Source organism: Mycobacterium sp. SVM_VP21 (genome assembly GCA_024758765.1).
GTDB classification, from domain to species: Bacteria; Actinomycetota; Actinomycetes; order Mycobacteriales; family Mycobacteriaceae; genus Mycobacterium; species Mycobacterium heraklionense_C.
In genome coordinates, this window is the sequence record CP101406.1 from 229,162 (window position 1) to 341,146 (window position 111,985).

The 111,985-nt window shown below is 66.2% G+C and carries 131 protein-coding genes, 2 tRNA genes, 1 other RNA gene and 1 pseudogene (2 of these 135 running past the window's edge); 61 read left to right on the forward strand and 74 right to left on the reverse strand.

The genetic code is table 11. From position 1 onward, the window contains the following. The 41 genes from NM962_01160 to NM962_01360 form a co-directional block, all read right to left on the reverse strand. Window positions 1-999, reverse strand: the 5' portion of a protein-coding gene (locus NM962_01160; GenBank protein ID UVO12807.1) for a hypothetical protein. The gene continues 54 nt to the left of window position 1, outside the view; only the first 999 of its 1,053 coding nucleotides appear in the window; it begins with the start codon at window positions 997-999; its stop codon lies off the left edge, out of view. After that, window positions 996-4,403: a phage tail tape measure protein gene (locus tag NM962_01165; protein UVO12808.1), complete on the reverse strand. Its 3,408-nt coding sequence runs from the start codon at window positions 4,401-4,403 to the stop codon at window positions 996-998. The genes NM962_01160 and NM962_01165 overlap by 4 nt, the downstream gene beginning before the upstream one ends. A gap of 5 nt (window positions 4,404-4,408) precedes the next feature. Next, on the reverse strand, window positions 4,409-4,897 hold the full coding sequence (locus NM962_01170; protein ID UVO12809.1) for a hypothetical protein: 489 nt from the start codon (window positions 4,895-4,897) through the stop codon (window positions 4,409-4,411). Next, on the reverse strand, window positions 4,839-5,315 hold the full coding sequence (locus NM962_01175; GenBank protein ID UVO12810.1) for a hypothetical protein: 477 nt from the start codon (window positions 5,313-5,315) through the stop codon (window positions 4,839-4,841). The genes NM962_01170 and NM962_01175 overlap by 59 nt, the downstream gene beginning before the upstream one ends. Window positions 5,316-5,398: 83 nt before the next feature. Continuing rightward, a complete protein-coding gene (locus tag NM962_01180; GenBank protein UVO12811.1) occupies window positions 5,399-6,418 on the reverse strand; it encodes a fibronectin type III domain-containing protein in 1,020 nt (339 codons plus the stop codon). A 45-nt stretch (window positions 6,419-6,463) separates the two neighbouring features. Then, window positions 6,464-6,865, reverse strand: coding sequence for a hypothetical protein (locus NM962_01185; GenBank protein UVO12812.1), 402 nt, complete (start codon window positions 6,863-6,865; stop codon window positions 6,464-6,466). Continuing rightward, window positions 6,862-7,461, reverse strand: coding sequence for a hypothetical protein (locus tag NM962_01190; GenBank protein ID UVO12813.1), 600 nt, complete (start codon window positions 7,459-7,461; stop codon window positions 6,862-6,864). Before NM962_01190 ends, NM962_01185 begins: the two co-directional genes overlap by 4 nt. Beyond that, on the reverse strand, window positions 7,431-7,679 hold the full coding sequence (locus tag NM962_01195; protein ID UVO12814.1) for a hypothetical protein: 249 nt from the start codon (window positions 7,677-7,679) through the stop codon (window positions 7,431-7,433). The genes NM962_01190 and NM962_01195 overlap by 31 nt, the downstream gene beginning before the upstream one ends. Further along, on the reverse strand, window positions 7,669-8,106 hold the full coding sequence (locus NM962_01200; GenBank protein ID UVO12815.1) for a hypothetical protein: 438 nt from the start codon (window positions 8,104-8,106) through the stop codon (window positions 7,669-7,671). The genes NM962_01195 and NM962_01200 overlap by 11 nt, the downstream gene beginning before the upstream one ends. Then, window positions 8,103-8,552: a hypothetical protein gene (locus NM962_01205; protein ID UVO12816.1), complete on the reverse strand. Its 450-nt coding sequence runs from the start codon at window positions 8,550-8,552 to the stop codon at window positions 8,103-8,105. Before NM962_01205 ends, NM962_01200 begins: the two co-directional genes overlap by 4 nt. A 20-nt stretch (window positions 8,553-8,572) precedes the next feature. Then, a complete protein-coding gene (locus tag NM962_01210; protein UVO12817.1) occupies window positions 8,573-8,950 on the reverse strand; it encodes a hypothetical protein in 378 nt (125 codons plus the stop codon). Next, window positions 8,947-9,999 carry a hypothetical protein gene (locus NM962_01215; protein UVO12818.1) on the reverse strand — a complete coding sequence of 351 codons (1,053 nt, stop codon included), beginning with the start codon at window positions 9,997-9,999 and terminating at the stop codon, window positions 8,947-8,949. Before NM962_01215 ends, NM962_01210 begins: the two co-directional genes overlap by 4 nt. 82 nt (window positions 10,000-10,081) lie before the next feature. After that, window positions 10,082-10,453, reverse strand: coding sequence for a DUF2190 family protein (locus NM962_01220; protein UVO12819.1), 372 nt, complete (start codon window positions 10,451-10,453; stop codon window positions 10,082-10,084). 1 nt (window position 10,454) lies between these two features. After that, on the reverse strand, window positions 10,455-11,540 hold the full coding sequence (locus NM962_01225; protein ID UVO12820.1) for a hypothetical protein: 1,086 nt from the start codon (window positions 11,538-11,540) through the stop codon (window positions 10,455-10,457). Between the two features lie 206 nt (window positions 11,541-11,746). Next, on the reverse strand, window positions 11,747-11,956 hold the full coding sequence (locus NM962_01230; protein ID UVO12821.1) for a hypothetical protein: 210 nt from the start codon (window positions 11,954-11,956) through the stop codon (window positions 11,747-11,749). A 124-nt stretch (window positions 11,957-12,080) separates the two neighbouring features. After that, window positions 12,081-13,535 (reverse strand): DUF935 domain-containing protein, encoded by a 1,455-nt coding sequence (locus tag NM962_01235; GenBank protein ID UVO12822.1) that lies wholly within the window; start codon window positions 13,533-13,535, stop codon window positions 12,081-12,083. Between the two features lie 34 nt (window positions 13,536-13,569). Further along, on the reverse strand, window positions 13,570-14,976 hold the full coding sequence (locus NM962_01240; protein UVO12823.1) for a hypothetical protein: 1,407 nt from the start codon (window positions 14,974-14,976) through the stop codon (window positions 13,570-13,572). 46 nt (window positions 14,977-15,022) lie between these two features. Then, window positions 15,023-15,634 (reverse strand): hypothetical protein, encoded by a 612-nt coding sequence (locus NM962_01245; GenBank protein ID UVO12824.1) that lies wholly within the window; start codon window positions 15,632-15,634, stop codon window positions 15,023-15,025. Window positions 15,635-15,857: 223 nt separating this feature from the next. Next, entirely contained in the window at window positions 15,858-16,202 is a 345-nt protein-coding gene (locus NM962_01250) for a hypothetical protein (GenBank protein ID UVO12825.1), read from the reverse strand. A 4-nt stretch (window positions 16,203-16,206) separates the two neighbouring features. Beyond that, on the reverse strand, window positions 16,207-16,383 hold the full coding sequence (locus NM962_01255; GenBank protein ID UVO12826.1) for a hypothetical protein: 177 nt from the start codon (window positions 16,381-16,383) through the stop codon (window positions 16,207-16,209). Next, entirely contained in the window at window positions 16,380-16,640 is a 261-nt protein-coding gene (locus tag NM962_01260; GenBank protein UVO12827.1) for a hypothetical protein, read from the reverse strand. The genes NM962_01255 and NM962_01260 overlap by 4 nt, the downstream gene beginning before the upstream one ends. Before the next feature lie 2 nt (window positions 16,641-16,642). Further along, a complete protein-coding gene (locus NM962_01265; GenBank protein UVO12828.1) occupies window positions 16,643-17,512 on the reverse strand; it encodes a hypothetical protein in 870 nt (289 codons plus the stop codon). Then, window positions 17,509-17,826, reverse strand: a complete 318-nt coding sequence (locus tag NM962_01270; GenBank protein ID UVO12829.1) for a WhiB family transcriptional regulator — start codon at window positions 17,824-17,826, stop codon at window positions 17,509-17,511. The genes NM962_01265 and NM962_01270 overlap by 4 nt, the downstream gene beginning before the upstream one ends. Beyond that, window positions 17,823-18,149 carry a hypothetical protein gene (locus tag NM962_01275; protein ID UVO12830.1) on the reverse strand — a complete coding sequence of 109 codons (327 nt, stop codon included), beginning with the start codon at window positions 18,147-18,149 and terminating at the stop codon, window positions 17,823-17,825. The genes NM962_01270 and NM962_01275 overlap by 4 nt, the downstream gene beginning before the upstream one ends. After that, window positions 18,146-19,300 (reverse strand): hypothetical protein, encoded by a 1,155-nt coding sequence (locus NM962_01280; GenBank protein UVO12831.1) that lies wholly within the window; start codon window positions 19,298-19,300, stop codon window positions 18,146-18,148. Before NM962_01280 ends, NM962_01275 begins: the two co-directional genes overlap by 4 nt. Further along, complete coding sequence (locus NM962_01285) at window positions 19,297-19,497, reverse strand: hypothetical protein (GenBank protein ID UVO12832.1); 201 nt, start codon at window positions 19,495-19,497, stop codon at window positions 19,297-19,299. The genes NM962_01280 and NM962_01285 overlap by 4 nt, the downstream gene beginning before the upstream one ends. Before the next feature lie 202 nt (window positions 19,498-19,699). Continuing rightward, window positions 19,700-20,821: a DNA polymerase III subunit beta gene (locus tag NM962_01290; GenBank protein UVO12833.1), complete on the reverse strand. Its 1,122-nt coding sequence runs from the start codon at window positions 20,819-20,821 to the stop codon at window positions 19,700-19,702. Continuing rightward, window positions 20,821-21,024 carry a hypothetical protein gene (locus NM962_01295; GenBank protein ID UVO12834.1) on the reverse strand — a complete coding sequence of 68 codons (204 nt, stop codon included), beginning with the start codon at window positions 21,022-21,024 and terminating at the stop codon, window positions 20,821-20,823. The genes NM962_01290 and NM962_01295 overlap by 1 nt, the downstream gene beginning before the upstream one ends. Window positions 21,025-21,036: 12 nt before the next feature. After that, the gene (locus tag NM962_01300) at window positions 21,037-21,219 is read right to left on the reverse strand and encodes a hypothetical protein (GenBank protein UVO12835.1); all 183 of its coding nucleotides are present in this window, start codon (window positions 21,217-21,219) and stop codon (window positions 21,037-21,039) included. Next, a complete protein-coding gene (locus NM962_01305; GenBank protein ID UVO12836.1) occupies window positions 21,216-22,028 on the reverse strand; it encodes a hypothetical protein in 813 nt (270 codons plus the stop codon). Before NM962_01305 ends, NM962_01300 begins: the two co-directional genes overlap by 4 nt. Further along, window positions 22,025-23,524: a DNA cytosine methyltransferase gene (locus NM962_01310; protein ID UVO12837.1), complete on the reverse strand. Its 1,500-nt coding sequence runs from the start codon at window positions 23,522-23,524 to the stop codon at window positions 22,025-22,027. The genes NM962_01305 and NM962_01310 overlap by 4 nt, the downstream gene beginning before the upstream one ends. A gap of 166 nt (window positions 23,525-23,690) precedes the next feature. Next, window positions 23,691-23,885 carry a hypothetical protein gene (locus NM962_01315; protein UVO12838.1) on the reverse strand — a complete coding sequence of 65 codons (195 nt, stop codon included), beginning with the start codon at window positions 23,883-23,885 and terminating at the stop codon, window positions 23,691-23,693. 47 nt (window positions 23,886-23,932) lie between these two features. After that, entirely contained in the window at window positions 23,933-24,238 is a 306-nt protein-coding gene (locus NM962_01320; protein UVO12839.1) for a hypothetical protein, read from the reverse strand. A gap of 5 nt (window positions 24,239-24,243) precedes the next feature. After that, on the reverse strand, window positions 24,244-25,386 hold the full coding sequence (locus NM962_01325; GenBank protein ID UVO12840.1) for a recombinase RecT: 1,143 nt from the start codon (window positions 25,384-25,386) through the stop codon (window positions 24,244-24,246). A 24-nt stretch (window positions 25,387-25,410) separates the two neighbouring features. After that, window positions 25,411-26,298: a YqaJ viral recombinase family protein gene (locus NM962_01330; protein ID UVO12841.1), complete on the reverse strand. Its 888-nt coding sequence runs from the start codon at window positions 26,296-26,298 to the stop codon at window positions 25,411-25,413. Window positions 26,299-26,700: 402 nt separating this feature from the next. Further along, window positions 26,701-26,973 carry a hypothetical protein gene (locus NM962_01335; protein ID UVO12842.1) on the reverse strand — a complete coding sequence of 91 codons (273 nt, stop codon included), beginning with the start codon at window positions 26,971-26,973 and terminating at the stop codon, window positions 26,701-26,703. Beyond that, window positions 26,970-27,293, reverse strand: coding sequence for a hypothetical protein (locus NM962_01340; GenBank protein ID UVO12843.1), 324 nt, complete (start codon window positions 27,291-27,293; stop codon window positions 26,970-26,972). The genes NM962_01335 and NM962_01340 overlap by 4 nt, the downstream gene beginning before the upstream one ends. Then, window positions 27,290-27,667 carry a DUF732 domain-containing protein gene (locus tag NM962_01345; GenBank protein UVO12844.1) on the reverse strand — a complete coding sequence of 126 codons (378 nt, stop codon included), beginning with the start codon at window positions 27,665-27,667 and terminating at the stop codon, window positions 27,290-27,292. The genes NM962_01340 and NM962_01345 overlap by 4 nt, the downstream gene beginning before the upstream one ends. Window positions 27,668-27,729: 62 nt before the next feature. Then, window positions 27,730-27,978 (reverse strand): hypothetical protein, encoded by a 249-nt coding sequence (locus NM962_01350; protein UVO12845.1) that lies wholly within the window; start codon window positions 27,976-27,978, stop codon window positions 27,730-27,732. Continuing rightward, window positions 27,968-28,147, reverse strand: a complete 180-nt coding sequence (locus NM962_01355; protein UVO12846.1) for a hypothetical protein — start codon at window positions 28,145-28,147, stop codon at window positions 27,968-27,970. The genes NM962_01350 and NM962_01355 overlap by 11 nt, the downstream gene beginning before the upstream one ends. Next, window positions 28,144-28,383, reverse strand: a complete 240-nt coding sequence (locus tag NM962_01360; GenBank protein ID UVO12847.1) for a helix-turn-helix transcriptional regulator — start codon at window positions 28,381-28,383, stop codon at window positions 28,144-28,146. The genes NM962_01355 and NM962_01360 overlap by 4 nt, the downstream gene beginning before the upstream one ends. A 233-nt stretch (window positions 28,384-28,616) precedes the next feature. Here NM962_01360 and NM962_01365 point away from each other — a divergent pair, with 233 nt between their 5' ends. Further along, entirely contained in the window at window positions 28,617-28,889 is a 273-nt protein-coding gene (locus tag NM962_01365; protein ID UVO12848.1) for a helix-turn-helix domain-containing protein, read from the forward strand. Window positions 28,890-28,906: 17 nt separating this feature from the next. Here the strand turns inward: NM962_01365 and NM962_01370 are convergent, their stop codons facing one another. The 3 genes from NM962_01370 to NM962_01380 are packed head-to-tail and all read right to left on the reverse strand — an operon-like array spanning window position 28,907 to window position 30,284. Further along, window positions 28,907-29,692 (reverse strand): BRO family protein, encoded by a 786-nt coding sequence (locus tag NM962_01370; protein ID UVO12849.1) that lies wholly within the window; start codon window positions 29,690-29,692, stop codon window positions 28,907-28,909. Further along, window positions 29,689-29,967 (reverse strand): hypothetical protein, encoded by a 279-nt coding sequence (locus NM962_01375; protein ID UVO12850.1) that lies wholly within the window; start codon window positions 29,965-29,967, stop codon window positions 29,689-29,691. Before NM962_01375 ends, NM962_01370 begins: the two co-directional genes overlap by 4 nt. Continuing rightward, window positions 29,964-30,284 (reverse strand): helix-turn-helix domain-containing protein, encoded by a 321-nt coding sequence (locus NM962_01380; protein ID UVO12851.1) that lies wholly within the window; start codon window positions 30,282-30,284, stop codon window positions 29,964-29,966. The genes NM962_01375 and NM962_01380 overlap by 4 nt, the downstream gene beginning before the upstream one ends. A 209-nt stretch (window positions 30,285-30,493) precedes the next feature. Here NM962_01380 and NM962_01385 point away from each other — a divergent pair, with 209 nt between their 5' ends. Next, the gene (locus NM962_01385; GenBank protein UVO12852.1) at window positions 30,494-31,300 is read left to right on the forward strand and encodes a helix-turn-helix domain-containing protein; all 807 of its coding nucleotides are present in this window, start codon (window positions 30,494-30,496) and stop codon (window positions 31,298-31,300) included. Window positions 31,301-31,515: 215 nt separating this feature from the next. Here NM962_01385 and NM962_01390 read toward each other — a convergent pair whose 3' ends face one another. The 7 genes from NM962_01390 to NM962_01420 all read right to left on the reverse strand — a co-directional run bounded on the left by NM962_01390 (window position 31,516) and on the right by NM962_01420 (window position 37,930). Beyond that, window positions 31,516-32,631 (reverse strand): site-specific integrase, encoded by a 1,116-nt coding sequence (locus NM962_01390; protein ID UVO12853.1) that lies wholly within the window; start codon window positions 32,629-32,631, stop codon window positions 31,516-31,518. 80 nt (window positions 32,632-32,711) lie between these two features. Further along, a tRNA-Ala gene (locus tag NM962_01395) sits at window positions 32,712-32,784 on the reverse strand. A 72-nt stretch (window positions 32,785-32,856) separates the two neighbouring features. After that, on the reverse strand, window positions 32,857-33,306 hold the full coding sequence (locus NM962_01400) for a GreA/GreB family elongation factor (GenBank protein ID UVO12854.1): 450 nt from the start codon (window positions 33,304-33,306) through the stop codon (window positions 32,857-32,859). Between the two features lie 55 nt (window positions 33,307-33,361). Continuing rightward, on the reverse strand, window positions 33,362-34,618 hold the full coding sequence (locus NM962_01405; protein ID UVO12855.1) for an FAD-binding oxidoreductase: 1,257 nt from the start codon (window positions 34,616-34,618) through the stop codon (window positions 33,362-33,364). A 59-nt stretch (window positions 34,619-34,677) separates the two neighbouring features. Continuing rightward, complete coding sequence (locus NM962_01410) at window positions 34,678-36,228, reverse strand: helix-turn-helix domain-containing protein (GenBank protein ID UVO12856.1); 1,551 nt, start codon at window positions 36,226-36,228, stop codon at window positions 34,678-34,680. Further along, window positions 36,110-37,462 carry an MFS transporter gene (locus NM962_01415; GenBank protein UVO12857.1) on the reverse strand — a complete coding sequence of 451 codons (1,353 nt, stop codon included), beginning with the start codon at window positions 37,460-37,462 and terminating at the stop codon, window positions 36,110-36,112. The genes NM962_01410 and NM962_01415 overlap by 119 nt, the downstream gene beginning before the upstream one ends. 99 nt (window positions 37,463-37,561) lie before the next feature. Continuing rightward, window positions 37,562-37,930 carry a DUF488 family protein gene (locus NM962_01420; protein UVO12858.1) on the reverse strand — a complete coding sequence of 123 codons (369 nt, stop codon included), beginning with the start codon at window positions 37,928-37,930 and terminating at the stop codon, window positions 37,562-37,564. 131 nt (window positions 37,931-38,061) lie between these two features. Between NM962_01420 and NM962_01425 the strand changes: the two genes are divergently transcribed. Then, window positions 38,062-39,399, forward strand: a complete 1,338-nt coding sequence (locus NM962_01425; GenBank protein UVO12859.1) for a PPE family protein — start codon at window positions 38,062-38,064, stop codon at window positions 39,397-39,399. On the opposite strand, the gene NM962_01430 is transcribed toward NM962_01425, so the two are convergent. Then, window positions 39,396-40,916 (reverse strand): aldehyde dehydrogenase family protein, encoded by a 1,521-nt coding sequence (locus tag NM962_01430; GenBank protein UVO12860.1) that lies wholly within the window; start codon window positions 40,914-40,916, stop codon window positions 39,396-39,398. The two genes, NM962_01425 and NM962_01430, sit on opposite strands and share 4 nt — an antisense overlap. A 188-nt stretch (window positions 40,917-41,104) precedes the next feature. Here NM962_01430 and NM962_01435 point away from each other — a divergent pair, with 188 nt between their 5' ends. Further along, the gene (locus NM962_01435; protein ID UVO12861.1) at window positions 41,105-41,563 is read left to right on the forward strand and encodes a hypothetical protein; all 459 of its coding nucleotides are present in this window, start codon (window positions 41,105-41,107) and stop codon (window positions 41,561-41,563) included. Between the two features lie 96 nt (window positions 41,564-41,659). Here the strand turns inward: NM962_01435 and NM962_01440 are convergent, their stop codons facing one another. Continuing rightward, window positions 41,660-42,517: an SDR family oxidoreductase gene (locus tag NM962_01440; protein ID UVO12862.1), complete on the reverse strand. Its 858-nt coding sequence runs from the start codon at window positions 42,515-42,517 to the stop codon at window positions 41,660-41,662. A gap of 405 nt (window positions 42,518-42,922) precedes the next feature. On the opposite strand from NM962_01440, the gene NM962_01445 reads away from it, so the two are divergent. Then, window positions 42,923-43,195 (forward strand): hypothetical protein, encoded by a 273-nt coding sequence (locus NM962_01445; GenBank protein ID UVO12863.1) that lies wholly within the window; start codon window positions 42,923-42,925, stop codon window positions 43,193-43,195. Further along, a complete protein-coding gene (locus NM962_01450; GenBank protein UVO12864.1) occupies window positions 43,192-43,497 on the forward strand; it encodes a hypothetical protein in 306 nt (101 codons plus the stop codon). Before NM962_01445 ends, NM962_01450 begins: the two co-directional genes overlap by 4 nt. A gap of 59 nt (window positions 43,498-43,556) precedes the next feature. On the opposite strand, the gene ssrA is transcribed toward NM962_01450, so the two are convergent. The 8 genes from ssrA to prfB all read right to left on the reverse strand — a co-directional run bounded on the left by ssrA (window position 43,557) and on the right by prfB (window position 49,552). Continuing rightward, window positions 43,557-43,944: a transfer-messenger RNA gene (gene ssrA / locus NM962_01455) on the reverse strand. 97 nt (window positions 43,945-44,041) lie between these two features. Next, the gene (locus tag NM962_01460; GenBank protein ID UVO12865.1) at window positions 44,042-44,887 is read right to left on the reverse strand and encodes a DMT family transporter; all 846 of its coding nucleotides are present in this window, start codon (window positions 44,885-44,887) and stop codon (window positions 44,042-44,044) included. Then, entirely contained in the window at window positions 44,884-45,384 is a 501-nt protein-coding gene (smpB, locus tag NM962_01465) for an SsrA-binding protein SmpB (protein UVO12866.1), read from the reverse strand. The genes NM962_01460 and smpB overlap by 4 nt, the downstream gene beginning before the upstream one ends. 2 nt (window positions 45,385-45,386) lie before the next feature. Further along, window positions 45,387-46,280, reverse strand: a complete 894-nt coding sequence (gene ftsX, locus NM962_01470; GenBank protein ID UVO12867.1) for a permease-like cell division protein FtsX — start codon at window positions 46,278-46,280, stop codon at window positions 45,387-45,389. A 1-nt stretch (window position 46,281) separates the two neighbouring features. Next, window positions 46,282-46,971 carry a cell division ATP-binding protein FtsE gene (ftsE, locus tag NM962_01475; protein UVO14495.1) on the reverse strand — a complete coding sequence of 230 codons (690 nt, stop codon included), beginning with the start codon at window positions 46,969-46,971 and terminating at the stop codon, window positions 46,282-46,284. Between the two features lie 13 nt (window positions 46,972-46,984). After that, window positions 46,985-47,485 (reverse strand): hypothetical protein, encoded by a 501-nt coding sequence (locus NM962_01480; GenBank protein UVO14496.1) that lies wholly within the window; start codon window positions 47,483-47,485, stop codon window positions 46,985-46,987. A gap of 44 nt (window positions 47,486-47,529) precedes the next feature. Then, on the reverse strand, window positions 47,530-48,432 hold the full coding sequence (locus tag NM962_01485; protein ID UVO12868.1) for a mechanosensitive ion channel family protein: 903 nt from the start codon (window positions 48,430-48,432) through the stop codon (window positions 47,530-47,532). Window positions 48,433-48,436: 4 nt separating this feature from the next. Beyond that, window positions 48,437-49,552, reverse strand: a complete 1,116-nt coding sequence (gene prfB / locus NM962_01490; GenBank protein ID UVO12869.1) for a peptide chain release factor 2 — start codon at window positions 49,550-49,552, stop codon at window positions 48,437-48,439. 96 nt (window positions 49,553-49,648) lie between these two features. Between prfB and NM962_01495 the strand changes: the two are divergent. Beyond that, window positions 49,649-51,022: pseudogene (locus tag NM962_01495) on the forward strand (FAD-dependent oxidoreductase). Window positions 51,023-51,109: 87 nt separating this feature from the next. On the opposite strand, the gene NM962_01500 reads toward NM962_01495, so the two are convergent. The 4 genes from NM962_01500 to NM962_01515 form a co-directional block, all read right to left on the reverse strand. After that, a complete protein-coding gene (locus tag NM962_01500) occupies window positions 51,110-51,838 on the reverse strand; it encodes a DUF4396 domain-containing protein (GenBank protein ID UVO12870.1) in 729 nt (242 codons plus the stop codon). Next, on the reverse strand, window positions 51,835-52,902 hold the full coding sequence (locus NM962_01505) for an FAD-binding oxidoreductase (protein ID UVO12871.1): 1,068 nt from the start codon (window positions 52,900-52,902) through the stop codon (window positions 51,835-51,837). Before NM962_01505 ends, NM962_01500 begins: the two co-directional genes overlap by 4 nt. A gap of 174 nt (window positions 52,903-53,076) precedes the next feature. Then, window positions 53,077-53,406, reverse strand: a complete 330-nt coding sequence (locus NM962_01510; protein ID UVO12872.1) for a hypothetical protein — start codon at window positions 53,404-53,406, stop codon at window positions 53,077-53,079. A gap of 203 nt (window positions 53,407-53,609) precedes the next feature. Continuing rightward, window positions 53,610-53,933 carry a hypothetical protein gene (locus NM962_01515; protein ID UVO12873.1) on the reverse strand — a complete coding sequence of 108 codons (324 nt, stop codon included), beginning with the start codon at window positions 53,931-53,933 and terminating at the stop codon, window positions 53,610-53,612. Between the two features lie 23 nt (window positions 53,934-53,956). Here NM962_01515 and hisN point away from each other — a divergent pair, with 23 nt between their 5' ends. The 12 genes from hisN to NM962_01575 all read left to right on the forward strand — a co-directional run bounded on the left by hisN (window position 53,957) and on the right by NM962_01575 (window position 65,803). Continuing rightward, complete coding sequence (hisN, locus tag NM962_01520; protein UVO12874.1) at window positions 53,957-54,757, forward strand: histidinol-phosphatase; 801 nt, start codon at window positions 53,957-53,959, stop codon at window positions 54,755-54,757. A 110-nt stretch (window positions 54,758-54,867) separates the two neighbouring features. After that, window positions 54,868-56,277, forward strand: coding sequence for an acyl-CoA dehydrogenase family protein (locus NM962_01525; GenBank protein UVO12875.1), 1,410 nt, complete (start codon window positions 54,868-54,870; stop codon window positions 56,275-56,277). Window positions 56,278-56,326: 49 nt separating this feature from the next. Further along, window positions 56,327-57,535, forward strand: a complete 1,209-nt coding sequence (locus NM962_01530) for an acyl-CoA dehydrogenase family protein (GenBank protein UVO12876.1) — start codon at window positions 56,327-56,329, stop codon at window positions 57,533-57,535. A gap of 165 nt (window positions 57,536-57,700) precedes the next feature. Beyond that, window positions 57,701-58,807, forward strand: coding sequence for a homogentisate 1,2-dioxygenase (locus tag NM962_01535; protein ID UVO12877.1), 1,107 nt, complete (start codon window positions 57,701-57,703; stop codon window positions 58,805-58,807). Further along, window positions 58,804-59,988, forward strand: coding sequence for an alpha/beta fold hydrolase (locus NM962_01540; protein UVO12878.1), 1,185 nt, complete (start codon window positions 58,804-58,806; stop codon window positions 59,986-59,988). Before NM962_01535 ends, NM962_01540 begins: the two co-directional genes overlap by 4 nt. Continuing rightward, window positions 59,985-61,190, forward strand: coding sequence for a CoA transferase (locus NM962_01545; protein UVO12879.1), 1,206 nt, complete (start codon window positions 59,985-59,987; stop codon window positions 61,188-61,190). The genes NM962_01540 and NM962_01545 overlap by 4 nt, the downstream gene beginning before the upstream one ends. Continuing rightward, window positions 61,187-62,092: a hydroxymethylglutaryl-CoA lyase gene (locus NM962_01550; GenBank protein ID UVO12880.1), complete on the forward strand. Its 906-nt coding sequence runs from the start codon at window positions 61,187-61,189 to the stop codon at window positions 62,090-62,092. The genes NM962_01545 and NM962_01550 overlap by 4 nt, the downstream gene beginning before the upstream one ends. A gap of 8 nt (window positions 62,093-62,100) precedes the next feature. Further along, complete coding sequence (locus NM962_01555; protein UVO12881.1) at window positions 62,101-62,715, forward strand: TetR/AcrR family transcriptional regulator; 615 nt, start codon at window positions 62,101-62,103, stop codon at window positions 62,713-62,715. Between the two features lie 24 nt (window positions 62,716-62,739). Continuing rightward, window positions 62,740-63,981: an acyl-CoA dehydrogenase family protein gene (locus NM962_01560; protein ID UVO12882.1), complete on the forward strand. Its 1,242-nt coding sequence runs from the start codon at window positions 62,740-62,742 to the stop codon at window positions 63,979-63,981. Continuing rightward, the gene (locus tag NM962_01565; GenBank protein UVO12883.1) at window positions 63,978-64,967 is read left to right on the forward strand and encodes a phosphotransferase family protein; all 990 of its coding nucleotides are present in this window, start codon (window positions 63,978-63,980) and stop codon (window positions 64,965-64,967) included. The genes NM962_01560 and NM962_01565 overlap by 4 nt, the downstream gene beginning before the upstream one ends. Beyond that, the gene (locus NM962_01570; GenBank protein ID UVO12884.1) at window positions 64,964-65,311 is read left to right on the forward strand and encodes a DUF6285 domain-containing protein; all 348 of its coding nucleotides are present in this window, start codon (window positions 64,964-64,966) and stop codon (window positions 65,309-65,311) included. Before NM962_01565 ends, NM962_01570 begins: the two co-directional genes overlap by 4 nt. An 87-nt stretch (window positions 65,312-65,398) precedes the next feature. After that, window positions 65,399-65,803, forward strand: a complete 405-nt coding sequence (locus NM962_01575; GenBank protein UVO12885.1) for a hypothetical protein — start codon at window positions 65,399-65,401, stop codon at window positions 65,801-65,803. Here NM962_01575 and NM962_01580 read toward each other — a convergent pair. After that, window positions 65,800-65,994, reverse strand: coding sequence for a hypothetical protein (locus tag NM962_01580; protein UVO12886.1), 195 nt, complete (start codon window positions 65,992-65,994; stop codon window positions 65,800-65,802). The two genes, NM962_01575 and NM962_01580, sit on opposite strands and share 4 nt — an antisense overlap. A 197-nt stretch (window positions 65,995-66,191) precedes the next feature. On the opposite strand from NM962_01580, the gene NM962_01585 reads away from it, so the two are divergent. From NM962_01585 to NM962_01655, 15 genes are read left to right on the forward strand one after another with little or no spacing between them, the layout of a single operon-like run. Further along, on the forward strand, window positions 66,192-66,569 hold the full coding sequence (locus NM962_01585; GenBank protein ID UVO12887.1) for an NADH-quinone oxidoreductase subunit A: 378 nt from the start codon (window positions 66,192-66,194) through the stop codon (window positions 66,567-66,569). 22 nt (window positions 66,570-66,591) lie between these two features. After that, window positions 66,592-67,146, forward strand: coding sequence for an NADH-quinone oxidoreductase subunit B (locus NM962_01590; GenBank protein UVO12888.1), 555 nt, complete (start codon window positions 66,592-66,594; stop codon window positions 67,144-67,146). Continuing rightward, window positions 67,143-67,838: an NADH-quinone oxidoreductase subunit C gene (locus NM962_01595; protein ID UVO12889.1), complete on the forward strand. Its 696-nt coding sequence runs from the start codon at window positions 67,143-67,145 to the stop codon at window positions 67,836-67,838. The genes NM962_01590 and NM962_01595 overlap by 4 nt, the downstream gene beginning before the upstream one ends. Then, window positions 67,838-69,151: an NADH-quinone oxidoreductase subunit D gene (locus tag NM962_01600; GenBank protein UVO12890.1), complete on the forward strand. Its 1,314-nt coding sequence runs from the start codon at window positions 67,838-67,840 to the stop codon at window positions 69,149-69,151. The genes NM962_01595 and NM962_01600 overlap by 1 nt, the downstream gene beginning before the upstream one ends. A 59-nt stretch (window positions 69,152-69,210) precedes the next feature. Further along, entirely contained in the window at window positions 69,211-69,990 is a 780-nt protein-coding gene (gene nuoE / locus NM962_01605) for an NADH-quinone oxidoreductase subunit NuoE (protein ID UVO14497.1), read from the forward strand. Then, the gene (nuoF, locus tag NM962_01610) at window positions 69,987-71,339 is read left to right on the forward strand and encodes an NADH-quinone oxidoreductase subunit NuoF (protein UVO12891.1); all 1,353 of its coding nucleotides are present in this window, start codon (window positions 69,987-69,989) and stop codon (window positions 71,337-71,339) included. The genes nuoE and nuoF overlap by 4 nt, the downstream gene beginning before the upstream one ends. Beyond that, window positions 71,336-73,735 carry an NADH-quinone oxidoreductase subunit G gene (locus NM962_01615; protein UVO12892.1) on the forward strand — a complete coding sequence of 800 codons (2,400 nt, stop codon included), beginning with the start codon at window positions 71,336-71,338 and terminating at the stop codon, window positions 73,733-73,735. Before nuoF ends, NM962_01615 begins: the two co-directional genes overlap by 4 nt. Beyond that, window positions 73,732-74,961: an NADH-quinone oxidoreductase subunit NuoH gene (nuoH, locus tag NM962_01620; GenBank protein ID UVO12893.1), complete on the forward strand. Its 1,230-nt coding sequence runs from the start codon at window positions 73,732-73,734 to the stop codon at window positions 74,959-74,961. The genes NM962_01615 and nuoH overlap by 4 nt, the downstream gene beginning before the upstream one ends. Further along, complete coding sequence (nuoI, locus tag NM962_01625) at window positions 74,954-75,523, forward strand: NADH-quinone oxidoreductase subunit NuoI (GenBank protein UVO12894.1); 570 nt, start codon at window positions 74,954-74,956, stop codon at window positions 75,521-75,523. Before nuoH ends, nuoI begins: the two co-directional genes overlap by 8 nt. Further along, window positions 75,523-76,341, forward strand: coding sequence for an NADH-quinone oxidoreductase subunit J (locus NM962_01630; protein ID UVO12895.1), 819 nt, complete (start codon window positions 75,523-75,525; stop codon window positions 76,339-76,341). The genes nuoI and NM962_01630 overlap by 1 nt, the downstream gene beginning before the upstream one ends. Next, window positions 76,338-76,637, forward strand: a complete 300-nt coding sequence (gene nuoK / locus NM962_01635; GenBank protein ID UVO12896.1) for an NADH-quinone oxidoreductase subunit NuoK — start codon at window positions 76,338-76,340, stop codon at window positions 76,635-76,637. Before NM962_01630 ends, nuoK begins: the two co-directional genes overlap by 4 nt. Before the next feature lie 15 nt (window positions 76,638-76,652). Then, entirely contained in the window at window positions 76,653-78,587 is a 1,935-nt protein-coding gene (gene nuoL / locus NM962_01640) for an NADH-quinone oxidoreductase subunit L (protein UVO12897.1), read from the forward strand. Next, a complete protein-coding gene (locus NM962_01645) occupies window positions 78,584-80,161 on the forward strand; it encodes an NADH-quinone oxidoreductase subunit M (GenBank protein ID UVO12898.1) in 1,578 nt (525 codons plus the stop codon). The genes nuoL and NM962_01645 overlap by 4 nt, the downstream gene beginning before the upstream one ends. A 2-nt stretch (window positions 80,162-80,163) precedes the next feature. Then, entirely contained in the window at window positions 80,164-81,771 is a 1,608-nt protein-coding gene (gene nuoN, locus NM962_01650) for an NADH-quinone oxidoreductase subunit NuoN (protein ID UVO12899.1), read from the forward strand. A gap of 39 nt (window positions 81,772-81,810) precedes the next feature. Further along, entirely contained in the window at window positions 81,811-82,299 is a 489-nt protein-coding gene (locus NM962_01655) for a flavin reductase family protein (protein UVO12900.1), read from the forward strand. A 19-nt stretch (window positions 82,300-82,318) separates the two neighbouring features. Here NM962_01655 and NM962_01660 read toward each other — a convergent pair whose 3' ends face one another. Genes NM962_01660 through NM962_01670 form a run of 3 tightly spaced genes read right to left on the reverse strand, consistent with a single transcriptional unit; the run spans window position 82,319 to window position 84,616 of the window. Then, complete coding sequence (locus NM962_01660; protein UVO14498.1) at window positions 82,319-83,299, reverse strand: Gfo/Idh/MocA family oxidoreductase; 981 nt, start codon at window positions 83,297-83,299, stop codon at window positions 82,319-82,321. Between the two features lie 14 nt (window positions 83,300-83,313). Continuing rightward, on the reverse strand, window positions 83,314-84,009 hold the full coding sequence (locus tag NM962_01665; GenBank protein UVO12901.1) for a PIG-L family deacetylase: 696 nt from the start codon (window positions 84,007-84,009) through the stop codon (window positions 83,314-83,316). Between the two features lie 4 nt (window positions 84,010-84,013). Further along, window positions 84,014-84,616 carry a TetR/AcrR family transcriptional regulator gene (locus tag NM962_01670; GenBank protein UVO12902.1) on the reverse strand — a complete coding sequence of 201 codons (603 nt, stop codon included), beginning with the start codon at window positions 84,614-84,616 and terminating at the stop codon, window positions 84,014-84,016. A gap of 45 nt (window positions 84,617-84,661) precedes the next feature. On the opposite strand from NM962_01670, the gene NM962_01675 reads away from it, so the two are divergent. Together NM962_01675 and NM962_01680 are read left to right on the forward strand one after the other, a co-directional pair. Continuing rightward, entirely contained in the window at window positions 84,662-85,801 is a 1,140-nt protein-coding gene (locus NM962_01675; GenBank protein UVO12903.1) for a phosphotransferase family protein, read from the forward strand. Next, on the forward strand, window positions 85,801-86,916 hold the full coding sequence (locus NM962_01680) for a hypothetical protein (protein ID UVO12904.1): 1,116 nt from the start codon (window positions 85,801-85,803) through the stop codon (window positions 86,914-86,916). The genes NM962_01675 and NM962_01680 overlap by 1 nt, the downstream gene beginning before the upstream one ends. A 168-nt stretch (window positions 86,917-87,084) precedes the next feature. Here the strand turns inward: NM962_01680 and NM962_01685 are convergent, their stop codons facing one another. Both NM962_01685 and NM962_01690 read right to left on the reverse strand, forming a co-directional pair. Continuing rightward, entirely contained in the window at window positions 87,085-88,104 is a 1,020-nt protein-coding gene (locus NM962_01685) for a TIGR03617 family F420-dependent LLM class oxidoreductase (protein ID UVO12905.1), read from the reverse strand. A gap of 18 nt (window positions 88,105-88,122) precedes the next feature. Continuing rightward, entirely contained in the window at window positions 88,123-89,037 is a 915-nt protein-coding gene (locus NM962_01690) for an alpha/beta hydrolase (GenBank protein UVO14499.1), read from the reverse strand. Between the two features lie 180 nt (window positions 89,038-89,217). On the opposite strand from NM962_01690, the gene NM962_01695 reads away from it, so the two are divergent. From NM962_01695 to NM962_01710, 4 genes are all read left to right on the forward strand, one after another. Continuing rightward, window positions 89,218-90,192, forward strand: a complete 975-nt coding sequence (locus NM962_01695; GenBank protein UVO12906.1) for an NADPH:quinone oxidoreductase family protein — start codon at window positions 89,218-89,220, stop codon at window positions 90,190-90,192. 453 nt (window positions 90,193-90,645) lie between these two features. Then, entirely contained in the window at window positions 90,646-90,867 is a 222-nt protein-coding gene (locus tag NM962_01700) for a type II toxin-antitoxin system Phd/YefM family antitoxin (protein UVO12907.1), read from the forward strand. Beyond that, complete coding sequence (locus NM962_01705; GenBank protein UVO12908.1) at window positions 90,858-91,253, forward strand: type II toxin-antitoxin system VapC family toxin; 396 nt, start codon at window positions 90,858-90,860, stop codon at window positions 91,251-91,253. Before NM962_01700 ends, NM962_01705 begins: the two co-directional genes overlap by 10 nt. 53 nt (window positions 91,254-91,306) lie before the next feature. Further along, entirely contained in the window at window positions 91,307-92,128 is an 822-nt protein-coding gene (locus tag NM962_01710; protein UVO14500.1) for a ketosteroid isomerase family protein, read from the forward strand. Between the two features lie 9 nt (window positions 92,129-92,137). On the opposite strand, the gene NM962_01715 is transcribed toward NM962_01710, so the two are convergent. Together NM962_01715 and NM962_01720 are read right to left on the reverse strand one after the other, a co-directional pair. Further along, a complete protein-coding gene (locus NM962_01715; protein ID UVO12909.1) occupies window positions 92,138-92,893 on the reverse strand; it encodes a DUF1295 domain-containing protein in 756 nt (251 codons plus the stop codon). A 73-nt stretch (window positions 92,894-92,966) separates the two neighbouring features. Continuing rightward, on the reverse strand, window positions 92,967-93,470 hold the full coding sequence (locus NM962_01720) for a hypothetical protein (GenBank protein ID UVO12910.1): 504 nt from the start codon (window positions 93,468-93,470) through the stop codon (window positions 92,967-92,969). Between the two features lie 142 nt (window positions 93,471-93,612). Between NM962_01720 and NM962_01725 the strand changes: the two genes are divergently transcribed. The 5 genes from NM962_01725 (at window position 93,613) to NM962_01745 (ending at window position 97,366) form a co-directional block, all read left to right on the forward strand. After that, entirely contained in the window at window positions 93,613-93,879 is a 267-nt protein-coding gene (locus NM962_01725; protein ID UVO12911.1) for a hypothetical protein, read from the forward strand. A gap of 151 nt (window positions 93,880-94,030) precedes the next feature. Then, window positions 94,031-95,392, forward strand: coding sequence for a TIGR00366 family protein (locus NM962_01730; GenBank protein UVO12912.1), 1,362 nt, complete (start codon window positions 94,031-94,033; stop codon window positions 95,390-95,392). Between the two features lie 75 nt (window positions 95,393-95,467). Further along, window positions 95,468-96,268: a maleylpyruvate isomerase family mycothiol-dependent enzyme gene (locus NM962_01735; protein ID UVO12913.1), complete on the forward strand. Its 801-nt coding sequence runs from the start codon at window positions 95,468-95,470 to the stop codon at window positions 96,266-96,268. A gap of 38 nt (window positions 96,269-96,306) precedes the next feature. After that, the gene (locus NM962_01740) at window positions 96,307-96,972 is read left to right on the forward strand and encodes a DsbA family protein (GenBank protein ID UVO14501.1); all 666 of its coding nucleotides are present in this window, start codon (window positions 96,307-96,309) and stop codon (window positions 96,970-96,972) included. A gap of 190 nt (window positions 96,973-97,162) precedes the next feature. Continuing rightward, on the forward strand, window positions 97,163-97,366 hold the full coding sequence (locus tag NM962_01745) for a cold-shock protein (protein UVO12914.1): 204 nt from the start codon (window positions 97,163-97,165) through the stop codon (window positions 97,364-97,366). Between the two features lie 1,031 nt (window positions 97,367-98,397). Here the strand turns inward: NM962_01745 and NM962_01750 are convergent. Next, window positions 98,398-98,471 (reverse strand) — tRNA-Met (locus tag NM962_01750). Between the two features lie 430 nt (window positions 98,472-98,901). Here NM962_01750 and NM962_01755 point away from each other — a divergent pair. The 16 genes in view from NM962_01755 to NM962_01830 are tightly spaced (at most 55 nt apart) and all read left to right on the forward strand, a layout consistent with a single transcriptional unit that may run on beyond the window. Beyond that, a complete protein-coding gene (locus NM962_01755) occupies window positions 98,902-99,126 on the forward strand; it encodes a hypothetical protein (protein UVO14502.1) in 225 nt (74 codons plus the stop codon). Window positions 99,127-99,181: 55 nt separating this feature from the next. Next, window positions 99,182-100,018: an ABC transporter permease gene (locus NM962_01760; protein UVO14503.1), complete on the forward strand. Its 837-nt coding sequence runs from the start codon at window positions 99,182-99,184 to the stop codon at window positions 100,016-100,018. Between the two features lie 3 nt (window positions 100,019-100,021). Next, window positions 100,022-100,882, forward strand: coding sequence for an ABC transporter permease (locus NM962_01765; protein UVO12915.1), 861 nt, complete (start codon window positions 100,022-100,024; stop codon window positions 100,880-100,882). A 3-nt stretch (window positions 100,883-100,885) separates the two neighbouring features. Continuing rightward, window positions 100,886-102,331: an MCE family protein gene (locus NM962_01770; GenBank protein UVO12916.1), complete on the forward strand. Its 1,446-nt coding sequence runs from the start codon at window positions 100,886-100,888 to the stop codon at window positions 102,329-102,331. After that, a complete protein-coding gene (locus tag NM962_01775; GenBank protein UVO12917.1) occupies window positions 102,328-103,377 on the forward strand; it encodes an MCE family protein in 1,050 nt (349 codons plus the stop codon). Before NM962_01770 ends, NM962_01775 begins: the two co-directional genes overlap by 4 nt. Then, window positions 103,374-104,408, forward strand: a complete 1,035-nt coding sequence (locus tag NM962_01780) for an MCE family protein (protein UVO12918.1) — start codon at window positions 103,374-103,376, stop codon at window positions 104,406-104,408. The genes NM962_01775 and NM962_01780 overlap by 4 nt, the downstream gene beginning before the upstream one ends. Further along, window positions 104,405-105,541, forward strand: coding sequence for an MCE family protein (locus NM962_01785; protein ID UVO12919.1), 1,137 nt, complete (start codon window positions 104,405-104,407; stop codon window positions 105,539-105,541). Before NM962_01780 ends, NM962_01785 begins: the two co-directional genes overlap by 4 nt. Before the next feature lie 17 nt (window positions 105,542-105,558). Then, window positions 105,559-106,653, forward strand: a complete 1,095-nt coding sequence (locus NM962_01790; GenBank protein ID UVO12920.1) for an MlaD family protein — start codon at window positions 105,559-105,561, stop codon at window positions 106,651-106,653. After that, window positions 106,650-107,921, forward strand: a complete 1,272-nt coding sequence (locus tag NM962_01795; protein UVO12921.1) for an MCE family protein — start codon at window positions 106,650-106,652, stop codon at window positions 107,919-107,921. The genes NM962_01790 and NM962_01795 overlap by 4 nt, the downstream gene beginning before the upstream one ends. 17 nt (window positions 107,922-107,938) lie before the next feature. Continuing rightward, the gene (locus tag NM962_01800; GenBank protein UVO12922.1) at window positions 107,939-108,568 is read left to right on the forward strand and encodes an Mce protein; all 630 of its coding nucleotides are present in this window, start codon (window positions 107,939-107,941) and stop codon (window positions 108,566-108,568) included. A 19-nt stretch (window positions 108,569-108,587) separates the two neighbouring features. Further along, the gene (locus tag NM962_01805) at window positions 108,588-109,166 is read left to right on the forward strand and encodes a hypothetical protein (GenBank protein ID UVO12923.1); all 579 of its coding nucleotides are present in this window, start codon (window positions 108,588-108,590) and stop codon (window positions 109,164-109,166) included. Continuing rightward, complete coding sequence (locus NM962_01810; GenBank protein UVO12924.1) at window positions 109,163-109,966, forward strand: DUF3298 domain-containing protein; 804 nt, start codon at window positions 109,163-109,165, stop codon at window positions 109,964-109,966. The genes NM962_01805 and NM962_01810 overlap by 4 nt, the downstream gene beginning before the upstream one ends. A gap of 28 nt (window positions 109,967-109,994) precedes the next feature. Continuing rightward, the gene (locus tag NM962_01815; GenBank protein ID UVO12925.1) at window positions 109,995-110,174 is read left to right on the forward strand and encodes a hypothetical protein; all 180 of its coding nucleotides are present in this window, start codon (window positions 109,995-109,997) and stop codon (window positions 110,172-110,174) included. A gap of 35 nt (window positions 110,175-110,209) precedes the next feature. Continuing rightward, the gene (locus NM962_01820; protein UVO12926.1) at window positions 110,210-111,124 is read left to right on the forward strand and encodes an oxygenase MpaB family protein; all 915 of its coding nucleotides are present in this window, start codon (window positions 110,210-110,212) and stop codon (window positions 111,122-111,124) included. Window positions 111,125-111,126: 2 nt separating this feature from the next. Further along, window positions 111,127-111,927: a DUF2236 domain-containing protein gene (locus NM962_01825; protein UVO12927.1), complete on the forward strand. Its 801-nt coding sequence runs from the start codon at window positions 111,127-111,129 to the stop codon at window positions 111,925-111,927. Then, a protein-coding gene (locus NM962_01830; protein ID UVO12928.1) for a TetR/AcrR family transcriptional regulator crosses the window boundary here: on the forward strand, window positions 111,920-111,985 show its 5' end (the start). The gene runs 1,152 nt beyond the window's last position; 66 of the gene's 1,218 nt are visible here — the first part of the coding sequence; its start codon is at window positions 111,920-111,922; its stop codon lies off the right edge, out of view. Before NM962_01825 ends, NM962_01830 begins: the two co-directional genes overlap by 8 nt.

Sequence of the window (111,985 nt, forward strand, 5' to 3'; positions counted from 1 at the left end):
TGAGCCGGCAGCGATCGAGACCGCGATGTGCTGCGGCTGCGCCAGATTGGGCTGCGCAACGCCTGGCACCAGGTTGGTAAACAAGCCGCTGAGCAGGCTGTAGAGCGGTCCCTGCGGCGGCGCGATACCGTATTGCGACTCGAACTGCTGCAGCACGGGCGGCACGTTGTTGTTGGTCACGAAATTCACTATCTGCTCGATCAGCTTCTGCTGCGGGGTGACCGCGAGTTGCGGTGTGCCGGGCGTGATGTCGACGACCTGCGTCACCCGTGCTCGCGTGTCGATCAGGGCGACCTGGCCGTCGAGCAACGGACCGAACGTGATCGGCGTCTCGGTGCTTATCGATGGTCCGTTCGAGAATGAGAACAGGCCCGGCCCGTAGCAGGTGAATTGCACCGGAGCGTCCTGGTCGCCAATGTTCACTAGCGTCAGGAAGCCTTGGGCGTCGGAGGCGCCCGGCGCGAATGTGTCGAAGCTCGGCATACCGAACCAGAACGCCTCGTCATGCAGGATCTGGTGAGTTACTTCGACCTCGCGGACGGCGCCGCGCAACTGATCGCGCTCATCCGGCCAGTTCTGCCCGAGGCGCGGTGTGAGGTACCAGTAACCGCGGTCCTGCGTGATCCATTCGAGTTTGCCGGTGCGATCGGGCCGCCACGCGGCCCGCCACTGCGACAGCACCTCGGACAGGCCGCGCGGCGTGCGGGCGTGCAGCTGCACCTTGAACTGCGGCTTGAGGTCGTCGTAGACGACGCCCATCCACGTCGAGCCGGCCTGTCGGGCAGTCTTTTGGCTGATGTGATCGAAATCGGGTGTCAGTTTCTTGATGCCGCCGACCAGCACGGCGCCGTCCTGCACGCCGGGTGTCGGCGCGGTCGGTCCCGCGAGGTGAAACTTTGTGACCCCGTCCCAGCTGGTGTAGAACAGCATCTCGTCGTCGCCGGCAACGAGTGCGCGTGACCCGGCGCGCTTTACGGGGCCGTCAGGGAAGATCGTCATTTGATCCGACTCGGGGCGAGTTGCTGCGTCCCACCGACCGCGACCCGGCTGAGTTCCGACGACTTGTTGGCGAAGTCGTCGACGTCCTTGGCTTTAATCGTCGGGTTGTACATGTGGACGTGGGTGTCACCGCCTTCGGCGGCGTCCTGCTGCTTGTTGCGGACACTCTCGTTTTCGAGGGGCCGCTTGGTGTTTCCGGCCACGACCGGCGATGCAGGCTTGGCGCCGGCGATACCGGATAGGATTTTTCCGGGCAGTGTGTTGCCGAAGTCGCTGAGCGGGTCGTCGGACGGCAGGAACGTGCTCATCAGTCCCTCGACGCCGATCGCCGCGAGCTGGCCGCCGTAGGCGATGGTGCGGTTCATCATCTGCGACAGCACCTGCACCGCTGCACCAGAACCGGGAGCGAACATGTCCGCGGCCATCGCGCCGGCGCCTTCGGCTGCGCCGAGCGCACCGCCTGAGATCGACAGGCCGGGCTTCGCGCCGCCCGTCGAGCCCATCGGCTGGCCGGGCGCGCTCGGCTCGTCTTCGCCGACTGTGCCGCCGCCGGCGTAGTGCGGGAGTTGGCCGCCGCGGACCTGATTCATCACGCCGGTACCGAGCTTGTTGACCGCGCTCTTGGGTTCGACGAATTCGCCGGGCTGCAGCCACGACAGTTGTGTGTCCTGGCCGTTCGGTGGCCGCAGCAGTGAGCCGAGCATCGCGCCCTCGGCCGGTGCGATCGCCATATCGCCCAGGAACGTCACGAACCACTTAGCCAGGCCCGGCAATCCGTCTTTGAGGCCGAAACCGTCGTCGAGTTCGGCGCCGAAATCGAGGTCGGGCATGTCCATGCGGCCGTTGTGTCGTTTCTGGCCGCCCATGCCGTCGTTGCCGGGCCCGGGCGTGTCATCGTCGCCGTGGTTGCTGTTTCGATGGTGCCGACGATGGTGGGCACCGCCGGCCGCGTCGTCCTCGCTGGACTTGATGAACACCGGGTCATTGCGGGTACCGACAGGCCCCTGTGGCGCGTTCGGGTCGGTGAGCACGATTCCGCCCTCACCGGGTCCGGGCGCCTTGCGGCTACCGCCGCCGGCGAATCCCGACAGCCCGTGACCGAGCATTCCGCGACGCGCCGCGGCGCGCAGTGCGAACATCGCGCCGTGACCGCCCGCACCGTCGACCTCGTCGGTCGTCCACACGTGCTCATCGGGTGCAAGCCACCGCAGTTGGGAGTCGACACCGCGTGGACCGGAGCCGATCACCGGGCCGCCGGCCTGGTGTCCGGGGATGTGCAGTACGTGCTCGAGGCCGCCCCACCCCTTCGATGCGAGCTGACCGAACGAATCGGCCGCACGCCGGATCGCACCCGGAATATCGCCGAGCGAGTGCAGCAGCCCGTCGACACCCTGCTTGATCGCCTCGAACGGGTGCGCGTCTTTGAGCTTGTCGAAATCGGCCTTCGCCTCGTCGATTACGTGCCCGACGCCGTGCCCAAAATTGTCGATCGCGTGCCACGCGTCGTTTACGCCGTGCCACAGGTGCATGAAGTCGTCGTAGGCTTCGCCGACCTGTTTGCCGGTGGCCTCGACCTGGTGCGCGACAACACCAAAGCCTTGGCCGATGCCCTCGCGATGCTCGATGATCCAACCGAGCGCGCTGTTCAGGCCGCGCATACCGGACGTGACGGCCGGCAGGAAAGCAGTACCCATCGACACTTTCAGCGTGTCCCACGCCGCGCCCGCTTTCTTGACGTTGCCCTGGAACGTGTCGAGGGCCGCCGCGGACCCCTCGACGTTGCCCTTGTCGTCAGGCTTCGACCCGGCGATCTCGCCGGCTGTTTTCTGCGCCGATGCGTTGGCTTCGCCGGTCAGCTGCTGGAACGCCTGCCCACTCACCTGGTCACCGATGAGCGCCTGAATTGCCTGCTGCCGGGTCTGCTGGGACCCCTGCCCCGACCTCAACAGTTGCGAAAACCCTTGCGACTGCTGAAACAGCGAGTTGAACTGTTGCAGCTTCGCGACGTCAGCCATGTCCTGGCCGCCGCGCGTTCGCCGCCACTGCTTGTAGGTCAGCTCCCCCGAGGTGATCTCGTTGGCGACCTTGCGCTGATTGTCGTTCATCGACGCCAACATCTGCGTCATCGACTGCTGCACTTGGACATTGCGGTAGTTGGCGTCAATGTTGACCATGCCGTCCGGGCCGCTATGCGCGTCGAGGGCCTTGTCGAGCTTGTCGAGAGTCGCCAACGGGTTCGCCGCGAATTGACTCTTGACCTGCATCGGGTCCAGGCCGAGCGCACCCCACTCCGCGCGCATCTGCGACGTCGGCGCCTGAATCTTCTCGATCAGGTGCAGCACGTCCTGGCCGGCGTTGTCCGCGTGCATACCCGACTGCGTCATCTGCGCCACCATCGCCATCCACTGCGGCGCAGCGATGCCCATGCTCGACGCGACGGGCTCGACGACGTGCATCGCGCCCGCGAACTCACCGAGCGGCACCTTGGCCGCGCCGGCACCGGTGACTATCTGCGAGCCCACCGAGGCCGCATCCTGCGCGGACAGGTGGTAGTCGCTGATCTGCGTGGTGATCGCGTTCAGCGCGGTCTCGAGCGGCACATCCTCGATTGCCGCCATCTGTCCGCCGGCCTTGAGGATCGAGCCCAGGTCTGCGGCGTTGCGATGCCCGGACTTGGCGACGTAGTAGGCGCCGTTCATCAGTTCTTCGGGGTCGACCCCGACCTGTGGTGACAGGTCGAGCACGATCTTGGAGACGGCCGCGAGCTGGTCGGTCGGAATGTCGGCCGCGGTGTGCAGCTTCATCAGTTCCGCTTGGAACTGCGCAGCCGGCGGAATCGACTTGGCGATCGCGATACCGAGGCCGGCGACAGCTGCGGTCGCGCCGCCAACCATCATCGCGTCGGTGCTAATACCGCCGAGTGCGCCACGGAACAGGCCGGCCGAGTCAGCAGCCGCGGCGGTTGCTTCGTTGACCCGCTTGTGTGCGGCCTCGGTGTCGTTGAGTGCGTCGACGTAGCCACGGGCGTCGCGGCCGGATCTGGCGCGCGCATCGGCCAGCGCCAGCTCGGCCGTCATCGTCTTCGAGGACAGATCGCCGTGTTTCTCGCGTACCTCGGCCAGGCGAGCCTCGGAGATCTCCGATTGACGCTGTGAGCGTTCCATGCGGCGTGCGGCGTCGGCTTCGGCGTCGGCGGTCGCGCTGTAGGCCGCCTGCAGCTTCTCGAGCTCACGACGACCGCGCTCGTGCCGGAACGCCAAGCCGTCGAACAGATTGCCGGTCGCGCGCGCGAAATCATCGCTGATCGCGCGACCGGCCCGCCCGAAGATCGCTTCGGCGTCGCGGGCCGCCTCCATCGCGGCGGTACGCGAGAGTCGGGTCATGACGTCGATGTAGATCGGCATCGGCCCTACTCCCTTCGTTTACCTCGATTGATGGCGTCGCGCACCAGTGAACGGTGCCCGTCCCGGATCTGCGTTTGCTTGCGTTCCGCGCGGCGGCGTAGCGCCTCGACGAGCGGCTCATCGAGCCCATCGCGTGACGGATGCTCGCCGCCTCGGTCGGCCCGCGACAGCGCGATTTCGAGTGCCGTGCGGGCGGCGATCTTGCGGTCGTAGGTCCAATCGATGAACTCGGCCTCGATCACCGCGTTGGGCGGCAGCTCGGCCAGCACCGAATACAGCCGCAGTTGTCCGTCGACCTCGACGAGCCGGTGCGTGCGCTCGGCACGCTCCCGAAACGTCGAGTCCTCGGGTAGGTCGGACAGCAGCGACAACAGCTCGCGGCTGCTCATCTCGCCGCGATGCCACTCGCGGATATGCCGACCGGGGTGGTAGCGGCTAAGCGCCGCTTCCGTTTCGTTCGGGAGCTGCCGCCACAGGTCCAGGGCCGCCCGCACTTTTGGAGTCCTCCCGACGCCTCCGCGCGAGCTGTTGGTTCATCTTCCACCAGATGAGATTCACGTCGTTGCCACGACCGCCGGCCGCGATGAACGCCGCGTAACGTTCGCCGAGGATCGCCTTCGCAAGCTGAATGTTGTAGTGCTCGACCAGCTCGTTGCCTTTGCGATACGGCTCTTTCAGCTCACCTCGGCGCTTGACGCTGCCGTCAGCGTTGAGGATGTCCGGGTGTCGGTCCCAGGATTCCGACTCGAGCTGCAGCGCGTCGTAGCGGGCCTGCTGTTCGTCGTCGAGCAGCGACGGGTTCGGGATCTCGAACACCACGCCGTCGTCGGTGACGATGCGCTCGGATGCCGCGAAGCCGAGGTATTCGGTCGCTTGCTCGCGAGCCTTAATGAAAGCGTTCTGGTCCGTCATTGCGTGTATCTCCTTGTCTGCGTGGTGGTTTTGCGTGGCTCGTCGAGGCGCCCGCCACGCAATACGGGCGCCTCGACGAGAGATCAGGCGATCGCGGTGACCGAGTTCGACACGGCCGACGTGGCGGTCTGGTCGTTCGCGCCCTCGGCGACAACCTTGAACACGTACGCGCTTCCGGTCGTCAGGCCGGACACCGTCAGCGTGGTCGTGGCACCATCGACGACCGGCGAGCCTTGCAGTGTCGCCGTCGTGAACTCACCCGCACCGCCGACCTGCTCGAGCACCGTGTAGGTGTACGGGGCGTCTCCGGTCGGCGTGGTGATCGCGACCGTCGCCTTACCGCCGCTGACCGGGGTCGCGACCGGCGCGGTGCTGACAAACTTGGGAGCGCCACCGAGACCGCGCCACTGCACGCCTTCACGGCAGATCCACATCACCTCACCGGTGTTGGGATCAAACAGCGGGTTGAACGTCAGCTGACCGCTCTCCGTCTTCTTACGGCCGAGGTCGATCTTGCCCTTTTTGTTGGTCTGGCAGCGCGGCAGAACACGCGCCATGAGCTGCCCAGACCCGTCGGTGCCGAACAGGATGATCACGCGATCCTGCAGGTAGTCCATCGGGCCGCGCTTCACCTGGTAGCCGGGCGTCCCGATCGCCGGCAGGTTGTACAGCGGCAGCTCGAAATGCAGCGCGTCGGTGACCGGATTCGATTCCAGCGGCGTGAAACTCACGCTGTCGTCGAGCTTGGTGATCACGTTGCGTGTGGTCCGCACCGACTGTGCGGTCGGCGTCTGCTGCACGCTGATGTCGGGCGACTGCTCGGTGGTGTCGGCCTCGAGCTCGCCTGGATGGTAGAAACCGAGGTTAGGACCATCGGAGGTGATGAACAGGTCGGAGCGGATCGTGCCGTCGGCCGCGAACGGCGTCAGCAGCCCCAGATTGCCGAGACCGACCGCGGGGTCGGAGCAGTCGAACGTCGAGCCGTCCGGGTTCCAATAGTCGCGGATGAATACGTCGGTGGTCTGCCAATACCGCTGCGCGAGCGGGTTAACGTTCGGCTCGACGATCTCGGTGTAGGTACCGCCTTCAGCGGGCAGAGTCATGGTGGTGTTCCCTTCGATGTGTGCCCGGTTGGGCGATGGACGGGGTCAGTTGCTCGGTTGATTGCGCGCCAGCACGACGTAACGGGCGACGTAGCGCTTCACGAACGGGTCGCTGTACTTGTCGAAAGTCGGCCCCATGTGCGGCTCGATGCGCCCGTGCGCGATCTGGCCGTTTGGCAGCACGATCGCGTCGCCGGCCGTGATCGACATCAGCTGGTGGTCGGCTTCGAGCGCGACGTCGGATGCCTTGCTGCGGGTCTCGCCGAGCGTCGCGACCGATACCAGCGCCCGCTGCATCACGCGGTCGGTTTTCGGGTGCAGCGACGTGACGACGAACGCCGGCAGCGGGTCGTCGGCGCCGTGCTCGGGCTCGACGAAGTAGCCGAGCGGCATGAGTGCGCCGATGATGAATGCCTCCGGCGGTATCGGCTTGCCGTAGTCGATCATCGGTGCCGTCGTCCTCGACCGGGCCGGCCCGCGGCACGGCGTGCGCGTCGGCGCGTGTTCTGCGCGTCTTTGAACTCGGCCGAGCGCTGTACCCGCGCGGAGCGGACGCGCTGCAGCTGCGCCGAGATCAGTTCGCCGTCGGCACCGCTTTCACGTAGCTGACCGAGCTTCACCAGCTCGCCGCGCAGGTTCGCCTGTGCGTGCATCACGCCAGCACCACCGATCTCGGGCGGGGTACCGCCGAAGTGCTCGGCCGTCTTGCTGAATGTCGCGTATTCGGGCATGTGGATCGTTCCCAGCTCGGCCCACAGTGCGAGCGGGTCGAGCCGCGAAATGATCCGTCGCACACCGGCGTGCGGTTTCTCGACGTGAATCGAGTCTCGGAATCCGCCCGGCTCGTCGAACGGTGGAGAGTCGCGTTTCGGCGGAAGGTCGCCGAACACCGGCGCGATCGACTGCGCGTATTCGCAGACGTCGTCGCCCATGCGGTCGAGCCCTTCCTCGACCTCGCGGAGCGTCAGGGCCTCGCCGGCGGCGGCGAGAATCGCCTCGATCTCGCCGGCCATCACGAACCCCCGATGCGATGGCTCATCCATGCCCCAGCGGTCTTGATGAGCCCCATGGTGATGTAGGCCGGCTGACTTCCATGACGCGGGAACATGTACACATGGCCGCAGCGGTCGCCGTCATCGTCGACGTACTGCGATCCGACGATCAGCACGGCGTCGGTGATCACCTCGTCGGCGAAATGCTCACTGCGCCCGATGACATCGAGTAGCGCCTCGAGTGCGGCATCCTGCTTGTTAGCCGCCATCGGTCGGCTTTCCGCCGCCACGCCATTCGCAGACGATCCACACATGTTCGGGCTGGCCGTCCATGTCGTATTGCACCTCGGGCCGGCCGATGATCTTGTAGTCGCGCTGGCCCAGCGCGGTGGACCGGTCCGGCCGCAAACGTGCCGTGTTGAGAATCTCGGCGATGAAAATCTGCTCGCCGTTCTCGTCGACGTCGACGGTCGGGATGCCCTGGCCGTTGACGATCGGCAGGAACGCCCAGGCGCGCTCGCTGTTGGTCGTGGTGTCCGATTGTTCTTCGGTCGGTCCTGTCGAGACCACGTCGAAAACGCAGCCGTAGACCTCGGCGATGGCTTCACTGAATTTCCGCTGATTGAGCCCGTCGCGCTCGCCGGTTTCGACGTCGGTGACGACGTAAATCGTGTCAGCGCCGGGGTATTCGCTCACGGGTACGTCCACGGGATTCCAGTGCCGGACCAGCCGGTCGGCCAGCCGGCGTGACTGTCGTCGGCGTCGAAATCGGCCGGCGCGCAGCTCGACATCGGCAGTGACTCGAGCGAAATGCCGAGCAGCTGCTTGTGCGTGTCGGTAAACTCAAGCGCCTTCATGGGCTCGGCGAAGCTACCGGCGTCCATGCGGTGGCCGGTCGTCTTCGAGTACGTCGCGAGTTTGCCGTAGCGCTGGTATCGCACCGCGTTCGATACGACGTCGTAGACCACGAACTGCGCGGCCGGATCATCGTTACTGATGCCCGGTTTCTGTCCGTAGATCCAATTCGAGGCGACGGTGAGCAACAGCGTCGCCATCGCCTTACGCTGCGAGGTGAGCGGCGGACCGTCCCACATCCCAAGAAAACCGGTGATGTCCAGAAACGGCTGCGTCGGGCTGGTCATCGCCGCTCACCTCGTCATCGTCAGTCGCGGTACTTCGCGATGAGGTCGACCTTGCTCATCGCGTCGGCCTCGGCGAACTCCATGCCCTGCGCGACCGCGTAGGCGACCCAAAGATCCTTGGACGCGACCTGCGCCGGACGTTCGACCGACTCCGTGGCCGGCACCGTCTCGGACCCCCCGGAAACGGCCGGTGCCGGCTCGATGACCGGCTCCGGCTCCGAGGTCCGCAGCCCGTCGACGTCGTGGTCTCCGAGCGCCACGACGAGGCCGTGCCGCACGAAGTGCGACCGCTGCTTGTCGTTGAGCCACCGAATGATCGACCCGGCGTAGTACGGGTGCAGCCGACCGTCCTGGTCTGCTGCGTTGACCATCGGGGCAACGACCTCGTAGCCGCTCACGCGGGCAGAATCCCGGTGATCTCGACGGCCGCGTCCGGCTCGACGATGAACGGCGTCGTGACGCGGCGGGCGCGCACACGCCACCGGTCTTTCTCGTCCTGGCGCATCGACTTCGTCTGCACCAGGGACCGGCCAGCGCCGCCACCACCGTCGGCGTCAGCGCCGGGTGTGGTCGCGCCGGTGTAGCCGGGCGCCGGCAGCTTCTCGTCGCACATGCCGCCGAACACCTTCGTGTCGATGACAGCCGCGTACGGCGCCGATGGCAGGTTCGGGGAGCCGAGCCACAGCTTGCCGGCCAGCTTGCCCGCCATGCTCGAGTTGAGACCCTCGAAGATCGGCATCGCGGTAACGCCGCTGCTGCCGATGTCCTCACGAGCCCAACGCGCATTGAGGTTCGGGTCGCTGAATACGATCGCGAAGGTCTCGAGGTCGCAGAGCACGGCGTCGCCGTTGTAGCCCTGCTTGAGCTGACGCATCTGCTGGTCGGCCAGCATCACATCACGCAGGATGTTCGGCGTCTTGGTTCCCGAGCCGTCCCAGTACGCGTGATCGGTCCCGGACAGGGCGCCGCCGATGCTCGATGCGCCGGCGCCCTGCGTCTGAGTGATGGCGGCAACTACCGCCGACATCGCGTTGCTGTCGACGGTGTCAACGAGGCTGTTGATCAGCTTGACCAGGGCGGTCTGCAGCGGCTGCCAGTTCTGCCGTGCGATCGACTCGTCGAAGATCAGGGTGTCGAGGCCCCACTTCACGGTCGACGCGATCTGCGCCGGGCCGGTCGGGATCGGCGCCAGCGGGTACTCGCCGCCAGGCTCGACCGGCTGCGGTTGCCGGCCGGCGAAAATCGACTCGATCTGCTCGTAGATGATCGATCCAGACTCGGTGAAGATCTGCGCCTTCAGGATCTTGTCGGAGACGTACATCTGATCGGCGATGGTGCGCAGCGCCCGGTACAGCATCGTCGGGTCGTTGAGGAACCGCGAAATCGCGATGATGTCCTGGTTGGTCAGGTCACCGGTCGGGGCTCCGGGCGGGTTCAAAACGGGCATGTCCGTTTACCTTTCGGGTATGAGAACGGCACCGGATCGCCAGGAGTGGGACGACCCGGTGCCGTTCGGTTTGGGGTTGAGATCAGTACGACAGTCGGACGTCGACCAGACTGTTGGCGGCGGCGGCCAGCGCGTAGCCCACGACCTCGCCGGCCGGGGTCTCGGCGGTCGCAGCAGCGACGGCGCCGCTGGCGGCGCCGACAACCGCTGTGCCCGCACTGATCGCGCCGGATGCCGCCAGCTGGTGCACGCCCTCGAACCAGACAGCCACGCGCTGACCGGACTTGACCGACCGGACAGCGACGCCGAACTGTGACTGTGCGGCGGCCGAGGACGGCGCTACCTTGTAGTCACCGCTGACGACTACCAGCTGACCGGCGGTGATGTCGGCGGTGGCGGTGCAGGTGATCGTGCAGCCGCCGAGGAACTTCGGAACGTAGTCGCTGCCGGCCATGTCAGTTACCGCCCTTCGTGTTGAAGCCGAGCTTGTTCATGAACGTCTCGTAGCCCTGCTGCGCGACGTTGTCCTCACCGGTTTCGGGTGCGGTGATGCCGTGCCCGATCTCGGCGACTGGGATCAGGCCCGGTGCGAGCGACGCCAACACCTGCCGGCTGCCCTCGCGGTCGCTCTTGAGCGCCGTCAGCCAGTGATCCTTGCGGGCTGGCGCGATCTTGCCCTCGGCGATCGCCGCCTGGACGGTACGCGCGTCCTCGTCGGCGATCTGCTGATCACGGGCGTCGCGGCCGGCCTGTGCGTCGGCGCGCAGCTGGTCGTACACCGACGCCTCGATCTGCATCAGGCCAGCGGCGGGCGCCGCGGCTGCGGCGACACGCTGCTCGACGTCAGCCTCGGCGGCCGCGGTGTGCGCTTCCCAGGCTGCCTCGATGGCGGCCTCGTCAGCGTCGGCGGCGATGCCGAGTGCCGCGGCGATCTTCTCGGGGAGAGCCATCTCGGCCCCTTCCTGTTGTGAAACCGCCGCGGCGGCCTCGATTTTGATACCGAACTTTCGGGCGGCTTCCTCGATCGCGGACGTGATGTGATCGAGTTGCTTTGCCGTGTAAGGCTTTTGATTTTTCTTTTCGTTTATGAACGACCATGCGCTCTTGACGTGATCGCGGTCGTTGAGCGGGTAGCGCTTCACGCCGTGACCGGGTTCGGCCGGTTGATCGTCGCGGTCGAGGTAACCGGGGTCGGCGTAGTTGACGTCTCCCCACGGCTCTTTGGCGTCGGTGCGATCGCGGTAGGTGGCCGCCTCGACCGTGAAAGTCACGGCCGTGCCGCCGATCTCACGCGCCGCGGCGACCTGATACAGCTCGGCGACATCCTGCACGCTCTTGAGCGTGTCGATACCGGGCGGCGTCGCACCGAGCAGCGCCAGACCTGTCAGCACGAAATCGTGCTTGTCGCCCGCGGCGTCCGTGTAGTCTTCCTGGCCTTCGATCGACAGTGACGGGTACGCGCTCGGCATGATGTCGGCGAGCCATTCCGGCACGCCGGCCAGGTCGCCGTAGAGCACATCGCCGTCGTCGGATGCGTGCACGTTGTCGACGAATCCGACGGCGGGGTCGCCGGTGAATCGCGGGTCACCGTGGCCGAGTCGGATCGTCGGCTTACGCAGGATGCCGGCCTCGTGTGCGGCCACCGCGGCGGCGATCGTCTCGCGCGTCACCGAGAAGTCACCCGATCGCAGCTTGTAGTTGCCGACGCGCATCAGCTCCCGATCCTTGACCGTCTTCAGGCTGACCATTAGCCGGCACCGTTCTCGTCGCCGTCGCCGATGGCCGGGTCAACGCCGAGCGCCGCCGCGAGCCCATTGACGCCGGCGATCAGACCGGTCGAGACCGCGGCAGTGATGCGCTGCTCGATCTGCTTGGCGATCGCCTCGAGGGTCTCGGTGTCGAGTACGGGCGTCACGTTGACTGTCACGCCGGACTTTTCGGGGTTGTGGCTCACCATCGGGTTGTCCACCTTCCAGATTCGGGGTCGTGGTCTGCACGGCCGCGGCAGGCCAAGCTGTGGCAGTCGAACAGTCGACACAATGGCCGTGACAGCAGCCATCCCACGTAGTCGATGAGCGTGTTCACCACAGCGTCAGATCTCCATCGCTCGAGATCGTCACTCGCGGCCGGCGGCCACGGCTGGCGGTGACGCGCGCCCGCGACGTGAACGCCATGCCGTCGGGCGTGTGCGTCGTAGCGATCGGCACGGTCTCCGGCGGCCGGTTGTCGGGCACCGGCAACGGCTCGTCGTCTTGCGCGTCGGGGTCGGCGCCGGGCAGGCCCATAGACTGCCGCTCGAACGCCTCGAGCTGCGCGTCGGGCTTGATGATTCCGGCACTCACGAGCATCTGCAGCGCGGCCGCCGACGCGTCTTGCTGCGAGCCGATCGCGTCGAAAACGATGCGCGGCGACGGTGAGTCTTCACCGAAATTCGTGTCGACGATGTCCTCGACGATGTGCGTCTGCGCGGTGTCACGGACGGTCTCGGCGGTCTGCTGCACGCCCTGTGAAAATGTGTCGGCCTGCACGGATGCGAGCGCGAAACTGCCGCCGCGGTCGAGGTTCAGGAAGTGCGCCAGCGCGGCCAGCGCCATCTGCTTGTCGTGGTACTCGATGGCCTGCCGGATGAAACCGCTTGGCAGTTGGCCTTTGACTCCGGCCAGCTCGAACGTCGAGCCGGCGGGCAGCGCGACGCCGGCGTTGTTTCCGCCGCGGTACTGCTGCGCGATCTTCAGATAAGGCGCCAGTGCATCGCTGCCGGGCGCCGCCATCGATACCGACTCGGGCGCCGTGACGACCGGAACACCCATGCCGTTACGGCGTGCCGCGGTGGCTTCAATGCGGATCAGTTCGTCTTTGAGCAGCCAATTCTTGTAGGCCGGCCGGAAAATGCTGTTGCCGGTCCAGACGCCAGGGTCGCGGTCGCGGGTGTAGACGACGAGCCGATTCACCGGGATCTCTTGCGCCCAGGCCCCGAGGTAGTTCGGGGCGCCGGCCGCGCCTCCGAATCCGGTACCGGGCGGCCATTGCTGAATGCCGATCAGGCCGCCATCGGCGTCGACGTTCCAGAACGCGATCGTCGACTGCGGACGCGGCGCGAGCTTGCGTAGCCGCAGCCGGTCGGGATTCTTCTCGTCGGGCCGGTACACCTGCTCGAAAACGGCGTGCCCGAAATGCAGGTGACGCATCGCCCACTGCAAGTGCTCGAGCCACGAAAACCGGCCCTTGGTACGCGGCCGGGGCTTATTCACGTCCTCGCCGACGATCGGCAGCCCCAGATCATCCGAGACGTGCTGAACGACATTGTCGGGAGCCCCGTTGGGCTCGATGCGCCACTGCGTTTGCATGATCGGCAGCGCGATCGCGTAGTAGACGCTGGCAAGCCGTGATTCCTCGCGCCACATCCGCGTATAGGTGCGGATCGCGTCGGGCCACAGCAGTTCGGGCACCTGCTCGAACTGGTCCCATTGGCTATACGCGGACAGCAGACCGGGGAATGCGTTGGTGAAGCCAAGTTCGGTGGTCACGGGAGCCACTGCCAACGACCACCTTCCTGTTATCGGCGCGTCGTTAGAACGGCGCGCTCATCACGTCGATTTCGCCGTCGCTGCGGTCGTGTACCGGCCCGGTGTCTTGCATCGGTGGCGGCGTATTACGCGGCGGCGTAGAGAAATTGAGCAGTCCCCAGTGCGCGAGCATCGCGGAGACCGTTGGTCCGATCCATGCGCCCGGCGCTGGCGTCGGGGTCGTCCGACCGTCGGGCATGTCCTTTTTCAGGGTCGACAGGATCGATTGGTCGAGCATCCGCTGACCGCTGTGGCTGATCTGACCTTGATCGATTGCCTCGAGGATGCCCTCCCAGGCGACCAGATACTCGCTGTAGCTGGTCATGTGCGGCTCGATGCCGGCCTCGATCAGGTAAGGCTTGAGGATCGCCGCCGGCGATTTCTGGTCGATCACGATCACCGCCGGATCGCATTCGGAGACGATCGCGACGATCTTCTCGACGACGTCGGTAGCGCTGGCGTTCTGGCAGAAACCGACCTCGACGGCGATCGTCTTGCCGGTCGATCGCTGCGCGCCGGTGATCACCCACGTTTTCGATGCCGGGCCGCGGTCGATTGCGATCGCGCCCGGACCTGGCGTCACCAGGCCGGGCGTCATGTCGTGCAGCCGGCCCCACATCTCCGGCGTAACCGGCGGTTTCTGCTGGTCCTCGAGCGTCGGCCAGTCACCGATACCGAGACGCTCGACCAGGAAGATCTTCGGCGTGTACCGCATCGCCTGGTATTCGTCCTCGATGTAGTCGAGGGTCATAAACCCATGCCCGACCGAGGGATTGGCGCGCAGTCGCTCACGCTCGCTCGTCGGGTCGGCGCCGTCCTCGCAACCCCATTCGAGGTAGCACAGGCGCGGGCTGGTGCCGTCGAGCGCGCGCTTGCGGACACCGGAGAACACGTGGCCGTGCTCGTGGACCAGCTGGTCGACCGCGCTACCCGCGTAGATGATCTGCGGGTTCGGCCGTGCGCTCATCGTCGGCATCATCGCGCCCACAGCCTCGGGCTTGACGATCATCGCCTCGTCGAGAAACACTCGATCGCCCGAGAGACCACGGGCCGCGCCACCGGTGCGGGATTGGAACATCATCCGCGGGGCATCGGGATCGTGCGCGTCGGCGCCGAGAACGAAACCTTCCTCACCATGCGACCGTTTCGGGACGTACCGCTCCCCCGAGGCTTTCAGCAGCGACTCGACGCGCCGCATGATCTGTTTAACGGTGCGGAATTCGTGCGCCGAGTAGATAATCAGTTCTTCGTCGAATAGCAACAATCCGGCGATCATCAGCACCTCGATAATCGCGGACTTGCCGTTTTGCCTCGGTACCGTCAGGCCGATCTCGAATGCCGACCACAGCCCGTCGGCCGTCTCTCCGAGCATGTGATGTAGCGCCAGCTTTTGCCACGGGTACAGCTCCATGCCGAGTTTCTCGACGAACTCGATCGCCTCGGCGGCCGCGCTGGTCTCAGCTGGTGGCGCTACCAGAATCCGCGGGGTTTGATCGCCCCGCGGCGGCTCGTCGTTGCTCACGCTTCGCCTTCACCTCGTCACGTTTGGAATGCGGCGGGGGCGCCTTCGCGTCGAGCTCCGCGCACACCGCTAGGAACTGCCGTGACAGCGATGTGAGCTTGCGCGCATCTCGGCAGACATCGATTTCGGCCGACAGCTTGTTGCGCAACGCCTTCAGTGCGTCCTCGGTCGTCGTGGTGGCCGCTACGCCGTTGCCGACAGCCGCGAGGTTGTCGCGCATCCCCTCGAGCAGCTTCACGCAAATGCGGGCCGCGGCCGGCGCTTCCTCGCTGCGACTGATCGCGACGCGGTATTGCGCCTGGAAGATCGCCTCACGGCGCTCGAGCGTCACGGCGTCGAAGTTCTCGGCCAGGAATTCGCGCCGTGGCGCCGTGCGGATCATCGCCGCACGGATCACGTCCTCGACGATTTGCTCGCCGACGACGAGATCCTCGGCGATCTGGCGGTAGGACGAGCCCGCGAGGAACTCTTTCAGCACCGAATCCGGGTCGATGGTCGATCGAACGTCGGTGACGTCGTCATCGTCGTCAAGCGGCGTGGCGTCCATCGAAATTCCGTCCAATCCCGGCGTTTCGCCTGGTCAGGCCCATTTTCGCCAAAAATGGCTCTGACCTGCTGTTTTTGCAAATTTTTCGCCACGGAGGGGGGAGCGCGACGCGGGGCGAGGCGTCGCGGCACCCCCCCGGGGTCGAACAAATGTTCGGGTGGGTTGCTGCCGCCGCGTTTCCGCTGGTCATGGCACTGATCGGGTTCGCTGGCGTGCGGATTCCTTACGCGTGCTGGTCATGGCGTGACCAGGGCCAACGCATGACGAGTGTTCCGAGTTCATCGAGGTTGGTTGGTGGTCTGCGTCCGACGAGCGCGGGGCGCAGGTGGTCGCGTCGGCCGTCGCCGCGTTCGCTGTTGCATGGACCGTGCAGCAGTCGGTCGGCGACAGTTCCACCTTGCGAGCGTGGGATGGAGTGGTCGCCACTGAGTCCCTGCGCGAGGAACATGGGCTCGCCGCACCACCAGCAGATCGTGCCCTCGACGTGAACGCTCTTGAGGTATTCGACCTGCAGGCGGTGGCGGTTGCCGAGTCCCTTTTCCTTGGTGGTGCGCTTGTTGGGCGCCACGTTCTCAGCCGCCGGTCGGTTGGAGCGTGATGATCAGCGCGCCGTTGTCGGCGATCGACAGCTCACCTTGCAGCGGCACGTTCTTGGATCGGTTTATGGCGGTGACCAGGGCGCGAACGAACTCTATCGCCTGGTTGCTGTTCAGTTTCCGGGGCGATGTTCCGGGCTGGAAAATGTTCATCGGGCGATCCGATAGCCGTGTGCGGTCAGTAGCCGAATGATGGCCTCGGCGGTGTCGCGTCGGGCTTCGTTGATGCGGCCGGCGGCTATGTCGCTGCGGCCGTGGGTGCTGAATTGCATCAGGCGAATGACTTGGCCGTCTCGGCCGGGGAGCTTGCCGAGGTTGTTCTCGATGAGCACTGCGGCGGCTCGCTCGGCTTCGGACATAGTGGTGCCGCTGGCAATCTGAGGTGCCACGGTAGCAGCGGGGTCGGGCATTGTCATGCTCCTGTCGTTTGGATGGGCGTGTTGCTGGTGCGTTTGGTGGTGTTCTGCTCGATGAGTTTCTGCACGTCAGCGAACAGAAACATCGGCTTGTCGTCGGTGTCGTATTGCGAGGGCAGCAGTTTGCCCTCACGACGCCAGCGGTAGAACGTCGTCTTGCTGACGCGAACCTCAAAGCTGTCGAGGATGCGCAGCAGTTCGTGGGCGCGAAAGTGCCAGTGCTCCATGCCGGCGAGGTTCTCGCGGATGAGTTCGGCGACCTGGTGCTCGGTCTTGCATCGTGGGCAGCGCGCGGTTTTGGCTCGGCGGTGAACGGTGATCTCGCGGTCGCATCGCAGGTCGGGCGCGTCCGGGTGCGGCGCGATGCAAGGGCCGCAGTATCGCGGTGGCTGTCGGTAGTCGATGGCGCGTTTGATCGCGGAGGTGGTGCGTTTGATGTCGGCGTGCAGCTGCGCGACGTGCTCGTGGTAGGCGACGGCTTCGATGTTGTCGGCGATCCATGTGGCGGCGAGTTTGGGATCTTGCTGGGGGAACATTCCGGGTCGGTAGGCGACGGTGCTGGCGCGCAGCACGATCGCCCAGGACACGATGGTTTCGGCGGTGCGGCGCTGCAGTGCGTTGGCATTGAAGTTCACCGGTAGCGGTGCGTCGTGCTCGGTGATGTGGCGGGCTTGTGCGCCGAGTTTTGTCTGGCCGCTGCAGGCGTCGTCGAGGTAGTCGAGCCAGCCGGGGCGTTGTCGTCCGCTGCGGTCGATTTCGCCGGCGACCAGTGCGCGCAGCATGTCGTGCAGCTCGTCGGCGCAGGGCCGGCAGATCTGCTGACGGGTTGTGCGGTCGCATTTCGGGATCGCGCAGTTGTGACTCAAGGGTGAACTTCCTCTCGCTCGAGCGCGTCCCGTAGTGCTGCGCGTAGTAGCGCGCTGTGATGCTTGGTTTTTCGTTCTGGTGGCGGTAGGTAGATGCCGGCGTAGACGCCCGCGGTTGCACGGGTGGTGATGGCGTGCTCGAGGCAGTGGATTCGTACCGGGCAGTGGTGGCAGATGACGCGCATTTGCAGCAGGTCGGCCGGTGCGGGTTCGGTGTCGGTGGTCCAGCGTGGGTCGGGTTCGCAGGCGGCGCGGCGTTTCCATGCGGTGTCGTGTCCGACGAGGTCGCTCAGGTAGTTGGGTTTGCGGCTCATATGGGTCGCACCGCCCGAAGTGCATCGGTGGTGGTCATCAGCGGTGCCAGGCAGCTCAGGCAGTGCGGTCGGCCGAATCGTCTGAGCATGAACAGGTACCGGTTGGTGTCGCGGATGAGCGCGCCGTAGCAGAGCTGGCACACGATGACGACGACGTTGCCGTACTCGTTGGTGGCAGGTCGGCCGTCGCAGCAGTCGATGGCGTGGATCTCAACGGCGACCTTGGCGGGGTGCTTGCAGTTGACGCCGGCGCGCTGGCAGGTGATGGTCTGCCAGTCGAGCGCGACGAGCACGTCCTCGGGCTTCGGGCTGATTTCGTTCACTGAACTGAATCCTCCGGCGTGTTTTTGACGGCTGGTGGCGGTGTGGACGAGCTTTCGGGGTCGGCCTGGCGTGGTTGTGCCCGACTGGCGGCTATTGCGGCTCTGACGGCCGCTGAGCCGTTTTCATTGATCGCGTCCTGCTCGGGGTTGTGGTTGCACACGATGCCGTTGCGGTAGCCGTGCTGGTCGCACAGCGTGCAGTCGGCGATATCGCGGGCCTTGAGCGTGGCGTCAGCGCGGGCAGCGTCGGATCGGGCCTGCGCGGCGCGGCGACGCTGACGGTCCTCCCAGCGGGTGTGGGCCTTGCCGAAGTTCGCGCAGGGACCGCAGTCGTCGTCGTAGCCGGTCGGGTCGTTGATGTGTTTTTTGCATCGTCTGGGGGGTTCGTTGTCCGGGCCGGGAACGGCTGCGGTGGTGCCGTCGGCGTCGCGTGCGTGCTCGCGCGTACCCCCCAGGTGACCAACATCGTTACGGGGGTTTGAAACAGAAACAGAACCAGAAACTGAGGGTATGGGGTTGGGTATCGGGTTGGGTATCGACGCGACAGGCATTTCCGCAGGTCGGCTATACCCTTCCTGATACCCAATCGGATTGGGTATCAGATTGGGTATCGCATTGGGTACTGCGTCGGGCATTTCGTACCGTGCGGCCAGTAGTTGGAGACGCTCACGCGCTGCCACATCGGCCAGGGTGATCGCTGACTGCAGCCGCTTCGCATGGTCCTTGTCGCTCTTTACCTCGGGTACCGTCATGCGCTCGAGCTCGCGGTACATCACGGCTCCGAACTTCGGCGAGTCGAACACCGCCAGGAACCGCAGCGCCGACAGGAACACCGTCGGCTGTTTCTCGAGGCCGTCGTTACGCATCCGCGTGCGGATCAACAGCTCGCCGGTGTCCTCGTCGAGGTAGACGTAGCCGCGGGCTTCCATGCGCGCCAGGGCGGCCTGTAGCTCGCCGACCGTGGGCAGGCGATCGCCGTCACGCATGGCTTTCGCCCATCGCGTGTAGTTGATGGGCTGCACACCGGCCGCGTTCACGGCACGCTGGCCGTTGAGCACCTGAAACAGCAGCTTGTCGAACACCGGCTGGTTGCAGAAATCATCGTCGGACCACTGCGAAAACAGGTTCTTCGCGTACTCGCGGGTCGTCATCGGTCTCCGTTCTGGTGGGCTAGCAGCACGCGTTTCGGCACGCGGATCATGTGGACGATGCCGGTCGCCAGTGGCCGGCCAAACAGATCGCTGCAGTCGGAGCCGGAACGTTCACCGCACAGGCCGCAGCGTCGCCGCAGTGCGGCCTGCACACGCTCGTCGTCGCGGTCGGATAGCCACGCGCCCCACGCGCTCACCGCGTCGCCTCGAACGACGCCGTTACCTCAACGATTTCCATCTGGTCGCCATTCGGGCAGCGGCGGATGATCTGCGTCAGAAGATCACGGTCGGACCAAGACTCATCTGACGCCCACTGGCCGCGATACCGGGCGACGAACCCGGTTGCGTCGAGACGCCACCGCGGACGAAAGACAACTGACGGAGTCAGATCCCCCGGCATCAGGCGCGCATTCCGATCAGGATGGCCGCGGTATCGACCGGTGGCGTGGCCAGCGGCGATGGCGATGCACCGGGGTAGATGTGGATAAGGTGCCCGGTCTCTTTGAACGCCAGCGTGGTTTGTGATTCGTCTACCGCGGCCATCGCGCTATGCAGCCGGCGCGCCGACAGTGTCAGCTCGCGCCGTCTGCCCGCGTGCTCGGCCTCGATCGCGTCGGCGATTACGCCGGTCTCGCTGGCGCTGGTCACCACCGCGAGCGTGCCGTCATCGGCAACGAGGTTGACCCGCGTCCAGGTGTCGGACGCGATCGCCGTCGCTCGCTTCAACATCGACACCAGCTCGGAGGTTTTGACGATGCACGCGGTGGAAAAGTCCTGTGGTGCGAGGAATCGATCGAGTGACGCCACTTCCTCGTCGAGCACCTGGCTAACGACCGTCGTGGACGACGTGCGGAATCCGATCGTCTTGCCGTTCGCGAGCAGCTCGATCTCGCTGGCATCCGATAGAGATTTGATCGTGCCGAGGACATCGGCCGCGACCGCGTTGAAACTCGTCTCGGTCGTGCCCGACCAGTCCAGGCGTCGGCGGCCGATCATGAATCGGTCGGTCGCCGACAGCGTCAACGACGTCGGTGTGCAGACGAACTTGAGGGCGGTCAGTTCCGGCGGCTGCGGGTCGGTGGAAGCGAATCCACCGATAGCACGGACAGCGTCGCTGAACGCCGCGGCGTCGACGGTGCCGATCACGTCGGCGGCGGTCATCTCGGGCAGTCGCGGGTAGTCGTCTGCGTGCATGAGCGGGAGCCGGTACTCGGATCGGCCTGCAGTGATCACCATGTGGTTGCCGGACGTGGTCGCGGTGCATTCCGCCGTCTTCGGCAGATTGGCGCCCACAGCGGCGAGTAGCCGGCCGGAAACGACCGCGGTGTCGGTGTCCATCACATCGGCCGCGACGACGCGCATGGTGGCGCGGTCGTAGTTGAAGCTGGACAACGTGACGGCCCCGACTTGCGCCTCCATCAGCACGCCGCCAAGGATCGGGTTGATGGGGCGCGACGGTACCGAGCTGATGCCGGCGGCGATCGCCTCGGCCAGTGCGCCCGCTTGCAGTGTGAACTTCATCAGAACTCCGACCGCTCGGGCATAACCTCGATGGCGGTGTCCTCGTCGAGGATGAAAACGCGCCTGCCGGGACGTAGCGCGAGCGCGGCGCCAGGATTGAACGGTCCGCGGATGGTGATCGATTCCGTTGTGAATGACTCGATTTCACCGGTCGTCACGCCCTCGCTTTCGAGGTATCGAAGAACGGCATTTTCGTTAGCCATGGTCGTGGTTCCTCACTTGTCGGTTTGGCGTTGGATGTGGTCGCGAACCTGGTCGATGATGTCGTCGACGGCGTCGAGCCGGCGCTTGCGTGAGCGGCCGTGGACGTCGGGGTATTGCGGGCAGCGGCCGACGAAGTAGCCGGCGTCATTGATCTCGGCGTAGAAATCGCAGTCGGCCAACGCGGGGGCCGTCATGCGCTGGCCTCGATGGTGTCGCCGAGCAGCTTGGCGAGAGCCTTGTATTCCCAACTCGATTCGAGTGCCTTGGTGCCGTTTCTGATGTCGCGTAGGCGATTGCGTGCGAGGTTCTTCACGTCGTCGAGCACTTGTCGACCGTCGAGCACCTCGCACACCGCGGCGGCCAGGGCGTCCGTGTTGTCCGGCATGTACTTGCGTTGCAGGGCGATCTTCCCGATCAGCTCACGGGCACGCTCGACCGCGGGTGAGATGCCCTGTCGTCGCGCGATTTCCCGTTCGACGTCGGCACGTACCTGGACTATCGCGGCTTCGTTGGCGCGGCGTTGGCCGGCGAGGATCGCCTCGGCGCGCAGGGTGTCCTGTCGGGCCATGATCGACCGGACGGCCCGCCACGACGGTGTGTGGTCGGGTTCTTTGCGGGCCGGTTTGGTGACGATCTTCATGCGGGTTTTCGACGGTCCGGGCGCCATGAGTCCCCAACCGGCGGGTAGTTCGCCGTCGTGGACGATGGCGGGATCGTTGACGACGAGCCACCATTCGTGGCACTGGTCGGCCCATGGGTCGGCTTTGCCGGGCTTGTTGAGCTCGTTGAGCCAGTCGGCGCGACTGACTTTGAGCTCGTGGCCGACGAGGATGCGACCGCTGGTGCTGGTGAAGCCGACATAGATGGCGTCACAGCCGCCGCCGCTGGCACCGTTCCATCCGACCTCGGGCAGGGATATCCCGCCGGGCAGCGGTGCGCCGGGCTTGATGTAGTGGCGCTGCAGTCGGTCGAGCAGCTCGCGCGTTGTGAGCGTCGCGGTCATGCGTTGACTCCCAGCGATTCCGCCACCACACCGACCAGGTCACGCGCCGCTGGCGGAGTCACCGCGTTGCCGGACTGGCGGACCTGTTCGCGGCGGTTGCCGAGGATTCGGTAGTCGGCGGGGAAGTCCATTGCGCGGGCGATCTCGCGTGGCTCGAGCATGCGGAACAGGACGTCGTTGATGTCGACAGTGGGCCGGGTGAGCAGAGCGTGCGTCTCGACCGTTGTGACCGTGGGAAGCTCATGGTCGGCGGGCCGCGACCCACCGTTGCCGTAGTAACTGGTGATCAGTGGCTTCGGCTCATGGCGATACCACCGACCGTGGAAGACGTCCTCACGTGTCACTTCGCCGTGATCGACCGTCACCAAACCGTGGTGGTTCCCGGATGCGGTGACGGTGGCTAGCGGGTCCGCCGTGGGCCGCGCGACGCTGCCGCCGCCGCGCAGTTCCGCGATGAACGCCAGCCCGGTCTCGCTGCGGGTCGTCATCGTGCGCAGCGGATCACCCACCGGCGACGCAGACTTACCGAGGCGGCCCTCGACCGGCACCGCAAGCGCCTTCGTGGTCTCGACCGTCGTCACAGTGGATAACGGATCGCCGAGCGAACGCACCCGGTACTCGCCGCGGCGGTCAAGGATGAACGGCGCCCAGTAGCGGTCGATGGCCGCCTGGATGCGGCCCAGCGTCTTGGCCGCCAGTGGCTTGTCGCGGTCACCGATCCGCTGGCCCAGCAGGGTCCAGTCGATGATCTCGGCCGCCGGCCGGAACAGTGGCTCGACGATCTGGTTGCGGCACTTCCCGCTTGGACAACGGAAGTTGTACTGGGCGCGGTAGCGGCCCCACGGCCGGTCGGGTTTCTTCCACACCTGCATGGCCCGCACCGGCCCGCACTCGCCACAGATCGCGTGCGGACGCACGACCTGCTCCAAGTCCGGGGCGGTGTTTCCCGCGCGCCAGAACACGATGTAGATCCGGTCCCGCGACTGCGGCGCCCCAGCACCGAACACCTGCGCGTGCATCGAATTCAGGTAGACGATTCGATGCAGGTAGCCAATGGACTCCATGGCAGCCAGCCACGCCCGGAACGGCGGCCACTGCGCCACGTCCACCACGTTCTCGACGATCACCGCCTCGTAGTGGTGATACTCCGAGAACCGCACGACGTCCCACATGGTGGCGCGTGAGCGCTCGGCCGCCTCGTCCGGCAGGATCTCGCCGAACAGATCCGGCTGCGCGTCGGCCCGCTTCTTACCCTGCGCGATCGAGTGTTTCGTGCACGACGGTGAGAACCACCCCAGATTGGTGCGCGGGAATACGCGCGGATCGACCTGGGACAGGTCCGCGCAACGGTGGTCGGTGTCGGGGTGATTCTCGGCGTGGGTGTCGATCGCCAGCTGCCAGTGGTTGGCCGCCACCACCACCTCGACGTCCGGGATCTGCATCGCACCAGTGGAGCTGCCGCCGGCGCCGCAAAACATATCCGTGAGAGTCAGCATGACGTCCTCTCGAGTGCGCTGGCCGGACAGCGTTGTTCGTGGACGACGCGGTTGCGGTTGTACGGCCGGCAGTGCTGTCCGGGTACGGCCGCGCACTGCGGGCAGCGTTTGGTTAGGGCCGCGACGGTCTGCGGTGCGTTGAGGTCGCCGCACCAGGCCGGCGCGCTCACTGCTGCTGCTCCTGCTCGATGGCGGTCACGATTTCGCGGGTGATACCGACGTTGGAGAACGGCCGCGTGGGGTGGTGTCGGTTGAGGATCTCGTAGATCCTGGCGCCGATACCATCCCGATCCGACAGCGTCTCGGCAAACTTGCGCATGGGTGCGGTCCAGAGTCCGACGTCGGGCAGCGGATCGGTCATGCCACGACCGCACTCCCGCGCGCGAACGCGGTCGGGCTCAGCCACGCTCACGATCCCGTCTCCGAATCTCTTAGGTCGACCGGCTTGCGCCAGCCGCGGGAGATGAGTTCCTCGCCGAGGACTTGCAGATCGCCGCCGCAACTGTCGGCGATCTGCAGGCAGTCGCGGAGAATCTCCGTCACTTGGGCTGCGTGCAGCGTGGCCGCGGCTTCGTTTTCCGCTACTTCTCTGGCTTTGCGTCGAACAGTGGCGATGTCGAACACCCACCGCTTACCGCCGAGGCGCTGTTCCTCGAGTTCCTCGAGGGCATCGGCGGCGTTCAGCAGCCGCGAGGACAGTGGCAGCTCCGTCATTTCCGTCACTGTTCGACTCCCTCGTTGCGGATGAGTGCGGCGTTGAGTACCCCGTTGGCTTCGTCGGCGAGGCGCCCGGTTTTCTCCCAGGCGGCGAGACGCGCGCCGACCTTGACCATCTGCTCGTCGGTGAGGTTGTCGAATCCGTGCTCGCCGCACGGCTCGAATGACTCACCGAGTAGCGCGGTGATCAGCACCAGTTCTTCGGCCCGGTCCTGGCACTCAGTGCCGGTGATCAGCTGGGCGAGGCGCACCTCGGCGTCGGCGCGTCGGGAGTCGACGACGCTCGGCGCAGGTGCTGCTGATGTGTCGTCGCCGGCGACGGCGTCGCGGAGACCACCCAGGCCGCGGCCGCCCTTGCGGGGCTCGGAGCGTACGGGCTCGGAGTCGATGATCGTCGCCGGCTGCGCGGCGTCCTCGAGGACGACGCCCGAGAAATCGGCCGGGTAGGCTTTGCGCCATGCTTGGGCCTCGGCGCACTTGGCGAGCTGGTTGGCCGGCATTTTCTTCCACATCGACGTCAGCTCGCCGCTGCCCTTGTACTGGGCGTATTCGTTGAAGTTGCAGACGGCGGTGTGGCGTTGCCCGTTGACCCAGATCGTGTATTTGCAGGCCGCGGGCTGGCCGGCGCTCTCGGGCCAGTAGTCGGTCCAGGCGTCGAAGTCGCTGCCGGGTTTTCCGCGCCACAGGGGTTCGTCGTGTGAGGTCTGGTCGCCTTGTGCGCGGCTGGCGCGTACGCCGATGAGTCGGTAGCCGTCGATGCCGGTTTGGATGGTGAACTTCATCATCCGCTGGGTTTCGACGCGACTGTTGCCGTTGTCGAGCTGTACGCGGACCTTGACGTCGGTTTCGCGGCCGATCATGTAGATCTGGCGGGCGAACGGGTCGAGGCCGGTGCGTTTGCAGATGTGGAAAAACAGGTCGAGGTCGGCCGGTTCGGCGTCCTCGACACCGATCTGCCGGAGCATCGCGATCTCGTGCGGCGTGAACTCCGACCGGCCGGCGAACATCACGGGCGCCGCGGAGGTGGCCCGGTTAGCCATTACGCCGCCGCGAGTCGAGAGCGGGCTACTGTCGGGCTCTTGAATGATCACGCCGGGTGCGATCGTGAGATCTTCGGGTGTTACCTGCGGGGCTTGTGATTCCATGTTTGCTTTGTCCTCCTTGTTGTTTCACCAGGCGCCGCGGTTGGCGTCGTGCAGGGCTTCGTGGTTTTTGGCTTCGATGCGCAGGGCTACGGCGCCACGGGCGGCTGGTGTGCGTTTGGCGACGGTGATGCCGCCGCATTCGGCGATCTGGGCGTTGCCCATCGCGTCGAGCAATTGCGTCTTGAAGCCGCGCAGGCTCTTGTCAGCGTGCGTCTGTTCGCGATGCCAGTCGAGTACCTGGCAGGCAAGCACTGGTGGTATCTCGGCGATTTCGCCGTCGTTGATGTCCGGGTGCAGTTGTCGGACGGCCTCGTAGGTGGCGACACTGTCGTCGAGCGCAGGCGGCGTATCCGACTGCAGGGACTGGTAGAACCGGTTGCAGCGGTTGACGATCGCCTCGGCGATCTCGACGTCGAACGGGATCTCATACAGGTGATCGTTGAAATACGGCCCCATGACCAGCAGGTGCGCCGGATGCCGGATGAATCCCGTGACGATCATCTGAAATGTGACCTGCGCGGCGTAGTCGGCCGGCGCCTGGTCGGTGAACTCGTCGCCCCAGTCCTCCATACGGCGCGCGGTTTTGAACTCCACCACCCGGCGCAGACTGCCGCGAACAGCGCGCCGGTCGAGGGTCGCCACGTTCGGGAACGGCAACGCCGCGCTGCTGACCTGCACCTCACCGGGCGACAGCAGCCAGCCGGGATTCTTACGCCGCCAGATCGCGGCGAGCGCCGGCTCGAAATCGTGACCGACCGCGAAGATGTCCTTGGGCGGCTCGGGCGGCAGGTTGCCCTTCATGCGATGCCACAGCCGGAACGGTGACTCGAACCGCGAGACGCCGAGGATGGCCGCGACCTTGCTGGGCGTGATGAGCTGCAGCCATTCCGGGCTGCCGGGCTCGATGTTCACAGTGGTGTCCCTTCGGATTCTCCGCAGCGCCAGCAGATTCGGTCGTCGTCACCAGGCGCGTACGAGTGGGTGCCGTCGAGGCAGCTGAGCGGCTGCGGCGCGGCGTCGGGCGGGTCGGAGTAATGCGTCATCGGCCGCACCGTCTGAGGGCCCGGTGCGCGTTGTATACGACGAGCAGTGCGCGCGGCTTCGACCGTTGGTGGCGTGAGTAGGCCCGGTGGGCGGCTACCGCGTTCGACCATCCGGCGTCGGTGAGAGCCGCGGAGACAGGCAGTCCGGCCGCAAGTCCAGCCTCGAAACAGTCGGCGCGGTCCTGAAAGAATCCGACCTTCGCCATGTACGCCGCTCGCGCGATGGACACGTTGCGGCGCAGCACCTCCAATTGCCGCGGGCTTCGTTTCGTCATGGGGTCACCCGTTCCCAGCGCGTGATGATCGAGTGACCGATGCGCCCTTTTTGCTGGACCGTCAGGCCGCGGCCGCGGTAGTCGATGACGGCGCCGATGACGATGCGACCCCTGCAGTCGGCGTAGCGGACCAACGAGCCGATCGGCGGGTGCGGGTTGCAGGCCAGGTAGCAGCGATCGCAGAGCCGTGACTTGTCCTCGGTGAGGTCGATGACGTACATCGCGTCGCACAGGTCGCAGAAAAACGTGTGCCGGTCGTAGTCGCTCATCGCTGGCGGCTCCGGGCCTCGGCGACGGTCTGCTCGGCGCGGATCTGCAGGTCGGGCAGCGTGAGGTCGAGGTCGAACCATGCCGCGAACGCCATCAGTAGCTGGGCACCTTTGGCGGGGTGTAGGGCGCACAGTTCGACCAGTTCGCCGTAGAGCCGGTAGGGGTCGACGCGTCGGATGCGTTCGGCGATGTCGATGGCGTCGTCGGCGACGCGATCGATATTGCGGGTCGGCGCGTAGTCCACCAGCAGGCCGCCAGGTTCGGCCGGTGCGTAGCCGACGGGAACATCAGGGCCGATACCACCGATGTCGGCGGTCATTCGCGGTGCCCCTGCTGCTTGGCCGCCACATACTGCTGCAGCAGCGGCTCATGCCAATTGCAGTGGTGGTGCACGGCAGTCCCCACCGCCAGCGCTGCCTGGTAGTGGCTCAGGGCGCTGCCGCGCACGGTGTTGCCGAGGGCTTCTCTGACGCCGGCAACGGTCGGGTCGGCGTCGAGGCCGGCGCAGATCGTCGCCGCGTTCTGGTGCCCGTATTCGATGCCGGCGTCGGTGTCGGCGCGGGCGATGAGCCCACTGAGCGCGTAGGAGAAGATCAGCAGGGCCGCGGCGAACACCGTGGCGGGGATGATCTTCTCGCGCAGGGTGGAGGGTTTGCGGTGCTGGCCTGTTATCCTGGTGGAACGATTCCGCATCGTGTTGTGTCCCTTCCTCATTGGTTGGTGAAAGCCGGTCGTTGCAGCGGCCGGTTTTCGCGTTACTGGGCTGGTTGACGTCTCTGTAATGCGGCGATTTCGAGTTCGATGGTGTCGGCGATCGTCCGGTAGAGCTGGTGGTCGATTCCGGGTGCGGTGTCGGCTTCGTGGCGTAGCCACGTCACGCTGCGGGCGAGCATCTCGGGTGTCGCTCCCTGGTCGGCTAGGTCGGCGACGTGCTCGCGGATCTCGGCGAGTGTCTTGCTCAGCACGTCGAACTGGTCGCAGCTCACGCCCGAGTCAGGCGGCACGGCGCGCGGCTCCGTCCTTGCGGCGTTGCACACTGGTGCGGATGCGGGTGTGCGCGATGTCGCGGCGGCAGCGTGCGCAGCGGTGCGGCTTGTGGTCGTCGGGCAGTGCTCGGCAGCGTTTCTGCTGGGCGAGCAGCGAGTCGAGCACCTGGTGAAGCTGCTTTTTCATGCGGCCGTACCTCCGTGGACGTCGAACAGTTCGTGGAACCAACTGGTCCCGAATTCGGCGAGGACAGCCGCGATGAATCGGCCGCTCGGTTCGTGCTGGCCGCGCATGATCCGCGAGACCGTGCTGGTGTTGACGCCGATGCGTTTGGCGAGCGCGGCGTAGTTGTCATCAATGCCGGTGTGGACTGCGAGCCGACTGAAGCCCTTCGCGTTGGGCGTCAGGGTTGGTCGTGGCACGGGTGACTCCTGGTAGTTCAGTCGTGTGTATTGAATTGCGTGCACGATTGCAGGCAGTGCGTGCGTGTTTGCACGAGCGGCCCACGTGGGTGCCGCACCGCTCCGGCCTGAGTGTTCAGCCGTTGTGCTGCATGTTCATTGAGATGCCACGCTGGCGAAGAACGTGAGCATTCCGTGCTCGATTGCAAAGCCAGCCTTTGCGTGTTTGCATTCAGCGCGGTAAATTTCGCCACATGCCCGACACCCCAACCCGCTGGTGGAAACGGCTCATCGCACTCGCCGAGCTGCACGGCGACCACACTCAACAGGAGATCGCCGAGACCCTCGGCGTCAGCCCCGGCGCCGTCAGCGGCTGGCGTTACGGCCGACCACCACGCGCCGAAACCGTCGTCCACGCTGCGCGCACCTACGACACCGATCCGGTCGAACTGCTCAAACTCGTCTTTGTCGACACCGACCCGGCCCCCAAGCCCAAACGGCGCATACCGCAACGGTCCCTGCGGTAGCCGGGCGCCGGCCGCGATCACGCCACAGCCTCACGGGCGATCAGTCGAGCAATAGCCTCGGCGCCCTGCGGCGTGATCTTAAGCGTGTGCATGACCTCAGAGCCGCGGAACCGTGGTGCCTCATGCACCTCGACCCGACGGAAATACCGCTTCTTGTCGGCCTTCTCGCTGTACCGGTTGCGCGTGACTTTCTTCCCGATACGTTCTGACCAGCGCGAATCGGACTGGCAGTAGATCCAGTCCCGTTCCATCAGCAGCTCACGCAGCCACGACTCTTTGACGTTGTTCGTCGAGGCGACCGTCGAGAAGCTCAGCAGGTCAGCGTCGGTGACGTAGGTATCGACGTAGGAGACCTTCGGCGCGTCGACGGCCCGCTCCGACTCGAGTTGGTGGATACGGGCGTCCCGCTGGTCGAGCACCTTCATCGCCTCGGCGTAGCCAGCGGCCATCAGCTCAGGTCCGGCCAGCGGGTGGTCAGCACCGTAGGAGCCTGTACGCCGGATAGCGGGCAGCACTTCGCCGGTGATCCACCGCCGGAACGCCACCGCGTCCGGCTTGTCGGAGCGGATCACGACCTCGTACATGCCCGACTCGTTGACGATGGTCATCTGCTGCCGACCGCCAGGGGTGTCGATCTGGCCGACACCCTTCTGATCGTCAGCGAGCCGGGCGGCCACGTCCCGGCCGTTGCGAATCGCGAGCACCGCGCACAGGTCGGCCAGGACGAACCACGGTGCGCCGTTGATCACGATCACGCGCACCGCAGTGTCGGCGTAGACGAAGGGCATCAGGTCGGTGCTCATGCGGGAAGCTCCATCCGTGCTCGTGATCGTGGTGAGATCGCATCGAAGACGCTGACCGGGTAGGCAATCGGTTCGGGTACCTTGGGGCGCTTGAGCGTGTTGCTCAGCAGCTCGACGCTCTGCTGCAGGTGTTCCTCGGTCATGCGCCAGGTTTTGCCGACCCGGTATCCCTTGATCTGGCCGCGGTTGAGGCGGCGCACGAGCCACAGCTCGGGGCACTTGTATTCCGGCGGGAGGATCATCTCGGCGACCTCGGCGAGGCTGTAGGTCTTCACGAGGCGGCCGCCCGTGGGGCGCGCTCGTCGAGGACTTCCCGGACCACGGCGCGAACCAGCTCGCGCAGCGTCACAGATTCGCCGTCCGTGATGACATTGCGGGTCCGCTCCAGCACCGACATGGGGCAGTTCAGGGCGATCGCGAGTTTCTTGACCTGCGTCGGGTTCGGCCACCGGTGGCCGTTCTCGAGGTCCGACAGGTAGCCGAGGCTGACGCCGGACGTGCGAGACAGGTCCGCCAGACTCTGACCGTCTTTGGTGCGGATGACCCGCAGCTGGTCCCAAACCCCGTACTCGCTAATTCGCTTCTTGGCCATCGGCGCACTCCCCTTGATGTCGGAACCGAATCGGTCCGGTAACAATCACGGTACATGCGTAGGTGTGTAGAGGTCAACACATAGGGGTGCATCCGTGTGAAAGGTGCCGACGACCAGGCATGTTCGAAAACCACACGCGTGTAACTGCGAAGGGGCTTGAAGTTGGCCGGTGCTGGACTTCGCACCTATGCAGACTGCACACTGACCTGGTGAGCACACCTACGCAGCGACCAGAGGGCGCATTGATTGAACGCCTGCGAATGGCGGCGCAGCCGAAGCTTTCGGCGCGCGCCGCGGCCAAGTTGGCCAACCTATCGCCGTCGCGCTGGACTCAGATAGTCAGGGGTTATAAACAAGAAACCCCCGACGTTCGCGTCCCTGTGCGCGCACCCGCTGACACCCTGGCTCGGATGGCCAAGGCGGTGGGCGCGACGCCGGAGCAGCTCCGGGAGGTCGGCCGCAAGGATGCGGCGGACGAGCTAGAAGGCCTGACGATAACGGTTCGAGAAGCCCGCGACAGCGGTCGTGTCGGGTTAGGCCGCGGCCTTGAGAAGCTCATCCCGACCGAGCAAACGCCCGAGATGCGCGCGCAAATGGCGGAAGCGGTCGAGTCTCTGAGGGCCATCGTTGAAGACAGTTGGCGGGCGGTGACGGAATTGACCGATGCAGTTCTACGCTCTGGTCCGTCGGCCGAGTTGCTCGACAAGACTCGGCGCATCGTGTGGTTGATCTCGGGCCACCTGACTACCCGGATTCTCGGTAGCGGTCAGGCCCCTGAATTGGAGGACTGGCTCGAGCGGATCTACGTGGAGCGGGGGAACCTGGTCGCCATGCTCTCGCCGAATGAGGAGCGCATCCGGTGGGAGCAGAGCTGCGACCGGCCGCACGCCACGGCCGGCGCCCTATCTGACGACACTGAGCCGGGGTCGGCCGCTGGGATCGAGGCCGCCATCGCTGGGGTTCGTGCTGAACTCGAGGTCGAAGACGGCTATCAGCGCGGCGAGAAGCCGAGCTGACCAGTACCTCGCGGGCTGGATCTCTATCCGTGCTTGCAGCTCCCGGCGCAGATACCGCAGCTCATCGCAACCGTCCATTTTCCTCGCTTCGAGGGACAGCCCTCAAGCGGTGACGAAGCCCGACCTATGGCGTCCACACACCATATTTTGAGCGTATGCAATGCCAACACGCATAAAACGTTAAGAGCCACAGGAGATTGGCAGGAAGTTATCGATCATTCCAGCATTTTCGCCACGGCATCGGCGGCGGCGGCGAAGCTGGCGCGCTCGACGTCACCGTAGGTGTCGACGGTGATCTGAATGTTCTCGTGCCCGAGGTGTCGCGATACCACCGCGATCGGTACTCCCTGGGCGATCATCCACGAGGCGCAGGTGTGCCGCAGGTCGTGCGGCGTCGGCGGCGGACTGAGTTTCGCGCGGGCCACGGCCTTGTCCCAGACACGCGGCCGGAAGCCGTGATAGCGCACCGGGCCACCAGCACGGTTGACGAATAACCACTCGTGCGAGTAGTCGAGCTTGTCGAGCACGGGGCCGGGCACGTTGATCACACGCTTAGACCGTGTCGTCTTGGTGGTCCCGATCTCGTAGCCGCTGCTGGAGTATTTCCAGGCGCGCACGATGCGCACCGTCTGCGCATCTCGATCGACGTCGGATGGCTTCAGTGCGGACACTTCACCCCACCGGCAGCCGGCTACGACCATGAACTCGATCAGGGGGCGCCAGTAGTCGGTGGCGGCGTCGCGCAATGCCGCGAACTCGACGCGGGTGAGCATCCGCATCTCGGCGCGGTCCTCCCTGTCGCCGGCGGTGCGGCGCGGCAGCTTGCGGCCGGCTGCCGGATTGAATCCGAGGTGCCCGGCCTTGATGGCCGCGTTGAGGCTCGCCGACAAAAACCCGTGCAAGTTGCGGATGGTCTTGGCGCTCGGAGGGCGCCCGGTCTTGGCGCGTGGCGTCGTTTCCAGGTTGGAGAGCCAGACCGCCAGATCGTTCTCGGTGAGCTTCGCCAGCTCGATATCGCCGATGGTGGGCGCGATGTCGTTGGCGAGGTACCGCTCGTAGTCGTCCTTGGTTTTCTTCTCGATGGCCGTCCGGTGATCGAGGTAGGTCCGCGTCCACTCGGCGACGGTGATCCCGCGCTGGGGCCGTACGACTCGCCGCACACGGTAGAGCTCTTCGGCTGCGCGGACGCCGAGCTGATCGATGGCGGTGCGGAAGGTCTCGGCCGCGGCGGCGGTGTCCAGAGTGAGGGTCGTCTGGCGCCCTTCGCGTCGGTAGAAGACGCGGTAGGCGGTGGTGCCGTCGGCGCGTTCATCGGCCTTGATCCATGCCACAAGGACAGACTCTAGCGCGCCGTCGTGATGAAAACTATGATGAAAGATGTTCTGTTGTCCTGTTTTACCAGGTCAAACGGTGGAGCTAAGGGGACTCGAACCCCTGACCCCCACACTGCCAGTGTGGTGCGCTACCAGCTGCGCCATAGCCCCGCGTTGTCGTGCTCATCGAAGCTACACCACAGCCGCACCAAGGTTCAAAACAGCTACTCAGTTGGCCTGTTTTCAGGCCGGATGCTGGGTCTGATGCAACCCGTAGGGCACCGCGTCGAGCAGCGTCACCGTCACGTTGGCGCCGCTGGGCACCTGGTAAGTGCGCTCCTCCCCGGGCCGGGCTCCGGTGATCGCCATGCCCAGCGGCGACTGCGGCGAGTAGACCTCCAACCCACCCTGGTCGTCATCGCGCACCCCGAGCAGGAAGGTCTCGGTGTCGCCGTCGCTGTAGCGGACGGTCAGTACCATTCCGGGCTCGGCGACCCCGTCGTCCGGCGGGTCCTGGCCGACCACTGCGACCGCCAGCAGGTCGTGGATCTGGTGAATCCGGGCCTGGCGGGCCTGTTGGTCACTGATGTCTTCACCACCCGAAGCATCTTGCGGTGCAGACAGTTCCGCCAGCTCCGCCAGCAGCCGGTCCTTGGTCTGCTGGGTCATCCAGACACCGTGTGTATCAGTCATCGACAGTTCTCCTTTACAACAGCATTTGATTCGAAAATTCACCGACCCGAGTGGGTCAGCGCAAGGGATCGAGGTCACGCAGCACGGCGGACTGTTTGCCGGTGGTGATCTGCTCGGCCAACAATCGGCCCGTCACCGGACCGTGCGTCATGCCCCACATGCCGTGCCCACCGGCGACGTAGACGGTGCGCGGGCACACCTCCCCCACCAGGGGCCGCCCGTCGGGGCTGACCGGGCGTGGACCCACCCACACGTCGGTACGCTCATCCCACCGGACCCCGTCGAGCAGGGGGCGGGTGGCGGCGACGATGGCTTCGACGCGGGCCGGGACGATCGGAGCGTCGGGATCGCCGAACTCCATGGTGCCGGCGACCCGAAGCCGGGCATTCAACGGCGTGCAGGCCACCCGGGCATCGGGCAGGTAGATCGGCCCGGTGACCGGCCCATCGACCGGCACTGAGAAGGAGTAGCCACGCCCGGCCCGCACCGGCACCCGGATCCAGCGCGCTGCCAGCCGGGACAACCAGGCGCCGCTGGCGATCACCGCGGCGTCGGCCGTCAAAGTGCTGCCGTCGCTGCTGGTCACGGCCACGCAGTCACCGTGGGGCGACACGTCGGCGACGTCGAGAACGTGCAGGACGGCGCCGCGCTGCACCACCGTGCGGCCCAGTGCGGTCACGAACCGGCCCGGGTCCAGGAAGCGCTGGCCGTCGATCTGCACGCCGGCCTCGACCGCCGAGGACGCCAGCGGCACCCGCTCGGCCAGTGCGGCACCGGTCAGTTCGGTGCCAAACACCGGTTGGCCGGCCTCGGAGAACCGGCGCAGCTCGTCGAGCAGTCGCTCCGCGTCAGCCGAGGTGCGGAAGATCGCGGTGATCGGGGCATCGGTGACCGGGGCGTCCACCCCGTTGGCGAGCAGAACGTCATAGGCCTCAATGCATTCCGCGCTCAGAGGTGCGTTGGCCCGCACCGCGCGGCGCCAGGCTGCGGGACGACTGTTCGCCGCGAAGCGCGCCAAGAACGTCCACAGTGCCGGGCCGGCGTTGAGTGGCACCTGCAGCGGCGCGGTCCGGCTCAGCAGGGACCGCAACCCGAAGCGCAGGTTGGCCGGCTCGTTGAGCGGAATCGCCAGTGCCGGGGAGATCCAACCGGCGTTGCCCCAGGAGGAGCCGGCCGCCACTCCGACGCGGTCGACCACGGTGACTTCGACACCGCGCTCCTGCAGAAACCAGGCGGTGGACAAGCCAACGACGCCGGCACCCACCACGATCACCGATCGTGGTGCGCCGTCGATTCGGTTGGCTGCACCCATCACTCCATCATGCGACTGCCCTCAGACACCCGGTTTAACCGAATCGCACAACAGCGCCGTCAGTGTTTGTCGAGTTCCGACATGTCACCCGCCGCGAGCTCGATCATCGCCGCGAATCGGGTCCGCGGATCCTCCAGCCCCAGTGGCGTCACCTCGGCCATCTTGCGCAGCCGGTAGCGGACGGTGTTCTCGTGCACGCCCAACTGCTCGGCGGCCCGGGCCAGGTCGCCTTGCGCGTCGAGCCAGGCCCGCAGCGTCGACACATAGGGGGTGTTGTGGGCCGCGTCGTGGCGACGTAGCTCTGCGACCGGCCCGCGGGTCGGCACCCGTCCGGCTCGCGCCGCGGTGTGCAGCCGGCGCAGCACGATCTCGTCCCAGGACTCGTCGTAGGCCGGCGGAACGCTCTCGGATGGGCCGGCTTCGTGCAGCGTGAGGCATTCCTCGGCCTCGCGGCCCGCGGCGGCCAGCTCGGTGACCGTGGCAACCGCACTGATCCCGGCCCACACGCTCGCGTGCGGCGGCAGGGCACCCGCCAGACCGCATACCCACTGCCGGGCCGCAGCGGCGTCCGCAGCGGGCAGCAAGGTGTAAACGGTGTTGGCTGCCAGTGCGCTGCGACCTGGACGCGACCAGCCGAATCCCGTGGTGACAGCCTCGAAAGCCAACAGCAGCCCGGCATGAGGTTGCGTAGCGATCCGGGTGTGCACGGCAATCACCCGCAACGGAGCCTGCGGCAGCCCCAGTCTGGCCACCAGGGCGAGAGCATCGTCGGGTTCCGTCTGCTCATCCAAAAGCCTGGTCACCCAGTCGGATTCGACTTGTCGCTCCAAGTCGGCACTAGCTCGCGACCGCAGCACATGCAATGCCACCGTGCGGGCACCGTCGGCCAGTGCGGTCAGCCGCTCACCGCTCAACGGGTCCGGGCAGGCCACCCATACCGCACCCAGCGTTTCGCGGCCGGCGCGCACCGCCACCACCATCCGGCCGGTCAAGCCGTACTGGGGATCGGCAGCGACGAACAGCGGCTCGTCGTGGATATCCAAATGCGCTAAAACGCCGCGCTTTTCAAACAACTCCCGAAGCGGCTCGGACTCCTGCCGGTTCAGGATCGTTGCCGAACGCGCCGGGTCGGCATGCCGCTGGCCACGCGAGTAGGCCAGCACCCTGCCCAGCTGATCCTCGATGGTGACCGCACCGCCCACCGCTTCGGCGAGACTGTCGGCCACAGCGAAAAGATCCGTTGGCCCACGGCCCGATTCGGTCTCGCGGCCTTCGAGCACCAGTCCGTAGACCACCGCGGCCAGCTCGCTCCAGGACACCGCTGCGTCCACCACGAGCACGGCAAGCGACTCACCCTCGCCGGCGAAGGAGGTCTTGTCTTCGACGTCGCGCACCAACACAGCGACGGCTTTGGCGGCCAACGCCCAGCGCACCGCCTCCTTTACCGAGCGGGCGCCGACCGCCAACAGAACGTCGCCGACAACGACGCGTTCACCGGTCACCTCGTGCATCACGACACTGCTCAGCCGCGTCGTCCTCGGAATGGAGCAGAACCTCAGCCGAACCCCGTAGCTGCCCACCACGTTGACCAGCCGGTCCAGTGTCACCATCAACCGAGCCTAGCCACGTCGCGTCGGCGATCCCGCCGATCGGGTCGCTGTCCCTGGTCTCCGGTGCCCACAACCACGTGAACGCCGCCACCAGCAGTACCCCACCGCTGATCGCAAAACCCCACTCGAAAGACATCCGCTCGGCGATCTGGCCGACCGCAAGCGAACCCACGATCGACCCGAAGTCAGCCATCATCTGGTACGTCGCCACCGCGGTGCCCGCCCGGGCCTGGTTGCCGACCAGGTCAGAGATGACGGCCTGCTGCGGCGATCCGTAGATCCCCGATGCCACCCCGGTCAGGTAGGCCACCACCAAGAACACCACCAGCGATGCGCTCGCGCCCAGCAAGACCGTCGTGACGCCCGATGCTGCCAGGCCCGCGATCAGCAGCCCCTTGCGGCCGATCCGGTCGGAGAGCTGGCCGCTGGGCAGCACCGCGCAGACATTGCCGATCCCCACCATGGCCAGTGTCAGGCCGGCGAAAGAGGGCCCGCGGTCCAGGACTTCCGTGACGAACAACGGCACCAACGCAACCCGCAGACCGAAGACCGACCAGCCGGTGGCGAAGTTCGACAGCAGCGCCGAGCGGTACGCGCGATTCCCCAACGCCGTCCGCACCGGCACCGTGGGCCCCGTCGACTCGGCCGCTTCGGCCAAATGCGAGTGGCGCAAGCTGACGAAGACGCCGGTGGCCGTCACGATCAGCACCGAACCGTAGAACAAGAACGGCACGCTGAGGCCGAAACCCGCTGTCAGGCTTCCCAATATCGGTCCGCCCACGGTGCCCAGCAAGAATGCCGTGGCGAACAGCCCGGCGACGCGGCCGCGTGCGTCCTCCGGGCTGATCCGGATCATCAGGCCCACCGCGGCGATGAAGAACATTGTCGATCCAATGCCGCCGAGGGCACGGAAGAACAGCAGCTGCCCGTAGGTCTGCACGAAGGCGCAGGCCGTGGTGGACACCGAGACGATCAACAGACCGGCCACGTAGACCCAACGCTCCCCCAGCCGTTGAACCAGCAGGCCGCTCACCGGCGCGAAGAGCAATCGCGTCAGCGCGAACGCCGTGATGAGGAACGTGGTCGCGGAGATGCTCACGCCGAAATGGCGCGCGTAGACCGGTAGCACCGGTGACACCAACCCGTAGCCGAGCGCGATCAAAACGTTCGCGACGAGCAGCACCCAGATCTCCCGCTGCAGCCGCGGTTTAGCGGCCGGGGAGTCGTAGGTCACCCGATAACTTTAGACAGCCTCGGTAATCTCTCGATGCGGCCGGTACCGGCGGCCCCAATCACGCGTCGCCGCCGCCGGTGCTGCTGCGGCCGCAGCTAGTCACTGTCGAGCCAGCAGCTTGGCCAACACCGCCGCCTGACTTCCGTCCACGTCCCGGCTCGCTGTCACCAACGTGACGGTCTTCTTTCCGCGAGCCAGCGCGCGCAGGCCGGCGAATCCCGCAGCGCCCTTCTCGGTCTGCAGTTCGTCTTCGTAACGACTGACGAACTCGTCGAAACGCTCCGGCTGATGGTTGTACCAATGGCGTAGTTCGTTCGACGGCGCTGCGTCTTTGTACCAGTGCCCCACCCGGGGATCGTCCTTGCGGAAGCCGCGCGGCCACACCCGATCGACGAGAATCCGCTCACCGTCCTCAGCACGGGGTTCGTCGTAGACCCGGGCGACCCGGAAGATGGTTTTGGGACTCATACCCCAGGCTATCGCTGGCCACGGGACGTGTCAGCCGTCGCTTCCACCACCCGCGACGGGCTCGAAGTTAGCTTAGGCAATGCTATCTTGTCGATATTTATCAGTTCCGCTCGTAGAAATTGGTGGCCGGCGTGAACGGTGGTTGGATCGCATCTCCCCCGGAGGTGCATTCCGCGCTGCTGAGCGCCGGCCCCGGTCCCGCGGCCCTGCTGGCTGCCGCAGGCGCCTGGTCAGCGCTGAGCACCGAATACTGTGCGGCGGCCACCGAACTGATCAGCGTGCTGAGCGACGTCCGGTCGGTAGCCTGGCATGGGCCCAGCGCAGACAGCTACACCGCAGCGCACTTGCCCTACCTGCAGTGGCTGACGCGTGCCAGCATCGACAGCGCTCGCGCCGGAGCCCAACATGAAGTCCTCGCTGCCGCCTACAGCACTGCGCTGGCCGCCATGCCCACTCTGGCGGAGCTGGCACTCAACCACAGCATTCACGGCGTGCTGATCGCCACGAATTTCTTTGGCATCAACACCATTCCGATCGCGCTCAATGAGGCCGACTACGTTCGTATGTGGGTGCAGGCGGCCACCGTGATGGCGACCTACGAGGCGATATCCGGCGCTGCCCTGGCGTCGCTGCCCGGCACGGACCCGGCGCCGCCGATCCTGGCCGCCGACACCGGAACCGGTGGCGACGACGAGCCGACGGATCCGATCGAGGAAGCCGAGCGCTGGTTCTGGTTCATCTTCTGGAACATTGTGTTCTGGTCGACGTTCCTATTCATCGTGACGATTCCGGTTCGGATACCGATCGTGCTGCCGCTGTTGATCATGGCGATCAACGATTTCATCGCTTCCATGCAGGTCGAGCCCGAACCAGTGGTCGAGGAGCCCGAAGTGCAGCCCGCCCCCGCGGTACACCCGGTCCTGGCCCGACCGGCGCACGAGCCGCTCGCCGTTGCCGTCGGTGTCGGCGGTGGTATTGCCGGTTCAGCAGGGACCTCCGCAGGCCCGGCCGGTGCGACGGCCAGCGGGCCGGCAATACCGGTGAGCGGCGCCGAAGCGTTGGCCTATCTGGTGACCGGGGGCCACGCCGAAGGCTTCGGGCCCACCCTGACCGGCCGCGACCAGTCCAGGGCGCCGGCCGCCGGCGCTTCCGCCGCGGTCTCGGCTCGCGCGCCCGCAGCTCGCGCGCCGCTGCGGTCTCGGCGGCGACGCCGTGCCCAGATGAAGGAATACGCCAACGCCACCTTGACGCTGGACGCCGCCGAGGCCCGCTCGCCCGACGAGACGACGACACCCACCTGCTCGGATTCCGGCATGGGAGGGCTGGGATTCACCGGGACAGCGCAGCGAAGCGACGCGGGAGCAGCAGGACTGGCCCGGTTGCGCGGCAACGCTTTTGGCGCCGGCCCGGCGGTACCGCTGTTGCCCGAGACCTGGAATGACGACTCGGACGAGCGGTCGCCCTCTTAATTGCTTGGCCGCGAACCGAACCGGCGCCGGCCTCGCGCCGCGAAGGCACGCATGGCGCCCAGCGCCACCGCCATCCGGCGCTTCGACGACGGATACCACAGCAATTCGGACTTCTGGGTGGGCAGTCGCGGCGCCGTAATAGCCTGCTGTCGACAGTATTTGATGATCCCGGACGCGCCGCCGGCACGGTAGCCGATGCCGGACTCTTTCCAGCCGCCCATCGGCAGCCCGGGACAGAAGACATTGACCAGGGCGTCGTTGACGTTCACCGCGCCCACTTCCAGCCGACGCGCCAACCGCTCCCCGCGGCGCTTATCGCCTGTCCACACCGTGGCCGACAATCCGTACGGCGAGTCGTTGGCCAGCCGGATGGCCTCGTTCTCGTCGGCGACCTTGATCACCGGCAGGGTCGGCCCGAAGGTCTCTTCGGTCATGCACGTCATGGACGGGTTCACGTCGGCGATCACGGTCGGGGCGAAGTAGGTCCCCACGCCGGTCGCCTTACCGCCTGCGACCACCCGGGCACCGGCGGCGGTCGCCTCATCGACGTGGCGCGCCACGATGTCGCGTTGCGCCGCGGTCGCCATGGCGCCGGTGTCACCGTCTTGGCCCTGCTGCACCTCACCAACCCGGGCCGCCAGCTTCGCGACGAATTCGTCGTAGACCGGCGCTTCGACGTAGACCCGCTCCACCGACACACAGACCTGTCCGGAGTTGAACAGTCCGCCCCACGCAATGCCGTTGGCGGCGCGGTCGAGGTCGGCATCGGCCAACACGATTGCCGGGTCCTTCCCGCCGAGCTCCAGGCCGTAGGGAATCAGCCGCTGCGCACACGCCACCGCAACCTTGCGCCCGGTGGCCGTCGACCCGGTGAACTGCAGGAAGTCGGCGTGCTCGATCAGCGCCTGGCCGGTGTCTCCGTAGCCGGTGGTCAGGCCGAGCACTGGCGGCGCGCCGATCTCAGCCCACCCGCGCACGAACTCGACCGCCGACAGCGGTGTCACCTCGGAAGGCTTGAGCAGCACGGCCGCGCCGGCCGCCAAAGCCGGCGGCACGTCGAGGCCGGGCATCGCGAACGGGAAGTTCCACGGCGTGATCACCCCGACCAGCGGGTAGGGACGATAGGCGGTGGTGAACCGCTTCACCCGATAGAGCGGGCTGTGCGCCTTGGGATGACGGTCGGCGAGAAACTCCTTGGCATTCTTGGCCCAGTAGCCGACGGCGTCTGCGGTGGCAACGGCCTCCAGGCTGGCGTCGACGTGCGATTTGCCGGTCTCGGAGATCAACACCTCGGTGATGTGATCGGCGTGGTCCAGAATCCAGTCCTGCCACGCCAGCAGCCAGCGTTTGCGGCCGCTCGGCCCGAGCGCCTCCCATTCCGGTTGGGCTGCAACGAGTTGGGCTGCCGTGGCAGCCACGGTCTGGGGGTCGTCGATCGGCACGGTGCCCGACACGGCCCCGGTAGCGGGGTTGTGCACGGTGATCATCGATTCGGCCCTGGATTGCACTGCGGTCATGTTGTGCTCCCGATCTAGAACCTGCGGAAAGGCTGTGACCTCGCCGTATGTGATCGTCAGTTGCCGCGCGGGAGTTTGTCAAGGATCCGGAACCTCGCCCAATGCAAGGGAAACCCCTGTAGCCGGTCTGCCCTGATCCGGCCTACCGTCCACACAGGCGAATCGCTACGCATGCATTGGAGAGACCGATGGCCGATCAGACGGCGACACTTTCTCATCGTTGGGTGGCCGGCTTGGCCGGTACGGCGGTCATGGCGGTCCTGATCGGAGCCGCCGCGGGCGTCGTGTTCTGCTTAGCGCCTGTTGCCTCCGCCGACCCGGAGCCCTCAACCCAGCAGGAGCCAGCCGACAACCAGCAGGAACAACAGGACGAACAGCAGCAAAAGGGGTTCTCGCCCCCGCGGCCCGACGCCCCCGACAACAACCCGTCCAACAACAACGCGTCGAATAACAACCCGCCGAACAACAATCCGCCGAACAACCCCACCAACGACGACGCCTCCAAGAAGGGCGACCTGGCGGACAAGAACTGCTGGATGTACAGCACCGGCCCGGAATGGTTCGCGCCGGGCGCGATGCCCAGGCCGGGGCTTCCCGGGGAGAAAGTCTGGCCCTGCTATTACGTCGCGGGCCTCACGCCGCACTAGGGGTTCACCATCCAGGGCAACGCACGCCGCCGGTTGGCCCGCCGGTCTCCGCTCAGAAGGTGCCCGTGTCCTACCGGTGGAACCAGCGGGACGGCGCTATTGGGCGAGGTATCCCCCGTCGACGGGCAACACGGCGCCGGTGATGAAGGAGGCGTCGTCGGAAGCCAGGAAGACGATGGCACTGGCAACTTCGGCGGGTTCGCCGATACGGCCCATCGGGTGCATGCGTTCGACTGCCGCCAAATACGCTGAGCCACCCGGCTCCTCCGGGAACCGCTTGACCCGTTCGGTGCGAATCGTCCCAGGGGCAACGGCGTTGACTCTGATTCCCCGGTCGGCCCATTCGACCGCTAAGTGCTTGGTCAAACCGCTAGCGATGAACTTAGCGGGCCCGTAGGCCGCCTGCCGCTTCTGCCCGGCCAGTCCCGAGATCGACGAGAGGCACACGATCGCGCCGCCGCCGGTCGGCAGCATTGCCTCGATTGCGAATTTGCACGTGAGGAACATGCCGCGGCCATCGATAGCCATCACGTTGTCCCAGTCGGTGGCGGTTACCTCTTGCGCATCGCCGAGCGGGATGATGCCGGCGTTGGCGACCAGCACATCGAGTCGTCCGAAGCGGTCGACTGCCGCGCCGATCATTCGCTGCGCGTCATTCTGGACCGAGACGTCGCCGACGACAGTCTCAACCTGCGCCCCGGCGTGCCGCAGTTCCTCGGCGAGCGCCAGCAGCGGCTCGCCTTGAATATCAGTCACCACCAGACGCGCACCTTCGCGTGCGAAGAGCACGGCGGTGGCCCGACCGATGCCAAAGGCTGCCCCGGTGATCACCGCCGACTTTCCCAGGAGGCGTCCTCGTCCTTCGGCTAAGCCGTCCGTCATCTGCGCATCATCCCGGCCACCACTGCCCCTACTTCCTTGTGCGCCGAGCTTTTCAACGCGATAGCTGGCCACATTGTGATCGAGGCCTCGCCACTGGTCGGGACGCGAACAGGATAAGCCCGAGCGGGTGATCTGCCGGCGCAATCGCCACCGCGAGGCAGGAAGCGAGAGCCCGGCGCCTCGGTTGAGGTTGAGCTGAAACGGGGGCGGGCCAGGGCTTTTCGTCCTGGCCCGTCCCGCTTCTTCAGTTGTGGAGCTGCCGGGAATCGAACCAGACACAAATTCCGCCTTGACCTGCGGAAATGCCGGATATCAGCACCCGAAAAGACGCGAAACGACGTGACGTGACCTGCGGATATAACGAGCGGGGTTGACGACGTCAACACCTACGACCGCCTCCCGGCGGCTATTCGACGATGGGTATTGCCCATCTGCCCACCACCAGGCACACTGGTCGATGGAAGGAAGGGCTGTGACATGACCATGGAAGCAGCGTTTGAGCCGGTGACTGAGGTGACCGCGGATGACCGCTCCCGCATTTCCTTCGGCCGCATCGGCGTCCACCGCGACGATCGATTCCTCGTGTCCCGGAACGCAAGCGGAGAAATTCTGCTGACCCCAATGGCGTCGGTCCCCCGCCGCGAGCTCCTGATCTGGGAGGACAACCTATTGCGCGAGTCCCTCTTAAGAGGCCTTGCCGATGCCGCCGGCGGCCGCGTCTCGCCGCGTGATGATCTCCTCGATTCGTGACCGCTCCACCGTTCCAACTGCTCTACACCGACGAAGCGCTCAAAGTTCTGGATGACCTCGCCCAGCCCCGACATGCCGTCAAGAACAAGAAGGTCATCAAGGCGCTCCGCCTTCTTCGCGACAACCGCCCGGCTCACCCCGGCTTGGAGTCCCACAAGTACCACTCGATCACCGGACCGGGCGGGGAGGATGTCTGGGAGTCGTACGTGGAGAACCGGACCCCCACCGCGTGGCGGATGTGGTGGATTTACGGGCCGAGTCCGGACACCATCACCATCGTGACGATCGGCCCGCATCCGTAATAGCCGTAATCCGCTGACAGAAAAGGCCCTGACCTGGCGTTCCAGGTCAAGGCCTTGTCTGGTGGAGCTGCCGGGAATCGAACCCGGGTCCTACGGCATTCCCTCAAGACTTCTCCGTGCGCAGTTCGCTATGCCTCTACTTGGATCTCTCGGTCACGCGAACAAGCCGAGATGACGATCCCAGTCGCTGTTGGTGTCCCGATACTTCCCGCGACCGGACGTATCGGTGGATCCCTCTAGTCGATGCCAGGGTCCGGGCCGAGGGAGCTCCCGGTCTGACAGGCCCGCCTCGCTTAGGCAGCGAGGGCGAAGTCGCTCTGAAGAGCGACCTTAGCCGGCGTAAGTGCCTTGGCGCTTACTTGTTTACAGCGACGCTTACGGTGGTCTCCTGCCTGCACCGGCACGCTTCCCTTGATTCGACACACGCAGTCGAAACCTTTCAGCCCCCTGTCTTGGGTGATTGCCACCGACCATCGGCGGACACTTCATCGTACGCGGTTGCAACGACAGACCGACGCCCCTTCATTCCTTCGGCGTCGCAACGTCACCGCGCGGTGATCATCGCCACCGCCACCGCGGCCAGCACCATGCCGAGCACCTGCCCGCGGTGCACCCGCTCGCGCAGCACCACAATGGCCAGCACCACCGTCACCGCGGGAAACAGCGAGATCAGCACGCTGGCCAACGACAGGTCCGATCCGCGCAGCGCAAGCAGCATCGCGACATTGGCTGCGGTGTCCGACAGCCCCGCCACCAGCGCCAGCTTCAACGGCGGGCCGGTGGGCACGTGCAATTCACGCGCCCCGGTCGCCGCGGTGAACACCAGCAGCGCGGCGGCCACCCGCGCGAATGCCAGCGGCCACAGCCCGGAGTCGTCGGGCGCCTCGTGGATGAACACGAAGTCCAGCCCGAACGTCACGCCAGCTCCCACCGTCAGCCAGGCCACCTTACGGGTGAAGCGGTGCGGCCGGATGTCTTCGTCGGTGGCCTGCCGGCTCACCAGGGCCACCGCCAACAGAGCCAGCAGGATCCCGCCGTCGGCCACCGGCCCGGGCCGCTCCCCCTGGATCAAGCCGACCACCACCGGAACCCCGGCGGTCAGTACCGCCGAAATCGGCGACACCACCGAGATGGGCCCGGCACCCAGGGCGGCGTAGAACCACCAGCCGCCCAGTCCCAACGCGACACCGGAGGCCAGGCCCCAGCCGATCGCGCCCAGGGGAATCGGCCCGCCCACCGCGATGGCCAGCGTGCCCAGCAACACCAGCGCCACCGGGTAGGAGACCAACACCACCCGCAGTGCGGGTACGCGGCGCGCGGCGAGGCCCCCAGCGAAGTCGCTGACCCCGAATCCGGCCGCTGATAACAGCGCCAGGACGGCGCCGGTCACATGCCCTTGGCGCGCCGGCCCAGCGCCCGAGTGACTTCCCGTTGCGCGTCGCGCTTGGCGAGGTCCTGCCGCTTGTCGTGGGCCTGCTTACCGCGCGCCAGCGCCAATTCGACCTTCACCTTGCCTTCGGTGAAATACACCGACAACGGCACCAGGGTGAGGTTGCCGTCGCGGATCTTGCCGATCAGCATGTCGATCTGGCGTCGATGCAACAGCAGCTTGCGGGTGCGGCGCGGCTCGTGATTGGTCCAGGTCCCGTGGTGGTACTCGGGAATGTGCATGTTGCGCAGCCACACTTCGCCGTCGTCGACGGTGGCGAACGCATCGACCAGTGAGGCCTGCCCGGCCCGCAGGCTCTTCACCTCGGTGCCTACCAGCGCCACGCCCGTCTCGTACACGTCGAGAATCGAGTAGTTGTGGCGCGCTTTGCGATTCGACGCAACGATCTGTTTGTCAGACTTCTTCTTGCTGCCCTTGTCCGCCGATTTCTTAGCCATCGCTACCGCCGCACATACAACCGAAGCGTCACGTATGCGGTCGCTCCGGCCATCGCCGCACCCAGCAGCAGCAGGATCGGCGAAATGTAGAGGATGTCGGCATAGTCGATCCGCGCGATCAGATGCGCTTGATAGAACTGGCTGAGCGCGTTGTCGAGGAACAGCGCCCGCACCACGAGAAGCCCGATGATTGCAATGATCACGCCCACCGTCGCGGCCAGCACCGCCTCCACCAGGAACGGCAGCTGGGTATACCAGCGACTGGCGCCCACCAGACGCATGATCGAGACCTCAGTGCGCCGCGTGTAAGCGGCGACCTGAACCATGTTGGCGATCAACAGCACCGCCCCGACCGCCTGCACCAGGGCGACCGCGAACGCGGCACTGCTCAGGCCGTCGAGCACGGCGAACAAGCGGTCGATCAACTTCTTCTGGTTGAGCACGCTGAGCACACCCGGCTGGCTCCGCATCGCGGCGTCAAAGTCCTTGCTCTGCTCCGGATTCTCCAGCTTGACGATGAACGACGCCGGGAAGGAGTCCTTGCTCGCCACGTCCTTGAACTCGGGGAACTTGCGGATGGCGTCGGCGTACGCGTCATCGGAGTTGAGGTAGCGCACCGACTTCACGTCATTGCGGGTCTCGATCTGTTCGCGCAGCGCCTTACACGCCTGGCCCTCGCAGTTCGGGTCATCGGCAGCGATGTCAGGGTTCAAGAACACCTGCGACTCCACCCGGTCCAGGTAGATGCTGCGGGACTGGTCGGCCAGGCGCACCACCAGCAGACCACCGCCGAACAGCCCGATCGAGATGGCCGTGGTGAGGATCATCGCCACCGTCATGGTGACGTTGCGACGCAGCCCGGTCAGGACCTCGTTGAACAGGAATCCAAAGCGCACGTCAGCGGTCCATTCCGTAGACGCCGCGCTGTTCGTCGCGCACCAGCCGTCCCAGTGATAGTTCGACGACGCGCTGGCGCATCGAGTCGACGATGTGGTGGTCGTGGGTCGCCATCAGCACCGTGGTTCCGGTGCGGTTGATCCGCTCCAGCAGATCCATGATGTCCTCACTTGTTTCCGGGTCGAGGTTTCCGGTCGGCTCGTCGGCCAGCAGCACCAGGGGCCGGTTGACGAAAGCCCGGGCGATAGCCACCCGCTGTTGCTCACCGCCGGACAGCTCGCCCGGCAGCCGGTTCGCTTTGCCGGACAACCCGACCATCTCCAGGACCTCGGGGACAACCCGGTTGATCATCTCCGGCTTCTTGCCGATGACCTCGAGGGCGAACGCGACGTTCTCGAACACGGTCTTCTGCTGCAACAACCGAAAGTCCTGGAATACGCATCCGAGGACCTGTCGCAGGCTGGGGATGTGGCGGCCGGCCAGTTTGTTGACGTGAAACTTCGACACCTGAATGTCACCCGAGGTGGGTGTCTCCTCGGCCAGCAGCAGCCGCATGAACGTCGACTTGCCGGAGCCGGACGGGCCGATCAGGAACACGAACTCGCCCTTGTCGATCTTGACATTGACATTGTCGAGCGCCGGACGGGCCGACGATTTGTACTGCTTGGTGACATGGTCGAGCGTGATCATCACGGCACGCAGTTTAACCGTGCGAGGCGCCCGGACCGGGCGGGGACGCGGGTGTAGGCGGCCCAGGCACGGGCTGGCGAGTATCCGGCGGTGCCGGCGCGGGCGCCTCGGGCGCCGGTGGGATCGGTCCGGGTTCCTCCGGCGGAGCCGGGGTCGGCGGCGGACACAGCGGCGGGCAGAAGGGGAATCCCGGCACCGGTGTCGGGGTCGGCGGTTCACCGGCCGGCGGCTCCGTCGGGGCGGGGGGCTCGGTGGTGGTGGGTGTGGGTGTGACGGTCTCGGTGATGGTCACCGGCGGCTGTTGCAGCTTGGTGCGCGGCACCCAGGTATAGGCCGGGTCGGGGATGAAGCCCGGCGGCACCACCTGCGGGGCCGGCGGCGGCTTCGGTTCTTCCCGGTAGGTGTCGTAAACCGACCACACCGCGACGAAGGCGATGATCAACACCACCGTCGAGGTGCGGACTCGGCCGCCGAACAGATGCGCCGGCCACTTCCATCGCTTGCCGTCTGTCACCTCTGGCGGCTCCGGGGCGTCATCGGGCTTTCTGATGCTGAGGTTCACAGCGTCTCCACCGGCTTCACGTCACCGGCGGTCACCACACCGGCCGACGCCAGTGCCCGCACCACCTGGATGCGCAGCCGGCGTCCCACCTCGAACTGCTTCCCGGGCAGGGTCCGGGCCACCATCCGCAGGTTGACGACACCGAGCTCGATGCTCTCCACCCCCATGATCGACGGCTGGTCCAGCAGCAGGTCCCGCAGCGGGGCGTCGGCCTCACGGGCGTTCTCACACACCTGGTGCAGCACTTCGTTGACCCGGGTCAGGTCGGCGCTGGTGGGCACCGGGATGTCGACGACGGCACGTGCCCAGTCCTTGGACAGGTTCAACGACCGGACGATGTTGCCGTTCGGCACGTTGTAGACCTCGCCGTTGGGGGTGCGCAGCTTCGTCACCCGCAGCGTGACCTCCTCGACGGTCCCGAGCGCCTCGGTCGGCGCGCCCGCCATGGACAGCTGCACCAGATCCCCGAAGCCGTACTGCTTTTCGGTGATGATGAAGAACCCGCTCAGCAGGTCCTGCACCAGCTTTTGGGCGCCGAAACCGATCGCGCCACCCAGCACCGCGGCCGGCCCCACCAGGGAGCCGACCGGAATGTCGAGGATGCTGGTGATTTGGACGGCGACCATCACACACAGCAGCACCACCGACACCCAGGAGATCACCGAGGCGACGGCCTGACGGTGCTTGGAGGCTTCGGAACGCACCAGGGCGTCGCTGGCCGCAAAACCGCGCTCCAGCCGCCGGGTGACGCGCCGTGCCGCCCAGGTGATGAACCGCGATGCCAGCGCCGCCCCGATCAGCAGCAGGACGATCCGCAAGCCCTTGGTGATGACCCACTCGCCGATCTGACCGCGCCACAAGTCATGCCAGCGCTGTCCCGGGGAGAAGGCCAAGACCATGCGCTCAGTCGCCTTCGGGCCTGTTGCGCCACCGGATTCCAGCCTCGAGGAATCCGTCGATGTCACCATCGAGCACCGCGGCCGGGTTGCCGACTTCGTACTCGGTGCGCAGGTCCTTGACCATCTGGTACGGGTGCAGCACGTAGGAGCGCATCTGGTTGCCCCACGAGCTGCCGCCATCGCCCTTGAGCGCGTCCATCTCGGCTCGCTCCTCGGACCGCTTGCGTTCCATCAGCTTGGCCTGCAGCACCCGCATCGCCGAAACCTTGTTCTGCAGCTGCGACTTTTCGTTCTGGCAGGTGACGACGATCCCGGTGGGAATGTGGGTGAGCCGCACCGCCGAGTCGGTGGTGTTCACCGACTGTCCGCCCGGCCCGCTGGAGCGGTACACGTCGACCCGGACATCGCCTTCGGGGATGTCGATGTGGTCGGTGGTCTCCACCACCGGCAGCACCTCGACCTCGGCGAACGACGTCTGCCGGCGTCCCTGGTTGTCGAACGGGCTGATCCGCACCAGGCGGTGGGTGCCTTGCTCCACCGAGAGGGTGCCGTAGGCGAAGGGCGCGTGCACCGCGAAGGTGGCGCTCTTGATCCCGGCCTCTTCGGCGTAGGAGGTGTCGAACACCTCGACGCCGTACTTGTGCTGCTCGGCCCAGCGGATGTACATCCGCATCAGCATCTCGGCCCAGTCCGCGGCGTCCACGCCGCCGGCACCGGAGCGAATCGTCACCAGTGCTTCACGCTCGTCGTACTCACCCGAGAGCAGGGTGCGGACTTCCATGGTCTCGACGTCGTTGCGTAGCGAGGCGAGCTCGGCGTCGGCTTCGGCCAAAGCGTCGGCGGCGGCCGCGCCTTCTTCCTCGGCCGCCATCTCGTAGAGCACCGGCAGGTCATCGAGGCGGCGACGCAGTTCCTCTATGCGGCGCAACTCGCCCTGAGCGTGCGAGAGCTCGCTGGTCACGCGTTGGGCGCGGGTCTGGTCGTCCCACAGGTTCGGGTCGGACGCCTCGTGCTCGAGTTTGTCGATACGGCTGCGCAGTCCGTCGACGTCAACCACCCGCTCCACCGTGGTCAAGGTGGTGTCGAGGGCGTCGATGTCGGGCTGGCGGTCTGGTTCCACGTTTATCGAGGTTACCGGCGGCCATTGGCGTGCGACCTCTAGCATCGGGGTTACGCGGGTGCATGAACGACTTCCGAGGAGAAAGAAGGTTCGAGGATGCGGCCCTACCACGTCGCGATCGTCGGCTCCGGCCCCTCCGGCTACTTCGCTGCGGCATCGCTGCTCAAGCTGGCCGCCGGCGGTGAAGTCGACGTACGCGTCGACATGCTCGAGATGCTGCCGACGCCGTGGGGCCTGGTGCGCTCGGGCGTGGCGCCGGATCACCCGAAGATCAAGTCGATCAGTGCGCAGTTCGAAAAGACCGCCGCCGATCCGCGGTTCCGGTTCTACGGCAACGTCACCGTCGGCGTGCACGTGCTGCCCGAGGAACTGGCCGAGCGCTACGACGCGGTGATCTACGCGATCGGCGCGCAGTCGAATCGGCAGCTGGGGATTCCCGGGGAGGACCTGCCCGGCAGCGTCGCCGCGGTGGACTTCGTCGGCTGGTACAACGCCCACCCGCACTTCGCCGACCATGCACCCGATCTGAGCTGCAAGCGCGCCATCGTGGTCGGCAACGGCAATGTGGCCCTGGATGTGGCCCGCATCCTGGTCAGTCAACCCGACGAACTGCGCCGCACCGACATCGCCGACCACGCACTGGACCTGCTCGGTCCGCGCGGCGTCGAAGAGGTGGTGATCGTCGGTCGGCGCGGCCCGCTGCAGGCTACGTTCACCAGCCCGGAACTGCGGGAACTCGGCGACCTCAAGGGACTCGACGATGTCGACGTGGTGATCGACGCCGCCGAGTTCGCCGGGATCACCGACGAGGACATCGAGGCGGCCGCCAAGCATCCCAAGCAGAACGTCAAGGTGCTGCGCACCTATGTCGGACGCGAGACCCGCCCGGACCATCGCCGAATCGTGTTCCGGTTCTGCACGTCCCCGATCGAGATTCGCGGCGACGGCCGGGTCGAGGAAATTGTGTTGGGACGCAACGAGCTGACGACCGACGAGAACGGTCGAGTCAGCGCCAACGACACCGGTGAGCGTGAAGTGCTGCCGGCTCAGCTGGTGGTGCGCTCGGTCGGATATCGCGGCGTACCGATGCCGGGGTTGCCGTTCGACGAACGCAGCTGCACCATTCCCCACACCGACGGGCGCATCGAAGGCACCGCCAATCAGTACGTGGTCGGGTGGATCAAGCGTGGGCCCTCCGGGGTAATCGGTTCCAACAAGAGCGATTCGCAGGCCACCGTCGACACGCTCGCCGCCGATCTGGCCTCCCGGGCAGCGCAAGCCGGGCTTCCCGACGTCGACGCCGACTACGACGCGCAACTGCACCGGTGGCTGCTGTCTCGTCAGCCCGAACTGGTCACCGCCGAGCACTGGCAGCTGATCGACGCCCATGAGCGCTCCCTCGGTGAGCCCCACGGCCGGCCCCGGGTCAAGCTGGCCGACGTCGCCGAGATGCTGCGGATCGGGCATGGGCCGGACGCCACCGAGTCCTGCCCCGAGTGTGACTCCGGCGACCTGACGTGCTGCATCATGCCGGTGCCGGAGTCACACTCGCATTGATTACCGGTCCGACTCGGTGGCGAGCATCCGCCAGACGATCGGATACGCGGTGAGGAAGCCCAACAGCATTCCCACCCACATGAGCAACCAGAACGCCATCGACGCGTGGTCGTAGTGCAATACGAAGGCCACCAGCAGCATGATGGCGCCCATGCCCGCGTCGAACGCGAGAATCGCCGGCACCGAGATCCTGACCGCCTTCCGTAACCGGGCGGCCGCCGACACCGTGGCATCAGCCAGTCGCAACGCGTGGTATTCGAAGGCGATCAGCAACGGCAGCGCGAAGACCGCGATCAGCAGGATCATCGGCCACACGGCCCGGCCCGCGATCGTCATGCCGGTGCCCATGACGATCGGTACCGCTATCCCATGACCGATGAAGGATGCCGCACCGCCCGGGATGGTTTGCAGCGCCACCGTGGCCGCTGGCCCCAATTGCGGATCTTCTCCGTGCTGCTGTTGCCATCGTGAGGTGGATCGTCGTCCCCACCGGTAGTAGGCCCACAGGGCCAGCGGACCCGCATAGATCGCGGTGATGGGCCACACGGCTTCCATCGCCGGTATCGGCTGCCGATACCGGCCCAGGTAGATGTCGGCAAGGATGACTAGCGCAACCAGCACTCCGATGCCGGTGACAACCCAGCCCGTCGCCGTCACCCATTCCGGCGGCCCCGCCATGTCGACCATGCCCGCCATGCCGCCGTGTTCGGGGCAGTTCATGTCTCTCATGCCACGCCCTCCCCGGCGACAACCAGTGCGGCTTGCTCTGCGATGTCTTCGGCACACCCCCAGGACAGGCTGACACCGGCACCGCCGTGGCCATAGTTGTGCAGAACGTGGGTGCCGGATTGGGCTTCCAATCGGACACCGTCTCTGCGGAACGGCCGCAGGCCGACCCGCAGCGGGTCGACCGGATCCAGCCGCGCTCGGTGCAGCGCCGGCAGGAACTCGGTGCAGCGGCGCAGCATCTCTCGGAGCGGCGGATAGCCCTCCCACGTCAGGCCGGTGTCGTACTGTCCGGGCTCGACCAGTCCACCCAACAACAGTCGGTCCAGACCCCGCGGGACGATGAAGATCATGTCCTGGTCGTCGGTTCCGGCGTCGTGGGCCACCGCGTGCGCCGCCGTGATCTGCGGCATGGTGGAGCCGTCATTGATCACTCGCAACAAGGCACCACGATGGGGGTCCATCGTGGTGTCGTCGCCGAGTTCACCACCGCCCAGGCCGGCGCAGTTGATCACGACTTGCGCATCGTAGCGGGCGCGCAGCCGATCCTCCTGATCAGCCAGCGATCCGCGAACACGGTGACGGACGATCGATGCGCCGGCCTTCACCACCGCATCGGTGAGCCATGCCAAGTACCGATCGGTATCGATCGTCGGCGCCAGGTAGGAATAGGCGTCAACGACGCCGGCGTCCGGGTTGACGCCGTGTGCGCCGATGAGCGCTGCGTCGTGCACGAATCCGGGAATCCGCTGCTCGATCTGGATCATCTTGTCGAATTCGTCTGGAATCTCTTCGATAGGCCGGGTGAAGTAGAACACCGCCGGCCGCAGGCTCACACCGGTATGCGGATTGGCGGCCAGTTGAGCGAAGTGGCGGTAAGAGCGCACCGCCCAGTCTGTCGATCGGGTCAACACCGCTTGATCGTGGTGGCGACCACAGACCGATGGGGGCCACTCCCACAGGGCTCCCGCCACGGTCGACACCGTGTCCGAACCGAATCGGTCGGATGCCACGGCGACCCGCCAGCCGCTTCGGGCAAGCACGAGAGCTGTTGTCAGTCCGGTCACGCCGGCGCCGACGATAAGTGCCTTCGGCCGGCTGGATTTAGGCACAGGAATATGCCGTGTGTTGTTCATGGGGTACTCGATTCTGTGTCGTCAACCGCGACGTTGCGCGGCAAAGGAATAGGGACAGCGGCAAGCGGAAGGCGCCACAAAGCGCACCGCTCTAGCGCTGACCTATCAGCAACGACAGATGCAGATTCGGTCCAGGATGTTGCGGTCGAGATATTCGTTGAACGGCCGGATCGGTATCGGAGGATCTCGTGTTCCCGCCACCACCGGTCCCGCCAGCGGGGCGGCGACCGCCACCATCGCAACGATCAGCGTCAACGCCACGAAGCCGATCACTTCGCATGCCTGTATTGCGGCCGTGCCGAGGTCGGCGCACTTGTGTGTGCACAGATGTGTCAGCGAGGCACCGTGTTCGGTGACGGCGACAGCGTGGTGGGTGGCGTGGCCGACTGCACTGATAGCCGACGACGGCAGTCGGGGCATCTCCGACTGTGCCATGTGACAACACGAAACGGCACCGAAGATCCAGGCAACAGCCACTGCGACACCGACAACATGCCGCAGCGCGGGATGCAGATTCGTTTCCCGATGGCGCATAACGCTGTCCAAGGTAACCCACGCCGACTCCCTAGATCGCTCTCCCGGCACGACCTAGCAGCGAACCCACAGCTCGCACGCCCTTGGCGACCCGGCCCGGATCGTCAATTCCCTTCTAGTGGGGCCAGATTCCAGTTGTCCGGATTGCGCGGTGAATACCGCACCGGCAGCAGATCACCCACGCTCGGCCATTGGCTGACGTCGATCGCGTAGCGCTGATAGACCTCGTGCTCATCGACCGTGGGCCCATGCAGAACACCGGTGATGGTCACGTATTGCGCGCCGGTCGCCTCGGGCCGCGGGCTCACGCCGGTCACCAGCACGGTGCCGTCCTCGGCGCCCGCACCCGGCCCCGAGCGCAGGAACCGCGGCGCGAGGAACACCGCCAGAACCGCCAGTAGCAACAGCAGTGCCCCGAACTCCCACATGCGGTCATGGTAGGACTTTCGCCATGGCGCAGATCAACGACAACCTCCACGACGACCTCACCCTGGCCCAGGGCCTGGCCGACCGGGCGGACGAAATCACCTTGGCGCGGTTCGGTGCACTCGACCTGCGAGTCGACACCAAGCCCGACCTGACCCCGGTGACCGACGCCGACCAGGCGGTCGAAACCGCCCTGCGCGAGGTACTGGTTGCCGAGCGTGCCGACGACCAGATCCTCGGCGAGGAATTCGGTGGCACCGCCACTTTCACTGGACGCCAATGGATCATCGACCCGATCGACGGCACGAAGAACTTCGTGCGCGGGGTGCCGGTGTGGGCCACCTTGATCGCGTTGCTTGAGGACGGCGTGCCGATCCTTGGGGTGGTCAGCGCCCCGGCGTTGCACCGGCGCTGGTGGGCGACGCGCGGCCAGGGGGCGTTCGGGTCCGTCGCCGGCGCGCCGGCCCGACAGCTGTCAGTGTCCTCGGTGGCCGAGGTGGGCTCGTCCAGCCTGACGTTTGCCGGGCTGAACTACTGGGGGCCGCGCGGCCTGCGGGAGCAGTTCCTCGGGCTGACCGAGGCGGTGTGGCGGGCACGCTCCTACGGCGACTTCTGGGCGTACTGCTTGGTCGCCGAGGGCGCTGTGGACGCCGCTATCGAGCCGGCGGTGTCGGTCTGGGATCTGGCCGCCGTCGACATCCTGGTGCGCGAAGCGGGCGGGGTGTTCACCGACCTGTCCGGTAACCCGGGCCCGCACGGCAACTGCGCCGTAGCCGCCAACCCCGCCCTGCACCAGCAGGTGCTGGCAGCGTTGACCCCGGCGTAGTCGGGCGTCCGGCGGGGGCCGCTGACGACTTGGTCACACCTTACTTCTGAGTCATCTTACTTCGGAGTAAGGTGGCCTCATCGATACCTTCCATCGAGTGAGGCTCTGACATGACTGATATCGCCCCCGCCACCAACGGCTCAAAGGTTCGGCTCAATAGCCGCGCCAGCGGCGTCGGGTCGGTTCCACACAAGCGCAGCCCGATCGCGGCCGCACTGTCGTTCGTCACGCCACTGGTCAGCCAGGACTTTCTGGACCGCTACGGTTTGCGGCAACCGCTCAACCGAGGCCTCAACTACGGCGTCAAGACGGTGTTCTCCGTCGCCGGAGCCTCCACCCGCCAGTTCAAGAAGGTCCAGGGCCTGGGCAAGGCCCCGACGCGGCTCAGCGCCCCCGCCGCCATGGGCGGCAAAGGCGCTGACTACTTCGACCTGACCCCCGATGATGACCAGCAGATGATCATCGACACGGTCGAGGAGTTCGCGGCCGAGCTGCTGCGTCCGGCCGCCCACGACGCCGATGAAGCCCTCGACTACCCGCGCGAGCTGCTCGGCAAGGCCGCCGAGCTGGGCATCACGGCGATCAACATTCCGGAGGACTTCGACGGGATCGCCGCACACCGTTCCGCGGTCACCAAGGTGCTGGTCGCCGAGGCGCTGGGCTATGGCGACATGGGCCTGGCGCTGCCAATCCTGGCCCCCGGCGGGGTGGCTTCGGCGTTGACCCACTGGGGCAGCGCCGACCAACAGGCCACCTACCTACCCGAATTCGCCGGCGAGAAGGTTCCGCAGGCCTGTGTCGCGATCGTCGAGCCGCAGCCGTTGTTCGACCCGACCAACCTCAAGACCACGGCGGTGCGCACGCCCAGCGGCTACCGGCTCGACGGCGTGAAGTCGTTGGTGGTGGCCGCCGCCGACGCCGAGCTGTTCATCGTGGCCGCCCAGCTCAATGGCAAGCCCGCGCTGTTCATCGTGGAGTCCTCGACGCCGGGCCTGACGGTGAAGGCCGACCCCAGCATGGGTCTGCGCGCCGCCGCCCTGGGCCAGCTCGAGCTGAACCAGGTGTCGGTGCCGCTGAGCGCCCGCCTCGGCGAGGAAGCCGCGACCGATTCCGACTACTCGCAGGCCATCGCGTTGTCCCGGCTGGGCTGGGCCGCCCTGGCGGTCGGCACCAGCCACGCGGTGCTCGACCACGTGATGCCCTACATCAAAGAGCGCGAGGCGTTCGGAGAGCCGATCGCCAACCGCCAGTCGGTGGCGTTCATGTGCGCCAACATCGCCATCGAGCTCGACGGCCTGCGGCTGCTGACCTGGCGCGGTGCCTCGCGCTGCGAGCAGGGTCTGCCCTTCATCCGGGAGGCCGCGTTGGCCAAGCGGATCGCAACCGACAAGGGCATGCAGATCGGTCTGGACGGGGTACAGCTGCTCGGCGGCCACGGCTACACCAAGGAACACCCGGTCGAGCGCTGGTACCGCGATCTGCGGGCACTCGGCGTCGCCGAGGGCGTCCTGGTCATCTGAGTCATCCAAGACATCAAGCAAACTCCGCTGCGAACACGAAAGTCTGATCATGGCAATCAATCTGGAACTGCCCCGCAAGCTGCAGGAAGTCATTGAGATGACCCATGCCGGGGCCGCCGAAATGTTGCGCCCCATCTCGCGTAAGTACGACGCGCGCGAGCATGCCTACCCGGTCGAGCTGGACACCCTGGAAACTCTGTTCGACGGGGTCTCCGGGGCCGGCGGTAACGCGATGGCCGGCGCCGAGGCCTTCCGCGACGCCGGCGAGCAGACCGGAAACCGCAACGCGGCCAACATGGCGGCAATGCTGCAGGTACTCGAGATGAGCTGGGGCGATGTCGCTTTGATGCTGTCGGTGCCCTACCAGGGCCTCGGCAACGCGGCGATCTCCGGCGTGGCCACCGATGAGCAGCTCGCCCGGTTGGGCAAGGTGTGGGCGGCAATGGCCATCACCGAGCCGAGCTTCGGTTCCGACTCGGCCGCGGTGACCACGACGGCCACCCTCGACGGCGACGAGTACGTGATCAACGGCGAGAAGATCTTCGTCACTGCCGGATCGCGCTGCACCCACATCGTGGTGTGGGCGACGCTGGACAAGGCGCTGGGGCGCGCGGCGATCAAGTCGTTCATCGTGCCGCGCGAGCACCCCGGTGTCATCGTCGAACGCCTGGAGCACAAGCTGGGCATCAAGGCCTCCGACACCGCGGTGATCCGGTTCGACAACGCCCGCATCCCCAAGGACAACCTGCTGGGCAGCCCGGAGATCAACACCGAGAAGAGTTTCTCCGGGGTCATGGAGACCTTCGACAACACCCGGCCGATCGTGGCCGCGATGGCCGTCGGGGTCGCGCGCGCCGCGCTCGAAGAGCTGCGCAAGATGCTCACCGCCGCCGGCATCGAGATCTCCTATGACAAGCCGGCACACGCCCAGAGCGCGCCGGCAGCGGAGTTCCTGCGCATGGAGGCCGACTGGGAGTCGGCAAACCTGCTGACGCTGCGTTCGGCGTGGCAGGCCGACAACAACATCCCCAACTCCAAAGAGGCGTCGATGGGCAAGGCCAAAGCCGGCCGAGTCGCCAGCGACATCACCCTCAAGGCCGTCGAAATGGCCGGCACCCTGGGCTACTCCGAGCAGATGCTGCTGGAGAAGTGGAGCCGCGACTCGAAGATCCTGGACATCTTCGAAGGCACCCAGCAGATTCAGCTGCTGGTGGTGGCCCGCCGACTGCTCGGCCTGTCGTCGGCCGAGCTGAAGTAGCCGGTTTCCTTCTGGCGAGCAGACAGAGAATCGCACCCGCGGATGCCGCGTGGTGCGATTCTCTGTCTGCTCGCGCGACGGGGGCTCTTGCCCGGGGCCAAAACAAAAAGTAACGTCACTTTTAGTTCTGGCCCGATATTCGCATGACCTCCCCGGGAGTCGCCGATGGAATCCTTCGTCCACCTGCGCAAAGGCACCACGCCGCATCGCCTGCACGCCGACCTCGACGGCCTCAAGGACGACGAGCTGGGCCGTCGCGGCTTCACCGGCCGCACCGCCAACATGTACCGGCGCAACGACCCGACCGCCTATCGCGCCGAAGGCCCGCTGCGGCCCGTCGACGTGCTGGCCGCACACCTGCAGCCGACCGATGCCACCGACGCCACCGGCGATCCGCTGCTGCTGTTCAGCAATGCCGACTGCCGCATCCGGCTGTCCCGACGCAACGCGGAGATGCCGTTTCACATCCGCTACGTCGACGGCGACCTGCTCTGCTTCGTGCACATCGGGTCCGGGCTGTTGGAGACCGAATTCGGACCGCTGGACTACCGCGAGGGCGACTGGCTGTATCTGCCCAAGGCGACCACCTGGCGACAGCTACCCGCGGCCGAAACGACACTGCTGATGATCGAGGCCACCGATGACTTCCGGGTTCCACCGCCCGGTCCGCTGGGCCGGCATTTCCCGTTCGACCCTTCCCTGGTCGTCATCCCGGAACCAGCCCCCTTTGACCCAGATCCGTTCGACGATGGGCGCGACAGCTACGAGGTCCGGCTGATCCATGACGGCGGCCCGACAACGCTGCACTACCAACACAATCCGATCGACGTCGAGGGCTGGCGCGGCGACAACTTCGCGTTCTCGTTCAACATCGCCGACTACAACGTGGTGACGTCTGACAGCGTGCACCTGCCCCCGACGGTGCACCTGTTCATGCAGGCCACCGGGGTGTACGTGATGAACTTCCTGCCCAAACCCGCCGAAGGGGTGGCGGGCACCGAACGCACACCGTGGTACCACCGCAACGTCGACTACGACGAGATTGCGTTCTTCCACGGCGGATCGCTCTACGGGATCCCCATGCCGCCGGGCCTGATCAGCCATGCCCCGCAGGGCGTGCATCATGGCGCTCCGGAGAAGGCCCGCGAGCGGGCCCGCCGCAAGTTCGACGACTATCAGCGGGTGGACTGGCAAGTCATCGCCATCGACACCCGACGCCGCCTCATCCCCTCCCCCGACGTTCTCGCCGCCGACCTAGGACAACACGCATGACCGCCAAGCACGACTACGATCGAATCCCCTACCTGATTGCCTACCAGAACAATTCGGGCGTCCGCGACGTCTACGGCGGGGTCGCCGAACTGGTGGTGCTGGAGAGCTACCTACTGCGGCCGAAGGACGCGCCGAGCGACACCGTGCTGGTGTTCATGCACCCGATCGGAGGCGGCGCCTACCTTCCAATGGTCAATGCCTTGGCCCGCGCCGGGCACCACGTCATCTACTGCAACAGTCGATTCCGCGGCACCGACTCAGCGCTGCTGATGGAGAAGGTGGTCGAAGACCTCGGCCAGTGCATCGCCGACGCCAAGAACCGACTCGGCTACGCCAAGGTGGTGCTGGCCGGATGGAGCGGCGGAGGCTCGCTGTCGCTGTTCTACCAACAGCAGGCACAGCACCCGACGGTGACCGCGAGCCCGTCCGGTGACGGACCCGACCTGACCAAGCTGAACCTGATCCCGGCCGACGGCGTGATGCTGCTTGCCGCACACATCAGCCGCCACGGCACGCTGACTGAATGGCTGGACGCCTCGATTCTCGACGAGTCCGACCCAACCAAACGCGACCCGGAACTAGATCTCTACAACCCGGACAACCCCAACCAACCGCCCTACAGCGCGGAGTTCCTGGACCGCTACCGGGCCGCCCAGATCGACCGCAATCGCCGGATCACCGGCTGGGTCAAGGCGAAGCTCGCCGAGTTCATCGAGGCCGGCCTGCCCGATCAGGAGTTCGGGTTCGTCGTGCACGGCACCATGGCCGACCCGCGCTGGCTGGATCCCGCGGTCGACCCCAACGACCGCACCCCCGGCAGCTGCTACCTGGGCGAGCCCGCGGTGGTGAACATGAGCCCGGTCGGGTTGGCACGGTTCTGCACACTACGCAGCTGGCTGTCGCAGTGGAGCTACGACGACGCCCACGGCGACGGAGTGAACTGCGGCCGCGACATCGCAGTGCCCACCCTGGTGATCGGCAACATGGCCGACGACGCCTGCACACCCAGCCACACCCGCCGGCTCTTCGAGGCGATCGGCACCAGCGACAAGGCGATGCACGAAATCCCCGGAGCCAACCACTATTACGCCGGACCGGATCAGCGCGATGCGCTGCGACAGGCCGTGACGATCGTCAGTGATTGGCTGGCCCAGCATGATTTCGTAGGCTCGTCGGCATGAACACCACTGGTGCGCTGGACGGCATCCGGGTTCTGGAGCTCGGCACGCTGATCTCCGGGCCGTTCGCCGGGCGACTGCTCGGCGACATGGGCGCTGACGTCATCAAGATCGAGCTGCCCGGCAAGCCCGACCCGCTGCGCACCTGGGGACAGGCCGAGCTCGACGGGCACCACTTCTTCTGGACCGTACACGCCCGCAACAAGAAGGCCGTGACCCTCGACCTGCGCACCGAACGCGGCCGCGAGCTGTTCCTCGAGCTCGTCGACAAGTCCGACATCGTCGTGGAGAACTTTCGCCCCGGCACGCTGGAACGCTGGGGCCTGGGCTTTGACGTGCTGCGTCAGCGCAATAAGGGCATCATCTTGGTGCGGGTGTCCGGCTACGGACAGACCGGGCCGGACGCCCACAAGGCCGGCTACGCCTCGGTCGCCGAGGCAGCCAGCGGACTGCGGCACATGAACGGGTTTCCCGGCGGCCCGCCGCCGCGGCTGGCCCTGTCCCTGGGCGACAGCCTCGCGGGCATGTTCGCCGCCCAAGGTGCCCTAGCCGCCCTCTACCGTCGCACGGTCACCGGCGAAGGCCAGGTGGTCGATGTCGCGCTCACCGAATCCTGTTTGGCCATCCAGGAATCCACCATCCCCGACTACGACGTCGGCGGAGTGGTCCGCGGACCGTCGGGCACCCGGCTCGAAGGCATCGCCCCGTCGAACATCTACCAATCGGCCGACGGCAGCTGGGTGGTGATCGCCGCCAACCAGGACAGTGTGTTCGCCCGGCTCTGCCAGGCCATGGGCCGGCCGGAGCTGACGACCGATCCGCGGTTCGCCGATCACGGTGCACGCGGCCGCAATCAGGATGAGTTGGACTCGATCATCGGCGACTGGGCGGCGCAGCGGGCGCCCGATGCCATCATCGCGACGCTCAGTGATGCCGGGGTGATCTCCGGGCCCATCAACACCGTCGCCGAAGTCGTCAAAGACCCGCAACTGTGGGCACGCGGCATGCTCGCCGAGCACTGGGACGAAGGCGCCGAGCGCACCGTGCTGGGACCCGGCGTCATGCCCGTGCTCTCGGAGAGCCCCGGCACCATCCGCAACGCCGGATCGGCCCGGCCTGGCCAGCACAACGACGAGGTCTACGCCGGCCTGCTCGGCAAGACCAGCGCGCAGATGGACGCGCTACGCACCGAGGGGGTGCTGTGAGCACACTGCCCGGCCAGGTCACGATCCGCGAGGTCGCGCTGCGCGACGGTCTGCAGATCGAAGCACCGATCCCGTTGAGCGCCAAGCTCGAACTGCTGGCCGCGATCGCCGCGACCGGTGTCCGCGAGGTCGAGGTGACCTCATTCGTCTCCCCGACCAAAGTTCCGGCGCTCGCGGACGCCGCCGAGCTGGCTGCCGAGCTGTGGCGTTACCCCGAACTGGAGTTCTCCGCCCTGGTCGCCAGCCCCGGTGGCGCAGCCCGGGCGGTAGCCGCCGGCCTGAAGTCCATCGAGTACGTGGTGTGCGCCTCGGATGCCTTCAGCACCGCCAACGTCGGGCGCCCCACCGAAGCGGCCGTCGCCGCGATCACCGACATCGCCGGTATCGCCCATGACGCCAGCGCTTCGGTGGAGGTCATCATCGCCACCGCATGGGACTGCCCGTTCGACGGCCCGACGGATCCCGGCCGCGTCACCGATATCGCGGCCTCGGCAACCGCTTTCGGGGTCGACCGGATCGCCATCGCCGACACGATCGGCACGGCCACCCCTCGGCGCGTCACCGATCTGATCAAGGCGGTGCAGCCGATCATCGGTGACATCCCGCTGGGAGCGCACTTCCACAACACCCGCGGCTCCGGGCTGGCCTGCGCCTACGCGGCGGTGCAAGCCGGAATCACCCGGCTCGACGCCTCGGCCGGCGGCCTGGGCGGCTGCCCGTTCGCCCCGGGCGCCACCGGCAATATCGCCACCGAGGACCTGGTCTACCTGCTCGGCGACAGCGGCGTCGACACCGGTATCGATCTGGACGCCGCCATCGCCGCGGCCGGCGTGGCCAGCACCGTGGTCGGCCACGGGCTGCCCAGCGCGCTGCTGGCCGCCGGAGACCGGAAGCGGGTCTGAGCGCCTCGATGTCCACCCAGCGTGAGCTCAGTTCGAAGGGACGCCTGACGCGCGGTGCGATCGAGCAGGCCGCCCGAGAACTGTTTGCCGAACGCGGATTTCACGGCACCACACTGGCCGACATCACATCGGCCGCCGGAAAGTCCACGGCGGTGCTCTACCGGTACTTCCGCGACAAGGAAGATCTGCTGGCCGCGTTGGCCGAGTCGTTTCTGACCCAGGTGGTCGAGCCGTCCGGACTCAAGATGCGGCTGCCGGAGTCCCCGGAGGACACCGAGTTCTTCTCCTCGGTGGTCAGCGCCTATTGGGCCATGTTCAAACCGAACATCGGCGTCATGATCGCGGTCGCACAGCTGGCGGCGACCAGCGAGCGATTCGCCGCGCTGCAGAACGAGTTCCGCAGGTTCGGTATGGAGATCGTCACCGCCTCGGTGCGACGCGCACAGCAGCAGGGCTATGGCACCGAGCTCGACCCCGACCACATCGCGGCGGCCATCGCGCTGCTGTTCGAGAATTTCACCGTCGTGTTCGTCGGCCCGTCGGGGCCGGGATGGCGGATCAGTGACAGCGACGCCATCGAGACGCTGTCGACGATCTGGAGAAAGACCCTGTACGGCCGTTGATCGCTGACAACTGAAGGACACGCCATGGATTTCACACTGCCCGAACACCTTCCCGGGGTGCTCGCCGAGATGGACGACTTCATCGAGCGCGAGATCGCACCGCTGCAGGCCGAGCACATGCAGTATTTCGACCACCGGCGCGAGTTTGCCCGCACCGACGTGGAGCGCGGCGGCATCCCGCGACGCGAGTGGGAAGAGCTGCTCGACGAGATGCGCCGCCGTGCTGACGACGCGGGCTGGCTGCGGTACGGGTTGCCGGCCTCCCTGGGTGGCCGAGACGGATCCAACGTCGACATGGCGGTGATCCGGGAACACCTGGCCCACAAGGGCCTCGGCCTGCACAACGATCTGCAGGACGAGTCGTCGATCGTCGGGAACTTCCCGCAGGTGATCATGATGGAGCGGTTCGGCACCGACGAGCAACGCCGCGAGTTCTCCCAAGCCATGATCACCGGCGAACGGTCGATGGCCTTCGGTTTGACCGAACCCGAGCACGGCTCGGATGCGACGTGGCTGGAAACCCGCGCCGAACTCGACGGTGACACGTGGGTGATCAACGGCGCCAAACGGTTCAACACCGGAGTGCATCGTGCCACCCACGACCTGGTGTTTGCCCGCACCTCCGGCGAGGCGGGCTCGGCGCGCGGCATCACCGCGTTCCTGGTGCCCACCGACACCCCGGGATTCACCATCCCGTTCTACTGGTGGACCTTCAACATGCCTACCGACCACGGCGAGGTCGAACTCCGCAATGTGCGGGTGCCCGCCGAAGCCGTGCTCGGCGAGGTCGACGGCGGGTTGGACGTGGCCCAGACCTTCCTGCACGAAAACCGGATCCGCCAGGCCGCCTCCAGCCTGGGCGCCGCGCAGTACTGCATCGACCGGGCCGCCGAATACGCCCGGCAACGCACCGTGTTCGGAAAGCCGCTGTCGGTCAACCAGGCGGTGCAGTGGCCGCTGGCCGAATTGCAGACCGAGGCTCAGATGGTGCGACTGCTGGTGAACTATGCGGCCTGGCACCTGGACCGCGACCACCACCTGGAGGTCTCCGACAAGGTATCGATGGCCAACTACCGTGCCAACCGGCTGGTGTGCGAAGCCGCCGACCGTGCCATCCAGATTCACGGCGGAATCGGCTACACCCGCCACGAACAGTTCGAGCACATCTATCGACACCATCGCCGATACCGGATCACCGAGGGCGCCGAGGAGATCCAGATCCGTCGGGTCGCGCAGCGACTGTTCGGGTTCGATAGGCGGCCATGAAACCGGGTGGGCCCGCCGATCAGCTCGCCGACCGGCTGGCCGATGTGCTGACGCCGGTGTTGGGCCCCGTCACCGTCGAGGGCCTACGCGCCCTGACCGGCGGCGCCAGCCGCGTCACCTGGGCTTTCGATGCCGTCACCGACACCCGGGGCCGCCGGTCGCTGATTCTGCGCACCGGGCCGATCGAGGAGCTCTACGCCAGCATGGAACTCGAGGCGCAGGCCCAGCGCGCCGCCGGCGAGGCCGGCGCACCGGTCCCGAACGTGCTGGTCGCCGATAATTCCCCTGCAGCACTGGGGAATCCGTATCTGATCTGCGACCTGATCGACGGCGAAACGGTGGTTCGCCGTATCGAGCGCCAGCTCGATGCGGCCGGACGCGAACAACTGCTGGGCCAGTGCGCGCGGGCGCTGGGTGCCATCCACCGGGGCGACCCGGCTGGCGTCGCGCTCAGCGCCGAAGACCAGCTATCCGCGTGCCGCGCCCAGCTTGATGCCCTGCCCGACACCACCGCTGCCTTCGAGTGGGCGTTTCGGCGGCTGGCCGCCGATCGTCCACCGCCGGTGCCGACGCAGCTGGTCCACGGCGACTTCCGGATGGGCAACCTGATGGTCTCCGGCGCCGGTGACCTGGCCGCCGTGCTGGACTGGGAGCTGGTGCACCTCGGCGACGGATGCGAGGACTTGGCCTGGTTCTGCCTGCGAGCCTGGCGGTTCGGCGCGCCGCGAGAGCGCGCCGCCGGTGGACTCGGCAATATCGACGCCTTCCTGACCGCCTATGAGCAGGCCAGCGGGCACCGCGTTGATCCGGAACGGTTCGACTGGTGGCTACTGCTGGGCACGCTGCGATGGGGCATCATCTGCCGCTACCAGGCACAGCGTCACCTCAGCGGTCAAACCCGTTCGGTGGAGCTGGCGACCATCGGTCGGCGGGTCTCCGAATCCGAATGGGACGTGCTGCGCCTGCTCGATGGAGTCCGGCCGTGAGCGCCGGGCGCCGCCCCACCGCGGCCGAACTCGTTGCCGCGGTCACCGAGTTCCTCGACACGGCGCTGGTCAATCGTGACGAACACGCCGCCACCGACAGCCAGGTCAGGTTTCACGCGCGAGTGGCGGCCAACGCACTGCGAATCGTCGAACGGGAGTTGCGCGACACCACCGGTGGCGTCGTCGCCGAGGCCCTGGCCGGGCTGGGGTTCGCCGACGAGGAAGAGCTGGCCGCCGCCATCCGGGCCGGTGAACTCGACGACCGGCCCGAGGCGCTCACCGCCTGCCTGTACACCCTGGTGGAGCATCGGCTGGCGATTGACCATCCGGGATACACCCGATAGCCCCTAGAGTTCCTGCGCGACAATCACTTCGACGGCGCTGCTCCAAACCCGATGTATCGGCAGAACCTGCGCAGTAGCATCTGGACCGTGTCCGACACCAATGCCGCGCTGCGAATCCTTGTCTACAGTGACGACGCCGCGACCCGTGCACGGGTTATAACCGCGTTGGGCAAGCAGCTGCACCCGGACCTACCGGAGCTGAGTTATGTCGAGGTCGCAACCGAGCCGGTGGTGATCCGGCAGATGGATGCCGGTGGCATCGACCTGGCCATCCTGGACGGAGAGGCCGCCCCGGCCGGGGGCATGGGCATCTGCAAACAGCTCAAAGACGAAATCACGCCGTGCCCGCCGATCGTGGTGCTCACCGGCCGCGCCGACGACGCCTGGTTGGCCAAATGGTCACATGCCGACGCCGCGGTGGCCCACCCGATTGACCCGATGGAATTGAGCCAGGCGGTGCTGGGTCTGCTCCGCACGCCGACGCGCGGTTAACGCGCCGGTCCCAGCTTCACCTCTCCTCCGTCGAGGCTCGCTGAACCCTTCAGTTCATACGCCGGTCCCAGCTTCACCTCTCCTCCGTCGAGGCTCGCTGAACCGCTCCGTTCATACGCCGGTCCCAGCTTCACCTCTCCTCCGTCGAGGCTCGCTGAACCGCTCAGTTCATACGCCGGTCCCAGCTTCACCTCTCCTCCGTCGAGGCTCGCTGAACCGCCGGGGTTAGGGCAGCCTCAGAGGCGAATTCCCCTGTCGCCGTTACCGCTACAGGTGATGCCCGTCACAGTTGTCGGCAATTTCGGATTCTTCCCAACCGCCTCGTGGCGGCGGACTAGGCTGTGCCTGAAGTCACATCGGCGCCCGGAAGGGAACTACGTCACTGAGCATGAACCTCTACCTGCCGATCCTGGTCCTCGCCGCGCTCGCCGCCGGTTTCGCCGTATTTTCCGTGGTCGCCACCGCTCTGGTGGGTCCCTCGCGCTACAACCGGTCGAAACTAGAAGCCTACGAGTGCGGCATCGAACCCACAGACCAGCCGGTCAGCGGGCCGCACGCCCCGCCCGGGCAGCGCTTCCCGGTGAAGTACTACCTGACCGCGATGCTGTTCATCGTCTTCGACATCGAGATCGTTTTTCTCTACCCCTGGGCGGTTGCCTTCGACGGGCTCGGAGTGTTCGCCCTCATCGAAATGGTGCTGTTCGCCGTCATCGTGTTCGTCGCCTACGCGTACGTCTGGCGGCGCGGCGGCCTGAATTGGGATTGAGTGGGAGTAGGCGGGCTTAGACATGGGATTAGAAGAGCAACTGCCGAGCGGGCTCCTGCTGTCCACCGTGGAAGACCTGGCCGGGTACTTCCGCACCGGGTCGCTGTGGCCGGCGACCTTCGGCCTGGCCTGTTGTGCGATCGAGATGATGTCGACGATGGCGCCCGACTACGACCTGTCCCGATTCGGGATGGAGGTGTTCCGAGCCTCACCGCGTCAGGCCGATCTGATGATCGTGGCAGGCCGGGTCAGCCAGAAGATGGCACCGGTGCTGCGCCAGATCTACGACCAGATGGTGGAGCCCAAATGGGTGCTGTCGATGGGTGTGTGCGCGTCGTCGGGCGGGATGTTCAACAACTACGCGATCGTGCAGGGCGTGGACCATGTCGTCCCGGTCGACATCTACCTGCCCGGTTGTCCGCCCCGACCGGAGATGCTGATGTACGCAATCCTCAAGCTGCACGAGAAGATTCGTTCGATGCCCTTGGGCGCCAACCGGGAACAGGTGATCACCGAGACCGAGCAGGCGGCCCTATCGGCCCCGTCCACCTGGGAGCTGAGGGGGTTGCTGCGGTGAGCGAGGCAAGCGATGCGGACCGAAACGGACCCGAGGACGTCATCAAGGTCCGCCACGGCCTGTTCGGCGCGACGGGCACCGGCGATACGTCGGGATACGGACGCCTCGTTACCGAGGCCGCACTCCCCGGCGAGACCCCACGGCCCTACGGCGGGTACTTCGACGAACTCGTCGACACCCTCACCGCCGCCCTGCAGCGCAACGGAATCGAGTTTACCGACGCCATCGAGAAAGTCGTGGTCTACCGCGACGAGCTGACCCTCTACGTGCCTCGCGCGCAGCTGCCGGCGGTGGCCCAGCTGCTGCGTGACGAGCCGGAGCTGCGCTTCGAACTGAGTCTCGGGGTCTCCGGTGTGCACTACCCCGGCGACGCCGACCGTGAGTTGCACGCGGTATATCCGCTGCGATCCATCACCCACAACCGCCGCGTCCGCCTGGAAGTCGCTGCCCCCGATGCGGATCCGCACATTCCGTCGCTGTTTGCGATCTACCCCACCACCGACTGGCATGAGCGGGAGACCTACGACTTCTTCGGGATCATCTTTGACGGCCACCCGTCGCTGACCCGGATCGAGATGCCCGACGACTGGCACGGTCACCCGCAGCGCAAGGACTACCCATTGGGCGGCATCCCGGTCGAGTACAAGGGCGCACAGATACCGCCGCCGGACCAGCGGAGGGCTTACAAGTAATGAGCACCGATACACCGCACACCATCCTCAACGTCGGTGGGCAGGAATGGGATCAGGTGGTCGAGGCCGCCAAGGCCGCCGACCCCGGCGAACGCATTGTCGTCAATATGGGGCCCCAACACCCGTCGACGCACGGCGTGCTGCGGCTGATCCTCGAGCTCGAGGGCGAGACGGTGACCGAAGCCCGTTGCGGCATCGGCTATCTGCACACCGGCATCGAGAAGAATCTGGAAAGTCGCTACTGGACCCAGGGCGTCACGTTCGTGACCCGGATGGACTATCTGTCGCCGTTCTTCAACGAGACCGCCTACTGCCTCGGCGTGGAGAAGCTGCTGGGTATCACCGACGACATCCCCGAACGCGCCAGTGTCATCCGGGTTTTGATGATGGAACTCAACCGGATGTCCTCGCATCTGGTCGCGCTCGCGACCGGCGGCATGGAGCTCGGCGCGCTCACGGTGATGCTGTTCGGTTTCCGGGAACGGGAGCTGGTGCTCGACATCTTCGAGGCGATCACCGGGCTGCGGATGAACCACCAGTATGTCCGGCCCGGCGGCGTGTCGGTGGATCTGCCCGATGACGCGGTCCCCATGATTCGTGATTTCCTCAAGCTGATGCCCAAGCGACTCAAGGACATCGAGGACCTGCTGACCGAAAACTACATCTGGAGGGCCCGCACCAAGGGCGTGGGCTACCTAGACCTGACCGGATGCATGGCGTTGGGCATCACCGGTCCGGTGCTGCGCTCGACGGGCCTGCCCTATGACGTGCGACGTGCGGAGCCCTACTGCGGCTACCAGGACTACGAGTTCGAGGTCATCACCGACGACGGCTGTGATGCCTACGGCCGCTACCTGATCCGCATCGCAGAGATCAAGGAGTCCCTGAAAATCGTCGAACAGTGTGTAGAAAGGTTGGCCAAGCTGCACGGACAGCCAGTGATGGTTTCCGACCGCAAGATCGCCTGGCCTGCCGACCTGACCATCGGCCCGGACGGGCAGGGTAACTCCCGTGAACACATCGGCTGGATCATGGGCCACTCGATGGAAGGTCTGATCCACCACTTCAAGCGGGTCACCGAGGATTTGTGGGTGCCGCCGGGGCAGGTGTTCGTCTCGGTCGAGTCGCCCCGCGGCGAACTGGGGGTGCACATGGTCAGCGACGGCGGTACCCGCCCCTACCGAGTGCACTACCGGGATCCGTCGTTTACCAATCTGCAGGCGGTGGCCGCCATGAGCGAGGGCGGGCTGATCGCCGACGTGATCGCCGCGGTCGCCAGCATCGACCCCGTCATGGGCGGGGTGGACCGATGAGCGCGCCGGGCGGCGAGATCGACAAAGTCGGCGTCAACAAGACCGGGCGCGGCCGGTTGATGCCGCCGACCGCCGGGACCGACGGCAACCGAGTCTTTCTGCAGCTGGGCCGACAGCCCGAGGAACCCAACCAGTTCAACCACCCCGGCGCGCCGACCACCTACTCCCCCGACGTGCGGGCCCAACTGGAGGCCGACGCCAAGGAGATCATCGGCCGCTACCCGCAGCCACGCTCGGCGATCCTGCCGCTGCTGCATCTGGTGCAATCGCAGGACACCTACGTCACCCCGGCCGGCCTGTCGTTCGTCGCAGAGCTGCTCGGACTGACCAGCGCCGACGTCGCCGGAGTCGCGTCGTTCTACTCGATGTACCGGCGTGATCCCACCGGCAAGTACCTGGTCGGCGTCTGCACCAACACGCTGTGCGCGGTGATGGGCGGCGACGCCATCTACGACGGCCTCAAGGAGCACTTGGGCGTCGGAAACGATCAGACCACCGCGGACGGTTCGGTCACCCTGCAGCACATCGAGTGCAATGCCGCCTGCGATTACGCGCCGGTGGTGATGGTCAACTGGGAGTTCTTCGACAACCAGACTCCGGAATCGGCACGCGAATTGGTCGACAAGTTGCGTGACGACGCCGAGGTGCGGCCCACCCGCGGGATGCCGCTGTGCAGTTTCGCGGCCACCGAGCGGATTCTCGCCGGCTTCCCCGACGATCGCTCCGACGACGGCCAAGGCGGTGCCGGCGCGGCGACGCTGGCCGGCCTGCAAGTGGCCCGCGAACGTGGGATGACGGCACCGGAGCCCGGCAGCAACGCCGATAGGGGTGCGAAATGACCCTTACCAAAGGAACACCGCCCGAGGGCACACCGCTGACTCCGGTGCTCAGCAGCTACTGGGACGAACCCGAGTCGTGGACCCTTGAGACCTACCGCCGCCATGACGGCTACCTCGGCATGAAGCGCGCGCTGGCGATGACACCCGACGAAGTCATCGAACTGGTCAAGGACTCCGGGTTGCGTGGCCGAGGCGGCGCCGGGTTCTCCACCGGAACCAAGTGGTCCTTCGTCCCCCAGGGCAGTGAAGGCGCCGGCGCGAAGCCCCACTATCTGCTGGTCAACGCCGACGAGTCCGAGCCCGGCACCTGCAAGGACATGCCGCTGCTGATGGCGACACCGCATGTGCTCATCGAGGGCATGATCGTGTGCTGCTACGCGATCCGCGCCCGCCACGCCTTCATCTACATTCGCGGCGAGGTGCTGCCGGTGGTGCGTCGGATGCAGGCCGCGGTCGCCGAGGCGTATGCGGCCGGGCTGCTGGGCACCGACATCGGCGGTAGCGGCTTCGACCTGGACATCACCGTGCACGCCGGAGCGGGCGCCTACATCTGCGGCGAGGAGACCGCACTGATCGAGTCGCTGGAGGGCTATCGAGGCCAGCCGCGGCTGCGCCCGCCGTTCCCCGCGGTGGCCGGGTTATACGCGTCGCCGACGGTGGTCAACAACGTCGAATCGATCGCCAGTGTGCCGTCGATCCTGCGCAACGGCCCAGAGTGGTTCCGGTCGATGGGAACCGAGAAATCCCGCGGATTCACCCTGTATTCGCTGTCCGGGCACGTCAACCGGCCCGGCCAGTACGAGGCGCCGCTGGGCATCACGCTGCGCGAGCTGCTCGGCTACGCCGGCGGGGTACGCGACGGACACCGGTTGAAGTTCTGGACGCCGGGCGGATCGTCGACCCCAATCCTGACCGACGAGCACCTCGACATCCCGTTGGACTACGAGGGCATGGCCTCGGTGGGCTCGATGCTGGGCACCAAGGCATTACAGATCTTCGATGAGACCACCTGCGTGGTGCGTGCGGCCGGACGCTGGTCGGAGTTCTACAAGCATGAGTCCTGCGGCAAGTGCACGCCGTGTCGTGAGGGCACCTACTGGCTGGTGCCCATCTACGAACGGCTGGAATCCGGCCGCGGCACCCCGCAAGACCTCGAGACGCTGCTGGACATCGCCGACGTTTTGTTCGGAAAGTCCTTCTGTGCCTTGGGTGATGGCGCGGCCATGCCGGTGAAGTCGTCGATCCAGTACTTCCGTGATGAGTACATCGCCCACCTCGAGGGGGGCTGCCCGTTCGACCCGAAAGCGAGCATGTTCGTGCCAGGTGGAGCAGCAGGCGGTGTGGCGTGACTCAAACTTCTCAGCCTGACGGCCAGGAGTCGGTGACCCTCACCATCGACGACCAACAGATCACGGTCCCCAAGGGCACCTTGATCATTCGGGCCGCCGAACAGTTGGGCATCGAAGTTCCGCGATTCTGTGACCACCCGCTGCTGGACCCGGTGGCCTGGTGCCGGCAATGCATGGTCGAGGTGGAGGGCCAGCGCAAGCCGCAGCCGTCGTGCGCGGTGGCCGCCACCGACGGAATGGTGGTACGCACCCAACACACCTCCGCCGAAGCCGACCGCGCCCAGCACCTGGTGATGGAACTGCTGCTGATCAACCACCCGCTGGACTGCCCGACCTGCGACAAGGGCGGTGAGTGCCCGCTGCAGAACCAGGCGATGTCGCACGGCCGCACCGAGACTCGCTTCGAAGAGACCAAACGCCATTATCCCAAGCCGATCAACATCTCCTCGCAGGTACTGCTGGACCGGGACCGTTGCATCCTGTGTGCACGCTGCACCCGCTTCGCGAATGAGATCGCCGGGGACAAGCTCATCGAGATGATGGATCGCGGCGCCCTGCAGCAGGTCGGCATCTACACCGACACGCCGTTCGACTCCTACTTCTCGGGCAACACCGTGCAGATCTGCCCGGTGGGCGCGCTCACCGGCGCCTCCTACCGGTTCCGGGCCCGCCCCTTCGACCTGGTTTCCACCCCCACCGTCTGCGAGCACTGCGCCGGCGGCTGCGCCGAACGCACCGACCACCGTCGCGGCAAGGTGATGCGACGGATGGCCGGCGAAGACCCAGACGTCAACGAGGAATGGAACTGCGACAAGGGCCGCTGGGCGTTCACCTACGCCACCCAGGGCGACCGGATCACCACACCGCTGGTCCGTGACGACAGCGGGAATCTGGTCGCGACCTCCTGGCCGCACGCGGTGGCGGTCGCGGCACGCGGCCTGGCCGCAGCGCGCGGGCGCACCGGAGTGCTGGTCGGCGGCCGGATGTCGGCCGAGGACGCCTACAGTTACGCCAAGTTCGCCCGGGTGGCGCTGCACAGCGATGACATCGACTTCCGGGCGCGCGCCCAGTCCGCCGAAGAGGCCGCGTTCTTGGCTGCCCGGGTGGCAGGCCACGGGATCGATGTCAGCTACGCCGACCTGCAGGCCGCGCCAGCGGTGCTGCTGGCCGGCCTGGAGCCCGAGGAAGAAGCACCGATGGTCTTCCTGCGGCTGCGCAAGGCGGCCCGCAAGAACGCCACCAAGGTGTTCAGCCTGGCGCCGTTTGCCGATCGCGGGCTGACCAAGATGTTCGGCACCCTGTTGGCAGTCGTTCCCGGCGGCGAGGCGGCGGCGCTGGACGGCCTGCACACCGGAGACGTCGGAGATTCCCTTCGCCGGCCGGGCGCGGTGGTGCTGGTCGGCGAGCGGCTGGCCGCCTCACCGGGAGCACTGTCGGCGGCGCTCCGGCTGGCCGGCGCCACCGGCGCGAAGTTGGCCTGGGTGCCTCGCCGGGCCGGGGAACGCGGCGCACTGGACGGCGGCGCGCTGGCCGGCCTGCTCCCCGGTGGGCGTCCGCTGGGTGACCCGGCGGCACGCGCCGAAGTCGCGCAGGCCTGGGGTCTCGACGGCCCCGACGACCTCCCGTCGCAGGCCGGGCGCGACACCGACGCCATCCTGGCGGCCGCGGCCGACGGAACGTTGGGAGCACTGGTGGTCGGCGGGGTGGAGCCGACCGACTTGGCCGACCCGGCGGCGGCACTGGCCGCCCTGGACGCGGTCGGATTCCTGGTCAGCCTCGAGTTGCGGCACAGCGAGGTCACCGAACGTGCCGACGTGGTGCTGCCGGTGGCTGCCGCGGCCGAGAAGTCCGGCACCTACGTCAACTGGGAAGGCCGCCATCGACGGTTCGGTGTCGCACTCGGTGATACCGGCGCGCTACCCGACCGGCGAGTGCTCGACGTCCTCGCCGAGGAGATGGGCGTCGCGCTGGGACTGGCCACCCTGGAAGCCGCGCGCGACGAGCTGGCGAGACTGGGCATCTGGTCCGGTGAGCGAGTCGCCGACCCCGACGTCGCCGCGGGTTCACCAACGCAGCCCGGCACCGGCGAAGCCGTGCTGGCCGGTTGGCGCATGCTGCTGGACGAGGGGCGCATGCAAGCCGGCGAACCGAACTTGGCCGGCACCGCCCGCCAACCGGTGGCGCGCCTGTCGGCGACGACGGCCGCCGATATCGGTGTGGCCGAAGGTGAACCGGTCACGGTCAGCACCGACCACGGCAGCATCACCCTGCCGTTGGTCATCACCGAGATGCCGGACAACGTGGTGTGGCTGCCGATGAATTCGCGCGGCTCCGCGATGCACCGGGATCTCGGGGCCGCCCTGGGCGCGACGGTACAGATTGGACGCAAATCATGACCGATCCCTGGTGGTTGATGCTGGCCAAGGCGCTGGGCGTCTTCGTGTTCCTGATTCTCACCGTGGTCCTGGCGATCGTCATCGAACGAAAAGTCGTGGGCCGCATGCAGATGCGCCCCGGACCCAACCGGGTCGGACCGAAAGGCTGGCTGCAAAGCCTGGCGGATGCGATCAAACTGGCGCTCAAGGAGGACATCACCCCCTTCAACGTCGACCGCGCGATTTACGCGTTGGCACCGATCATCTCGACGGTGCCGGCAATCACCGCATTCGCCGTGATCCCGCTCGGCCCGGAGGTCAGCATTTTCGGCCACCGCACCGCACTGCAACTGGCGGACCTGCCGATCGCGGTGCTGTTCGTTCTGGCGATGTCCTCGATCGGGGTGTACGGGATCATCCTGGCCGGCTGGTCGTCGGGATCCGCCTATCCCCTGCTCGGCGGGATCCGCTCCACCGCCCAGGTGATCTCCTACGAGGTCGCGATGGGCCTGGCCTTCGCGTCGGTATTCCTCTACGCCGGAACCATGGCGACCTCGGGCATCGTGGCGGCCCAGGATCGGGCCTGGTTCGCGTTCCTGCTGATGCCGTCGTTCATGGTGTACCTGACCGCGATGGTCGGTGAAACCAACCGGGCCCCGTTCGACCTGCCCGAGGCCGAAGGCGAGTTGGTCGGTGGTTTCCACACCGAGTACTCATCGCTGAAGTTCGCCCTGTTCTTCCTCGCCGAATACATCAACATGACCACGGTTTCGGCCGTCGCCGTCACGTTGTTCCTCGGCGGCTGGCACGCTCCGTTCCCGTTCAACATGTGGCCGGCCGCCAACACCGGCTGGTGGCCGTTACTGTGGTTCACCGCCAAACTGTGGGGTTTCATCTTCGTCTACATCTGGCTGCGCGGCACCCTGCCCCGGCTGCGTTACGACCAGTTCATGGCGCTGGGTTGGAAGATCCTGATCCCGGTGGCGCTGGCCTGGGTGATGCTCGCCGCGGTGCTGCGCAGCCTGCGTAACGACGGCTACGAGCACTGGCAGCTGGCACTGGCCGGCATGAGCACGCTGACCACCGTGGTGCTGCTACTGGTGCTGCATCGCAAATTCAGCGCGCTGAACAGTCGCCTCGACGAACCAGCACCGGCGGCTCCTACCGTCGCGTCCGAAGGATCATTCCCGACACCACCGCTGCCGCAACGCAATCCATCGCGGGTCAAGGAGGACGTCAATGGCTAGCTTGAGAGACGCCCTGGCCGGGTTCGGCGTCACCTGGAAGACGATGTTCAAGCGGCCGATCAACGACGGCTATCCCGAACACAAGAAGCCGACGGCGCCGCGCTACCACGGCCGTCACCAACTCAACCGGCACCCGGACGGGCTGGAGAAGTGCATCGGGTGCGAATTGTGCGCGTGGGCCTGCCCGGCCGACGCCATCTACGTGGAAGCAGCCGACAACACCGACGAGGAACGCTTCTCCCCCGGCGAACGCTACGGCCGCGTCTACCAGATCAACTACCTGCGCTGCATCGGCTGCGGACTGTGCATCGAGGCCTGCCCCACCCGCGCGCTGACCATGACCAACAACTACGAGATGGCCGCCGACAACCGCGCCGAGCTGATCTGGGAGCGCGATCAGTTGCTGGCGCCGCTGGGACCCGGCATGATCGCGCCGCCGCATGCGATGCCGCCCGGCGCCACCGAAAAGGATTATTACTTGGGCAGGGTCAGCCCGGCCGGGCTCGACGCTGACCCGGACCTGTTCGTGATGCTCGACCGAGTCAAGCAGGGCAAAGCCTGATGGGCACCACGCTGCTCGCCGCCGACATCGTCGTGCGCACCTCCACCGGGGAAGCGGTGACGTTCTGGATTCTGGGTGCCCTTGCCGTGGTCGGAGCCATCGGCGTTGTCACCGCCGCCAAAGCGGTGTACTCGGCACTGTTTTTGGCGATGACGATGCTGATCCTGGCGGTGTTCTACTTCACCCAGGACGCCATGTTCCTCGGGGTGGTGCAGATCGTCGTCTACACCGGCGCGGTAATGATGCTGTTCCTATTCGTGATGATGCTGATCGGTGTCGACTCCGCTGAGTCCCTGGTGGAGACCCTGCGCGGCCAGCGGGTCGGCGCGACGCTCGCCGGGATCGGTTTCGGGATGCTGCTGATCGCCGGGATCGGCGGCGCGACAATGCACCTACGCAGCATCGGCACGCCCGCCGCGACCGGCACCGGGTCGGCGGACCTGAGCCAGCACAACGTCGAGGGACTGGCGGCGCTGATCTTTACCCGCTACTTGTGGGCGTTCGAGCTCACCAGTGCGCTCCTGATCACCGCGGTGCTCGCCGCCATGGTGCTGACACACCGCGAGCGACTGCAGCCGCGAATGACACAGCGGGAGCTGTCCATTCAGCGCTTCCAGGCCGGCCGACGAGCGACACCGCTGCCCACCCCCGGTGTCTATGCCCGCCACAACGCCGTCGATATCGCCGCACGCCTGCCCGACGGCACCTACTCGGAGCTGTCGGTGTCGGATACCTTGACGCACCGCTGGGTCGGTGCCACCGGCAACGCCGAACATGCCGACGATGCGATCGCCAACGGGGAGGAATCGGACCAGTGAATCCGGAGAACTACCTGTACCTGTCGGCAATGCTGTTCACCGTCGGCGCCACCGGAGTGCTGTTGCGCCGCAACGCGCTGGTGATGTTCATGTGCGTCGAGCTGATGCTCAACGCCGCCAACCTCGCGTTCGTCACCTTCGCGCGGCTGCACTCCCAGCTCGACGGCCAGATGGTGGCGTTCTTCACCATGGTCGTCGCCGCCTGCGAGGTGGTGATCGGTCTGGCCATCATCATGACGATCTTCCGGGCCCGGCGATCCGCCTCGGTCGACGACGCGAACCTACTGCGCGGCTAGGAGTTTGGGAGCGCTATGACGAACATGAGTCAGCTGAGCTGGCTGCTGGTGGCGCTGCCGACGGCCGGTGCGCTGATCCTGTTGCTCGGCGGGCGCCGCACCGACCGGTGGGGACACCTGCTGGCCTGCGCAGGCGTGCTCGGCTCCTTCGGGATCGGGCTGGCCCTGCTGGCCGAGATGCTCGGCCGCACCGGCGATGACCGGGCGATTCACACGCACCTGTTCAGCTGGGTGCCGGTCGGTGCCCTGCAGGTCGATTTCGGGATACTGATCGACCAGCTGTCGATCTGCTTCGTACTGCTGATCAGCGGCGTCGGCGCGTTGATCCACATCTATTCGACCGGCTACATGAAGCACGACCCCGACCGCCGGCGCTTTTTCGCCTACCTGAACCTGTTCGTCGCGGCGATGCTGCTGCTGGTCGTCGCCGACAACTACCTGGGTCTCTACGTGGGCTGGGAAGGTGTGGGTCTGGCGTCTTACCTGCTGATCGGATTCTGGTACGCCAAGCCGGTAGCCGCCGCTGCCGGCAAGAAGGCGTTCGTGTCCAACCGGGTCGGCGACATCGGGCTCTCGCTGGCCATGTTCGTCATGTTCGCCGGATTCGGCACGCTGTCCTACGACGGCCTGTTCGGCGCGGTCGGTGACGCCGGCCCCAGCGGCCTGACCACCGCCATCGGTCTGCTGCTGCTGGTGGGCGCCTGCGCCAAGTCCGCACAAGTTCCGTTGCAGGCCTGGTTGTTCGACGCCATGGAAGGCCCCACCCCGGTGTCGGCACTGATCCACGCGGCCACCATGGTGACCGCCGGCGTGTACCTGATCGTGCGGTCCGGCCCGGTGTTCGACCTGTCCCCCGACGCCCGGCTCGCGGTGGTGGTGGTCGGTGCCCTCACGCTGCTGTTCGGCGCGATCATCGGCTGCGCCAACGACGACATCAAGCGGGCGCTGGCCGCCTCCACGGTGAGCCAGATCGGCTACATGGTGCTGGCCGCGGGCCTGGGTCCGGCCGGTTACGCGGTCGCGATCATGCATCTGCTCACCCACGGTTTCTTCAAGGCGGGGCTGTTCCTGGGCTCCGGGTCGGTGATGCACGGGATGAACGACGAACAGGACATGCGCCGCTACGGTGCCCTGCGCAGCTTCATGCCGGTGACGTTCGTGACGTTCGGCCTGTGTTACCTGGCGATCATCGGGGTGCCGCCTTTTGCCGGCTACTGGTCCAAGGACGCCATCATCGAGGCCGCGCTGGCCTCCGGCGGCACTCGCGGCTGGGTGCTGGGGGCGGTCACGATCCTGGGCGCGGGTATCACCGCGTTCTACATGACCCGGGTGATGCTGATGACGTTCGGCGGCGAGCGTCGCTGGGCCGCCGACGATTCCGAGGTGAGTGCGGAGCGCGCGCTGCAGCACCCGCACGAATCCCCGGGGGTGATGACCTGGCCGATGATCGTGCTGGCTCTGGGCGCGGTGTTCGCCGGTGCCGCACTGGCCATCGGCGGGCGCCTGGAGCACTGGCTGGAGCCGGTGGTCACTCGGGTGGCGCCGGTGGCCGAACACGCGCACGCGATCCCGGCCTGGCTCACCGGTGCGGTCACCCTGGGCGTTGTCCTGCTCGGTGTTGCGGTGGCCTACAACATGTACGGCCGCAAGCCGATACCGATCACCGCGCCCACCGACGTGTCTGCGCTGACGGTGGCGGCCCGCAAGTATCTCTACGGCGATGCCTTCAACGAGGAGGTGCTCATGCGTCCGGGTAACCGACTGGCACAAGCCATGGTCAGCGTCGACGACCGGGTGGTGGACGGCTCGGTCAACATGACCGCCGGACTGGTCGCGATCGCGTCATACCTGGTGCGGCGCCTGCAGACCGGGTACGTGCGCTCCTACGCGCTGACCATGTTGGCCGGCACGGTCCTAGTCATCGCAGTCGTGTTGGCGGTGCAGCTGTGAACGCGAACCTGCCCTGGCTGAGCCTGCTGTGGCTGATACCGCTGGTCGGCGCCGGCTTGGTCATCGTGTTGCCGTCCCGGCTGACGGAGCTGGCGAAGTGGACCGGCCTGCTGGTGAGCCTTGCGACCCTGGCGGTGTCGATCGTGGTCACCGTCGGGTTCGACACGACCCCGGTTGCCGCGCCCTACCAATTCGTCGAATCTCATACCTGGATACCGGCATTCGGGGCGAGCTACACGCTCGGCGTAGACGGTATCGCGGTGATCCTGGCGTTGTTGACCGCTGGGCTGGTGCCGTTGCTGATGCTGGCCGGCTGGAACGACGGCGATACCGGTGGCGCGGGCCTCCGCAGCCGGGGTCCGCACGCGTTCGCGGCGCTGACGCTGACCGTCGAGGCGATGGTGCTGATCTCGCTGGTCTCGCTGGACGTGCTGCTGTTCTACGTGTTCTTCGAGGCGATGCTGATCCCGATGTACTTCATGATCGGCGGCTTCGGCACTGGCGCCAAACGCTCCCAAGCGGCGTTGAAGTTCCTGCTGTACAACCTGTTCGGCGGTCTGATCATGCTGGCCGCGGTGATCGGGGTGTACGTGGTCAGCACCGGCGAAGGCGTCTCCGGCGGCACCTTCGACTTCCGTGAGTTGGTCTCGATCTTCTCCCCGGCCACCACCACCGTGGATCCCGGCGTACTCAAGCTGCTGTTCGCCGGCTTCATGTTCGCCTTCGCGGTCAAAGCCCCGCTCTGGCCGCTGCACCGGTGGCTGCCCGACGCGGCGGTGGAATCTACCCCGGCGACCGCGGTGCTGATGATGGCGGTGATGGACAAGGTGGGGACCTTCGGGATGCTGCGATACTGCCTGCAGCTGTTCCCCGACGCCTCAACGTATTTCCGCCCGGCCATCATCGTGCTGGCGGTCATCGGCGTGGTCTACGGCGCGATGGTGGCGATAGGCCAGCGCGACATGATGCGGTTGATCGCCTACACGTCGATCTCGCACTTCGGTTTCATCATCCTGGGGATCTTCGTGATGACCAGCCAGGGCCAGAGCGGTTCGACGCTCTACATGCTCAACCACGGGTTGTCCACGGCGGCACTGTTCCTGATCGCCGGTTTCCTGGTGGCTCGGCGCGACGGCGCCCGGGCGATCTCGGACTACGGCGGCGTGCAGAAAGTGGCCCCGGTGATGGCCGGCACCTTCATGGTCGCCGCGATGGCCACCCTGTCGCTGCCCGGTCTGGCCCCGTTCATCAGTGAGTTTCTGGTCTTGATCGGCACGTTCAACCGGTATTGGGTGGCGGCTGCGGTCGGTTCCACAGCGCTGGTGTTGTCGTCGATCTACATGTTGTGGCTGTATCAGCGGGTGATGACTGGCCCGGTCACCCAAGGCAATGAACGGATCCGCGATCTGGTGCCGCGGGAGTTGCTGGTCGTCACACCGTTGATCGCACTGCTGCTGTTCCTCGGCTTCTACCCCAAACCCGCGCTGGACATCATCAATCCGGGCGTCGAGCACACCTTGACCACGATTGGTGAGACCGACCCGGCACCGCTGACCGCTGAGGGGGCGCACTGACCATGTCGGGCATGCCAATCCCATCCGTCGAATACGGCCTCGTCCTGCCGCTGCTACTCGTTTTCGGTACGGCGGTCACCGGCGTCCTCTTCGAGGCGTTCATCCCGCGTCGGGCACGGTACGGGATGCAGTTCCTGCTCGCCGTCGGCGGCTTGATCGCGGCGTTCGCCGCCGTCGTCGCGGTGGGCCGCGAATTGCCGGAAGCCGGCCGCATCGCAGTGCTGGGCGCCGTGGCGGTCGACAGACCCGCGCTGATACTGCAGGGCACCATCGTGCTGGTCGGGATCATGGCCGTGGTGTTCATTGCCGAGCGCAATATCGGCGCGGGTATGCCCGAAGGCCCGGGAGCGGCGACAGCACCCGCCCCGACCGCCCCCGCACACGCGGGCCTGGACGCGTTCACCCCGCAAGCGTCGACGGTCCCGGACAGCATCGCCGAACTCGACGCGGCCCGCGCCGGCGTGGCCCAGACCGAGGTGTTCCCGCTGACCCTGCTGGCGGTCGGCGGCATGATGGTGTTTCTGGCCGCCAACGACCTGGTCACCATGTTTGTGGCGCTGGAAGTGCTCTCGCTGCCGCTGTATCTGCTGTGTGGGCTGGCTCGCTACCGCCGCCTGCTCTCACAGGAAGCGGCGCTGAAGTACTTTCTGCTGGGCGCGTTTTCCTCGGCGCTGTTCCTGTTCGGCGCTGCATTGCTCTACGGCGCCACCGGGACGCTGACGCTGCCGGATATCGGCGAGCAGTTGTTCGCTCACAGCAACGACCCGCTGGCGCTGATCGGCGCCGGACTGCTGCTAGTGGGCTTGTTCTTCAAAGTCGGCGCCGTGCCGTTCCATTCGTGGGTTCCCGACGTCTACGTCGGGGCGCCCACGCCGATCACCGGTTTCATGGCGGCAGCCACCAAGGTCGCCGCATTCGGGGCGATGCTGCGGATTCTCTACGTCGCACTGCCCGCGCTGCATGACCACTGGCGCCCACTGCTGTGGCTGATCGCGGTACTGACCATGGTGGTGGCCACCATCGCCGCGATCACCCAGACCGAGGTCAAGCGGATGCTGGCCTACTCCTCGATCGCCCACGCGGGCTTTGTGCTGACCGGTGTGCTGTCCGCGATTCCGGCGGGAATCTCCGCGACGCTGTTCTATCTGGTCGCCTACAGCTTCTCCACGGTGGGCGCCTTCGCGGTGGTGAACCTGATTCGCAGCTCCAGCGGCGAAGAGGAGCTCGACATGTCGCGGTGGGCCGGGTTGGGCCGGCGTTATCCCGTTGTGGGCCTACTGTTTTCGATGTTCCTACTGGCGTTCGCCGGCATCCCGCTGACCAGTGGGTTCATCAGTAAGTTCGCGGTGTTCAAGGCCGCCGCCGAGGGTGGCGCGGCGCCACTGGTGGTGGTCGGCGTGATCGCCAGCGGTGTCGCCGCCTACTTCTACGTCCGGGTGATCGTGTTGATGTTCTTCACCGACTCCCCCGCCGATCCGCCGCACTTGGTGCTGCCGAGCGTATGGAGCAAGGCGGCCATCGCGCTGTGCGCCGCGATAACCGTACTACTGGGGGTACTGCCGCAGCCGCTGCTCGACCTGGTGGACGCCGCAACCCAATTCGCGCAGTAATCCAGCGCGCCCGTCGCGCGTCGGGTACATGATGGACAGATGCAGGACGAGTCATTTCAGCAGTTGGTCACCATGCTGGACTACACCATGTTCGTGGTGACCACGGCGACCGACGAACGCGCCTCGGGTTGTCTGGTCGGGTTCGCCACCCAGAGCAGCATCGAGCCGCCGAGGTTCCTGGTGGGAATGTCCAAGCGCAACCACACCTTCGAGGTGGCTGCCGAGGCCGAACACTTGGCCGTTCACGTCCTGGCGCGCCGCGATATCGAGCTGGCCCGGCTGTTCGGCGGTCAAACCGGCGACGACATCGACAAATTCGAGCGCTGCTCCTGGCACAGCGGTCCCGCGGGAATGCCCATCCTCGACGATGCGCCGGCATGGTTCGTCGGCAAAACACTGCGCCGGATCGACCTCGGTGACCACATGGGCTACCTGTTGGAACCCGTGGCCGGATATGCCGCCCAGGGCGACGAGGAGCTGCTGTCGCTTTCCGATGTCGACGATCTCCAACCGGGCCACACGGCCTGACCGGACGGCTGAGCGGCGATCAGCCCGGTTCGCGCAGCGGAAGCCCGGCAGCGGTGTAGATCGCGTCGATGACGGTCATGTTCTCGATCGCGTCTTCCGGGGTGGTGCGCACCGGCACGCCACGCAGCACGGCGTCGGTGAACGCGTCGAGCTGGTAGGCATAGGACGCTCGGTGGGTGAAACGCTCGACGCGCTTGCCCTTCGTCGATCGGACCCGCAAGCGGTGGAAGTATTGCGGCATCAGCGGGTTGAGCGCCCGCAGCTCGCCGTGCTCGCCGATTACCCGGGCGCTGATCTGGAGCAGGTTCGATGACCACAGCGAGCAGCGGATGGTCCCGGTGTGCCCGGCGGGAAACCGCAGCTGTGCCGTCATGGCCCGGTCGACGAGCGGATCGCGCAACTTCGCCTGCGCCGAAACGACTTCCGGGGTAGCGCCGCCGAAGGTGCGGGCCATGTGCACCGCATAGCAGCCGGCGTCCATCAACGCCCCACCGGCCAGCGCATACCGATAGCGGATGTCGGAGAAGCGGGGCAGCGGAAAGCTCAGCGCGGTGTCCACGTGCCGCAGCTCGCCCAGTTCGCCGGAGGCGATGATCTCTTCGATGCGCGCGGTCATCGGGTGGTAGCGGTAGTGAAACGCCTCCATCACCACCCGATCCGAGCCCGCAGCCGCCGCGGCCATCTCGCGGGCTTCCTCGGCGTTGGCGGTGAACGGCTTCTCGCACAGCACGTGCTTGCCGGCATCCAGTGCGGCGCGGGTCCATCTGCCGTGCAGGTGGTTCGGCAGCGGGTTGTAGATGGCATCGACCTCGGGATCGGCGATCAACGCGTTGTAGCTGGCGTGCACCCGGTCGATGCCGTGTTTAGCGGCAAACGCCCGAGCCCGGCCGATGTCGCGTGCTGCCACTGCGCTCACCACGACTTCGGGGTTGGCGGCGGCAGGTTTGAGCAGTGCATCCGGGGTGATCCGCGCCGCTCCGAGCACGCCGATACGCAGCATCGTCGCGGTTCCGGTCACCCGACGGCACTCCTCTGCAGCAGGAACCCGGCCACCCGGCGACCGGGTTGGGCCGAGGTGGTCATCTCGACCACGCGGCGCGCCTGCTCGTGCACCGGGGTGGCCGGGTCGAGCACCGCCAGGTAGACCTCGTGGGCGGACAGGGACTGCGTCGCGATGTCGAGGTAGTCCGCCACGTCCTCGACGTGGGTGGCCCCCGGGCCGCCCTGGAACAGCCAGCGTGGCGGGTCCTCGCACGTGTCCCAGGCGTCGGTGACTGCGGCGGCGAATTCGATGTGGTCACGCTGGTTGGGCATGCCCGGCCCGAACTCCGCACCGCCGTAGATCGTCACCACTACGTCGGGTCGCACCGCGCCGATCACCGAGACAATCTTGGCGCGCAACTCCGGCGTGTTGCGGATGTTGCTGTCCGGGAAACCCCAGAAGTCGACGTCAGAGACCCCCACGATGGCCGCCGCCCGCCGTTGCTCATCCTCGCGCAGCGGCCCGGCCTGCGCCGGCTCCATGCCGGCAATGCCCGCTTCCCCACTGCTGGCCAGCGCATAGCGGACGGTCTTACCGGCGGCAGTCCATTTGGCCACTGCGGCGGCGACGCCGTATTCCGGATCGTCGGGGTGCGGCACCAACACCAGCAGCGACGTCCATTCTTGCGGGAAGGGCTGTGGCCCGGAGGGCCCGAACGGCTGAGCCATGGGTCTATGCCATCACACCGTGGGCGATGATGTCGGCTATCCGTTGCACCCACTCATCGTCGAGATCGTCGTCGGGGCGCAGCATCATGGCTAGCAGCGTTGCACCGCCGATTATCTCGACGAGCCGGTCGGGGTCTACATCGGCTCGCGCATCGCCGCGGCTGATCGAATCGGCCACCCAGTGCCGCATCACCTCGAACAGGCCCTGGAAGCGTTCCAGGATGCGCTCGGTCAATTCGGCGTTGCGGGCCATGTCGGCGATCAGGCCCGGCAGGGCGGCCCGCACCACCGGGCTGGTGAAGGCGTCACGCGCGCCGGCCATCATGGCCCGGAGGTCGCCGGACACATCGCCTGGCGGCGCAGTCACTGCATTAGGTGGTACTGAGAACGCGGCCTCGTGCACCAATTCGGCTTTGCTGGGCCACCGCCGGTAGAGGGCGGTCTTGGTGGTCCCGGCACGCTCGGCGACTGCCGCCAGGCTCAGATTCGAATATCCGACTTCGACAACCAGTTCCGCGGCGGCCTGCAATATGGCACCGTCGATGCGGGTATCACGGGGGCGTCCGGCACCGGACCCCTTGTCAACGGCTGAAGGTTCTGCTTTCATAACGCTACCTGTCGTATCGTAATTACCTTAACGGAGGATACAACCGTGGTCGACCAACCGACTGTGGAAAAGGACGTCGGCCGGATCCAACGTTCTAGCCGCGATGTCACCACACTGCCCACGGTAATGTCTCGCTGGCTTGCCACGCAGTTGCCCGGCGCGATCACGCCGGAGATCACCGTGGAAAGCGGTGTCGACACCAACGGCATGTCGTCGGAAACGATCATGCTCACCGGTCGCTGGAGCGCCGACGGCGCCCCGGTCGAACAGCGTTGGGTGATGCGGGTGGCACCGGCAGCCGAGGACGTGCCGGTGTTCCCGACCTACCGGCTGGACCACCAGTTCGAGGTGATGCGGCGCGTCGGTGAGCTCACCGATGTCCCGGTGCCGAAAGTCCGTTGGATCGAACCGACCGGTGACGTACTGGACCGGCCGTTCTTCCTGATGGACCGCATCGACGGCGAGGTGCCGCCCGACGTCATGCCCTATACCTTCGGCGGCAACTGGTTCGCCGATGCGTCCGCAGAGCAACAGCGGACCCTGCAGGACTCCACCGTCGAGGTGCTCGCCAAGTTGCACGCCATCGGTGATGCCGAGCAGACCTTCGCCTTCCTCGACGAGGGGTCACACGGAGCCACCGCGCTGCGCCGTCACTTCGAGGGTGTGCGGCAGTGGTACGAGTTCGCGGTGCCCGACATGGGGCGCTCGCCGCTGTTGGACCGCGCCTTCGCCTGGCTGGAACAGAACTGGCCGGATGATGTGGCCGCTGGCGAGACGGTGCTGTGCTGGGGTGACTCCCGGGTCGGCAACGTGCTCTACCGCGATTTCCGACCAGTCGCCGTGCTGGACTGGGAGATGGTGGCCCTGGGGCCGCGCGAGCTCGACGTCTCGTGGGTTATCTTCGCGCACTTGGTGTTCGAGGAACTCGCCGGACTCGCCGGGTTTCCTGGGCTTCCGCAGGTGCTGCGCGAGGACGACGTGCGGGCCACCTACCAGAAGCTCACCGGCGTCGAACTCGGTGACTTGCACTGGTTCTACGTCTACGCCGGCGTGATGTGGGCCATCGTGTTCATGCGGACCGGGGCCCGTCGGGTGCACTTCGGGGAGATGGAGAAGCCCGACGACCCCGAATCGTTGTTCTATCACGCCGGATTGCTCAAGAAGTTGATCGGAGAACAGAGCTGATGCTGGGGCCACTCGACGAATTCCCGGTTCACCAACTACCGCAGCCAATCGCCTGGCCGGGCTCCTCGGATCGCAACTTCTACGACCGGTGCTATCTGAATGCCCACGACCGCACCGGGGACATCTTCTTGATCACCGGGTGCGGCTACTACCCCAACCTCGGCGTCAAGGACGCCTACGTGCTGGTACGCCGCGGCGACACCCAGACCGCGGTGCACCTGTCCGACGCCATCGACCAAGACCGGCTCAACCAGCGCATCGGCGCCTACCGCATCGAGGTCACCGATCCGCTGCGCTCCCTGCGGGTGGTCATGGATGAGACCGAGGGCATCGCGCTGGATCTGCGCTGGGAGGGCCTGTTCGACCCCGTGCAGGAGCAGCGGCACATCCTGCGGACCGGCAACCGGGTGACCCTGGACGCGCAGCGGTTCGCTCAATTGGGCTCGTGGAGTGGGCAGATCGCGATCGATGGTGAGGAGATCGCCGTCGACCCCGCGGTCTGGATCGGCTCTCGCGACCGCTCCTGGGGCATCCGCCCGGTCGGTGAACGCGAACCGGCGGGCCGGCCCGCAGACCCGCCGTTCGACGGCATGTGGTGGCTGTATCTGCCGATGGCGTTCGAGGACTTCGCGGTGGTGATGATCATCCAGGAGGAGCCCAACGGTTTCCGTTCGCTCAACGACTGCAGCCGGGTCTGGCGCGACGGCCGTGTCGAGCAGCTGGGCTGGCCACGGATCTCCACTCGCTACCGCTCTGGCACCCGCATCGCCACCGGAGCCACCATCGAGGCCACCCGCCCCGATGGCACACCGGTGGTGTTCGAGGTGGAATCCAAACTGCCGGTGCCCATTCACGTCGGCGGCGGCTACGGCGGCGACATCGACTGGCTGCACGGTGAGTGGAAGGGCGAGAAGTTCACCGAGCGCCTGACTTATGACATGAACGATCCAGGCATCCTGGGGCGCACCAGCTTCGGGATGATCGACCACGTGGGGCGCGCAGTGTGCCGCGACGGCGACGCCGCCCCGGTCGAGGGTTGGGGGCTCTACGAGCACGGCGTGTTGGGCCGGCATGACCCGACGGGATTCCCCGACTGGGTCACTATGGCACCCTAGGAGCTCGTCTCTTCTACGGCGTTTCGTCGTGTCGCCCTGCACACTCAACGCCCTGAACGCACACTCAACGCAAGGGGCGAGAACCATTCGCCACGTCGGCGCTCGTTGACTGTGCATCTGAGGCATTGACTGTGCGGTCAAACCATGGCTGCATGCTCGCCCACCGCGCTAACCAGCCGCTCCCTTGGCAGTGGATAGTTCCCTGACGATCTCACCGATCAACGCCGGGGCGATCGGGGCCGCCTGGTAAACGCAGACGGTGTCCGCGATTCCGTCGACCCGGTCGCGGATGCGCTCGGCCACCTGCGCCGGAGTACCGCATGCGGCGATGGTGTGCAGGATCTCGTCGGTGATCCGTGCGCCCATCTGCGCCCATTGGCCCTGCTTGGACAGTGCGTTGAGTTCGGGCTGCAGATCCTGCCAGCCGTGCGCAGCCAGCACCGGGGCGTACGCCGGCGTCGACGCGTAGAAGCCGAGCAGCATTCGGGCGGCGGCCTCAGCGGCCTCCCGCTCGGCATCGGTGGCGCCGGTGGCCACGATGATTTCCGGCACGACCGCGAAATCCTCGGCCCGACGCCCTGCCTGGGCAAGCCCCGCGTGCACCGCGGACATGGTGCTCTCATGCAGGAATCGCTTGGTGGAGAACGGCATCACCAGTAGGCCGTCGGCGTGCGCCGCGGCCGCACGGGTCAACCGTGGTCCCAGCGCGCCGACGTAGATCGGTGGTGGCCCGTACGGATTCGGTCCGGGGCTGAACGTCGGCGTCATCAACGTGTGCCGGTAGTAGTCACCACGAAAATCCAGGCGGTCACCGGTGTTCCACGATTCGAAGATCGCCCGCAGCGCTGCAACGAGTTCGACCATGCGGTCCACCGGCCGGTCGAAGGCGGCGCCGAACCGCTTCTCGATCTGGGCGCGCACCTGCGTGCCCAGCCCCAGGACGAATCGCCCGCCACTGAGTAACTGGTGATCGTTGGCCTGGTGAGCCAAATGGATCGGGTTGCGGGGGAACGCAATCGCGACGTTGGTCATCAAGTCCAGGCCGCCCACACCGGCTGCCAGTGTCAACGGCGCGAACACGTCGTGCGGACCTTCGAAGGTGAACACCCCGCCGACCCCGGCATCACGCAGCTCGCGGGCCTGATCGACGACACCGGTCAGCCCGCTGAGAGCAGTAAGTACTTTCAACGCGATTCGTCCGGGCCCTTATGAACTGATCTCGGACCCGACGGCCAGACCACCGGCGGATCCGGTAGCCAGGTCCACCAGTTCGCGAAGCTCGCGGTTCACCGCAGCGGGGTGCTCGAGGATCGAGCAGTGGCCCCCGCTGACTTCGACGAACCGGGCGAGATTGGGTGCAGCGTCGGCGATTCGCTGTGAGGCCGCCAGCGGCAACAGCCGGTCCCGGGTGCTACCGATGACCAGGGTCGGCACGGTCAGACCGTCGAGGTTGATGAAGGACGCCGGACCGAGTGCATCGACCAGCGCCCGCACCCAGTGTCCACGGCTGGCCGCCGGTGTCTTGGCGAACAGATCGCAGATCAACGAGGACACCCACGGGTCAGCTTCACCGCCGACGGCAAGCATGTGCACGAATCGCCGCACCGCCAGGTTCGCCGGCCCAACGATCGGCACGTTGCCAAACGCCAGCAGCCCGCGCCGAGCTGCCTGCACCCGGGCGCGCTGCAGAGGCGGAGGCACCTGGAACAGTTCGACTTCGGCCAGCAAGTTGCCGATGGTGGTGTTGATCAGCGCTACCGCATCGGCACGCTCGTGCACTCGGTGCCGATAGCGGTCAGACCAAGCGCTGATTGCCATGCCGCCCATCGAATGTCCGGCGATGACGGCACGCTCCCCCGGCGCCAGGGTGGCCTCCAGCACCGCGTCCAGATCGGAGGCCAGGTGTGTGAGGCTGTATCCGCCGCGCTTGGGCACGCCACTACGTCCATGGCCGCGGTGGTCGTAGGCGATCACCCGGTGATCGACACTCAGGTCGGCAATCTGATGTCCCCACACCCGAACTGCGCAGGTGATGCCGTGCGCCAGCACGATCGGGTAGCCGTCGGCCGGCCCGAAAACCTGAGTGTGCAACTTTGTTCCGTCGGCCGCCCGGACCGCCATGGTGCGGGCCGGCGGCAATTCCGCCGGGAACGTACCGGCATTTCGCCGCCGACTGGACCCCGAACCACTCAGAGCACTCATCGCCACCTCATCGGAAATGCGGCAACGCTGCCGCATCGCGAGCATACGCCTGCGTGGACTAGGTTTTCACCGAAAGCACTACTGACGAAGGGTTCGCCCATGCGCGCGGTACAGATTTCCCAACTCGACGGACCGGAAGCTGCCCAGGTAGTCGATCTCGACGAACCGGCGGGCGAGGGCCTGGTAGTCATCGACATCCACGCCGCCGGGGTGGCGTTTCCCGATGTGTTGCAATCCCGCGGGCTCTATCAGCACAAGCCGGAGCTGCCGTTCGTGCCGGGCGGCGAGGCGGCCGGTGTGGTGCGTAGCGCACCGGACGGCGCGCATGTGCGAGCCGGTGACCGGGTGGCGGTTTTGACCATGCTCAACGGCGGGATGGCGCAAGTGATCGCGGCGCCTGCCGCCCAAGTGTTCAAGCTGCCGGACACGGTGTCCTTCGAGGCCGGTGCCGGACTGTTGTTCAACGACCTGACGGTGTTGTTCGCGCTGACCACGCGTGGCCAGCTGGCCGAAGGCGCCACGGTGTTGGTGCACGGCGCCGCCGGCGGGATCGGCACCTCCACGCTGCGGCTGGCCGGACCGCTGGGGGCCTCACGGGTGATCGCGGTGGTTTCCACCGAGGCCAAAGCCGAAGTGGCGCGGACTGCGGGCGCCACCGACACCGTGCTCGCCGACGGATTCCGCGAGGCGGTGGCCGAGCTGACCGGCGGGCGCGGGGTGGACCTGGTGCTCGACCCGGTGGGCGGTGACCGGGTCACCGACTCGCTGAGGTCACTCGCCCCCGGCGGAAAGCTGTTGGTGGTGGGCTTCACCGGTGGCGACATCCCGACGGTGAAGGTGAACCGGCTGCTGCTCAACAATGTCGACGTGGTGGGCGTCGGCTGGGGCGCGTGGGTGATGTCGCACCCGGGCGAGCTGGAGCGCCAATGGGAGACATTGGAGCCGCTGCTGGCCTCCGGCAAAGTGGCCGCGCCGCAACCGGATGTATTCGGCCTCGATCGCGCCGCAGATGCGTTGGCCGCACTGGAGAATCGCACCGCGGCCGGCAAGGTCGTGCTGCGGATGCGCGACTAGGCCGCCGGGCAGCGAGCCGAAACAGTTTCCCACGCGCGCAGATCCGCCATCCACCCTGCGGTAGCCGCGATCGCTCCCGGTGAGCACGTACGGATCCAGGAGCCCTGCGACCGAGATCGACGAGAGGCTAACGGCGGTTGCGGATGCAGTCGTAGTTTCGCCGGTGCAGCCGCCCACCGAGCAACCACCACAGCACGGGTGGCGGGTCTGACGCTGACACGCCGAGCTCATCACTGCGATGCGTATGAGCCTTGTCGATGGCGGATGGCCGGCCGAGTGGGCCGCAGCCGCCATCGATGAAAATCTGGCTATCGCGTCCACGTACCCGGCTGGAACCGTCATTGAACGAAAGTTCGACGAATACCGAGCACGAACCGCCTAGCCGCGATCCCGCTCACATGCAGTTGACCAACTATGTTGACCAACCCTGGTCAACTACTTAGCATCGATGTCATGAAGCAGGTCAAGGTCCAGTACGCGAAGACACACCTGTCGGCGCTGATCGCCGCCGTCGAGGGCGGCGAAGAGTTTGTCATCGCCCGCGGCGACCAGCCGGCAGCCCGCCTGGTCCCGCTCGCCAGCCAAGGTGATCGCGAGCTCGGCTTCGTCCCCTACGCGGTTCCCGATGAGTTCTTCGACCCACTGCCCGAAGATGAACTCACCGCATGGCAGTGACCTATCTGCTGGACACTCATGCTGTGCTGTGGACACTCACGGCCCCGGGCCGCCTGGGACGCAACGCCCGCGAAGTCCTCACCGACCGATCCGTCGCCATCGTCGTGTCGACGGTGTCAGCCTGGGAACTGTCCACCAAGCAGCGGTTGGGCAAGCTTCCTCGGGCAGACGCGATCCTTGGCGCCTATTCCAGGCATCTCGATCGCTTGGGCGCCAGCAGACTGCCGATCACCGAGGAACACGCACTACTGGCTGGACGACTTGACTGGGATCACCGGGACCCGTTCGATCGCATGCTGGCGGCCCAGACGATCATCGAGTCGATGACCCTCATCACCGGTGATGCCGCATTCGTCGGGCTTGCTGGCGTTCCCATGTTGTGGTGACTGTTCACGGCTCTGCAGACCAAGACCGAGATTTTCAAAACGAGAGGAATCCGATGCCGGACCAGCGTTCTCCGCACAGCGCCAGTGCCCTGCTCGACGCCGTCGAGCAATCGCCGAAAGCTGTGGCAGTACACGATAAGTCGGCGTGGGTCGGAATCTTCGCCGCCGACGGCGAGGTGAACGATCCCGTCGGTTCGACCCCCCATATCGGCACGGCTGCCATCGGGCGCTTCTTCGACACCTTCATTGCCCCGAACACCATCGCCTTTGATGTGCAGAACGATGTGGTCGCCGGCATGTCGGTGCTACGAGACCTCACGGTGCACACCACGATGTCGACGGGTGTGACCATGCATATCCCGATGCACCTGCGCTATGACCTGGTCGCGCAGGGCCCGGATGGCTCACTGAAGATCCAGCGGTTGTTCGCGCACTGGGAGTTGCAAAAGATGGTCGGGCAGCTCCTGACCTCGGGTGGCCGCGGCCTGCTGGCCTCGGTGATCCTGGGCCCCCAGCTGATTCGTCACCAAGGACTTTCTGGCTGCGCTGGATTCCTGCGCGGCCTTTCTGGGGTACGCAAGCGTGGAAAGCGTCGGGTCGAAGCCCTTGTCGCGGCGCTGGCGCGGAGTGATGCGGCCGCGGTCTCGGCGCTGTTGGCTCCCAACGCCACGCTGAGCCTGGACGGCGTTTCCGAGACGTCAGTTGCCGAGTTCGTCTCAACTGCACAGCATCTCGCGGTTGAGAAGCTCCTAGCCGCAGGGCATACCGTTACCGCGACCGTACAGCTGGACGGCAAGCGCGGGGTGGGATTGTTCGAGTTCGCCAAGGACGCCGCTGATCGGGGCGTAATTTCCGCTGTCCGCCTCTATATCTGAGACGGACAGCTACAGCACGCCTGGAATGATCGCTTTGCGATTGGGCGGATAGTCGGGGAACTGCTGCTGGTACCACTTGTGGGTGGCCATCGCCCTGGGCCCCAGGTTGGCGATCGAGAAGAACACGAAGATCAGGCCCGGAAGGGTCCAGGCCATGACCGCCCAGCCGGTCCACAAGATGAGCTCTCCGAAATAGTTGCCCGACGACACCCAGCGATACACCCCGCCGTAGGGGATGCTGTATCCGCTGCTGCCATCGGCACGCAGGCCGATCAGGATGCGGTCGGCCTGGAAATTGATCCCCCATCCGATCACGGCCACGGCGAGACCCAGGATGAAGCGTGGGTCGACAAACCAGTGCTCCTGTTGCAAGTGCGGGGCCAGCGCCACGGCGTAACCGTTGGCAAAACCGTTGACGGCGTTGAAGACGAAGCCGAATGCGATACCTGAGATCGGGAAGCGCTTGTCATCGCCCTTGCGGCTCAGCGGATAGATCAACCCGCGGTAGAGGTAGTGGCACTGCCACAGTGCGTACAACACGACCGCCGGTGCCCCGTGCTGATGCGCGACGAGCCAGAACGTCACGGTGAAAGCCCACCACTGGGGGCATTCGAACATCAGCCAGCTGATCTTTCCCGGCAGCGTGAAGCGGTCATCCGGGCTGGCGAAGCGGCCATAGGGGTTGGTGAACCAAAAGCTGCTGACGAAGGTGACGATCGTCAAGACGATCAGGAAGACGACAGCGGCGTGATACAGACCGGCCATGGCGGAACCTCTCATCCAGGATGTAGGCAGTAGTAGCACATCCGGCCGGCACGGTCGTACTGCGGATGCGCGACTAGCCCGCGGCGTCGTCCCGCCTGCCCGCCGCAAAGTGGTCGAACGCAGCACGCATGTCGCTGAGCTTTCCGTCGGTGCCCTGTAGCGACAACGTCACGTGACCAAAAGATCTGGCCACCAGCCGCTTACGGCCCGCAAGCCTCGAGTCGTCGGTAAGAAACAGGTGTGCCAGCTGCACCCGGCCGGTGTCCACGGTCGTGATGCGCTCGATGGCGCTCCACGGAATCACCTGATTGCCGCTGCGCCGCCCGTAGACACCTTCGGCGTCGATGCGGACCTCGGCACCGGAAGAGAACAACCGCGCTACAAGCACCGCCACCCCGAACCCGAAGAAGGCGATCGCGATCCAGCCGAAGACGTGCAGAGCCTGCGGCGACCAGCCGCGGATGGGCCCCACCGGCCCGAATCCCCCGGCCAACCACACCCCGATCAGGACGAACGCCCCTGCGATGGCGAGCAGCGAGGCGATTTTGCGTCGGTCCGGATGCGCTTCGAATGGCATGTGACCTCCCCTGTCGACGGAGCTGACTCTAGTGCGCACCGGTGGAGGCGCGCCCCTCGAAGCCGACAAGTTGCTAGGTATCGCTGATGCGCGCCTTGAACGCCGGGCACTCGACCAATGGCGTATGGGTGCGGGTCACGGCGTGCGTGAGGCTGTCCGGCATCCGGGTGTGGCGGGCGATCCGGAGTTCGCCGCGGCGCACCGAGCGACCATGGAGGCCAACGTCGGCGAGTGGATCGAGGCCGACACCATGCCCGGCGCCACCGAGGACCAACTGCGGCTGGCCATCACGATGATGTACACCATGGTCGACTCGTTCATGCACCGGTGGCTGGTCGACGGCTGGCCGCTGGAGCGCGAGGCCGCCATCGAGGCGATGACCGACGCGCTGCACGCCACCATGCGCTGAAAACGCCAGCTCGAGCGGCCGCGGCACTTATCGTGGCACAACGCACGAGCGACCGCGGTGCGAGCGGTTCTTCAGACGAGAGGCTGGCCCGATGACGGAGCTACGGGCAGATGGCGCAAGGACCGAGCGACCGACACCGCGCCGAGGCGTCATGCAATCGCTCACCGGGCTCAGTGTCCGCTACGTCGAGCGCCTGATGCCCGACCCGTATCTGTTCGCGGTGATCCTCACGTTGATCGTCGCCGGGTTGGTCGCTGCATTGGTGCGCGGAGCGTCAGCCAGCGGCATGTTGCACGCGTGGTACGCCGGGGTGTGGGGACAGCAGAACATCTTCACGTTCGCCTTCCAGATGGTGCTGATTCTGGTGACCGGCTACACGCTGGCTGAGGCACCTGTGTTGAAGCGGGCCATCGTGCGTGTCGCGGAAATGCCGCGCAGTCAGGTGCAGGCCGCGTTGCTGTGCTTCAGCGTCAGCGCCGTTCTATCGCTGCTGAACTGGGGCCTGGGACTGGTGGCCGGCGCACTGGTCGCCCGGCAGGTGGCGCGACGTTTTCCCGACTCCCATTTCGGCTACCTGATCGCCGCAGCGTTCATGGGCTTTATCGTCTGGACGCAGGGGCTCTCGTCGTCGATCGCGCTGGCCAACACCGACGCCGGCAGCCCCATCAACGTGATCCATAGGATCGCCGGATTCACCGTGCCGTTGCGCCAGACCATCTTCCAGCCGTACAGCTGGCTGTCGGCACTCCTCGTGCTGGGGGTGCTCGCGCTTGCGGTGTGGCGGATGGAGCCGGCTGACGCTCTTGTGCCGGATCCCGCGGTGTTCGAGGAAGAGCCGGAAATTGCCGACCAGCGCGGCACGACGTTCGCCGAACGGCTGGAGAATCAGTGGATCCTCAATGTTCTGCTGTTCGCCGCGGGCATCACGTATTTCGCGGCCAGTGGGTTCGCGCTGAACATCTCCTCGATGATCATGCTGTTCACCATCACCAGCGCCCTGCTGCACCGCACGCCGATTCGATTCATCCGGGCCTTCACCGGTGCGGCGAAGGTATCGGGCCCCCTACTGCTGCAATATCCGCTCTACGGCGGACTGGTGGGGCTGCTGGCGTACACCGGCGCCGAGGACGCCAAGCCGTTGCAGACTTTGCTGGCCCAGACGCTGGTGAACGGTGCCACGGAGTACACCCTGCCGTTCCTGACGTTCATCGGCTCGGTGATCATCAGCCTGTTCGTGCCGTCCGGCGGCGGACACTGGGCGGTGCAGGGCCCGATCGCGGTCGACTCCGCCCTGGTGATCGGCCAGCAGTCGCCGGCCTATCTCGGACTGGTGTCCATGGCCGTGGCCGTAGGCGAGGGCGTAGCGAACATGATCCAGCCGTTCTGGTTGCTGCCGCTGTTGGCGATCGCGAAGCTCCATGTTCGCCAGGTGATGGGCTTTACCATCGTGGCGTTCTTCATCGGGTTGGCGGTGCTGGGGGCGATGACGCTGATTGCGCCGTGGGTGATTTGAGGGCCAGCCTCGCTATTTCCTTGATATCTGCTCGTGCGTGTCGGATCCTCGTGACAGAAGCGAAGGAGAACGGCGTTGAACACACCCGTAGCCGAAAGTTTGGACAGCATCACGACTGCCCTGCGGGACTGCTACACCGCGATAGAAGCCCTCTGCACCGATCTCAGCGACGCCGAGTGGAAGGCTCAGTCACTGTGCCCGGACTGGACAGTCCGCGACGTGATCAACCACGTCACGAGTATCGAAGCGGTGATGGCAGGGTGGCTTCCCGACGACGACCGCACTCCGCCGCCATTCGAGAAGGCCGCGGACTTCCTGCGCGACGCCGACACCGACCGCGCGACGTACAGCGACCTGGTCCGCGCGATCTATGACCGCCGTCGCAACGACTTGGCCGCGCTGTCCGGCGCGGATCTGATGCGGCCGTCGTGGACTCCGGTCGGCCCCGCCACCTACGGGAGGTTCCTGGAAATCCGGGTCTTCGACTTCTGGGTGCACGAACGAGACATCACCACCCCGCTCGGCCGAACAACCGAGGACACCGGCCTCGGCGCCGAGATCGCGCTGGCTGAGGTGGCCGGTTCCTTGGGCTACATCGTGGGCAAGAAGGTGGGACTGCCCGATGGAAAGAGCATCACCTTCGATCTCACTGGACCCATCACGCAGCAGCTGCATGTCGCCGTCGATGGACGCGCCAAAGCTGTTGACCACCTGAACAATCCGGATGTCACGGTGGTCACCGATTCCACGACCTTCATCCAGCTGGCGTGCGGACGCATCGACCCGCAGGCCCAGATCGACTCGGGCGCAGTCAGCTGGACGGGCGATAGCGAACTCGGCGATCGTGCCGCCCGCAACCTGAGGTTCACGATGTGATCAGCCGCTCGGATTCCGTCGACTTCCACTTCGACGTCATGTGTCCGTACGCCTATCAGACGTCGCGGTGGATCCGGGAGGTCCGCGACCTCACCGGTCTCACGGTGAACTGGCGCTTCTTCAGCCTGGAGGAGGTCAATCGCCAAAAGGGCAAGAAGCATCCCTGGGAACGCGAGTGGTCCTATGGCTGGTCGATGATGCGCATCGGGGCACTGCTACGTCGCCGATCGATGGCCGACGTCGATGCCTGGTACGAGCGCGCCGGCCGCGCTCTGCACGTCGAGGGCCGCAAGCCGCACGAGAGGGCAGTCGCCCGCCGGCTGCTCGAAGATCTCGGCTTCGATCCCGAACTCGCCGATCAGGCCATCGCCGACCCGACCACCAGCGACGAGGTGCTGGCCGACCATCAACGGGTGGTCGCCGCCAGCGGCTACGGCGTACCCACGCTGTTCTTTCCCGACGGGCAGTGTCTGTTCGGGCCGGTGCTCATCGATCCGCCCACCGGCGAGGCTGCGGTACGACTGTGGGACGCCGTTGTCGGCTGGACGGAGTTTCCGCATCTGTACGAGCTGCAGCGGCCCAAGACCCCTGCCGACGAACAGCGCATTACCGAGACGTTCCGGCCCTATTTGGAGGCGCGGGATTGGGTGTCAATCAATCGGGGCGAGGTGGTCACCTTCGACGTTCGACAGACCGAGGGGTGAAGCGAACCCCGGCCAGTGATCGATGTTGCGGCGGAACCCGCTGCAGAGAATCGTTCAACTGCAGACGCAGCAAAAGCGTCCACCCTCTGCTCTTGCGTAGCAGAGGAACCGCGACCCCCAGGCGATCCGTGCTAGCGTTGGAGACGCGCATCTTGCTTGATGCGCTTGGAAAAATGAGAGAAGTTAAGTAATGGCACAGGGCACTGTGAAATGGTTCAACGGCGAAAAGGGCTTCGGCTTCATCGCCCCCGATGGCGGAGCGCCTGACGTCTTCGTTCACTACTCCGAGATCGGTGGCGGCGGTTTCCGCACGCTCGAAGAGAACGCTCGGGTTCAGTTTGAGGTAGAACAGGGCGCGAAAGGTCCGCAGGCTGTGGGCGTTTCGGTAATCTGATCGAACACACAGACTTCAAAAGGCTGTCGCGGCGCAATGCTGCGGCAGCCTTTTTTGTGATAGGTGTGCCCAGTGTCCATTCCGCGACACCCTGCACGACGGGTGTCGCCGACGAACCTCGGTAACGACCACGCCGCAGCAAAATGGACCGGCGCCACTAGTCCGGTGACTCTCTGGTTTGCGGCTCCAGCGATTGCTCACATCGACTGTTTCTTCGACGAATAGTGATCAGCGACCGCACCGATCCCAACAATGTCAGACCAGTGGCACTGCGCCGCAACAGCCGACTCCGCGGTATCGCGGCATCGCTCGAACCCCGCCAGCGGCCATACTTCACGCTCGCCCCGCCAGGGACTACCACTCGCCGACGCCGGCCAAAAGCCCCAAACGGAAAAGCCCCGAACCTAATGCAGGTTCAGAGCTATTCCGATCTCTTGCGACATCACATTTTAAGCGGGGACAGTGGTCTGGTTCAGGACGTCGGCGACAGATGTCTCACGACATGGGCGACACATGTCTCGGGTCATGGGAGACACCCCCGGCCGGGCGTGATGCTCGGGGATGCCGCAAGCCACTTCGAAGGCCCGCCTGGGTCCTGACTGCCTTGTTCGTCGGATCGTGCGCCTGCGCGGCGAACTGTCCGCCGCCGGCCTCGACGCCGGACCGCACGCCATCGCCTGGCACCTGCAGCACCACCACCGACACCGGGTGGCCCGCTCGACCATCAGCCGCCACCTCTCCGCGGCCGGGCTCACTACCCCCGAGCCGACGAAAGGGTCTGCTGCACGAACAGGTGACATTTAAGTTGGCTTGCCCGATGGGGTGGGCTGGTGAACCCCTCGGCCCCACACTCGGCGCCGAATTTAGCTGGGAAGACGGCAATGGCCTCCAACACGGATGGGCCGGACGATCACGCCCCTAACCCGAAGGACACGCCGACAGCCATACACAATCTGGCCAATGACCCAAAAGTGTTCCCATCGGGATAGAAAACGGCCCCCGGAGAAATCTCCGGGGGCCGTTTCCGCTAGTAGCGGGGACAGGATTCGAACCTGCGACCTCTGGGTTATGAGCCCAGCGAGCTACCGAGCTGCTCCACCCCGCGTCGGTATCTACGAGATTACCGAACGATGACCCGGGCACCAAATCACCTGTTGCCGACGCTGCCGCCAGGATCGGCCGCCCAGAATCCAGGGGTAACCAAAATTAACAAAATGCTGCCTCCGGCCGGATCGGCGTCGCCGCTCCGCAAACCCGTCATACCACCCGCCGCGGCCTGCTCGCAACGATATACACCCAGCTCAAGGCCGGTTTACCTGGACCGAATCGCGCGCGGAAAGCCGCCCCTCCTGGCGCGGTAGCCAATCCCTCGGTTCCCGGGGATCTGACAAAATGGGAAAGCAAAATTAACTTTTCTCTTGCAGGCCCGCACCCTCCGTGGCATGCTGCTCGCACAGCGCCAATTGAGTCCTGCATCACATCCCCCGCCGCTCGCGGCGGGACCACAGAGTCGGGAGAGACTACGGATGCCTGGAATCGTCGACGGCATAGGTCGTCTACTGAGCTATCGGATGAGCGTCGGAGAACTGATCGGGCTGGGCCTGATCCTCGGTACGCCCTACCTGATCATCGGGCTGATCTGGTCGTTGACCCACACCGCGCACCTGCACGACATGCAGGGCGCGGACCTGGTGGTCTCGTTCCTGGGGTCGATCGTGTCGTGGCCGGTGCTGTTGGTCGCCAACGTCTGCATGCAGTGACCCGATGTCTGTATCGGAATCCACCCGTCGCCTGATTCACCTCGCTGATCAACAGATGGCCGGCCGGCCGGGCCTACGGGCCGTGGTGGACTGGCTCCTGCAGTACCTGCAGAACCACCCGATCCAGTCGCTGGGCACCGGCGGCAGCCAGGTGGTGCTCGGGGTCCGGGCCGTGCAGTACCTGTTCGCCGATCTGTTCCGCGGACGCTTCCTGGTCGGAGAATTCATCGATCAGACGGCGTTCGTGGCTAGCGCCGCTTTCCTGCCAACGGTTTTCGTCACCATCCCGGTGGGCGTGACGCTGTCGATCCAGTTCAGCGTGCTGGCCGGCCAAGTCGGTGCCTCCTCACTCGCCGGTGCGGCCACCGGGCTCGTGATCATCCGCCAGGCCGCCCCCCTGGTCGCCGCCATGCTGCTGGCGGTGGCCGTGGGCTCCGCGGTCTGCGCCGACCTGGGCTCGCGCACCATGCGCGAAGAGATCCAGGCCATGGAGGTCATGGGCGTCTCGCCGGTGCGGCGCCTGGTGGTTCCCCGGCTCGCCGCGCTGATGACCGTCGGGGTACTGCTCACCGGCATCACGTTTTTCGTCGGCTACGTCGCCGGCTACATCTTCAACGTGTTCCTGCAGAACGGGACCGCGGGCTCGTTCATCGCGACCTTCTCCTCGTTCTCCGACGTCGGGGACATGTGGCTGGCATTCGCCAAATCCATCGTCTTCGGGATGATCGTTGCGATCGTGAGCTGCCAGAAGGGCCTCGACAGCCACGGCGGTCCTGCCGGAGTCGCCAACTCGGTGAACGCCGCTGTGGTCGAGTCGATCCTGCTGCTGATGTTCGTCAACGTCGTGATGAGCCAGCTCTATGTGATCCTTTTCCCGAGACAGGCGCTGTAGAAGATGGTCATTCCCAGCGCCTTTGAGATCCCCGGGCTGCGACCGATCACCGATCTTTTCAGCGGCGTCTTCATCGCCGTGGCCCGCGCCGGCCACCTGGTGCACTTCTTCGGGCGCACGGTCGCATCCGTCCCGACCATGCTCCGGCACTACCGGCGCGAGATGCTGCGGCTGCTGTCCGATATCGCCTGGGGCAACGGGTCGATCGTCGTCGGTGGCGGCACCATCGCGGTCGCGTTGGCGCTCGGGGCGATCGCCGGTGCACTGGTCGCCGTCGAGGGCTACAACGTCCTGGACCTGCTGGGTTTGGGGCCGGCCACCGGCCTGATCTCGTCGTTCGCCACCACTCGCGAACTCGCCCCGATCATGGTGGGAATGGCGTTCATCGCCCAGGCCGGTTGCCGGTTCACCGCCCAACTCGGAGCGATGCGCATCAACGAGGAGATCGACTCGCTGGAAGCGATGGCGATCAACCCGATTCCGTATCTGGTCACCACCCGGGCGGTCGCCTCGGTGATCGCGGTCGTGCCGCTATTCCTGGTGGCGCTGGGCATCGCCTACCTGTCCTGCCAGTTCTCGGTCATCCTGATCTCCGGGCAGTCCAACGGGTCCTACCTGCACTACTTCTCGCTGTTCGTCAACGGTCGCGACGTGCTCTACGCGACGTTCAAGGCCACCATCTTCGTGTTCGTCTCCTCGACCATCCAGAGCTACTACGGCTTTGTCGCCTCGGGCGGACCGGCGGGTGTCGGTGTGGCCGCCGGACGCGCGATGCGCACCAGCGTCACCGCGGTGGTCGTGGTGAACATGTTCTTGACCATGGCCCTGTGGGGTGTCGAATCCGGCGCCAGGTTCGGGGGCTAGGCGATGCCGAACTCGTTCGACATCGACCCGCGCGGGCCCTCCAACCTCCGGGTGTTCGCGCTGGGTGTCGTGTTCATCGTCATCGCCGTGGCTACCGCCACGCTGATGGTCGCCAAATCCCAGGGCAAGTTGGACAACCTGGTCCGCATCGATGTGCGGCTGTCCAAGATCGGCGATGGCCTGCCGCCGCGCTCCGATGTGAAGTACCACGAACTGCTGGTCGGCTCGGTCGCCGACATCACCCCCTCGACGCACGGGCTGCCCAACGAAGTCCACGTCGTGCTCAAGCCCGAACACGCGGCCACGATCCCCAGCACGGTCACCGCGCGCGTCGTCCCGGCCAACCTGTTCGCCGTCTCGGCGATCCAGTTGGTGGACAACGGTGCCGCCCCCGACCATCTGCGCTCGGGATCGGTGGTCCTCGAAGACCAGTCGCTGCCCACCGTGCTGTTCCAGAACGTGCTGAACAAGCTCCGCCAGTTGATCAGTCCCCTGGGGCGCAGACCTGACGACACCACCGTCGGCGTGATCGCCGCCCTGGGGACCGCCACCCATGGCCGCGGCAACGAGCTGACCGACACCGGTCATAACCTCAATGCGATCCTGGCGCAACTGAACTCCGTCGTCGCCACCGACGACACCGATCCGACCACGCTGTCGGCGCTGTCGGCGGCGGCCGAAGGCCTACAGCGCGTCTCCCCCGAACTGTTCGACGCGCTCGACCGGTCGATTAAGCCGATGGCCACCATCGCCGAAAAGGGGCCGCAACTGTCCAGCCTGCTCACCGGCGGAACCGACACCGCGACCACGTTGGCGAACGCCCTGGAGAACCAAGCCGACCAGATGATCACCATCACCAGCCAGTTCACCCCCGCCCTCGGGGTGATCGCCGATCACGCCGGCGAATTTCACGGGGTGTCAACCAAGTTGCAGACCCTGGCCAACCGGGTCTACGACGTCATCTGGGACCCCAATGAAAATCTTCTGCAGGTCAAGGCGGCCCTCGCACTGACGCCCAGCCGCACCTACGTCCGCGCCGACTGCCCCCGTTACGGTGAGCTGGCCGGACCGAGCTGCGCCACCGCACCCGAAGTGCCCACCGCCCCGGACCTGTTTCCCGCGTTGGGTTCCCAGGGCGTCTCCCCCACCCCGGGCATGACCGAGAACCGGCCGAACCTCACCCCGCCCCGTCACTCCATGCCCGGCGATCCGCAGGGGCCACCCATCCCCCCGCCGCCGGGACCGCCCCCAGCCCCCGAAGAACCCGGCGTCGCTCCCGCGAGCACGGTAATCGGCGGCAACGTCGGCGCGGTGGGCAGCGCGCAGGAAAAGCGACAGATCAACCGGATCACCGGACGCTCCGACACCCCCACGGTGCTGCTACTGGCGCCGCTGCTGCGCGGCAGCACGGTGCACCTGACCCAGATCACGAAAGAAGGTGGCCGGTGAGGAGTCGCTCCAAATCGGTGATCGGCATGGCCCTGTTCACCAGCTTCGCCCTGACCGTCACCTGGATGGTCTACAACACCCTGCGCCGCGACATCGCCGGGCCCACCTCCAGCTACACGGCGATCTTCACCGACGCATCCGGCATGGCTCCGGGCGACGACGTGCGTGTCGCCGGGGTGCGGGTCGGGCGGGTCGACCGGGTGTCCTTGCACGGCAACGCAGCCCAGGTGCAGTTCCGCGTGCAACGCAACCAACAGCTCTACCAGAACACGATCGCCTCGGTGACCTACCAGAGCATCATCGGGCAGCGCTACCTCGGACTGGCTCACGGCCCCGGCGAGCACCACGACATCTTGCCCAACCACGGCCAGATCCCGATCGAGCGCACCAATCCGTCACTGGACGTCTCTTACATGCTCAACGGATTCGAGCCCCTGTTCGCCGAGCTGGACCCCGAACAGGTGGACAACATCAGCAACGCGACAGTTCTGGCGCTGCAAGGCGATCACGCATCCTTGCTGACGTTGATCACCCAGGCCTCGCAGATGGCCGAAACCTTCGCCGGCCCCGACGAAGTGCTCAGCACCCTCATCACCACCCTCAACCAGCTGATGACCGACCTGGCCAAACAGAGCACCAACATGGAGAACATGATCCGCCAGTCCCGCGACACCATAGTCACGCTGGCGAATCACCGTGAACCATTGGTCGACTCGGTCGGCTCGATCAACGCCACGATGGCGCACCTGTCCACCATCGTCGACAACATCACCCCGGATCTCGAAGAGTTCATCGCGCGCCAGCCCGGCCTGCTCAACTACGGAGTCAACGACGGCCGCGAACGATTCGCCTACATGGCGGCGAACCTGCCCTACGTCCTGCAGGGACTGGCCCGGGTCACCCAGAGCGGCACCTACAGCGACGTCTACGCCTGCGAACTGGACTTCGGCCTGTGGCGCGGCCTGTTTCACTGGTTCCGGTCCTTCGTCGGCGCGGCCACCGCCAGCGAAGGCCTGGCCCACCAACATTCGGCGGCGTGCCGATGAGCCTGACCCCCACCGCGCTCAAACGCCCCATCGAATCCTTCAGCCGGCCCTGGATGGGCGTCATCTCGATCGTCGTCATCGTCGCCGTGCTCACGGCCACCGTCGTCTATTCGGGCCTGGGCGTCGGAAAGACCCGCTACCTCGGCCAATTCGCCCAGGCCGCCCAGATCCGCTCCGGCGCCGTGGTGACCGTCGCGGGCGTCAAGGTCGGCACCGTTGAACGCGTCACGCTCGCCGGCGACCATGTGGTCGTCGGATTCAACGTCGAGCACGGCGTGCCGCTGGGCGCCGATACCCGCGCCGCGATCAAGCTGACCACTATCTTGGGATCGCGCTATCCCGAACTGTCACCGGCAGGCACCGGGCAGCTGGAGAACCGGACGATCACCTTGGCGCACACCCAGGTTCCCTACGATCTGCAACGCACCCTCGCCGGGGCGACGCGCACTCTGGGGCCGGTGGACGCCAACCGGTTCGTCGACTCACTGAACATGCTCAACGCGAACCTCGACGGGGTGGCCGAGGAACTGCCGCAGGCGCTGACCAACCTGCAAGCGATGGCCGACATCATCGCCGACCGCCGCGAGCAGCTCGGCACACTGCTGACCAACACCGAAACGCTCACCACCATGCTGCGCGACCAGCGGGCCAACCTCGGCGCTCTGGTCCTACAGGGCCGTGATGTGCTGCGCGAGATCGCCACCCGCCGTGCGGCCGTGCAGCAACTGTTCGCCAGCGCCACGCTACTGGTCGACCGCACCCACGGAATCCTGCGCGATGAGGCGGCCGTCAACCAGATGATCCGCGACTTCGATGAGTTCATGAAGATGACCGCCGAGCACGACGCATTGCTGCGCAGCTTCCTGCAGTCGACCCCGGTCGCGCTACGCAACTTCGCCAACGCCACCGGCAGCGGCAACGCCGCCGACGTCTTCTTGCCGGCCGGCATCTTCGTGGACTCCTGGATGTGTGCCCTGAGCGGACGCGCCAGGCAGTTCAATCTGGTCGAGTACTTCAAGGACTGCGAATGAGTCGCGCTCTGAAGCTCTACGTGCTCGCCGGTGCGGCCGCCCTCGTGTTGGCCGTGACCGGCGCCGCGGTGGCGCCGCAGTTGATCCCCGACCTGCCGAGGCTGTCCCTGCACAAGATCCGGGTGACCGCCCAATTCCAGGACGCCGTAGGGCTTTACGCCGGAAACGGAGTATCGGTGCTCGGCATGGACGTCGGCAAGGTCACCAGCATCACCCCCAAGGGCGGCTACGTCGAGGTGAAGCTCGCGATCGATGCCGGCGTCGACATCCCCGCCGACGCCGAAGCCGTCACCGTCTCCTCCTCGGTGCTCACCGACCGTCACGTCGAGCTCACCCCGGCCTATCGCGGCGGACCCAAGCTGCGCAACGGCGACGTGCTGAGCCTGGACCGCACCCGCACACCGGTGGAGTTCGAACGGACCCTGGCGATGATGGACAAGTTGGGTAGCGCATTGCGCGGCGACGACAACAATGCGGGCCCGCTGGGCGAATTCGTCGCGCTCGGATCGCAGATCACCGTCGGCAACGGACCCGACATCAAAGCCACGCTGGGCCGGCTGTCGCAAGCCCTGCAGGTCGGGCCGGACAAGGGCGCACACAGCAAGAAGACCATCCAGGCGATCATCACAGGCGTCGCCGAGCTCAGCGGGGCAGCGTCGCGAAACGACGCCGCACTGCGGGAATTCGGTTCCTACGTCCACCAGCTCAGCGACATCCTGGCCGCGGAGAACCTGGGCGCGGGCAGCACCGGTGCCAAGATCAACCGGCTGCTCGCCGAGACCTCACGGCTGCTCGACGGCAACCAGGAGCGCCTGCGAGAGGCCTTCGCCGGCGTCCGCACAGTCGCCACCACACTCACCGACAACGAACGCGACCTGCGCGAGATCCTCGACGTGGGGCCGTTGTTCATCGACAACTTCTACAACGTCATCGACGAGAACGCGGGCAGCCTGCGGTCCCACCTGCTGCTGGGAAAGACCTTGTTCAACAGTCAGTTCGGCAAGGAGGTCTGCAACCTGATGGGCCTGCGGCAGCTCGCATGCGCGACCGGAACGGCGCAGGACTACGGACCGGACTTCGGCCTGGGCAGCATGCTCGATCTGATGCAGGACGGGATCGGTGCGCAGCCATGACGCGGCCGACGAGATGGGTGCGCGGGACACGAGCGACGCTGGCGATCGCGACGGCGCTGCTGACCGTCGGATGCGGCCTAGACCTGGAGAGCGTGGCGCTGCCCGCGCCCGGCGGCGGCGGGCCGTACTACACCATCACCGCGATCTTCTCCGATGCACTGAACCTCCCGGAGAAGGCCAAGGTGCGGTTGTACGGGGCACAGATCGGTGAGGTCGAATCCATTCGGGCGCAGGACTTCAACGCCTACATCACCATGCGGATCAAGTCGGCGGTACCGCTGTATGCCGGCAGCACCGCCGAGCTGCGGTCGGCCACCCCGCTCGGCGACATCTTCGTTCAGATCTGGCCCGACAAGAACCGGCCCGACGACGCCCCGCTGCTGCACAACGGCTCGGTACTGCCGCTGGAATCAACCGCTAACGCTCCGACCATCGAGGAACTGATCAGCTCGATGGCGATGCTGGTCAACGGCGGCACGGGGCGCCACCTGGTGTCTATGCTCAACGGCGCGGGCAAGGCCGTCGGCGGACGCGGCGAGAAGCTTGGTCTGCTACTGGACCAGACCGCGACCCTGCTCTCCCGGATGAGCGCCCGGTCGCAGCAGTTGGACCTGACGCTGCGGAGATCGTCGGAGCTGGCCGCGATCATGTCGGCGCGTCAGAACACCTTCGATGATGCCCTCACCCACCTGGCGCCCGCCCTCACCGTGATCTCCGACAACACCTCCGATCTGATCGATCTGGTCGACACCGGCGCGCGGATCACCCGCCAGCTGTCCCGCTTCCCATCTCTGCAAGGCACCGATACCCGCAGCCTCACCGCCGATCTGAACAAGATGGCGGGAGTGTTCAACGAGATCGCCGTCGACCCCGACCTGTCGCTGATGCCGTTCAACCGATTCCTGGGCATCTTGATGAAGACCCTCAACGGCCCTGCCGCGCACGTCAAGGGAGAAATCGACAAGATCACGCTGGTTCCCTGGCCTGACAAGAACTACCCGGGCGATCCCGAATTCCACTGGACCGACGGCACCGACTGGCACCTGATGATCGGTGACCTCCGCTACGAGTGGAACCTGCTGCTCTCCCGGATCTACGGACCGCAGCGATGAGACCCTTCCTCGACCTCCTCGACCTGTTCGCCCGGCTGGGTGTGTGGCTGGTCCAGGTCGGCTACCGCCGCCGCATCCTGTTGTCCGGCATTGGATTGGCGCTGACGACGGTGGTGGCCGCGGCCTATGTGACGATCTTCGGAGTCGGGATCAACCCCGCGCAGAGGACGATCTCGGTGCGGGTGCTGCTGCCGCAGTCCGGCGGCCTGCTGGTCAATCAGGACGTGACGCTGCGCGGCATCCCGATCGGCCGGGTCACCGATGTGCACCTGACCGCGGCGGGAGCCGAGGCCGTCGTCTCGCTGCGGGCCGATCGCCCCATTCCGCGGGATTCCCGGGTGCGGGTGTCCGGGCTGTCGGTCGCCGGTGAGCAATACCTCGACTTTCGCCCCGAGCACGCGGACGGCCCGTACCTCACCAACGGCTCACTGGTCGGCCAAGAGCAGACCAGCGTGCCGGTCTCACTGCCCCAGATCATCGACGACAGCCGCGGCGCCCTGGGCCAGGTCGACGCCGAGAAACTGACAGCGGTCTTCAACGAGCTTCGAGTCGGTCCGGATGGCGGCAAGAAACTGTCTGCGCTGTTGGACGGCACGGCGCTGCTCGCCTCGACGCTCGACGGCGTCTTGCCCGAGACGGTCAGCATGTTGCGCAACACCCAGGTCACTTTCACCACCTTCAGCGACGTCAGCCCGGGATTGAGCGGCACCAGCAACGACCTGCAACAGATCCTCGGCGGAGCCAACGCCATGGACGGCGGGTTCCGCACTCTGGTCGAACTCGGCAGTACTGAACTGGCACAGGTCGACAGCTTCATCGGCGATAACCGGGAGAACGTGTACGCCCTGCTGGGCAACCTGACCACCTTGTCGCAGATTCTCTACCTGCGGGTGCCCGCCCTGCAGGACCTGTGGCGCCCCGACCACGGCTCGCTGGTGGACCGACTGGCCGGCACCGTGCACGACGGCGGCATATGGGTGATCGCCGACATCTATCCCAGGCACCGCTGCGACTACGGCCTGCCCCGCAAACCGCCATCGGCGGTGAATTTCCCTGCGCCGTACCGTTACACCTACTGCCCCGACGACGACCCGTCGCTGCTGGTTCGCGGCGCTCGCAACGCACCACGCCCACCCGGGGACGACACCGCCGGGCCGCCCCCGGGCCACGACCCGCTGGCAACCCTGGAACCGCCTCCGGTCTATCCGCCCTACACCTTGCCCACTCCCGATGGAGGTCCGCAGCTGCCCGCATGGATCCCCAACTGATGAGAAAGCCGAGCCCCATGGGAAAAATCGCCGACCCGGACGTCTTCGACCAAGTCGACAAACAACTCGAGACCGACGCGGGCCACGGTGAGACCACCGCGGGCCGCGCCGTCGCCGAGACCGACATCAGCACCGAGCGCGAACTCGCTGCGCCCTCGGAGTCGGCGTCACCACGCCGCCGAGCGACGGTGGCGCTGCTGGCCGGCGCGTTGATAGCGGCTCTGGCCTATTCGGCATACGCCGGGTGGCGGCTGCACCAACTCGATGCGCGGGCGGCCGCGGGGCAAGCCGCACTCGCGGCCGCCAAGGACTACGCGATCACCTTGACCACCCTGGACACCGCCGACATCGACGGCAACTACGCCCGCGCGCTCGACGGCGCGACCGCCCAGTTCAAGGACGCCTACAGCTTGGGCGCCAAGCAGTTACGCCAGATCCTGATCGACAACAAGGCCACCGGCAGGGGAATCGTCCTGGACGCGGCGGTCAAGTCCGCGACCACCGACCGCGTGGAGGTGTTGCTGTTCGTCGACCAGTCGATCACCAACGCCGTGCGATCGGAACCACGGATCGACCGCAATCGGATCCAGATGACCATGGAACTCGTCGACAACCGCTGGCTGGCCAGCCAGGTCGACCTGACCTAACGGGCTGGAAGACATCGAGATGACCATCGTTGAGACACCCAGTGTGGAGGTGCCACAGGTGATTCCCGCGGATTCGCCGCACCGCTCCCGACTTCGGCGTGCCATCCGGCCCGCAGCGACACTCTGCGCGGTCGCGGTTCTCGCGGGCAGCGGATACCAGGGCTGGCTGCTCTACCAGCAGCATCGATCGACCGTCGCTGCCCGTGAGGCTTCGGCGGCCGCAACGCAATACGCGGTGCTGCTGACGACAGCGAGTCCCGGTACGGTCGATCGGCAGATCACCGAGCTGTTGGACCGATCGACCGGCACATTCCACGACCGCTACGCCAAACAGAGCTCCCAGCTGCGCGCGATGCTGATCGCCAACCAGGTGACCACCAGTGGCACCGTCATCGACTCGGCGGTGAAATCAGCCGACACCACCAACGCCACGGTGCTGCTGTTCGTCGAGCAGACCTTCAGCAGCGCGGCGTTGAAAAAGGACCCTGGAGGCCAGATCGCCCAAGCGCCGCCCGACGTCACCGCCATGGCGCTCACCCTGCACCGAGATGGCGGGCGGTGGCTGGTCAGCGATGTCGTGGCAGGGCAGCAACAATGACGAGTAGCAGCAAAACATGGTGCGGTCTGGCGGCTGCGCTGGTCACCGCAAACACGGTGCTGGCCCCGGCGGCCGTCGCCTCCGCGCCGGGCTTCTGCGACGAGCTACAGGCGAAGTGGGACGGTCAGCGCTGCACAACCCTGGTGTTCTCGCCACGAAAAGCCGAGCGGTACATCGCCTTTGACCTTCCCGAGGCAATGCTGGACAACGCCTCTGCTGGACCGGCGGTGCGCGACTTCTACCGCCGCCTGATGAGCGGCTGGCGCAGCTCGGGTGCCGAGGCGCTGCGCGACAGCAGCGCCATCGCCTACTACGAGGCCTTTCCCGGACCCGGGTCGGTGCAGTCGCTGGTGGTACACGAATGCCTGGAACCGTTTGGGATGCAGGCCAACAACGCCTACCGCACCTTCGTATTCGACATGGCCACCGGGCGCCGCCTGGCCCTTGGCGACCTGTTCAAACCGGGTGTCGACCCGATGGCCGTCATCGCGGGCGCGGCAGCCCCGGTGCTTCCGGCCGCACTGGACGCCGCGGCGCCCCCGCACGCGCCGAACACCTATCCCTTCACCGTCGAGGAGTTTGCGCCCAGTGCACGGGGCAGCGGATACACCGGCGACTACCGGGCGTTCGCACTCACCCCCGACCAACTCGTGCTGTACCTTCCCGACGTCCCGCTGCTGCGGGAGAATCCGCAGCCCGCCGACCGATTCGTGTGGTCCATGGATGGCGGGGCGGTGGTGGCCAGGGTGCCCCTGACGTCGCTGTCGCCCGCACTGCGACCGGAATACGGTGGAACGTGAGATCAGCCCCAATAGGAGGACCCCCTAAATGATGCTTCTGGTGCGGATCATCGACCTTGTCGTCAGCGTGCTGCGCTACCTGGCCACCCCCGAAGCCCGGCTACTGCGCGCCGGTGTGCTGGTCGTGCTGTTCTTCGGCGCGCTGGTCGGGGCGGCCGGGCTGATCTGGGGCCTTGCCCAGCTCCCCCACTATCTGGCCGGGCCATAGCCGTCACATGTCGCCGCATCGAGAGGATCACTGAAATGTCGACCTGCCATGAAGAACACGGCCAGAGCCAGGCCGGGCGCCCGGTGCTCACCACCGCCGAGACCCGGGTTCACGTCGACTGCTACATCCCGCGCTGGGACGAGGAACCGGCCGATCTAACTGAGGCACTGGACTTTTGGTCAGCGGCCGCAGCGGCAGCCAATGTCATCATGCAGCTGAGCCTGCCCGGCGTCGGGTATGGAGTCGTGGAAAGCCGGGTCGAATCCGGTTCACTGATGCACCATCCGTGGAAGCGGCTGCGCACCACCGCCCAATACATGGCCGTGGCGGTGCTGGGCAGCGAAGAGGAACGCGCCGCCTATCGCGACGCGGTCAACGTTGCGCATCGGCAGGTGCGCTCCACGGCGGACAGCCCGGTCAAATACAACGCCTTCGACCGCGATCTGCAACTGTGGGTCGCCGCATGCCTGTTCGTCTTCTACGAGGACACTTACCAGCTGCTGCGCGGCAAGATGACCGAGGAACAAGCGGAGACGTTCTACCACCACGCCTGGCCGCTCGGCACCACCTTGCAGGTCACCGATGACCAATGGCCGCCCACCCGCGCCGACTTCGATACCTACTGGAACACCACCTGCCAAACTCTGGAGATGGACGACGCTGTCCGCGACTACCTCATGCGGTTGGTCGACCTGAAGATGGTCAACCCGATCTTTCGGGTGCTCCTCGGGCCGCTGCTGCGGTTCTTGACGATCGGATTTCTGCCACCGGTCTTTCGTGAGCTGCTCGGTGTGCAATGGTCGCCCACCGAACAACGCCAGTTCGAGAACCTCTTCCTGTTCGTGTCGTTTGTGAACCGCTTCATTCCCCGGTTCATCCGGACCGCCAACTATCACGTGCTGATGGCCGATGTTCGCCGCCGCATCCGCCGGCACAAGTCGCTGATCTGACCATGGCGACCCACCACGATGACGGCTTAGGTCCCGACAGCCTGCTGTGGCACTTCCTGGCCGACCGCCGCTACCTGTTCGTGTTGCCCCGAGCGGTGTGTCTGCTACTGCTGCATCCCGGTATCGCCGCCGGCATCAGCCAGCATGCCCTGATGCGCAAGCGCATCTGGTTGCACAAGAAGCGCACCTTCACCCAAGCCGTCAACTACGCCTACGCCGACCTCGACATGCGGCCCCAGATGCGCTTCGCCCATGAGCATGTCAAGGGCGTCGACGAATTCGGCGACAAGTATCACGCGCTGAACCCCGACCTGTTCCATTTTCAGCACAGCGCTTACGTAGAGTCCCTCGTCGTCATGGTCAATACCTTCATCCGGCCTCTCGACGCCGACGAACACGAACAGCTCTATGCCGAGTGCTGTGCCTGGTATCGCCGATACGGCGTATCGACCCGGCCGATGCCTGCGACCTGGCCGGAATTCGTCGAGTATTTCGAGGACCATTGCCAAACGCACCTGAAGGCCGGTGCCCATTTCGAGCCGTTCCGCGAGCAGATCTTCGCTCCCACCGATTGGTGGATGCGCACGGTCCCCCGCCCCGCGGTCCGCGCCCTGCAGCACCCCCGCGCCCGCGAGCTCACCGGGATCACCGTCAACGCCACGGACCGCTGGTCGCTGCGACAATTCGTCCGGTTGACTCAGCTCTCCTCGCTGACCCCCAGGCACCATTGGAACGCCAGGGCACGCGCCGCGTTGCGCACGGCACACCAGCCAACCCCCTCGCTGGGCGCAACTCGTGGCTGACACCGCACGCACGACCCGGCGACGCCCCAAAGATCGCAAGGACCAGATCGCCCGGGCT

Coding starts and splice junctions, on each gene's coding strand:
- NM962_01405 (UVO12855.1), bottom strand. CDS start 34,618: ATGGGTGCAGCCAACCGAATCGACGGCGCACCACGATCGGTGATCGTG.
- NM962_01525 (UVO12875.1), top strand. CDS start 54,868: ATGACTGATATCGCCCCCGCCACCAACGGCTCAAAGGTTCGGCTCAAT.
- NM962_01555 (UVO12881.1), top strand. CDS start 62,101: ATGTCCACCCAGCGTGAGCTCAGTTCGAAGGGACGCCTGACGCGCGGT.
- NM962_01355 (UVO12846.1), bottom strand. CDS start 28,147: ATGAAAAAGCAGCTTCACCAGGTGCTCGACTCGCTGCTCGCCCAGCAG.
- NM962_01510 (UVO12872.1), bottom strand. CDS start 53,406: ATGGCACAGTCGGAGATGCCCCGACTGCCGTCGTCGGCTATCAGTGCA.
- NM962_01435 (UVO12861.1), top strand. CDS start 41,105: ATGGCCGATCAGACGGCGACACTTTCTCATCGTTGGGTGGCCGGCTTG.
- NM962_01165 (UVO12808.1), bottom strand. CDS start 4,403: ATGCCGATCTACATCGACGTCATGACCCGACTCTCGCGTACCGCCGCG.
- NM962_01515 (UVO12873.1), bottom strand. CDS start 53,933: ATGTGGGAGTTCGGGGCACTGCTGTTGCTACTGGCGGTTCTGGCGGTG.
- NM962_01720 (UVO12910.1), bottom strand. CDS start 93,470: ATGCCATTCGAAGCGCATCCGGACCGACGCAAAATCGCCTCGCTGCTC.
- NM962_01345 (UVO12844.1), bottom strand. CDS start 27,667: ATGCGGAATCGTTCCACCAGGATAACAGGCCAGCACCGCAAACCCTCC.
- NM962_01760 (UVO14503.1), top strand. CDS start 99,182: ATGGCCGGCCGGCCGGGCCTACGGGCCGTGGTGGACTGGCTCCTGCAG.
- NM962_01770 (UVO12916.1), top strand. CDS start 100,886: ATGCCGAACTCGTTCGACATCGACCCGCGCGGGCCCTCCAACCTCCGG.
- NM962_01280 (UVO12831.1), bottom strand. CDS start 19,300: ATGACGACCCGCGAGTACGCGAAGAACCTGTTTTCGCAGTGGTCCGAC.
- NM962_01485 (UVO12868.1), bottom strand. CDS start 48,432: ATGGTCTTGGCCTTCTCCCCGGGACAGCGCTGGCATGACTTGTGGCGC.
- hisN (UVO12874.1), top strand. CDS start 53,957: ATGGCGCAGATCAACGACAACCTCCACGACGACCTCACCCTGGCCCAG.
- NM962_01665 (UVO12901.1), bottom strand. CDS start 84,009: ATGGCTCAGCCGTTCGGGCCCTCCGGGCCACAGCCCTTCCCGCAAGAA.
- NM962_01545 (UVO12879.1), top strand. CDS start 59,985: ATGAACACCACTGGTGCGCTGGACGGCATCCGGGTTCTGGAGCTCGGC.
- NM962_01800 (UVO12922.1), top strand. CDS start 107,939: ATGGGAAAAATCGCCGACCCGGACGTCTTCGACCAAGTCGACAAACAA.
- NM962_01630 (UVO12895.1), top strand. CDS start 75,523: ATGGGCACCACGCTGCTCGCCGCCGACATCGTCGTGCGCACCTCCACC.
- NM962_01660 (UVO14498.1), bottom strand. CDS start 83,299: ATGCTGCGTATCGGCGTGCTCGGAGCGGCGCGGATCACCCCGGATGCA.
- NM962_01335 (UVO12842.1), bottom strand. CDS start 26,973: ATGAGCGACTACGACCGGCACACGTTTTTCTGCGACCTGTGCGACGCG.
- NM962_01825 (UVO12927.1), top strand. CDS start 111,127: ATGGCGACCCACCACGATGACGGCTTAGGTCCCGACAGCCTGCTGTGG.
- NM962_01540 (UVO12878.1), top strand. CDS start 58,804: ATGACCGCCAAGCACGACTACGATCGAATCCCCTACCTGATTGCCTAC.
- NM962_01500 (UVO12870.1), bottom strand. CDS start 51,838: ATGAGAGACATGAACTGCCCCGAACACGGCGGCATGGCGGGCATGGTC.
- nuoF (UVO12891.1), top strand. CDS start 69,987: ATGACCCTTACCAAAGGAACACCGCCCGAGGGCACACCGCTGACTCCG.
- NM962_01185 (UVO12812.1), bottom strand. CDS start 6,865: ATGATCGACTACGGCAAGCCGATACCGCCGGAGGCATTCATCATCGGC.
- NM962_01300 (UVO12835.1), bottom strand. CDS start 21,219: ATGACGGCCCCCGCGTTGGCCGACTGCGATTTCTACGCCGAGATCAAT.
- NM962_01220 (UVO12819.1), bottom strand. CDS start 10,453: ATGGCCGGCAGCGACTACGTTCCGAAGTTCCTCGGCGGCTGCACGATC.
- NM962_01820 (UVO12926.1), top strand. CDS start 110,210: ATGTCGACCTGCCATGAAGAACACGGCCAGAGCCAGGCCGGGCGCCCG.
- NM962_01535 (UVO12877.1), top strand. CDS start 57,701: ATGGAATCCTTCGTCCACCTGCGCAAAGGCACCACGCCGCATCGCCTG.
- NM962_01295 (UVO12834.1), bottom strand. CDS start 21,024: ATGGCTAACGAAAATGCCGTTCTTCGATACCTCGAAAGCGAGGGCGTG.
- NM962_01690 (UVO14499.1), bottom strand. CDS start 89,037: ATGGCGGTCCGGGCGGCCGACGGAACAAAGTTGCACACTCAGGTTTTC.
- NM962_01695 (UVO12906.1), top strand. CDS start 89,218: ATGCGCGCGGTACAGATTTCCCAACTCGACGGACCGGAAGCTGCCCAG.
- NM962_01400 (UVO12854.1), bottom strand. CDS start 33,306: ATGACTGATACACACGGTGTCTGGATGACCCAGCAGACCAAGGACCGG.
- nuoN (UVO12899.1), top strand. CDS start 80,164: ATGTCGGGCATGCCAATCCCATCCGTCGAATACGGCCTCGTCCTGCCG.
- NM962_01765 (UVO12915.1), top strand. CDS start 100,022: ATGGTCATTCCCAGCGCCTTTGAGATCCCCGGGCTGCGACCGATCACC.
- NM962_01180 (UVO12811.1), bottom strand. CDS start 6,418: ATGACTCTGCCCGCTGAAGGCGGTACCTACACCGAGATCGTCGAGCCG.
- NM962_01430 (UVO12860.1), bottom strand. CDS start 40,916: ATGACCGCAGTGCAATCCAGGGCCGAATCGATGATCACCGTGCACAAC.
- NM962_01795 (UVO12921.1), top strand. CDS start 106,650: ATGAGACCCTTCCTCGACCTCCTCGACCTGTTCGCCCGGCTGGGTGTG.
- NM962_01805 (UVO12923.1), top strand. CDS start 108,588: ATGACCATCGTTGAGACACCCAGTGTGGAGGTGCCACAGGTGATTCCC.
- NM962_01370 (UVO12849.1), bottom strand. CDS start 29,692: ATGAGCACCGACCTGATGCCCTTCGTCTACGCCGACACTGCGGTGCGC.
- NM962_01600 (UVO12890.1), top strand. CDS start 67,838: ATGAGCACCGATACACCGCACACCATCCTCAACGTCGGTGGGCAGGAA.
- NM962_01365 (UVO12848.1), top strand. CDS start 28,617: ATGCCCGACACCCCAACCCGCTGGTGGAAACGGCTCATCGCACTCGCC.
- NM962_01190 (UVO12813.1), bottom strand. CDS start 7,461: ATGGATGAGCCATCGCATCGGGGGTTCGTGATGGCCGGCGAGATCGAG.
- NM962_01195 (UVO12814.1), bottom strand. CDS start 7,679: ATGGCGGCTAACAAGCAGGATGCCGCACTCGAGGCGCTACTCGATGTC.
- NM962_01785 (UVO12919.1), top strand. CDS start 104,405: ATGAGTCGCGCTCTGAAGCTCTACGTGCTCGCCGGTGCGGCCGCCCTC.
- NM962_01305 (UVO12836.1), bottom strand. CDS start 22,028: ATGACCGCGACGCTCACAACGCGCGAGCTGCTCGACCGACTGCAGCGC.
- NM962_01715 (UVO12909.1), bottom strand. CDS start 92,893: ATGGCCGGTCTGTATCACGCCGCTGTCGTCTTCCTGATCGTCTTGACG.
- nuoE (UVO14497.1), top strand. CDS start 69,211: ATGCCGCCGACCGCCGGGACCGACGGCAACCGAGTCTTTCTGCAGCTG.
- NM962_01205 (UVO12816.1), bottom strand. CDS start 8,552: ATGACCAGCCCGACGCAGCCGTTTCTGGACATCACCGGTTTTCTTGGG.
- NM962_01810 (UVO12924.1), top strand. CDS start 109,163: ATGACGAGTAGCAGCAAAACATGGTGCGGTCTGGCGGCTGCGCTGGTC.
- NM962_01315 (UVO12838.1), bottom strand. CDS start 23,885: ATGACCGATCCGCTGCCCGACGTCGGACTCTGGACCGCACCCATGCGC.
- NM962_01420 (UVO12858.1), bottom strand. CDS start 37,930: ATGAGTCCCAAAACCATCTTCCGGGTCGCCCGGGTCTACGACGAACCC.
- NM962_01320 (UVO12839.1), bottom strand. CDS start 24,238: ATGACGGAGCTGCCACTGTCCTCGCGGCTGCTGAACGCCGCCGATGCC.
- ftsE (UVO14495.1), bottom strand. CDS start 46,971: ATGATCACGCTCGACCATGTCACCAAGCAGTACAAATCGTCGGCCCGT.
- NM962_01325 (UVO12840.1), bottom strand. CDS start 25,386: ATGGAATCACAAGCCCCGCAGGTAACACCCGAAGATCTCACGATCGCA.
- NM962_01245 (UVO12824.1), bottom strand. CDS start 15,634: ATGGACGCCACGCCGCTTGACGACGATGACGACGTCACCGACGTTCGA.
- NM962_01380 (UVO12851.1), bottom strand. CDS start 30,284: ATGGCCAAGAAGCGAATTAGCGAGTACGGGGTTTGGGACCAGCTGCGG.
- NM962_01310 (UVO12837.1), bottom strand. CDS start 23,524: ATGCTGACTCTCACGGATATGTTTTGCGGCGCCGGCGGCAGCTCCACT.
- NM962_01590 (UVO12888.1), top strand. CDS start 66,592: ATGGGATTAGAAGAGCAACTGCCGAGCGGGCTCCTGCTGTCCACCGTG.
- NM962_01530 (UVO12876.1), top strand. CDS start 56,327: ATGGCAATCAATCTGGAACTGCCCCGCAAGCTGCAGGAAGTCATTGAG.
- NM962_01585 (UVO12887.1), top strand. CDS start 66,192: ATGAACCTCTACCTGCCGATCCTGGTCCTCGCCGCGCTCGCCGCCGGT.
- NM962_01565 (UVO12883.1), top strand. CDS start 63,978: ATGAAACCGGGTGGGCCCGCCGATCAGCTCGCCGACCGGCTGGCCGAT.
- NM962_01700 (UVO12907.1), top strand. CDS start 90,646: ATGAAGCAGGTCAAGGTCCAGTACGCGAAGACACACCTGTCGGCGCTG.
- NM962_01215 (UVO12818.1), bottom strand. CDS start 9,999: ATGCCCGTTTTGAACCCGCCCGGAGCCCCGACCGGTGACCTGACCAAC.
- NM962_01745 (UVO12914.1), top strand. CDS start 97,163: ATGGCACAGGGCACTGTGAAATGGTTCAACGGCGAAAAGGGCTTCGGC.
- NM962_01680 (UVO12904.1), top strand. CDS start 85,801: ATGCTGGGGCCACTCGACGAATTCCCGGTTCACCAACTACCGCAGCCA.
- nuoI (UVO12894.1), top strand. CDS start 74,954: ATGGCTAGCTTGAGAGACGCCCTGGCCGGGTTCGGCGTCACCTGGAAG.
- NM962_01670 (UVO12902.1), bottom strand. CDS start 84,616: ATGAAAGCAGAACCTTCAGCCGTTGACAAGGGGTCCGGTGCCGGACGC.
- NM962_01175 (UVO12810.1), bottom strand. CDS start 5,315: ATGACGGACCAGAACGCTTTCATTAAGGCTCGCGAGCAAGCGACCGAA.
- NM962_01710 (UVO14500.1), top strand. CDS start 91,307: ATGCCGGACCAGCGTTCTCCGCACAGCGCCAGTGCCCTGCTCGACGCC.
- NM962_01410 (UVO12856.1), bottom strand. CDS start 36,228: ATGGTGACACTGGACCGGCTGGTCAACGTGGTGGGCAGCTACGGGGTT.
- NM962_01230 (UVO12821.1), bottom strand. CDS start 11,956: ATGGTGAGCCACAACCCCGAAAAGTCCGGCGTGACAGTCAACGTGACG.
- NM962_01560 (UVO12882.1), top strand. CDS start 62,740: ATGGATTTCACACTGCCCGAACACCTTCCCGGGGTGCTCGCCGAGATG.
- NM962_01705 (UVO12908.1), top strand. CDS start 90,858: ATGGCAGTGACCTATCTGCTGGACACTCATGCTGTGCTGTGGACACTC.
- nuoL (UVO12897.1), top strand. CDS start 76,653: ATGACGAACATGAGTCAGCTGAGCTGGCTGCTGGTGGCGCTGCCGACG.
- NM962_01730 (UVO12912.1), top strand. CDS start 94,031: ATGCAATCGCTCACCGGGCTCAGTGTCCGCTACGTCGAGCGCCTGATG.
- NM962_01740 (UVO14501.1), top strand. CDS start 96,307: ATGTGTCCGTACGCCTATCAGACGTCGCGGTGGATCCGGGAGGTCCGC.
- NM962_01655 (UVO12900.1), top strand. CDS start 81,811: ATGCAGGACGAGTCATTTCAGCAGTTGGTCACCATGCTGGACTACACC.
- NM962_01260 (UVO12827.1), bottom strand. CDS start 16,640: ATGCCCGACCCCGCTGCTACCGTGGCACCTCAGATTGCCAGCGGCACC.
- NM962_01815 (UVO12925.1), top strand. CDS start 109,995: ATGATGCTTCTGGTGCGGATCATCGACCTTGTCGTCAGCGTGCTGCGC.
- NM962_01270 (UVO12829.1), bottom strand. CDS start 17,826: ATGAGCCGCAAACCCAACTACCTGAGCGACCTCGTCGGACACGACACC.
- NM962_01240 (UVO12823.1), bottom strand. CDS start 14,976: ATGGAGCTGTACCCGTGGCAAAAGCTGGCGCTACATCACATGCTCGGA.
- NM962_01290 (UVO12833.1), bottom strand. CDS start 20,821: ATGAAGTTCACACTGCAAGCGGGCGCACTGGCCGAGGCGATCGCCGCC.
- NM962_01255 (UVO12826.1), bottom strand. CDS start 16,383: ATGAACATTTTCCAGCCCGGAACATCGCCCCGGAAACTGAACAGCAAC.
- NM962_01340 (UVO12843.1), bottom strand. CDS start 27,293: ATGACCGCCGACATCGGTGGTATCGGCCCTGATGTTCCCGTCGGCTAC.
- NM962_01780 (UVO12918.1), top strand. CDS start 103,374: ATGAGCCTGACCCCCACCGCGCTCAAACGCCCCATCGAATCCTTCAGC.
- NM962_01445 (UVO12863.1), top strand. CDS start 42,923: ATGACCATGGAAGCAGCGTTTGAGCCGGTGACTGAGGTGACCGCGGAT.
- nuoH (UVO12893.1), top strand. CDS start 73,732: ATGACCGATCCCTGGTGGTTGATGCTGGCCAAGGCGCTGGGCGTCTTC.
- smpB (UVO12866.1), bottom strand. CDS start 45,384: ATGGCTAAGAAATCGGCGGACAAGGGCAGCAAGAAGAAGTCTGACAAA.